Source organism: Stagnihabitans lacustris, from assembly GCF_025950525.1.
In the GTDB taxonomy this organism is placed as follows: domain Bacteria; phylum Pseudomonadota; class Alphaproteobacteria; order Rhodobacterales; family Rhodobacteraceae; genus Stagnihabitans.
The window spans coordinates 1-109,328 of sequence record NZ_JAPDGS010000005.1; the positions used below are offsets into that span (position 1 = coordinate 1).

123 protein-coding genes, 1 tRNA gene and 1 pseudogene (1 of these 125 running past the window's edge) are annotated in these 109,328 nt (G+C 65.2%); 63 read left to right on the top strand and 62 right to left on the bottom strand.

What is annotated here, in order from left to right; all coding sequences use genetic code 11:
- Positions 1–47: 47 nt before the first annotated feature.
- Complete coding sequence (locus NX862_RS12875; RefSeq protein WP_264494328.1) at positions 48–701, bottom strand: glutathione S-transferase family protein; 654 nt, start codon at positions 699–701, stop codon at positions 48–50.
- Between the two features lie 91 nt (positions 702–792).
- On the opposite strand from NX862_RS12875, the gene NX862_RS12880 reads away from it, so the two are divergent.
- Positions 793–2,157, top strand: coding sequence for an MATE family efflux transporter (locus tag NX862_RS12880; RefSeq protein ID WP_264494329.1), 1,365 nt, complete (start codon positions 793–795; stop codon positions 2,155–2,157).
- A 57-nt stretch (positions 2,158–2,214) separates the two neighbouring features.
- On the opposite strand, the gene NX862_RS12885 is transcribed toward NX862_RS12880, so the two are convergent.
- Together NX862_RS12885 and NX862_RS12890 are read right to left on the bottom strand one after the other, a co-directional pair.
- Entirely contained in the window at positions 2,215–2,628 is a 414-nt protein-coding gene (locus tag NX862_RS12885) for a hypothetical protein (RefSeq protein ID WP_264494330.1), read from the bottom strand.
- Positions 2,629–2,630: 2 nt separating this feature from the next.
- Positions 2,631–3,833 (bottom strand): pyridoxal phosphate-dependent aminotransferase, encoded by a 1,203-nt coding sequence (locus tag NX862_RS12890; protein ID WP_264494331.1) that lies wholly within the window; start codon positions 3,831–3,833, stop codon positions 2,631–2,633.
- Between the two features lie 49 nt (positions 3,834–3,882).
- Between NX862_RS12890 and NX862_RS12895 the strand changes: the two genes are divergently transcribed.
- Together NX862_RS12895 and NX862_RS12900 are read left to right on the top strand one after the other, a co-directional pair.
- Positions 3,883–4,146, top strand: coding sequence for an FAD assembly factor SdhE (locus NX862_RS12895; RefSeq protein ID WP_264494560.1), 264 nt, complete (start codon positions 3,883–3,885; stop codon positions 4,144–4,146).
- A gap of 94 nt (positions 4,147–4,240) precedes the next feature.
- Positions 4,241–4,738: a MarR family winged helix-turn-helix transcriptional regulator gene (locus NX862_RS12900; RefSeq protein ID WP_168773937.1), complete on the top strand. Its 498-nt coding sequence runs from the start codon at positions 4,241–4,243 to the stop codon at positions 4,736–4,738.
- Between the two features lie 299 nt (positions 4,739–5,037).
- On the opposite strand, the gene NX862_RS12905 is transcribed toward NX862_RS12900, so the two are convergent.
- The 3 genes from NX862_RS12905 to NX862_RS12915 form a co-directional block, all read right to left on the bottom strand.
- Positions 5,038–7,023: a capsule polysaccharide biogenesis protein gene (locus tag NX862_RS12905; protein WP_264494332.1), complete on the bottom strand. Its 1,986-nt coding sequence runs from the start codon at positions 7,021–7,023 to the stop codon at positions 5,038–5,040.
- Between the two features lie 3 nt (positions 7,024–7,026).
- Positions 7,027–8,154: a polysaccharide biosynthesis/export family protein gene (locus NX862_RS12910; RefSeq protein WP_264494333.1), complete on the bottom strand. Its 1,128-nt coding sequence runs from the start codon at positions 8,152–8,154 to the stop codon at positions 7,027–7,029.
- A gap of 89 nt (positions 8,155–8,243) precedes the next feature.
- The gene (locus NX862_RS12915; protein ID WP_264494334.1) at positions 8,244–9,527 is read right to left on the bottom strand and encodes a capsule polysaccharide biogenesis protein; all 1,284 of its coding nucleotides are present in this window, start codon (positions 9,525–9,527) and stop codon (positions 8,244–8,246) included.
- A gap of 189 nt (positions 9,528–9,716) precedes the next feature.
- Here NX862_RS12915 and nusB point away from each other — a divergent pair, with 189 nt between their 5' ends.
- The 6 genes from nusB to NX862_RS12945 all read left to right on the top strand — a co-directional run bounded on the left by nusB (position 9,717) and on the right by NX862_RS12945 (position 15,543).
- The gene (gene nusB / locus NX862_RS12920) at positions 9,717–10,211 is read left to right on the top strand and encodes a transcription antitermination factor NusB (protein WP_264494335.1); all 495 of its coding nucleotides are present in this window, start codon (positions 9,717–9,719) and stop codon (positions 10,209–10,211) included.
- 362 nt (positions 10,212–10,573) lie between these two features.
- On the top strand, positions 10,574–11,797 hold the full coding sequence (locus tag NX862_RS12925) for an Hsp70 family protein (RefSeq protein ID WP_264494336.1): 1,224 nt from the start codon (positions 10,574–10,576) through the stop codon (positions 11,795–11,797).
- Between the two features lie 146 nt (positions 11,798–11,943).
- Positions 11,944–12,831 carry a lipid A-modifier LpxR family protein gene (locus tag NX862_RS12930; RefSeq protein WP_264494337.1) on the top strand — a complete coding sequence of 296 codons (888 nt, stop codon included), beginning with the start codon at positions 11,944–11,946 and terminating at the stop codon, positions 12,829–12,831.
- A 125-nt stretch (positions 12,832–12,956) separates the two neighbouring features.
- Positions 12,957–14,012 (top strand): Hint domain-containing protein, encoded by a 1,056-nt coding sequence (locus NX862_RS12935; RefSeq protein WP_264494338.1) that lies wholly within the window; start codon positions 12,957–12,959, stop codon positions 14,010–14,012.
- 259 nt (positions 14,013–14,271) lie between these two features.
- Positions 14,272–14,892 (top strand): 30S ribosomal protein S4, encoded by a 621-nt coding sequence (gene rpsD / locus NX862_RS12940; RefSeq protein ID WP_264494339.1) that lies wholly within the window; start codon positions 14,272–14,274, stop codon positions 14,890–14,892.
- Positions 14,893–15,009: 117 nt separating this feature from the next.
- Positions 15,010–15,543 carry a TIGR00645 family protein gene (locus tag NX862_RS12945; RefSeq protein ID WP_264494340.1) on the top strand — a complete coding sequence of 178 codons (534 nt, stop codon included), beginning with the start codon at positions 15,010–15,012 and terminating at the stop codon, positions 15,541–15,543.
- A 27-nt stretch (positions 15,544–15,570) separates the two neighbouring features.
- On the opposite strand, the gene NX862_RS12950 is transcribed toward NX862_RS12945, so the two are convergent.
- A complete protein-coding gene (locus NX862_RS12950) occupies positions 15,571–16,311 on the bottom strand; it encodes a hypothetical protein (RefSeq protein WP_264494341.1) in 741 nt (246 codons plus the stop codon).
- A 214-nt stretch (positions 16,312–16,525) separates the two neighbouring features.
- Between NX862_RS12950 and hisC the strand changes: the two genes are divergently transcribed.
- Genes hisC through NX862_RS12965 form a run of 3 tightly spaced genes read left to right on the top strand, consistent with a single transcriptional unit; the run spans position 16,526 to position 19,307 of the window.
- On the top strand, positions 16,526–17,614 hold the full coding sequence (gene hisC, locus NX862_RS12955; RefSeq protein WP_264494342.1) for a histidinol-phosphate transaminase: 1,089 nt from the start codon (positions 16,526–16,528) through the stop codon (positions 17,612–17,614).
- Positions 17,611–18,513 (top strand): prephenate/arogenate dehydrogenase family protein, encoded by a 903-nt coding sequence (locus NX862_RS12960; protein WP_264494343.1) that lies wholly within the window; start codon positions 17,611–17,613, stop codon positions 18,511–18,513. Before hisC ends, NX862_RS12960 begins: the two co-directional genes overlap by 4 nt.
- Complete coding sequence (locus NX862_RS12965; protein WP_264494344.1) at positions 18,510–19,307, top strand: extensin-like domain-containing protein; 798 nt, start codon at positions 18,510–18,512, stop codon at positions 19,305–19,307. The genes NX862_RS12960 and NX862_RS12965 overlap by 4 nt, the downstream gene beginning before the upstream one ends.
- Here NX862_RS12965 and NX862_RS12970 read toward each other — a convergent pair.
- The gene (locus tag NX862_RS12970; protein WP_264494345.1) at positions 19,295–20,251 is read right to left on the bottom strand and encodes a DUF2125 domain-containing protein; all 957 of its coding nucleotides are present in this window, start codon (positions 20,249–20,251) and stop codon (positions 19,295–19,297) included. The genes NX862_RS12965 and NX862_RS12970 overlap by 13 nt on opposite strands.
- A gap of 57 nt (positions 20,252–20,308) precedes the next feature.
- Between NX862_RS12970 and NX862_RS12975 the strand changes: the two genes are divergently transcribed.
- The 3 genes from NX862_RS12975 (at position 20,309) to NX862_RS12985 (ending at position 23,687) form a co-directional block, all read left to right on the top strand.
- Positions 20,309–20,830, top strand: a complete 522-nt coding sequence (locus NX862_RS12975; protein WP_319800881.1) for a gamma-glutamylcyclotransferase — start codon at positions 20,309–20,311, stop codon at positions 20,828–20,830.
- 132 nt (positions 20,831–20,962) lie between these two features.
- Positions 20,963–22,120 carry a biopolymer transporter ExbB gene (locus tag NX862_RS12980; RefSeq protein ID WP_264494347.1) on the top strand — a complete coding sequence of 386 codons (1,158 nt, stop codon included), beginning with the start codon at positions 20,963–20,965 and terminating at the stop codon, positions 22,118–22,120.
- Between the two features lies 1 nt (position 22,121).
- The gene (locus tag NX862_RS12985; protein WP_264494348.1) at positions 22,122–23,687 is read left to right on the top strand and encodes a peptidoglycan -binding protein; all 1,566 of its coding nucleotides are present in this window, start codon (positions 22,122–22,124) and stop codon (positions 23,685–23,687) included.
- A 223-nt stretch (positions 23,688–23,910) separates the two neighbouring features.
- Here NX862_RS12985 and lpdA read toward each other — a convergent pair whose 3' ends face one another.
- The 13 genes from lpdA to mdh form a co-directional block, all read right to left on the bottom strand.
- On the bottom strand, positions 23,911–25,299 hold the full coding sequence (gene lpdA / locus NX862_RS12990) for a dihydrolipoyl dehydrogenase (protein WP_264494349.1): 1,389 nt from the start codon (positions 25,297–25,299) through the stop codon (positions 23,911–23,913).
- A 70-nt stretch (positions 25,300–25,369) separates the two neighbouring features.
- Complete coding sequence (locus NX862_RS12995) at positions 25,370–25,765, bottom strand: MAPEG family protein (protein ID WP_264494350.1); 396 nt, start codon at positions 25,763–25,765, stop codon at positions 25,370–25,372.
- A 313-nt stretch (positions 25,766–26,078) separates the two neighbouring features.
- Positions 26,079–27,257: a 2-oxoglutarate dehydrogenase complex dihydrolipoyllysine-residue succinyltransferase gene (odhB, locus tag NX862_RS13000; protein WP_264494351.1), complete on the bottom strand. Its 1,179-nt coding sequence runs from the start codon at positions 27,255–27,257 to the stop codon at positions 26,079–26,081.
- Between the two features lie 11 nt (positions 27,258–27,268).
- Positions 27,269–30,214, bottom strand: a complete 2,946-nt coding sequence (locus tag NX862_RS13005) for a 2-oxoglutarate dehydrogenase E1 component (protein ID WP_264494352.1) — start codon at positions 30,212–30,214, stop codon at positions 27,269–27,271.
- Positions 30,211–30,498, bottom strand: a complete 288-nt coding sequence (locus NX862_RS13010; RefSeq protein ID WP_264494353.1) for a hypothetical protein — start codon at positions 30,496–30,498, stop codon at positions 30,211–30,213. Before NX862_RS13010 ends, NX862_RS13005 begins: the two co-directional genes overlap by 4 nt.
- A gap of 66 nt (positions 30,499–30,564) precedes the next feature.
- The gene (gene sucD, locus NX862_RS13015) at positions 30,565–31,449 is read right to left on the bottom strand and encodes a succinate--CoA ligase subunit alpha (protein WP_264494354.1); all 885 of its coding nucleotides are present in this window, start codon (positions 31,447–31,449) and stop codon (positions 30,565–30,567) included.
- A gap of 136 nt (positions 31,450–31,585) precedes the next feature.
- Complete coding sequence (locus NX862_RS13020) at positions 31,586–32,074, bottom strand: DUF922 domain-containing protein (protein WP_264494355.1); 489 nt, start codon at positions 32,072–32,074, stop codon at positions 31,586–31,588.
- Position 32,075: 1 nt separating this feature from the next.
- Positions 32,076–33,269 (bottom strand): ADP-forming succinate--CoA ligase subunit beta, encoded by a 1,194-nt coding sequence (gene sucC, locus NX862_RS13025; RefSeq protein ID WP_264494356.1) that lies wholly within the window; start codon positions 33,267–33,269, stop codon positions 32,076–32,078.
- Between the two features lie 163 nt (positions 33,270–33,432).
- Positions 33,433–34,593, bottom strand: coding sequence for a hypothetical protein (locus tag NX862_RS13030; protein WP_264494357.1), 1,161 nt, complete (start codon positions 34,591–34,593; stop codon positions 33,433–33,435).
- A gap of 59 nt (positions 34,594–34,652) precedes the next feature.
- Positions 34,653–35,321, bottom strand: coding sequence for a class I SAM-dependent methyltransferase (locus NX862_RS13035; protein WP_264494358.1), 669 nt, complete (start codon positions 35,319–35,321; stop codon positions 34,653–34,655).
- A gap of 80 nt (positions 35,322–35,401) precedes the next feature.
- On the bottom strand, positions 35,402–36,616 hold the full coding sequence (gene pepT, locus NX862_RS13040) for a peptidase T (protein WP_264494359.1): 1,215 nt from the start codon (positions 36,614–36,616) through the stop codon (positions 35,402–35,404).
- An 82-nt stretch (positions 36,617–36,698) separates the two neighbouring features.
- Positions 36,699–36,863, bottom strand: a complete 165-nt coding sequence (locus tag NX862_RS13045) for a hypothetical protein (protein WP_264494360.1) — start codon at positions 36,861–36,863, stop codon at positions 36,699–36,701.
- Positions 36,864–36,993: 130 nt separating this feature from the next.
- Positions 36,994–37,956 carry a malate dehydrogenase gene (gene mdh / locus NX862_RS13050; RefSeq protein WP_264494361.1) on the bottom strand — a complete coding sequence of 321 codons (963 nt, stop codon included), beginning with the start codon at positions 37,954–37,956 and terminating at the stop codon, positions 36,994–36,996.
- 214 nt (positions 37,957–38,170) lie between these two features.
- On the opposite strand from mdh, the gene NX862_RS13055 reads away from it, so the two are divergent.
- Positions 38,171–38,947, top strand: coding sequence for a sulfite exporter TauE/SafE family protein (locus tag NX862_RS13055; RefSeq protein WP_264494362.1), 777 nt, complete (start codon positions 38,171–38,173; stop codon positions 38,945–38,947).
- Between the two features lie 32 nt (positions 38,948–38,979).
- Here the strand turns inward: NX862_RS13055 and NX862_RS13060 are convergent, their stop codons facing one another.
- Positions 38,980–39,225 (bottom strand): hypothetical protein, encoded by a 246-nt coding sequence (locus NX862_RS13060; protein ID WP_264494363.1) that lies wholly within the window; start codon positions 39,223–39,225, stop codon positions 38,980–38,982.
- 273 nt (positions 39,226–39,498) lie between these two features.
- Between NX862_RS13060 and NX862_RS13065 the strand changes: the two genes are divergently transcribed.
- From NX862_RS13065 to NX862_RS13120, 12 genes are all read left to right on the top strand, one after another.
- The gene (locus NX862_RS13065; protein ID WP_264494364.1) at positions 39,499–40,329 is read left to right on the top strand and encodes an HpcH/HpaI aldolase/citrate lyase family protein; all 831 of its coding nucleotides are present in this window, start codon (positions 39,499–39,501) and stop codon (positions 40,327–40,329) included.
- Positions 40,326–40,874 carry an NnrU family protein gene (locus NX862_RS13070; protein WP_264494365.1) on the top strand — a complete coding sequence of 183 codons (549 nt, stop codon included), beginning with the start codon at positions 40,326–40,328 and terminating at the stop codon, positions 40,872–40,874. The genes NX862_RS13065 and NX862_RS13070 overlap by 4 nt, the downstream gene beginning before the upstream one ends.
- 1 nt (position 40,875) lies before the next feature.
- Positions 40,876–41,079 carry a DUF1737 domain-containing protein gene (locus NX862_RS13075; RefSeq protein ID WP_264494366.1) on the top strand — a complete coding sequence of 68 codons (204 nt, stop codon included), beginning with the start codon at positions 40,876–40,878 and terminating at the stop codon, positions 41,077–41,079.
- Positions 41,080–41,157: 78 nt separating this feature from the next.
- Positions 41,158–42,180, top strand: coding sequence for a MaoC family dehydratase (locus tag NX862_RS13080; protein ID WP_264494367.1), 1,023 nt, complete (start codon positions 41,158–41,160; stop codon positions 42,178–42,180).
- A 34-nt stretch (positions 42,181–42,214) separates the two neighbouring features.
- Positions 42,215–42,973: a DUF4344 domain-containing metallopeptidase gene (locus NX862_RS13085; protein ID WP_264494368.1), complete on the top strand. Its 759-nt coding sequence runs from the start codon at positions 42,215–42,217 to the stop codon at positions 42,971–42,973.
- Between the two features lie 7 nt (positions 42,974–42,980).
- The gene (locus NX862_RS13090; RefSeq protein WP_264494369.1) at positions 42,981–43,607 is read left to right on the top strand and encodes a hypothetical protein; all 627 of its coding nucleotides are present in this window, start codon (positions 42,981–42,983) and stop codon (positions 43,605–43,607) included.
- Between the two features lie 170 nt (positions 43,608–43,777).
- Positions 43,778–44,179: a succinate dehydrogenase, cytochrome b556 subunit gene (sdhC, locus tag NX862_RS13095; RefSeq protein WP_264494370.1), complete on the top strand. Its 402-nt coding sequence runs from the start codon at positions 43,778–43,780 to the stop codon at positions 44,177–44,179.
- 8 nt (positions 44,180–44,187) lie between these two features.
- Positions 44,188–44,562, top strand: a complete 375-nt coding sequence (gene sdhD / locus NX862_RS13100; RefSeq protein ID WP_264494371.1) for a succinate dehydrogenase, hydrophobic membrane anchor protein — start codon at positions 44,188–44,190, stop codon at positions 44,560–44,562.
- Positions 44,563–44,569: 7 nt separating this feature from the next.
- Entirely contained in the window at positions 44,570–46,372 is a 1,803-nt protein-coding gene (sdhA, locus tag NX862_RS13105) for a succinate dehydrogenase flavoprotein subunit (RefSeq protein ID WP_264494372.1), read from the top strand.
- 70 nt (positions 46,373–46,442) lie between these two features.
- Complete coding sequence (locus NX862_RS13110) at positions 46,443–46,904, top strand: hypothetical protein (RefSeq protein ID WP_264494373.1); 462 nt, start codon at positions 46,443–46,445, stop codon at positions 46,902–46,904.
- The gene (locus NX862_RS13115) at positions 46,904–47,185 is read left to right on the top strand and encodes a hypothetical protein (protein WP_264494374.1); all 282 of its coding nucleotides are present in this window, start codon (positions 46,904–46,906) and stop codon (positions 47,183–47,185) included. The genes NX862_RS13110 and NX862_RS13115 overlap by 1 nt, the downstream gene beginning before the upstream one ends.
- 10 nt (positions 47,186–47,195) lie before the next feature.
- Positions 47,196–47,972: a succinate dehydrogenase iron-sulfur subunit gene (locus tag NX862_RS13120; protein WP_264494375.1), complete on the top strand. Its 777-nt coding sequence runs from the start codon at positions 47,196–47,198 to the stop codon at positions 47,970–47,972.
- 27 nt (positions 47,973–47,999) lie between these two features.
- Here NX862_RS13120 and NX862_RS13125 read toward each other — a convergent pair whose 3' ends face one another.
- Positions 48,000–48,440 carry an autoinducer binding domain-containing protein gene (locus tag NX862_RS13125; RefSeq protein ID WP_264494376.1) on the bottom strand — a complete coding sequence of 147 codons (441 nt, stop codon included), beginning with the start codon at positions 48,438–48,440 and terminating at the stop codon, positions 48,000–48,002.
- A 151-nt stretch (positions 48,441–48,591) separates the two neighbouring features.
- Between NX862_RS13125 and NX862_RS13130 the strand changes: the two genes are divergently transcribed.
- From NX862_RS13130 to NX862_RS13140, 3 genes are all read left to right on the top strand, one after another.
- Positions 48,592–49,203: a helix-turn-helix transcriptional regulator gene (locus tag NX862_RS13130; RefSeq protein WP_264494377.1), complete on the top strand. Its 612-nt coding sequence runs from the start codon at positions 48,592–48,594 to the stop codon at positions 49,201–49,203.
- A gap of 123 nt (positions 49,204–49,326) precedes the next feature.
- Positions 49,327–49,974, top strand: a complete 648-nt coding sequence (locus NX862_RS13135; RefSeq protein WP_264494378.1) for an acyl-homoserine-lactone synthase — start codon at positions 49,327–49,329, stop codon at positions 49,972–49,974.
- A 51-nt stretch (positions 49,975–50,025) separates the two neighbouring features.
- A complete protein-coding gene (locus NX862_RS13140; RefSeq protein ID WP_264494379.1) occupies positions 50,026–50,886 on the top strand; it encodes an urea carboxylase-associated family protein in 861 nt (286 codons plus the stop codon).
- Between the two features lie 52 nt (positions 50,887–50,938).
- Here NX862_RS13140 and NX862_RS13145 read toward each other — a convergent pair whose 3' ends face one another.
- Entirely contained in the window at positions 50,939–51,766 is an 828-nt protein-coding gene (locus NX862_RS13145) for an SDR family oxidoreductase (RefSeq protein ID WP_264494380.1), read from the bottom strand.
- An 85-nt stretch (positions 51,767–51,851) separates the two neighbouring features.
- Between NX862_RS13145 and NX862_RS13150 the strand changes: the two genes are divergently transcribed.
- Positions 51,852–52,232, top strand: coding sequence for a winged helix-turn-helix transcriptional regulator (locus NX862_RS13150; RefSeq protein WP_264494381.1), 381 nt, complete (start codon positions 51,852–51,854; stop codon positions 52,230–52,232).
- Here NX862_RS13150 and NX862_RS13155 read toward each other — a convergent pair.
- The 6 genes from NX862_RS13155 to metG form a co-directional block, all read right to left on the bottom strand.
- Positions 52,204–52,653 (bottom strand): arsenate-mycothiol transferase ArsC, encoded by a 450-nt coding sequence (locus NX862_RS13155; RefSeq protein WP_264494382.1) that lies wholly within the window; start codon positions 52,651–52,653, stop codon positions 52,204–52,206. The two genes, NX862_RS13150 and NX862_RS13155, sit on opposite strands and share 29 nt — an antisense overlap.
- Before the next feature lie 3 nt (positions 52,654–52,656).
- Entirely contained in the window at positions 52,657–53,124 is a 468-nt protein-coding gene (locus NX862_RS13160) for a UPF0262 family protein (RefSeq protein WP_264494383.1), read from the bottom strand.
- On the bottom strand, positions 53,121–53,996 hold the full coding sequence (locus tag NX862_RS13165; protein ID WP_264494384.1) for a GIY-YIG nuclease family protein: 876 nt from the start codon (positions 53,994–53,996) through the stop codon (positions 53,121–53,123). Before NX862_RS13165 ends, NX862_RS13160 begins: the two co-directional genes overlap by 4 nt.
- A complete protein-coding gene (gene hisD, locus NX862_RS13170) occupies positions 53,983–55,296 on the bottom strand; it encodes a histidinol dehydrogenase (protein WP_264494385.1) in 1,314 nt (437 codons plus the stop codon). Before hisD ends, NX862_RS13165 begins: the two co-directional genes overlap by 14 nt.
- A gap of 213 nt (positions 55,297–55,509) precedes the next feature.
- On the bottom strand, positions 55,510–56,535 hold the full coding sequence (locus NX862_RS13175; RefSeq protein WP_264494386.1) for a GlxA family transcriptional regulator: 1,026 nt from the start codon (positions 56,533–56,535) through the stop codon (positions 55,510–55,512).
- Between the two features lie 94 nt (positions 56,536–56,629).
- Positions 56,630–58,348 (bottom strand): methionine--tRNA ligase, encoded by a 1,719-nt coding sequence (gene metG / locus NX862_RS13180; RefSeq protein WP_264494387.1) that lies wholly within the window; start codon positions 58,346–58,348, stop codon positions 56,630–56,632.
- A gap of 114 nt (positions 58,349–58,462) precedes the next feature.
- On the opposite strand from metG, the gene NX862_RS13185 reads away from it, so the two are divergent.
- Entirely contained in the window at positions 58,463–59,020 is a 558-nt protein-coding gene (locus tag NX862_RS13185) for a hypothetical protein (RefSeq protein WP_264494388.1), read from the top strand.
- 2 nt (positions 59,021–59,022) lie between these two features.
- Here NX862_RS13185 and NX862_RS13190 read toward each other — a convergent pair whose 3' ends face one another.
- Both NX862_RS13190 and NX862_RS13195 read right to left on the bottom strand, forming a co-directional pair.
- The gene (locus NX862_RS13190; protein ID WP_264494389.1) at positions 59,023–59,754 is read right to left on the bottom strand and encodes an SDR family NAD(P)-dependent oxidoreductase; all 732 of its coding nucleotides are present in this window, start codon (positions 59,752–59,754) and stop codon (positions 59,023–59,025) included.
- Positions 59,755–59,812: 58 nt separating this feature from the next.
- Entirely contained in the window at positions 59,813–60,442 is a 630-nt protein-coding gene (locus tag NX862_RS13195; protein WP_264494390.1) for an ImuA family protein, read from the bottom strand.
- A gap of 96 nt (positions 60,443–60,538) precedes the next feature.
- Between NX862_RS13195 and NX862_RS13200 the strand changes: the two genes are divergently transcribed.
- Genes NX862_RS13200 through NX862_RS13210 form a run of 3 tightly spaced genes read left to right on the top strand, consistent with a single transcriptional unit; the run spans position 60,539 to position 62,522 of the window.
- Positions 60,539–61,573, top strand: a complete 1,035-nt coding sequence (locus NX862_RS13200; protein WP_264494391.1) for an aldo/keto reductase — start codon at positions 60,539–60,541, stop codon at positions 61,571–61,573.
- Positions 61,573–62,052: a hypothetical protein gene (locus NX862_RS13205; protein ID WP_264494392.1), complete on the top strand. Its 480-nt coding sequence runs from the start codon at positions 61,573–61,575 to the stop codon at positions 62,050–62,052. Before NX862_RS13200 ends, NX862_RS13205 begins: the two co-directional genes overlap by 1 nt.
- A complete protein-coding gene (locus NX862_RS13210; protein WP_264494393.1) occupies positions 62,040–62,522 on the top strand; it encodes a lipocalin/fatty acid-binding family protein in 483 nt (160 codons plus the stop codon). The genes NX862_RS13205 and NX862_RS13210 overlap by 13 nt, the downstream gene beginning before the upstream one ends.
- 93 nt (positions 62,523–62,615) lie before the next feature.
- Here the strand turns inward: NX862_RS13210 and NX862_RS13215 are convergent, their stop codons facing one another.
- Positions 62,616–63,434: a helix-turn-helix domain-containing protein gene (locus tag NX862_RS13215; RefSeq protein ID WP_319800882.1), complete on the bottom strand. Its 819-nt coding sequence runs from the start codon at positions 63,432–63,434 to the stop codon at positions 62,616–62,618.
- Positions 63,435–63,552: 118 nt separating this feature from the next.
- On the opposite strand from NX862_RS13215, the gene NX862_RS13220 reads away from it, so the two are divergent.
- Entirely contained in the window at positions 63,553–64,443 is an 891-nt protein-coding gene (locus NX862_RS13220; protein WP_264494395.1) for a fatty acid desaturase, read from the top strand.
- Here the strand turns inward: NX862_RS13220 and NX862_RS13225 are convergent.
- Together NX862_RS13225 and NX862_RS13230 are read right to left on the bottom strand one after the other, a co-directional pair.
- The gene (locus NX862_RS13225) at positions 64,440–65,003 is read right to left on the bottom strand and encodes an NUDIX hydrolase (protein WP_264494561.1); all 564 of its coding nucleotides are present in this window, start codon (positions 65,001–65,003) and stop codon (positions 64,440–64,442) included. The genes NX862_RS13220 and NX862_RS13225 overlap by 4 nt on opposite strands.
- Positions 64,996–65,424, bottom strand: coding sequence for a DUF983 domain-containing protein (locus tag NX862_RS13230; RefSeq protein ID WP_264494396.1), 429 nt, complete (start codon positions 65,422–65,424; stop codon positions 64,996–64,998). Before NX862_RS13230 ends, NX862_RS13225 begins: the two co-directional genes overlap by 8 nt.
- Positions 65,425–65,603: 179 nt before the next feature.
- Between NX862_RS13230 and NX862_RS13235 the strand changes: the two genes are divergently transcribed.
- The 4 genes from NX862_RS13235 to NX862_RS13250 all read left to right on the top strand — a co-directional run bounded on the left by NX862_RS13235 (position 65,604) and on the right by NX862_RS13250 (position 67,669).
- Positions 65,604–66,146 (top strand): EF-hand domain-containing protein, encoded by a 543-nt coding sequence (locus tag NX862_RS13235; RefSeq protein WP_264494397.1) that lies wholly within the window; start codon positions 65,604–65,606, stop codon positions 66,144–66,146.
- 89 nt (positions 66,147–66,235) lie between these two features.
- A complete protein-coding gene (locus NX862_RS13240; protein ID WP_264494398.1) occupies positions 66,236–66,844 on the top strand; it encodes an RNA polymerase sigma factor in 609 nt (202 codons plus the stop codon).
- On the top strand, positions 66,841–67,191 hold the full coding sequence (locus tag NX862_RS13245; RefSeq protein ID WP_264494399.1) for a dihydroorotate dehydrogenase: 351 nt from the start codon (positions 66,841–66,843) through the stop codon (positions 67,189–67,191). The genes NX862_RS13240 and NX862_RS13245 overlap by 4 nt, the downstream gene beginning before the upstream one ends.
- A gap of 1 nt (position 67,192) precedes the next feature.
- Positions 67,193–67,669: a periplasmic heavy metal sensor gene (locus NX862_RS13250; protein WP_264494400.1), complete on the top strand. Its 477-nt coding sequence runs from the start codon at positions 67,193–67,195 to the stop codon at positions 67,667–67,669.
- A gap of 98 nt (positions 67,670–67,767) precedes the next feature.
- Here the strand turns inward: NX862_RS13250 and NX862_RS13255 are convergent, their stop codons facing one another.
- The gene (locus tag NX862_RS13255) at positions 67,768–69,135 is read right to left on the bottom strand and encodes a diguanylate cyclase (protein WP_264494401.1); all 1,368 of its coding nucleotides are present in this window, start codon (positions 69,133–69,135) and stop codon (positions 67,768–67,770) included.
- 116 nt (positions 69,136–69,251) lie between these two features.
- Here NX862_RS13255 and NX862_RS13260 point away from each other — a divergent pair, with 116 nt between their 5' ends.
- From NX862_RS13260 to NX862_RS13290, 7 genes are all read left to right on the top strand, one after another.
- Complete coding sequence (locus NX862_RS13260) at positions 69,252–69,548, top strand: DUF3572 domain-containing protein (RefSeq protein ID WP_264494402.1); 297 nt, start codon at positions 69,252–69,254, stop codon at positions 69,546–69,548.
- Entirely contained in the window at positions 69,533–70,219 is a 687-nt protein-coding gene (locus tag NX862_RS13265) for an HAD family hydrolase (protein ID WP_264494403.1), read from the top strand. The genes NX862_RS13260 and NX862_RS13265 overlap by 16 nt, the downstream gene beginning before the upstream one ends.
- Entirely contained in the window at positions 70,216–71,106 is an 891-nt protein-coding gene (locus NX862_RS13270; RefSeq protein WP_264494404.1) for a hypothetical protein, read from the top strand. Before NX862_RS13265 ends, NX862_RS13270 begins: the two co-directional genes overlap by 4 nt.
- A gap of 67 nt (positions 71,107–71,173) precedes the next feature.
- A complete protein-coding gene (locus tag NX862_RS13275; RefSeq protein WP_264494405.1) occupies positions 71,174–72,730 on the top strand; it encodes a trimethylamine methyltransferase family protein in 1,557 nt (518 codons plus the stop codon).
- A 430-nt stretch (positions 72,731–73,160) separates the two neighbouring features.
- Positions 73,161–73,745: a heme NO-binding domain-containing protein gene (locus tag NX862_RS13280; protein ID WP_264494406.1), complete on the top strand. Its 585-nt coding sequence runs from the start codon at positions 73,161–73,163 to the stop codon at positions 73,743–73,745.
- Positions 73,742–74,794 (top strand): GGDEF domain-containing protein, encoded by a 1,053-nt coding sequence (locus tag NX862_RS13285; RefSeq protein ID WP_264494407.1) that lies wholly within the window; start codon positions 73,742–73,744, stop codon positions 74,792–74,794. The genes NX862_RS13280 and NX862_RS13285 overlap by 4 nt, the downstream gene beginning before the upstream one ends.
- Positions 74,795–75,863: 1,069 nt before the next feature.
- Complete coding sequence (locus tag NX862_RS13290; RefSeq protein WP_264494408.1) at positions 75,864–76,895, top strand: AbrB family protein; 1,032 nt, start codon at positions 75,864–75,866, stop codon at positions 76,893–76,895.
- Here NX862_RS13290 and NX862_RS13295 read toward each other — a convergent pair.
- Positions 76,878–77,444 (bottom strand): glutathione peroxidase, encoded by a 567-nt coding sequence (locus tag NX862_RS13295; protein ID WP_264494409.1) that lies wholly within the window; start codon positions 77,442–77,444, stop codon positions 76,878–76,880. The genes NX862_RS13290 and NX862_RS13295 overlap by 18 nt on opposite strands.
- A gap of 448 nt (positions 77,445–77,892) precedes the next feature.
- Here NX862_RS13295 and NX862_RS13300 point away from each other — a divergent pair.
- Positions 77,893–77,967: transfer RNA gene (locus NX862_RS13300), tRNA-Glu, on the top strand.
- Positions 77,968–78,392: 425 nt separating this feature from the next.
- Here the strand turns inward: NX862_RS13300 and NX862_RS13305 are convergent.
- From NX862_RS13305 to NX862_RS13335, 7 genes are all read right to left on the bottom strand, one after another.
- Entirely contained in the window at positions 78,393–79,031 is a 639-nt protein-coding gene (locus tag NX862_RS13305; protein WP_264494410.1) for an NrsF family protein, read from the bottom strand.
- Complete coding sequence (locus tag NX862_RS13310) at positions 79,028–79,570, bottom strand: sigma-70 family RNA polymerase sigma factor (protein ID WP_264494411.1); 543 nt, start codon at positions 79,568–79,570, stop codon at positions 79,028–79,030. Before NX862_RS13310 ends, NX862_RS13305 begins: the two co-directional genes overlap by 4 nt.
- Positions 79,571–79,748: 178 nt before the next feature.
- Positions 79,749–80,180, bottom strand: coding sequence for a DoxX family protein (locus NX862_RS13315; protein ID WP_264494412.1), 432 nt, complete (start codon positions 80,178–80,180; stop codon positions 79,749–79,751).
- Between the two features lie 6 nt (positions 80,181–80,186).
- Positions 80,187–80,942, bottom strand: a complete 756-nt coding sequence (locus NX862_RS13320; protein ID WP_264494413.1) for an HvfC/BufC N-terminal domain-containing protein — start codon at positions 80,940–80,942, stop codon at positions 80,187–80,189.
- Entirely contained in the window at positions 80,926–81,783 is an 858-nt protein-coding gene (gene bufB, locus NX862_RS13325; RefSeq protein WP_264494414.1) for an MNIO family bufferin maturase, read from the bottom strand. The genes NX862_RS13320 and bufB overlap by 17 nt, the downstream gene beginning before the upstream one ends.
- 99 nt (positions 81,784–81,882) lie before the next feature.
- Positions 81,883–82,191 (bottom strand): BufA1 family periplasmic bufferin-type metallophore, encoded by a 309-nt coding sequence (locus NX862_RS13330; RefSeq protein ID WP_264494415.1) that lies wholly within the window; start codon positions 82,189–82,191, stop codon positions 81,883–81,885.
- A 274-nt stretch (positions 82,192–82,465) separates the two neighbouring features.
- Positions 82,466–82,999, bottom strand: a complete 534-nt coding sequence (locus NX862_RS13335) for an ester cyclase (RefSeq protein ID WP_264494416.1) — start codon at positions 82,997–82,999, stop codon at positions 82,466–82,468.
- 103 nt (positions 83,000–83,102) lie between these two features.
- Between NX862_RS13335 and NX862_RS13340 the strand changes: the two genes are divergently transcribed.
- Positions 83,103–83,996, top strand: coding sequence for a LysR family transcriptional regulator (locus NX862_RS13340; RefSeq protein WP_264494417.1), 894 nt, complete (start codon positions 83,103–83,105; stop codon positions 83,994–83,996).
- Here NX862_RS13340 and NX862_RS13345 read toward each other — a convergent pair.
- On the bottom strand, positions 83,984–84,601 hold the full coding sequence (locus tag NX862_RS13345) for a LamG domain-containing protein (protein WP_264494418.1): 618 nt from the start codon (positions 84,599–84,601) through the stop codon (positions 83,984–83,986). The genes NX862_RS13340 and NX862_RS13345 overlap by 13 nt on opposite strands.
- Positions 84,602–84,726: 125 nt before the next feature.
- Here NX862_RS13345 and NX862_RS13350 point away from each other — a divergent pair, with 125 nt between their 5' ends.
- A complete protein-coding gene (locus NX862_RS13350) occupies positions 84,727–85,272 on the top strand; it encodes a YaeQ family protein (protein ID WP_264494562.1) in 546 nt (181 codons plus the stop codon).
- A gap of 18 nt (positions 85,273–85,290) precedes the next feature.
- Here the strand turns inward: NX862_RS13350 and NX862_RS13355 are convergent, their stop codons facing one another.
- The 7 genes and pseudogenes from NX862_RS13355 to NX862_RS13385 all read right to left on the bottom strand — a co-directional run bounded on the left by NX862_RS13355 (position 85,291) and on the right by NX862_RS13385 (position 88,560).
- Positions 85,291–85,512 carry a hypothetical protein gene (locus NX862_RS13355; RefSeq protein ID WP_264494419.1) on the bottom strand — a complete coding sequence of 74 codons (222 nt, stop codon included), beginning with the start codon at positions 85,510–85,512 and terminating at the stop codon, positions 85,291–85,293.
- Between the two features lie 228 nt (positions 85,513–85,740).
- The gene (locus NX862_RS13360) at positions 85,741–86,844 is read right to left on the bottom strand and encodes an aminomethyl transferase family protein (RefSeq protein ID WP_264494420.1); all 1,104 of its coding nucleotides are present in this window, start codon (positions 86,842–86,844) and stop codon (positions 85,741–85,743) included.
- Positions 86,845–87,069: 225 nt separating this feature from the next.
- Positions 87,070–87,339, bottom strand: coding sequence for an ABC transporter permease (locus NX862_RS13365; protein WP_264494421.1), 270 nt, complete (start codon positions 87,337–87,339; stop codon positions 87,070–87,072).
- Complete coding sequence (locus tag NX862_RS13370; protein WP_264494422.1) at positions 87,297–87,689, bottom strand: ABC transporter permease; 393 nt, start codon at positions 87,687–87,689, stop codon at positions 87,297–87,299. Before NX862_RS13370 ends, NX862_RS13365 begins: the two co-directional genes overlap by 43 nt.
- Before the next feature lie 88 nt (positions 87,690–87,777).
- Positions 87,778–87,999, bottom strand: coding sequence for an ATP-binding cassette domain-containing protein (locus NX862_RS13375; protein WP_264494567.1), 222 nt, complete (start codon positions 87,997–87,999; stop codon positions 87,778–87,780).
- 173 nt (positions 88,000–88,172) lie between these two features.
- Positions 88,173–88,289: pseudogene (locus NX862_RS19465) on the bottom strand (ABC transporter ATP-binding protein); the annotation flags it as partial.
- Positions 88,282–88,560: an ATP-binding cassette domain-containing protein gene (locus tag NX862_RS13385; RefSeq protein ID WP_264494423.1), complete on the bottom strand. Its 279-nt coding sequence runs from the start codon at positions 88,558–88,560 to the stop codon at positions 88,282–88,284. The gene NX862_RS13385 and the pseudogene NX862_RS19465, both read right to left, overlap by 8 nt.
- 209 nt (positions 88,561–88,769) lie before the next feature.
- On the opposite strand from NX862_RS13385, the gene NX862_RS13390 reads away from it, so the two are divergent.
- From NX862_RS13390 to NX862_RS13415, 6 genes are all read left to right on the top strand, one after another.
- The gene (locus tag NX862_RS13390) at positions 88,770–89,021 is read left to right on the top strand and encodes a hypothetical protein (RefSeq protein ID WP_264494424.1); all 252 of its coding nucleotides are present in this window, start codon (positions 88,770–88,772) and stop codon (positions 89,019–89,021) included.
- 9 nt (positions 89,022–89,030) lie between these two features.
- Complete coding sequence (locus NX862_RS13395) at positions 89,031–90,158, top strand: FAD-dependent monooxygenase (RefSeq protein WP_264494425.1); 1,128 nt, start codon at positions 89,031–89,033, stop codon at positions 90,156–90,158.
- Entirely contained in the window at positions 90,155–90,760 is a 606-nt protein-coding gene (locus NX862_RS13400; protein WP_264494426.1) for a fumarylacetoacetate hydrolase family protein, read from the top strand. The genes NX862_RS13395 and NX862_RS13400 overlap by 4 nt, the downstream gene beginning before the upstream one ends.
- 423 nt (positions 90,761–91,183) lie before the next feature.
- The gene (locus tag NX862_RS13405) at positions 91,184–91,471 is read left to right on the top strand and encodes a VOC family protein (RefSeq protein ID WP_264494427.1); all 288 of its coding nucleotides are present in this window, start codon (positions 91,184–91,186) and stop codon (positions 91,469–91,471) included.
- 462 nt (positions 91,472–91,933) lie between these two features.
- The gene (locus tag NX862_RS13410) at positions 91,934–92,911 is read left to right on the top strand and encodes a nuclear transport factor 2 family protein (RefSeq protein ID WP_264494428.1); all 978 of its coding nucleotides are present in this window, start codon (positions 91,934–91,936) and stop codon (positions 92,909–92,911) included.
- A gap of 232 nt (positions 92,912–93,143) precedes the next feature.
- On the top strand, positions 93,144–93,266 hold the full coding sequence (locus NX862_RS13415; RefSeq protein WP_264494429.1) for a hypothetical protein: 123 nt from the start codon (positions 93,144–93,146) through the stop codon (positions 93,264–93,266).
- Between the two features lie 409 nt (positions 93,267–93,675).
- Here NX862_RS13415 and NX862_RS13420 read toward each other — a convergent pair whose 3' ends face one another.
- The 3 genes from NX862_RS13420 to NX862_RS13430 form a co-directional block, all read right to left on the bottom strand.
- On the bottom strand, positions 93,676–93,954 hold the full coding sequence (locus NX862_RS13420) for a dihydroxyacetone kinase subunit DhaK (RefSeq protein WP_264494430.1): 279 nt from the start codon (positions 93,952–93,954) through the stop codon (positions 93,676–93,678).
- A 553-nt stretch (positions 93,955–94,507) separates the two neighbouring features.
- Complete coding sequence (locus tag NX862_RS13425) at positions 94,508–94,732, bottom strand: helix-turn-helix domain-containing protein (protein ID WP_264494431.1); 225 nt, start codon at positions 94,730–94,732, stop codon at positions 94,508–94,510.
- Entirely contained in the window at positions 94,729–95,112 is a 384-nt protein-coding gene (locus NX862_RS13430) for a hypothetical protein (protein WP_264494432.1), read from the bottom strand. Before NX862_RS13430 ends, NX862_RS13425 begins: the two co-directional genes overlap by 4 nt.
- A 1,009-nt stretch (positions 95,113–96,121) precedes the next feature.
- Here NX862_RS13430 and NX862_RS13435 point away from each other — a divergent pair.
- Positions 96,122–96,340 carry a P-loop NTPase family protein gene (locus NX862_RS13435; protein WP_264494433.1) on the top strand — a complete coding sequence of 73 codons (219 nt, stop codon included), beginning with the start codon at positions 96,122–96,124 and terminating at the stop codon, positions 96,338–96,340.
- Positions 96,341–96,783: 443 nt separating this feature from the next.
- Positions 96,784–97,569: a hypothetical protein gene (locus NX862_RS13440; RefSeq protein WP_264494434.1), complete on the top strand. Its 786-nt coding sequence runs from the start codon at positions 96,784–96,786 to the stop codon at positions 97,567–97,569.
- Positions 97,570–97,631: 62 nt separating this feature from the next.
- Here NX862_RS13440 and NX862_RS13445 read toward each other — a convergent pair whose 3' ends face one another.
- The 4 genes from NX862_RS13445 to NX862_RS13460 form a co-directional block, all read right to left on the bottom strand.
- On the bottom strand, positions 97,632–98,021 hold the full coding sequence (locus NX862_RS13445; protein ID WP_264494435.1) for a hypothetical protein: 390 nt from the start codon (positions 98,019–98,021) through the stop codon (positions 97,632–97,634).
- A 3-nt stretch (positions 98,022–98,024) separates the two neighbouring features.
- Positions 98,025–98,309 (bottom strand): glycine zipper domain-containing protein, encoded by a 285-nt coding sequence (locus NX862_RS13450; protein ID WP_264494436.1) that lies wholly within the window; start codon positions 98,307–98,309, stop codon positions 98,025–98,027.
- Positions 98,306–100,156: an AI-2E family transporter gene (locus NX862_RS13455; protein WP_264494437.1), complete on the bottom strand. Its 1,851-nt coding sequence runs from the start codon at positions 100,154–100,156 to the stop codon at positions 98,306–98,308. The genes NX862_RS13450 and NX862_RS13455 overlap by 4 nt, the downstream gene beginning before the upstream one ends.
- 141 nt (positions 100,157–100,297) lie before the next feature.
- A complete protein-coding gene (locus NX862_RS13460; protein ID WP_264494438.1) occupies positions 100,298–101,266 on the bottom strand; it encodes a sugar phosphate isomerase/epimerase family protein in 969 nt (322 codons plus the stop codon).
- A gap of 324 nt (positions 101,267–101,590) precedes the next feature.
- On the opposite strand from NX862_RS13460, the gene NX862_RS13465 reads away from it, so the two are divergent.
- The 4 genes from NX862_RS13465 to NX862_RS13480 all read left to right on the top strand — a co-directional run bounded on the left by NX862_RS13465 (position 101,591) and on the right by NX862_RS13480 (position 107,367).
- Positions 101,591–102,571, top strand: coding sequence for an efflux RND transporter periplasmic adaptor subunit (locus NX862_RS13465; protein ID WP_264494439.1), 981 nt, complete (start codon positions 101,591–101,593; stop codon positions 102,569–102,571).
- A complete protein-coding gene (locus tag NX862_RS13470; RefSeq protein WP_264494440.1) occupies positions 102,564–105,752 on the top strand; it encodes an efflux RND transporter permease subunit in 3,189 nt (1,062 codons plus the stop codon). Before NX862_RS13465 ends, NX862_RS13470 begins: the two co-directional genes overlap by 8 nt.
- 37 nt (positions 105,753–105,789) lie before the next feature.
- Positions 105,790–107,076: an NAD(P)/FAD-dependent oxidoreductase gene (locus NX862_RS13475; protein WP_264494441.1), complete on the top strand. Its 1,287-nt coding sequence runs from the start codon at positions 105,790–105,792 to the stop codon at positions 107,074–107,076.
- An 87-nt stretch (positions 107,077–107,163) separates the two neighbouring features.
- Positions 107,164–107,367, top strand: a complete 204-nt coding sequence (locus NX862_RS13480; protein ID WP_264494442.1) for a YgaP family membrane protein — start codon at positions 107,164–107,166, stop codon at positions 107,365–107,367.
- A 196-nt stretch (positions 107,368–107,563) separates the two neighbouring features.
- On the opposite strand, the gene NX862_RS13485 is transcribed toward NX862_RS13480, so the two are convergent.
- The 3 genes from NX862_RS13485 to NX862_RS13495 form a co-directional block, all read right to left on the bottom strand.
- A complete protein-coding gene (locus tag NX862_RS13485) occupies positions 107,564–107,773 on the bottom strand; it encodes a YgaP family membrane protein (protein ID WP_264494443.1) in 210 nt (69 codons plus the stop codon).
- A 173-nt stretch (positions 107,774–107,946) separates the two neighbouring features.
- Positions 107,947–109,128, bottom strand: coding sequence for an RNA polymerase sigma factor (locus tag NX862_RS13490; protein WP_264494444.1), 1,182 nt, complete (start codon positions 109,126–109,128; stop codon positions 107,947–107,949).
- Positions 109,125–109,328: the 3' portion of a YciI family protein gene (locus NX862_RS13495; RefSeq protein ID WP_264494445.1), read on the bottom strand. Its footprint extends 153 nt past the window's final position; 204 of the gene's 357 nt are visible here — the last part of the coding sequence; its start codon lies beyond the right edge, outside the window — the gene reads right to left on this strand; its stop codon occupies positions 109,125–109,127. Before NX862_RS13495 ends, NX862_RS13490 begins: the two co-directional genes overlap by 4 nt.

The window sequence follows — 109,328 nt, forward strand, 5'->3', positions numbered from 1 at the left end:
GTCCTCACGTCTGCCACAAGCGCGTCAGCGCGCAGAGGCAGACGGGATCACACCGGTTCCGCCTCGCGCGCCGCCCACATTGCGGCAAAGGCCGGCCGGGCTTGGCAGCGGGCCAGCCAGGCCTTCACCGCCGGGAACTCGTCCAGCAGCGTCGGATGGGCCGCCGCGTAGCGCACACATTCCGCCACGTTCAGATCGGCCACGGTGAACCGCCCGCCCACCAGCCACGCTCCGGTCAGCGCGCGCGCCAGATGCGCCAGCGGCCGCCGCAGTTTCTCGGCCGAGATCGCGATGAAGGCCTCGGCCTCGGCGCCTTGGACGCCCTTGTCGATCACCATGCGGATATCCAGCGCCGGCCCCTCGACCGCGGTGGCGGCAAAGAGCGACCATTGTTCCATCAGCGCGCTTTCGGCGTCGGACGCCGGACCCAAGGCCCCGCCATGGACCCGCGCCAGATACATCGTGATGGCCAGGCTTTCGGTCAGGGTCAGATCGCCCTCCACCAGCACCGGGATCTGGCCGATCGGGGCCACGGCCAGGAAATCGGGCGAGGCGGTGTTCAAGGGCGCATCCGTCGCCTTGGGCCGGTCCAGGCGGTAGGCCTGGATGACGGGAACATGGGTGAAGGGCGTCCCGGTCTCGGCCAAAAGCCAAAGGGGGCGCGTGGCGCGCGAGCGGTAGCAGCCGTAAAGCGTGATCATGCGAAACCTCCGAATTGCCCTCAAGCTACGGGGCCGCGCGCCCAAGGGGAAGAGGACTGGACGTTGATATTTTGTGCAGATAGACAACGGCATGGCCCAGAAATTCATCCCCCATGCGAAGGCGCTTTTGGCGCTTGGCCTGCCGATCATAGGCTCTCATCTCGCCCAAATGGCGCTGCATGTGACTGATACGATGCTGTTGGGGCGCTATGGCGTCTCGGAGCTTGCGGCGGTGACGCTGGCGGGCTCGGCGTTTTTCGTGCTGTTCATCCTGGGCGCGGGCTTTGGACAGGGGGTCATGCCGCTGGTCGCCTCGGCGCTGGGGCGGGGCGAAGAGGTCGAGGTGCGCCGCGATGTCCGCATGGGGCTGTGGCTGTCGCTGGCTTATGGCGTCGCGATCTATCCGCTGTTCTGGGTCTCCGAGAGCTGGTTGCGCGGCATGGGGCAGACGCCGGATGTCGCAAGGCTGGGGCAAGAGTTCCTGCGCATCGCGGGCCCCGGGATGGTGCCCGCGCTGATCGTCATGACGTTGAAAAGCTATCTCTCTGCCATGGGCCGCACCCAGGTCGTGCTGTGGATCACCATCGGCGCGGTCGGGCTGAACCTTGCTGTGGGCTGGGTGCTGATCTTTGGCAAGTTCGGCCTGCCGGAATGGGGCGTTCAGGGCGCGGCCATTGCCACGCTGACGGTGCAGTGTTTCAGCGCGGCGGCCCTGGCGCTTTATGCCCATCGCCAACCCAACCTGCGCCAGCACCAGATTTTTCGCCGCTTTTGGCGGATGGACGCGGCGGCGCTGCTGCGGGTCTTTCGCCTCGGCTGGCCGATTGGGGTGACGGGGCTGGCCGAAAGCGGGCTCTTTTCGGGGGCAAGCCTGATGATGGGCTGGATCTCCGAGGTGGCTCTGGCCGCCCATGGCATCGCCATGCAGGTCGCGGCCCTCGCCTTTATGGTCCATCTGGGCCTGTCCAATGCCGCCACCGTCCTTGCGGGCCGGGCCGAGGGGGCGGGCGACGCGCGGGGCCTGCGCGATATTGCCACGACCTCGATCCTGATGTCCTTCGGCTTTGGTGCAGTGATGATCGTGGTCTTCCTGGCCGTGCCCCTGCCGATCCTTAGCCTGTTCCTGGACACGACCCAGCCCGAGGCGGCTGGCATCCTGCACCTGGGCGTCGTGCTGCTGGCCTTGGCCGCTCTGTTCCAACTGGGCGATGCGATGCAGGTCATGGCGCTTGGTCTGTGCCGGGCGCTGCATGACACAAAGGTGCCGATGATCATGGCCGCGGTCAGTTATTGGGTCGTGGGCATCCCCTGCAGCTATGTGCTGGGCTTTCACTTCGGGCTTGGCGCGGTGGGGATCTGGACGGGCCTGGTCGTGGGCCTGGCCTTTGCCTCGGCCAGCCTGATGGTGCGGTTCTGGCGTGAGGCGCCCCGCCCGGTCCCGGCAACGGCGGGTTGAAACCCGCCCTACGGCTACGGCCTCTGGCGTAGGGCGCGGTTCACCCCGCCGCTCCCGTCAGCTTCGCGGCGCGCGTTGGTCCAGCTTGTCGGCCCGGCGCCGGATCAGGACGGACCGCAGGTCATGCATCGCCATCAACAGCGGGTCCAGCACGCGGTCAACCTCTTCATCCGTGGCCCTCGTCTGCACCCATTGCGCCGTCATGTTCAGATGATCGACCGTGCGCAAGATGTCGTCGATGTCACGCTCAGCCTGCAGCGCCCGGCGCGATGCCAGCCAAGCCGCGATCTCGGCCCGGTCGCCTTCCGTCAGTTCGGTTTCGCCATGCGGCTTGATATTGCCGTTCTTGATGTTGACCAGGGCGATTTCCACCAGCTCCAACCGGCGCTGGCGCTGTTCGCTTTCGACGCGGAAAACCACGGCGCCATTGTCACGGATGCGGAAGTAATACTGGGGAAGCTCGCCCGTCATCGCTATTTCAACCCCGCGCAGAAGTCCTGGATACGGCGGCAGGCGTCTTCCAGCACCGCCTCGGACGTAGCGTAGCTGACGCGGAAGTTCGGCGATACCCCGAAGGCCGCGCCAAAGACGACCGCAACGCCGGTTTCCTCCAGCAATGCGCTGGCGAAGGCCTCGTCATCGGTGATCTTGGCGCCCCCGGCCGAGGTCTTGCCGATGCAGCCCGAGATATCGGGATAGACATAAAAGGCGCCCTCGGGCTTGGGGCAGGTGACACCCTTGGCCTCGTTCAGCATCTTGACGACCAGGTCGCGGCGGCGCTGGAACAGAGCGCGATGTGGGGCAAGGTAGTCTTGCGTGCCGTTCAAGGCCTCCAAGGCCGCGTATTGGCTGACCGAACAGGGGTTCGAGGTCGATTGCGACTGGATCGTGCCCATGGCCTTGATCAGATGCGCGGGGCCGCCGGCATAGCCGATCCGCCAGCCGGTCATGGCATAGGCCTTGGACGTGCCGTTACAGGTCAGGGTGCGGTCGTAAAGCCGGGGCTCGACCTGGGCGGGCGTCACGAATTTGAAATCGTCAAACACCAGGTGTTCATACATGTCATCCGACATGATCCAGACATGGGGATGACGCAGCAGCACATCGGTGAGCGCCCGGAGTTCAGATTCGGTATAGCCCGCGCCGGTCGGATTGGACGGCGAGTTGAAAATGAACCACTTGGTTTTCGGCGTGATCGCGGCCTCAAGCTGGGCGGCGGTCAGCTTGAATTGCGTCTCGATCCCCGCCACGACCGGAACCGGCGTGCCGCCCGCCAAGAGGACCATATCAGGATAGCTGACCCAATAGGGCGCCGGAATGATGACCTCGTCACCCGGATTGCAGGTCGCCATCAGCGCATTATACAGGATCTGCTTGCCGCCGGTGCCGACCGTGATCTGGTTCGGCTGATAGGTCAGGCCGTTTTCACGGAGGAATTTCGCGCAGATCGCCTTTTTCAGCTCGGGGATGCCATCGACGGGCGTATAGCGGGTCTTGCCCGCATCAATCGCGGCTTTGGCGGCGATGCGGATGTTTTCCGGCGTGTCGAAATCGGGCTCTCCGGCGCCAAGTCCGATGATGTCGCGGCCCGCTGCCTTGAGTTCGGCCGCCTTGGTCGTCACCGCAATCGTGGGCGAGGGTTTGACGCGGGCGAGCGTATCGGAGAGGAAGGCCATGGGTCTGCTCCTGATGGGATTCGTCAGGGGTTTAGGCCATGGGGGGCGGATGATGCAAGAGCGGCTGAAGCGGATGAAGATGCGGTCCTGGCGGCGCGGCACCAAGGAGATGGACCTGGTGCTGGGGCCCTATGCCGATGCGCATCTGGAGGGCATGTCGGCGCAGGAGCTGGACGGGTTCGAGGCGATTCTTGCCGAACAGGATCAGGACCTGATGGCCTGGATTTTGGGGCACAAAGTGGCGCCGGACGTGCATTTGGCCCTCTTGGCCCGGCTTTTGGCCTTTGCCGAGGCCCGGAAAGGGAAGATTTGACGGGTTCTTTGCGGCGAATCTAGGCCAAGTTTACGTTATGTTTGCGTTTCGATCTCATCTTGTGCTTTGTAACAAGGTGAAACGGAGATGCTGCATGACCATGCATGCCCCCCTTCTGGATGGTTCGCAGAAAGCCCTTCTGGCGGGGTATCTTGACAGTCTGGCGTTGTTGGAGCGGCTTCATCGCCTGCTTCTGGACGTCATCAAGGATGAGTTCGAACGGCTGGGGATCCTTGAGATCAACTCCGTTCAGGCGCTGTTGCTGTTCAACATCGGCGAGAACGAAGTGACGGCGGGGGAGTTGAAGACCCGCGGTTACTACCAGGGCTCGAACGTGTCCTATAATCTGAAAAAGCTGGTGGAACTGGGCTATATGCACCACCAGCGGTCAGAGATCGACCGCCGCTCGGTGCGGGTGCGGTTGACGGAAAAGGGCCGGCGCGTGCGCGGGCTGATCTCGGAGCTGTTTCAGCGTCATGCCGAAGTGCTGGGCAAGCGCGGCGTGATCGACAACGAGGTCATGGAGACGATCAACGGATCGCTGAAGCGGATGGAACGCTTCTGGACCGAACAGATCCGCTATATCTACTAAGGCCGGGTCCGGTTGTTTGCCAGCGGGCTGACGCCCGAAGGCAAACAACCGGAGGACGCGGGGGGGCTGCCGCCCCCCCGCACCCCCCCGCCCAAAGAGGCAGCGGCCCCTTTGGAAACCCGCCTCCGGGTGCTTTCCGGTTGGGGTATTCGCGAGATGAATTGGGGGGAGGACGCCGGCTCACGTGATGGGGCTGTTTCTCATTCCCTGAGTTCGTCGACATGCCAGGATTACATCGGACCGACCTTCGGGATGCGGTCTTTTTGTCTTTGACTGGTCAGCTGCATGCGGGCCTTGGCTTAGCGCCACAAATACGCCTGGCTCGCCAGGGCGCCTTGCAGTTTGGCCAAAAGGCGCAGGGCAGGGCCTGGCTTGGGCAGGATGCCTTCCGCCAACCGCAGGGCAGCGACTTCGGGCGGGCAGGGGCGGCCTGTCTTCGGGTCCAGGTAGCGCGGATAGGCGATCAGCGTCGCATGGATCAGCTGTGCCAAGCCTATGCGGGGCAGGGGATGGCCGTCGGGCGCGCGGCGGCGGCGCTCCGGCACGGCACCCAGATCGGTCGTCAGGCCCCAACCCGCGTAGAAGGGCGCGCCCAAAGTGGTGACTTTCTTGCCGCGGATCAGCGCCTCGAACCCCAATAGCGACGTCAGTGTCCAGACCTCGGTGCACGCCTCGATCAGGGCGATGGGATCGGCCCTTGTTGCGATCACATCGGCCAGGGGGCGGCCTTGGGCGTTCAATTGCAGGGCGTCCAGCGTCCCGGGACGCAGGCCCGCTTCGACATCGGGATGCGGTTTGTAAACCAGGATCGCGTCGGGATTGGCCGCCCGCACCGCCTGCAAAAGCCCAAGGTTGGTGCGAATATCGCCGCAGCCCAGCCGGATCGAAGCATCGTCCTCGACCTGGCCGGGGACGAGGATGCGGTGCCCCTCCGGCAGGTCCGCCCGCCCGCCCGTGAGGTTGTATTTCGACAGCCGCGCTGCGATGACCGCATGGCGCAGACGCTCCGCCCGGGCCGGGCCACCAGGGGGCAGGGCCGCGCGGATCAGCTCCTCCAGGTCAGACGGCCGCGTCGGGTCGTAATAGATCCCGCTTGCATCGGTCACCAGCGACAGGGGCGGGATCAGCTCTGCCCCCAAGCCCCGAGAGCGCAGAAACCCATCCTCCACCGCCACGGCCTGCATCGGTTTTCCGGCCCATATCAGGGGCTTGCGACCCGTTCTTGCCGCGCGTTCCACCGCATCTTCGGCCGTCTTGGCAAAGACCAAGGCCTTCTCGCGGCCAAAGAAGGCCTGCAGATGACGCCGTTTCCACAGCCGCATCCCCCCCGCGACATAGCCTTGATGGTCGGCGCGCATCGCCCGCGTTTCGGCCTCCAGCTGGTCGATGACCTCTTCCAGAGTGCAAAGCCGGTCATGGCAGGGCGTCGCCCAAACCGGCGCCAGCACCATGGCGCCCGCGAAAAGCTGCACCTTGGTCAGGCGGCGCTGGCGTCGATCCACGGGAAAACGGTCGTCGCTTAGCCCCCAGCCGGCATAGAAGGGCTGGCCAAAGACCACCGGGCGATGACCCGCCAAAATCGCCTCGAAGCCCAGTTGGCTAGAGACGGTATAGACCGCCACCGCCCCCTCCAGGAGCCCCCAGGGCGAGACCGGCGCGCTGATCCGGTCGCCCGCGGCAAAGTGCCCCGGACGGTAGCCCGCCTGCGTTTCGGGGTGGGTCTTGATCAGGATGCGGCGCCCCGGATGCTCGGCCTGGGCGGTCGCCAGCATCTCGGCAAAGCGCGCCTCCGAGGGCACCGAGGCATCGCCGCGAGTCTGGTCCACCACCAGGACATAGCCGGGCTCTGGCAGGCCGCCGGGCAGGTGCATGTTGTATTTTGACAAGTCCAACAGCCGAAGACGGTCTATCCCGTCCCGCGCCTGCTGCAGAATGTTCGAATTGTCCAAGGGGTCGCGGGCAAGGATCTCTTCCAGCCGGGACGGCACAGTGGCATCATAATGCACGCCAGCCGGGTCGATCAGCAGCCCCATCGGCGCCTCGCCGCTGCGACCGGGGCGCAGCGAGCGCAAGAAGGCGTCCTCGACCCGCACCACCGGCACGCCACGCCGCGCGGCCACAGCCTCGCCGCGCCAAGCATAGGCGCCGCGGCCCCAGACCGCCACGCCATCACCGGGCGCAGGCAAGCCAAGCCGTAGCTCATGCCCCGCAAGCTCCAGAATCCGCCGCAGGCCCGGACGGAAAAACCCCGCCGTATAGGCATAAAGCCGGCGCGGCGCCTGCATGGCTCAGCCGCCGGCGGCGGTCGAGATATTGGCCGCCTGGTTGGCCGTCCCGGTGATCGCCCCGATGGTTTTCGACCACTGGGTGAAGGGCGCTTCGGTGACGTAAAGCGTGTCGCCGTCGCGAACGAGGAAGTCGCGGGCCTCGAACATGCCGGTCGGTTGGGTCAGGTCCAGCACATAGACAAAGCGTTGATCGCCTTGCAAATCCGCGCGGCCAAGGACGGCGTTGGCGATTTCCTGAGGCTCGTTGCGCAGGATAAAGACGCCGGTCGGATCGGCGCTGTTGGCGTTCAAGCCCCCCACCGTCGCAATCGCCTCCAGCGCGGACAGCGTCTGGGTCTGAAAGGCCACGCGGTTTTGTGCCCCCGTCGCGCCCAGAGCCACGAAAGCGCGACTGTCCTGTTCGACGGTCACGATGTCGCCGGGGCGCAGCGCGATATCCAGCCGGGGATTTTCATATAGGTCAGCCAGCCAGACCTTTTCGGTCTTGTTGCCGCGCGTGACATGGACCACCGCCACGGCCTGCGGGATCGAAACCCCGCCGGCCCGCGCGATCATCGCGGTCAGCGTCCGGGTCGGCGCCTCGATCGGATAGTTGCCCTGACCGCCCACCATGCCGTTGACCGTCACGGTCGAGCCCAGACCCGCAGCGCGTTGCACCACGATTTGCGGATCGGGCGTCTGGGGGTCCAGCTTGCGGGTGATGGCGTCGCGCAGACCCTCGGCCGTCTGGCCCGCGGCCTTGATCCGACCGGCATAGGGCACGAAAACAAAGCCTTGGCCATCGACCTGCAGCGTCTGCAGCGAGGACACCCGCTGTCCGGTGTTGCCCAAAAGCGGGTCATCCTTGACGTTTTCGAACACAGTCACCGAGACCGTGTCGCCCGGCGAGATCACATCCTGCGCCATGACCCCGGCCCCCAGAAAGGCCTGGGAAAAGCCGAACGACGGCGCCACAGAGGCCGCCCGCGTCACCGAGGACGTCACGGTGACAACAAAGGCATCGCCGCCCTTTTGCACCGATCCCGCGAAAATCTCGTTCTTGTTCGGACCGGACCGCGGCAGCCCACAGGCCGCAACGGTCGCCAGAAGGCCCAGGGCTGTCGCCCGCCTTGTCAAATTCAGTGCCACTGCCCGGGCTCCTTTTGCGGAGTTTGCCTCAAGTTTTGCCGCTAACCATACAAAACTTCACCGGAAATGCAAACCTTGCCTTTCGGCCCTCAGTTCACCAGCCGCAACTGTTGCCGTGGCGCCGCGTTGCCCGATGTCAGCGCGTCATAAGGGTCCTGATCCAAAAGCATCATGTCGACGATTTGCCGCATCAGCGCGCGCCGCCCGCGGGTCGAGTAAAACCCGCCGGGGATCTGCGAGGTTTCCAGCAAATAGTGCCGGTAATCGCGGTAAGCCTTGCTGTCGGGCCGCGTCGGTTTGGCAAAGAACTCAGGCAGGGCCTGAACCGAGACGAACTCGGGCTTGGCATAGACGGCGGCGCCGAAAACTTTCAAAGGCAGGCCGCGCCACAGGACCTGTTGGGCGGCGGTTGAATTCACGGTGACGGCGGTGCGCGCCGGGTTCAACAGCCGCGCAAGTTTGCCGCCGCGCACGAAATGCACGCGTTCCGCCACGCCATGCGCCATGGCCAGGCGGCGGATGGCGGCGGCAACCGGGACCCGCCCATCCTCCAATGGATGCGCCTTGAAGACCAAATGGTGGTGACGCGGGGCGCCCTTGGCAAAGCCCTCGATCACCAGTTCCAGGAATTCCGACATGGTGCGGAAGGGCGAATGCATCTGGAAAGAGCTGTCATGTTCCAGCTGCAACAGCACCAGATGATAGGGAAAGCCGCCATGCTGGATGCGCCAGGTGGCCACGAAACGTTCCGCCCGGTGCAGTGGCAGAAAGGCCAAACGCTTGAGATACAAGAGAAACTCTTGCCCCACCGTCAGCGCCCGATGCGGGCGAAAGTTGCGGTAATCCCAAAAGCCGGTCAGCACGAACCAATGATAGAGCGCGCCCCAGAACATGTGCTGCGCCATGTCGCCCCAATGCGAGGGCGCATCGGGCAGGTCCATATCCAGCCCCGCGATGGCCTCTTGCATCTGTGCCACACTCATCCCCATCAGCCGGGAATTGCCGTTCGACCCCTCGCGTTCGTAAGTCACCCAATAGGGCCGCAGATAGCCTTCTTCGAAGACATGGATGCGCAGCCCCATGGCACGGGCGGCCTGCACCGCCTCGGCGTGGATGGGGCGCGTGTCGCCATAAAGCACGATATCGGTGATGCGCCTTTGGGCGAGGATCAGGCGCAGGGTGGCGGCCCAATCCTCGGGCCGACCCTTGAAGGGGATAAAGCTGTCCGAGGGCCAGAAGGCCCTATCGCCCCGGTTGAAGCCCACGCGCCAGACCTCTGCCCCCGCCCGCGAGAGCATGCGCCCCAGCCGGTGAAAGAAGGGACCATGCGGCCCCTGCAGAAACAGAAAACGGTGACCTTCGGCCGAAGTCATGGGCACTCCCCTTGCCGCCATCCTGGGGGAGGGCGGTTAACAAGGGTTCATCGTCGCAAAGCTTTCGGGCGTCAATGCGGCAGGATTTCGCAAAAGACCGCGCTTTGGGGCGGCTGGAAACCATGGCAGGCCTTGCGTCAGGCGTGAACCTGCGGCAAAGGGGCGGCTTATCCCTGCGATGGTTCCCCGATGACCGAAGATGACAAGACCGCTGCCAAGGCCGCGAAAGCCGCCCTGCGCCGCCAGATGAAATCCACCGCCCGGCTTCATGCCGTGCAGGCGCTGTTTCAGATGGAAAGCTCGCATCAGACCGTGCAAGCGGTGACGCGCGAGTTCGAGACGCATCGCTTTGGCGAGGTGATCGACGACGAGGAATTCGCCGAGGGCGATATCGACCTGTTCCGCAAGATCGTGAACGGGGCGGTGAACTGGCAGGCCAAGGTCGACCAGGCAACGGATCGGGCGCTGGTGGCGAAATGGCCGATCGACCGGATCGATCCGGTCTTGCGCGCGGCCTTCCGCGCCGCGGGGGCCGAGTTCGTCGAACTGGACACGCCTCCCAAGGTGGTGGTCAACGAATATGTCGACCTGGCCAAGGCCTTTTTCCCGGATGGCAAAGAGGCCAAGTTCGTGAATGCGGTGCTGGATCACATGGGCCACGAACTGCGCCCTGAAGGCTGGTAAATGGGGTCCGGTCAGGCCTCGCAGCGCCAGGGGCGCAGCAGGCCTGACCGGAGGAAGCGGGGGCTGCCGCCCCCGCCCCCCGCTTCAAGGGGAGCACGCTCCCCTTGAAAATCCCCGTGAGTATTTGCACCAGTATGAAAGGGGCGAGAGCAAGGCCGGTCTTTTGGCCTTGGTCTTCAACGGCGCCGCAAGCCCCCCTTTCATCTTTTCCCAAATATCCCCGCCGGAGGCACGTTCAAGCCGGTTGGCCGCGGCACGCGGCCAGAGGCGAGGCAAAAATCTTGCGGCGAAAGCCGCTCCTTTGGGTTGCGGGCCGGGCGCAGGCGTGTCAGGTCCGTCCCCTTCCCCCGGAGGCCCCCACCATGTCCACCCTCGCGCTTGACTTCGGCACGTCCAATTCCGCCGCCGCCATCTTGGAGGATGGCCAGATCCGCCGCCTGCCCATCGAGGACGGTTCGGACACATTGCCCACTGCCGTCTTCTTCCCCTCGGACAAGTCCGAGATGCGGGTGGGCCTGGCCGCCGCCATGGCCCTGTTGCAGGGCGAAGAGGGCCGCTACATGCGGGCTCTGAAATCGGTGCTGGGCTCGGGCCTTTTCCACGAATCCCGCATGATCGGTGGCAAGCGCCGCACCTTGGCCAATGTTGTCACCGAATTCCTCGCGCTGGTGAAATCCCGGGCCGAGGCGCAGTCGGGTCATAGCTTCAGCGCCATCCTCTCGGGCCGTCCCGTGCATTTCCATCCCGATCCCGCCCGTGATGCCAAGGCCGAAGCCGATCTGACCGCCTGTTACAAGGCGGCCGGTTTTGCGCAGGTCGATTACCTTTTCGAACCCGAAGCCGCAGCCCTGGCCGCCCATCAGGGCCGCGAGGGCCTGGGCCTGATCGTCGACATCGGCGGCGGCACCTCGGATTATTCTGTCTTTGCCAGCGAAGGCGGCAAGATGAAGATCCTCGCCTCGCATGGTATTCGCCTTGGCGGGACCGATTTCGACCATTCCGTCTCGATGGCCCATGCCATGCCCTGGCTTGGCCGCGGCTCCAGCCTGCACCGCGAGATGGGGGCCGGCGAGGTTCCCATGCCCAACCACCTTTACGTCGATCTCTCGACCTGGGCGCGCATCCCCTTTCTTTACACGCCCGAGACCCGCAACGAGGTCGCCCAGATGCTGCGCCTGGCGATCAAGCCCCGGCTCTTGCGCCGCCTGGCCCATGTCTTGAAGGCCGAACTTGGCCATGACATCGCCTTTGCCGTCGAGCGGGCCAAGATCAACGCCAATGCCGGGCGCGAGGGGGCCAAGGTCGATCTCTCTCGGGTCGAGGCCGGTCTTGCCGTGCCGATCACCCCGGAAAGCCTGGAGAAATCCTTGCGCAAATACCGCAGCCCGCTGCGGGAGGCCGCAAGCCTGTGCTGCGAAAAGGCTGGCATCGCGCCCGAGGCGATCACCGAAGTCGTTCTGGTCGGCGGCTCCTCCCTCATGGCTCTGGTCGGTCAAGAGGCCCAGGCGCTGTGCCCCAATGCCACCTTGCGCGCCTCAGAGCCCTTTACCGCCGTCGTCGATGGCCTGGCGCTGGCCACCGCCTGACGGCAGGTCCGCAACCAGAGCGGGCAGCGCCAACCCTGGCGGGCCCCCGACCCGCGGCATAAGCGCAACGCCCCGGGATTGTTGCCGGTTCGGCCCCTTGACGGAACGCAGAGCCTGGCCAAGGGTCCGCCAAAACGGAGGCGAACATGAAGGCTTGGGTTCTGGCATTGGCGCTGTTGGCGCATCCGGTTGCGGCCGATCCCGTGATCCTCGGTTGGGGCCGGATGTTCGACAATGACGCGATTGGCGATGGCCATGACCGCTGGCGCACCGGGGCCTACACCGTCAGCCTGATCCGGGGCGAGCGGTTCGCCGGCGAGTTGCCCGAGACCTTTGGCGCCCTGACTGAATGGCGCCTGCACACCGAAATCGCAGCCCCGGCCAATCTTTCGGCCCCCAGCCTCGGGGACCGCCGCTATGCCGGTGTCCTGAGCCTTGGCCTGCATACCCAGGCGCGCTGGCAAGGGCTTGAGGCCGCATTGGGCGCCGACCTTGTGGCGATCGGTCCCGCAACCGGGGTCAGCCAGGTGCAGAAATGGGTCCATGATGCGCTGGACATCGACAAGCCCAACACCTCGCGCCAGATCACCGACCGGTTGATCCCCACGGTTTCGGGCGAGCTGGGGCGCAGTTTCGACCTGGGCCTGATGGCGATCCGCCCCTTTGCTGCCGCACAGGCCGGGGTCGAGACCCTGGCGCGGGCCGGGTTCGACGTGACCCTTGGCGCCTTTGGCCGCGATGCGGTCATGGTGCGTGACGGTGTGACCGGCCAACGCTACCGCGCCGCACCCTCGGCTTTGGTGCCGGGCTATAGCCTGGTTGCGGGGGCGGATATCGCCCATGTCTGGGCCTCGGTCCTCTTGCCTTCCGACGGTCCCGCGCCCGAGTCCACTCGGACCCGCGCCCGCATCGGTCTGCATTGGCAGGGCCAGCGCGCCTCGGCCTTTTACGGCGTGACCTGGCTGACGCCAGAGTTCGAAGGCCAGGCCTCGGGCCAGGCCGTCGGATCGCTGTCTTTCAATCTGCGGTTTTAATCCGCCGCGAAACTCCCGCTTATCATGGCGGTTAAAGCCTGGACTGTTGCCGTTTTGCCATTGGAAAACCCTTAACGATTCGTTAACGTTTCCGAACAAAGAACAATAAGACGGGCAGTACAGGCATGAAAACGGGCTCATCGGGCACGTTCGTCATTTCCTGGTCGCAGACAGAAACAGATGGCGTCAAGGCAGCGCCGCTCGACCTTTTGACCCTCGGCGTCACATGGCGCTGGGTCGGAGAGCCCGTGCGGGTCGATGGCCCCTCTGATTTCCTGCGACTGGAAGGGGCGGAGGGGGCGGCAGAGATGCGGCGGCGCGCAGCGCGCATGGTGCGGCGCCTGATCGGGGCGGCGGTGGCGCCGAAAGCCGCCGAACCCGAAGACGAAGACATGGCCGACCAGGGCTTTGCCCTGACCGACGGCCACCGGACCTGGGTCCTGACGCTGGTGACGGTGCCCGACACCGGCGCGCTGCTGCTGATGGCACTGGCAGAGATGCCCCCGGCCGGGCAGGATCTTTGGGTCACGCAAGTGGCCATCGACCGGGGCAGGGTGGGGGCCTCCAAGGCCGGGCGCGGGGTGATCTGCTTCACCCCAGACACCCGGATCGAAACCCCGCAAGGCCCGCGCCTGATCCAATCCCTGCGCGCCGGCGACCTGGTGCAGACCCGCGACGCGGGCGCTCAGCCGATCCTGTGGACCGGCCACCGCCGGATGTCAGGCGCGCGGCTGCATGCCATGCCGCATCTGCGCCCGATCCGCATCAAGGCCCAGGCGCTTGGCGCGGATCAACCGCAACCCGACCTGATCGTCTCGCCCCAGCACCGCATCCTGATGCAGGGCGCCGCCGCCCGGGCGCTGTTCAACACGCCCGAGGTCCTGGTGCGGGCCGAGGACCTGGTGAACGACCATTCGATCCTGGTGGACCGGACCCTGCGCGAGGTGACCTATGTCCATGTCCTGCTGGAGGCCCATCACGTGATCTGGGCCAATGGCCTGCTGACCGAAAGCTTCCACCCCGCCAATGCCGCGCTGGATGCGCTGGACCCGGTGCAGCGCGAAGGCCTGATGGAGATCTTCCCCAGCCTTGCCGCCGATCCCACGACCTATGGCCCCCATGCGCGGCGTAATCTGACGGGATCAGAGGCCGCCATCCTGCGTCACGACCTCGGTGCCTGACCCAAAGGGGGCGCCCGCAAGGACGCCCCCTGCTTTCGATCTGGTTCAAAGCCACAGCCCTTTCCCTTTCATACTGACCCAAATACTCTCTTCTTCTGCCACCTCCCCCGTTGACACCCCCCGCCCTCCCGCCTATACGCCCCCAACTCCCGCAGCCTGCGGGGGTTTTCATTGGTGTTGGTGGCCCCTGCAAAGGGAAGCCTGTCGCCCGGGAGACCGGGAAAGGACAACGCCCTTCACAGTCAGAAGGAGATCAGCGATGACCAAACGCACCGCTGCCAAATACAAGATCGACCGCCGCATGGGCGAAAATATCTGGGGTCGTCCCAAGTCGCCGCTGAACAAGCGCGAATACGGCCCCGGTCAGCACGGCCAGCGCCGCAAGGGCAAACTGTCCGACTTCGGCACGCAGCTGCGCGCCAAGCAAAAGCTGAAGGGTTACTACGGCGACCTGACCGAAAAGCAATTCCGCAAGATCTATGCCGACGCCGACCGTTCGCGTGGCGATACCGGTGAGGCTCTGGTGGGCTTCCTGGAGCGTCGCCTCGACGCCGTCGTCTACCGCGCCAAGCTGGTGCCGACCGTCTTTGCCGCGCGCCAGTTCGTCAACCACGGCCACGTGACCGTGAATGGCAAGCCGGTGAACATCGCCTCCTACCGCGTGTCGGAAGGCGACATCATCCAGGTCCGCGAAAAGTCGCGCCAGATGGCTGCAATCACCGAAGCCCTGGCCCTGACCGAGCGTGACATCCCCGACTATCTGGAAGTCGACCAGTCCAAGCTGACGGTCAAGTTCGTCCGCACCCCCGGCCTGTCTGACGTGCCCTATCCCGTCGTGATGGAACCGAACCTCGTGGTCGAATACTACGCCAAGAACTAAGCAAAGACCTGATCCTTCGGGCTCATGTCGTCGAAAAAGGCCCGCCCCACCCGGCGGGCCTTTGCTTTTCTGTCGCCTTTGTCGCAGAACCTGCAGCAGTCATTCCGGGAGAACCCCATGTCCACACCGAACAAGGCCGAACGCGGTTTCGAAAAGCTGCTCTTTGCCAGCCGCTGGCTGATGGCGCCGATGTATCTGGGCCTTGTCATAGCCCTTGGGATGCTTTTGGTCGTCTTCTGCAAAGAGGTCTTCTATTACGCCCCCCAGGTCTTCGAGATGAAAAGCGAAGATGTCATCCTTGTGGTCCTGACGTTGATCGACCTGACGCTTGCGGCCAATCTTCTGGTGATCGTGCTGTTCTCGGGCTATGAGAATTTCGTGTCGAAGTTCGATTTCGACGCCGGCGCGGATCGGCCCAGCTGGATGGGGACGGTCGATTTCTCGGGGCTCAAGATGAAGCTCATCGCCTCGATCGTGGCGATTTCCGCCATCGACCTGCTGAAGTGGTTCATGGGGATCGAAGAATATGTCCCCGGCCCCGAAATGGATCGCAAGCTGTTCTGGCTGGTTGTCATCCACCTGACCTTCGTCTTTTCCGGCGTGATCATGGCCTTGATGGACTTCATCGCCAGCAAGTCGGCCAGCCACTAGGTCAGGCCACCACGTCAGGCCACCACGTCAGGCCCCTTGGCGGCGCAACACAGTCAGCACATAGTCATAGGCCACCTGGTCCAGCGGATTTGCGCGGCGGATCAGCGCGCGCAGGTCCTGGGATACATCGGCGGCGGGCGGCGGGTCAAAGGCCGGCGCCGTCCGCCCCATGGCGCCAAAGATCTGCGCCAACGAGAATTCCGCGCGGTCCACCAGACCCACAAAGGCAAAGCCCCGGCCCAGGTGGTCGATCAGCGCCTCGGGCGTGGGGCGTGGGCCCTTGCCATAAAGATAGGTCGTCATCGTCTCTTGCGAGGAGGGGTGGTCGATGTAATCCTCCAGCCGCGGAAACTGCGCCTGAAAGCTTTCATGCGGCGGATGGGCCGCCGAGCATTGATACAGGTAGTCGGCGATCACCCGCTCTTCGGGTTGGCGCAGCATGGTAAAGATGCGCAAGTCGGGCAGGGCGGCGCGCAGGGCGTCCAGCATATGCCAGGGCGTGTGCCCCGAGGCCGCGCGACAAGGCGCCGCCGTCAGCCCGCCGAGGAACCCATCCAGCACATCGCCCATCTTGGCCTCGTGGCTGCGGCCGGGGTCGGGGTCCTGGGTGAACAGGTTGCGATAGGGCCGCATCCGCTGCGACAGGGCCGCGGGAATGGCGCGCCCGGCGGTCTGGGGGATGTCGATGTAATACCACAGGCCCGGGCGCGCGGCCTCTCGGGTCAGGTAATCGGCCAAAGCCATGGTTTCCAGGTCGGCAAAGGGCAAGGCATCTGTCCTGCGGCTGATATGGACCCATAGGCGGCAAAGCCCCTGCCCAAGTCAAGGCACTCAAGTCGGGCCACCCGAGTCGGGCCACACAAGTCGGGCCACCCAAGTCGGGCCACCCAAGTCGGGCCAGTCAAGTCGGGCAACCCCGCAAAAGCCGCTGGCAAAGCCGCGCCCCCAAGGCTAAAACCGCCCCAGCATTTCGAGGAAGACGATGAACGACATCCGCCCCCAACCCGGTATCCTGGACATTGCCCTGTATGAGGGCGGCAAGGCCGCGGTCGCGGGGGTGACGAATGTCGTCAAACTCTCGTCGAACGAAAATCCCTTCGGGCCTTCGGACCGCGCCAAGGACGCCTTTTCGCGCTCGGTCCACCAGATCCACCGCTATCCTGCGACCGATCACGCGGGCCTGCGGGCGGCGATTGCCGAGACGCATGGGCTGGACGCCTCCCGCATCATCTGTGGCGTGGGGTCCGATGAGATCATCACCTTCCTCTGTCAGGCCTATGCGGGTCCCAAGGACGAGGTCGTCTTTACCGAACACGGGTTCTTGATGTATCGCATCAGTGCCTTGGCCGTCGGTGCGGTGCCGGTCGAGGTCCCCGAGCGGGAACGCACCACCGATGTCGATGCGATCCTCGCCGCCTGCAACCGGCGCACCAAGCTGGTGTTCATCGCCAATCCGAACAACCCGACCGGCACGATGATCCCCTTGTCGGAGATTGAGCGTCTGGCGGCGAAACTGCCGTCGCAAGCCATCCTCGTGCTGGACGGCGCCTATGCCGAATATGTCGAGGGCTATGACGGCGGCGCGGAAATCGCCACGCGGCGGGAAAATGTCGTGATGACGCGGACCTTCTCCAAGATCTATGGGCTTGGCGGCTTGCGGATCGGTTGGGGTTACGGGCCGAAGGCGATCATCGACGTGTTGAACCGCATCCGCGGCCCGTTCAACCTGTCGAACACCCAGCTGGACGCCGCCGAAGCCGCCGTGCGCGACCAGGATTTCGTGACCAAATGCCGCGGCGAAAATGCCAAGATGCGCCATTGGCTTTCCGAGGCGCTGGCGGGTCTGGGCATCCCTTCGGATGTGTCGATGGCCAATTTCATCCTGGCCCGGTTCGCCAGCGCCGATGAGGCCCAGGCCTGCGATCTGTTCTTGCAAGGCCAGGGGCTGATCGTGCGCCGGGTGGCCAGCTATAAACTGCCGCATTGCCTGCGGATCACGGTGGGTGACGAGGCCTCTTGTCGCCGCGTTGCCCATGCCATCGGCCAGTTCAAGGCGCGGGGCGCGGAATGATCTATCAAAAGGTCGCCCTGATCGGCCTTGGCCTGATCGCCTCGTCCATGGCCCATGCGATGCGCGGCCATGTGGGGCAGATCGTCGGCCATGCGAAATCGGCCGAGACGCGGGCGACCGCGCTGGAGATCGGGCTGTGCGACCAGGTTTTCGCCACCGCGGCCGAGGCTGTCGCGGGCGCCGACCTTGTGGTGCTGGCCGTGCCGGTGGGGGCCATGGGCGCCCTGGCCGCGGAAATCGCGCCGCATCTGGCGCCGGGCTGCACCGTCACCGATGTGGGGTCCGTCAAGCAGGCGGTGGTGGCGGCGGTGGCGCCTCATCTGCCCGAGGGTGTGCATTTCATCCCCGGTCATCCGATGGCGGGCACCGAATATTCCGGGCCGCGTTCGGGCTTTGCGACGCTGTTTGTCAACCGCTGGTGGCTTTTGACGCCGGGCGACACGCCGCGCGCTGCGGTTGATCAACTGACCCTGCTGCTGAAGGCCATGGGCGCGAAGGTCAACGAGATGACGCCCGAACATCATGACCAGGTGGTCGCCGTGGTGTCTCATGCGCCGCATCTGATCGCTTATACGATGGTGGGGGTGGCCGATCACCTGGCCCAGGTGTCAAATTCCGAGGTCATCGAATATTCGGCCTCGGGGTTTCGCGACTTTACCCGGATTGCGGCCTCTGATCCGACCATGTGGCGCGATGTGTTTTTGACCAACAAGGACGCGGTTCTGGACATCCTTGGCCGCTTTGCCGAAGAGCTTTTCGTGCTGCAGCGTGCCATCCGGATGGGGGATGGCGACCACCTGTTCGACTATTTCACCCGCACAAGGGCCATCCGCCGCGGCATCATCGAGGCAGGCCAGGACACCGCTGCCCCCGATTTCGGCCGCGCGGTGAGCAAGTGAGGCGGCTGGCGCTGGTTCTGGGGCTCTTGCCGGGCCTCGCGCTGGCCCAAAGCGCCGATCAGCGGCCAATGCCGAAACCTGCGGCCGTGGTTGTGGCGGCGCCCGTCCAGGTTGGCGCGGCGCCCAGCCTGCGCCCCAAGGCCCGGCCCTTTGCGCAGGCCGCGCCCGTGGGGACCACCTGGACCGTGCCGCGCCCGCCAAAGCGGCCCAAGGGGCTGGAGTTGCAAGAAGAAATCGTCCTGGCCTCGGCCCCCCAGGCCGAACCAGAGCAGAAACCTGCGCGCCAGACGATGAAGGGCGCGGTCTGTGGCCGGGCCGAGATCAAGGGGCAGGCCCTGGCTCCCATGCGGTCGACCACCCGGGGCTGTGGCATTGCCGATCCGGTCGAGGTCAGCTCGATTGCCGGGGTCACGTTCTCACCGGCGCCGACGATCAATTGCGCCGAGGCCGCGGCCCTGTCGGATTGGATCACCGGGGCGCTGCAACCGGCCTTCAACAACCAGGTGGCGGCCCTGCGCGTCGCCGACAGCTATTCTTGCCGCCCGCGCAACAACGTGCGGGGCAACCCGGTCTCGGTCCATGGCAAGGGCGAGGCGATCGACCTGTCCGCCGTGATCCTGACCAATGGCAAGGCGGTCGAGGTCAAGTCACGGCTGGACAGGCGCTGGCAAAAGGCGCGCAAGGCGGGCTGCGGGACCTTTAACGTGATCCTCGGCCCGGGCTCGGATGGCTATCACGAGACCCATATTCACCTGGATGTCAGCCAGCACGGCGGCGACCCTTACTGCAGATAGGGCGCCGGTCCCAGCGGGATGGGCCCAAGGCTCATGCGGCCGTCTTGCAGGACCAGGGGCAAGACCAGCTCGGCCGGGTCCTCGCCGGCCTGTGACATGCCCTCCAGCGCGCCCATGATGCCGCCGCGCAGGCCCGGTTGGATCAGCCCCAGGTCGATGGCCACATCGGGCAGCGCCTGCCAACCCTTGATCCGCAGCGTCACCGTCCCCTGGGCCTGGCCATTCGGATCGGCGCTGAGAACCCCCGCCCCCTCCAGGTCCAGTTGGCCCCAGGTCAGATCCAGCGTCTTCAACTCCAGCCCCTGCATCACCGGTTCGATGTCCCAGGCCAAGGCGGCGTCCAGCGGAAGGCGCGCATCCAGCCGCAGGTTGGACACCTGCCGCCCCAACCCGCCGGGGTCGCTGCCCTCTGGCAGGGTCAGGTCATCGACCTGCAGCCACAGCTTCAACGCCTGATCCTCGGTCTGCACCGCCGCCGCCAACAGATGCGCGGTGGATATCGTCCAGCCCTGCGACGAGGTCACGCCCAGGCTCTCCCATTCCACCCGCGCCTCACGCGGTGGCAGGTCGGCTTGCGGCGCCATGCGCAACGAGGCCTCGATCTTGGGCGTGTCCAGCGTCAGGACCTGATCCCCCAGCGTCAGCCTTTGCCCCCCCGGAGCCACCGCAATGACATGCCAAGGCTTCCAGGCCATCGCAAAGACCTGCGCAAAGGGCGCCTGCCAATCCCAACCTGTGCCCGCCAGATGCGGCTGATCCACCGTCAGATCAAAGCGATAGGCAAAGCCGCGCACCGCGATGCCGGCGTTTTCGGCCACCAGGCCCTGCGCCTCTTGCCCCGCGAACCAGTCTTCGGCTCCTTGACGCAAGGCCTGCGCCGCAAAGAACCACGCCACCGCCCAAAGCCCGGCCAGGGCCAGCCCAATCCGCAAGATCCATTTCATCGCTGGCCCTTTCTGTTTGGCCCTGTTTACAAGGGGTCCAGCGAAAGGACCAGAATGATGGATGCGCTTTGGGTCTTTGGTTACGGCTCTTTGATCTGGAACCCCGGCTTTGTCGTGGCGGAAAGGCGGCTGGCGCGGCTGGACGGCTGGCACCGCAGTTTCTGCATGAAATCGGTGCAGTATCGCGGCACGCCGGAACGGCATGGCCTGGTCCTGGCGCTGGATGCGCGGGCGGGGGCGGTCTGTCATGGCGTGGCGCTGCGGGCCGCCGACCCCGCGACCGCGCTGCCCTATCTGCGCGACCGCGAATTGTCGGGCTCGGGCTATGAGGAACGCTTTGTGCCGCTGCAGACCGACCAGGGAGAGGTCACGGGCCTGACCTTTGTCATCACCCCGGCGCAGCCCGACTACCTGGCGCTGCCCATGAACCTGCAGGCCCGGGCCATCGCTCAGGCGGTGGGCGCACGAGGCCCCAACCGCGATTACCTGTTTGCCACCGCCGACCACCTGGCCCAGCTTGGAATTCCCGACCCCGAAATGGAGGCGCTGGTGGCCATGGTAAAGGCCCAACCTCTCTAGGGGCCCAGCTTTTCTGTTGGCCCAACCGTTTCAAACGCTCCAGCCTTTCTAACGGCCCAGCCTTTCTGATGGCCCCGTAAATGCTTGGCCTTTTGCGCCGTCCTGCTATTGTTAACGAAAACAGGGCGAACAATGACCGATCAGGCGCCAAGACCCATCTCTTTCACCCAGCCGATCCGGCAGATCACCTCGATGCTTTTGGCCTGCGGGCTGATCGGCTTTGGCCTGTGGATGCTGCGGGCCGAGATCGCGGGGATCATCAACGCCAACCCCTTCCTGGATGCGTTCATCATTGGCGTCCTGGCCCTTGGGGTGCTGACCTGTTTCTGGCAGGTGCTGATCCTGATCCAATCCGTCCGCTGGATCGAGAATTTCGCCAACGAGGCGCCGGGCGCCGATGACGCCGTCCCGCCGCAATTGCTGGCCCCCTTGGCCGCCCTTCTGCGCGGACAGCGCCGTCAGATCACCTCGTCGAACGCCAATTCGATCCTGGATTCGGTGGCGACGCGCATCGACGAGGCGCGCGATGTCACGCGCTACCTGACCAACCTGCTGATCTTCCTGGGGCTTTTGGGCACGTTCTATGGCCTTGCCACCACGATCCCCGCCATTGTCGGCACGATCAAGAACCTGGCCCCCCAAGAGGGCGAAACCGGCGTCGCGATCTTTGGCAAGCTGATGGCGGGCCTTCAAGAACAGCTGGGCGGCATGTCGACGGCGTTTTCCTCGTCGCTGATGGGGCTTGCGGGGTCGCTGATCGTGGGCCTGCTGGAGCTGTTCGCCTCGCATGGGCAAAACCGCTTTTACCGCGAGCTTGAGGATTGGCTGTCCACCATCACGCGCCTGGGCTTTGTGGGCGATGGCGAGACCCAGGGTCAGGAGCTGGTCCCGCAACTTTTGGACCATATGGCGGGCCAGGTCGAGGTCCTGCAGACCCTGTTCGTGCAGGCCGAAGAGGGCCGCCAGGCCACCGATCAGCGGCTGGAGGATCTCTCGCTGGCCATCGCCACGATGGGCGCCGACCCGCGTCAGCTGGAAACGCTGAACCGCATCGCCGAAGGCCAAGAGCGGCTGTTGACGGCGCTTGCCGCGCTGGCCCCGCCCGAGGGGGGGCCCGCCTATTCCGACGCCGAAAGCCGGATGCGCCTGCGGTCGATCGACGTGCAGCTTTTGCGCATCCTGGAGGAACTTTCCGCCGGTCGCCAAGAGGCGGTGCAGGACCTGCGCGCCGAACTTTCCGTCATGACCAACGCCCTGCGCGGCCTGTCGCGCGGGCCGGGGATACGCTGACATGGCCCTGTCCCGCCGCCGCCGCGAAGAGCCGAACATCTGGGCGGGCTTCGTCGACGCGGTGACGACGCTTTTGATGGTCATGATGTTCATCCTGACCATCCTGACGGTCGCCCAATCGGTCCTGCGCGACACGATCAACTCGCAATCCTCGGAATTGTCAGAGCTGAACGCCCAGGTCGCCCAACTGGCCGAGGCGCTGGGGCTGGAGCGCACCAAAGCCGATGCGCTGAAAACCGAAGTGGGCTCGCTTCAGGCCAGCCTGACCGCCGCCGAGACCAAGGGCGCAGAGCAGGGGGCGCTGATCCTTGATCTGACGGCGCAGCTGACGGGGAAACAACAAGAGCTGGGGGCGGCCCAAAGCCGCATCGCCTCGTTCGAGGCGCAGGTGGCCAGCCTTCTGGCCGATGCCACCACGCAAAAGACCCAGATCGCCGCGTTGCAGGACGCCCAGGCGCGGACCCTGTCGGAACAAGAGGCGCTGAACCTGGCGCTGGCCAAGGCGCGCAGCGAGATCGACGCGGGCGCCGAGGCCGCGCGCCTGGCCGCCGCCCGCCGTGAGGCCCTGGAGGCGCTGATCGCCAGCCTGCGGCAGGAGGGCGCGGCCAAGGCCGCCGAACTGTCAGAGGCCGAAAAACAGCGCCTGGTGGATGCCGCCGCCGCCCAGGCGCTGCAAGACAAGCTGAAGGGCGCGGATGCCGAACTGACCGCCATGACCCTGGCGCTGGAGGAACAACGCAAAAAGGCCGAAGAGACCCTGACGCTTTTGGCCGCGGCCGAGGCTGCGCGCGACCAGACCTCGGATCAAAAGGCCGAGGCCCTGGCCATGGCGCAAAAGATCCTGTCCGAAAAAGAGGAACAGATCGCGGCCCAGGCCCGCAATGTCACGCTGTTGAACCAGCAGATGACCGCGCTGCGCAGCCAATTGGCCGAGCTGCAGGGGCTGTTGGATGCCTCCGCCGCCAAGGATGCCGACAACAAGGTGCAGATCGCGGCGCTGGGGTCAAAGCTGAACCAGGCGCTGGCCCAGGTCGCCTCCGAGCAAAAGGCCCGCGCCGATCTGGAGGCCGCCGAGGCCGCACGCCTGCGCAACGAGAACCTTGACCTTGCGAAATACCGCTCGGAATTCTTTGGCGAACTGTCCAAGCTTCTGGCCGATACCCAAGGTGTGCAGGTCGTGGGCGACCGCTTTGTCTTTTCCTCCGAGGTGCTGTTCCAGCCGGGTGCGGCCGACCTCTCGCCCGAAGGTCAGGCGCAGATTGCCGAGGTCGTCCAGACCTTGAACCAGGTCATTCCGCAGATCCCCGCGGGGCTGAACTGGGTGATCCGCGTCGATGGCCATACCGATGCAACGCCGCTTTCGGGGACGGGCGCGTTCAAAGACAACTGGCAGCTGAGCCAAGCCCGCGCCCTGGCCGTGGTGCGCTATATGACCGAAACCCTGGGCTTTCCGCCCTCGCGCCTGGCTGCCAATGGTTTTGGCGAGTTCCAACCCGTGGCCGAAGGCGACAGCCCCGAAGCGCTGGCCCAAAACCGCCGCATCGAGCTGAAATTGACCGAAAGATAACCCGGGGTAACCCCGGGCTACGCAAGCGGAACCAAAGCAACCGGTTCCGCAGCGCCGTCCAACGACAAAGGGCGCAAAGGTCTCCCCCCGCGCCCTTGATTTCATACTGGCTCAAATATTCCACGGGGGTCCGGGGGTGTGAAACCCCCGGCTTTCCAACGGGTCCGGGGGTGTGAAACCCCCGGCTTTCTAACGGGTCCGGGGGTGAGCCCCCCGGGGCCTGTTACGCGTGGATCGCGCCGTGGCCGCAGGCCAGCGCCGCTTCGCGCACGGCTTCGGAATAGGTCGGATGCGCGTGGCAGGTCAGCGCCAGGTCCTGAGCCGAGGCGCCGAATTCCATCGCCACGCAGACCTCGTGGATCAGGTCGCCCGCCGCCGGTCCGATGATATGGGCGCCCAGGATGCGGTCGGTCGCGGCATCTGCCAGGATCTTGACGAAGCCCTCGGCCTGGAACACCGCCTTGGCGCGCGCATTGCCCATGAAGGGGAATTTGCCGACCTTGTAGGCGCGGCCCGCCTCTTTCAGCGCCTCTTCGGTGGCGCCGACAGAGGCGACCTCGGGCGTCGTATAGATCACGCCGGGAATGACGCCGTAGTTCACATGACCATGTTTTCCGGCCAGAACCTCGGCCAGCGCCATGCCCTCATCCTCGGCCTTGTGGGCCAGCATCGGGCCCGCCACCGCGTCGCCGATGGCATAAACTCCGGGGACATTTGTCGCCCAATGGGCATCGGTCTTGACCGTGCCGCGCGGCCCCATCTCGACGCCCAAAGCCTCCAGCCCCAAGCCGGCCGTATAGGGTTTGCGCCCGGTGGCGACCAGCACGACATCCGAGGTCAGGGTGGCCAGGCTGTCATCCTTGCGCAGTTTATAGGTCGTGACATTGCCTTCGGCCGAGGCTTCGACGCCCTGCACCGCCGCACCCATGATGAACTTCAGCCCCTGTTTGGTCAGGATGCGCTGGAAGGTCTTTTGCACCTCGGCGTCCATGCCGGGGGTTATGACGTCCAGGTATTCGACCACCGTCACCGCGGCACCAAGGCGGGCATAGACCGAGCCAAGTTCCAACCCGATGACGCCCGCGCCGATCACGGTGACGGATTTGGGGATCGTGGCCAGCTCCAAAGCGCCGGTCGAGGTGACGACGGTTTTTTCATCGACCGTGACGCCGGGCAGGGCGGCGGGTTCCGAGCCCGTGGCGATGACGATATGCTTGGCTTTGTGGGTGTCGTCACCGACCTTGACCTGACCCGGGGCGGTGATCTGGCCCCAGCCTTTCAGCCATGTGACCTTGTTCTTCTTGAACAGGAACTCGATGCCCTTGGTGTTGCCGTTGACCACATCCTGCTTGTAGCCCTGCATCTTGGCCCAGTCGACCGTGGGCGCGCCGCCCATCAGGCCCATCTTTTCGAAGTTCTCATGAACCTCGTGCAGGTGATGGGTGGCGTTCAGCATCGCCTTCGAAGGGATGCAGCCGACGTTCAGGCAGGTGCCGCCGAGCGTGTCACGGCCTTCGACCACGGCGACCTTCAGGCCCAGTTGGGCGCAGCGGATGGCGCAAACATAGCCGCCGGGGCCTGCGCCGATGATGATGACGTCGAAGTCGGACATGGGGTTCTCCTGTGGCTGGCGGCCGGGGGCGCTGCCCCCGGACCCCCGGGATATTTATGAAAAGATGAAGTCAGAAGAGGGCCGCGAGCAGCATGGCGGTGGTGGCCGCAAAGCCCAGGAACCAGATGGCAGAGCGGCCGGGGCGCAGGCCTATGGCATAGGCGGGGACATAGAGGACGCGGGCGCCGAGATAGACCCAGGCGCAGGTGGCGGTGAATTGGGTCGACTGGCCGGATGCCGTGATGACGAGGACCGCAATGGTGAAGAGGATCAGGCCCTCGAAGTGGTTGTTCATCGCGCGCTGCAGGCGGGCGGTGGTTTGTGAGAGCGGCTTGCTGGGCGGCTTGTCGCGGGCGGAAGAGGTATAGCCGGTGCCGAGTTCTAGGTTGGCCGGGACGGCGAAGAGGGCGAATTGCACGACCTGCAAGAGGGCCGCGAGGGTGAGGGCGGTGAGTTCTGGGGGCATGGGTTGATTTCTCGCGTCAAAGTTGGAGTATACCGAATACAATGGCGAGGGTCGTCCCGATCACGAATTGCCAATGTTTGGCCAGAAACTCGACTACGCCGTGAGCGGCGCTTGAAGTCCAATGGCGTCGAGGCGTTACAGAGAGAAACACGACACCTGACAGCGTTTCGGCTGGTGGGATGATGCCTTCCCACCAGACCCGGACGGCGGACTTCACGCGCGTGAACATTCGGTCAGACCATGGTGCGTGTGAACACGCACCCTACCGCGGCAGGGTGCGTGAGGGGGTAGGGTGCGTGATCTCACGCACCATTTAGATATCCATCAACAACCGGCGCGGGTCTTCCAGCGCCTCTTTCACCCGCACCAAGAACGTCACCGCGCCCTTGCCGTCGACGATGCGGTGATCGTAGCTCAGCGCCAGATACATCATCGGGCGAATCACGATTTGGCCGCCGACGACCACGGGGCGGTCCTGGATCTTGTGCATGCCCAGTATGCCCGATTGCGGGGGGTTCAGGATCGGCGAGCTCATCAGCGAGCCATAGACCCCGCCGTTCGAGATGGTGAAGGAGCCGCCCTGCATCTCGGCCATGGTCAGCTTGCCGTCACGGGCGCGCAGGCCCAGTTCGGCGATCTTCTTCTCGATGGCGGCAAAGCCCATCTGGTCGGCGTCGCGCAGGACCGGAACCACCAGGCCCGAGGGCGTGCCCACGGCAACCCCCATATGGACGTAGTTTTTATAGACCACGTCCTGGCCGTCGATCTCGGCGTTGACCTCGGGGATTTCCTTCAGCGCATGGATGCAGGCCTTCACGAAGAAGGACATGAAGCCCAGCTTGACGCCGTGCTTCTTTTCGAACTGGTCCTTGTAGGTGTTGCGCAGCTCCATGATGCCCGACATGTCGACCTCGTTATAGGTCGTCAGCATGGCGGCGGTGTTTTGCGCCTCTTTCAGCCGCTTGGCGATGGTGGCGCGCAGGCGGGTCATCTTGACGCGCTCTTCGCGGGCGGCGTCATCGGCGGGGATCGGGGCGCGGGGAATGGCAGCCGGAGCCGGCGCGGGGACAGCCAGGGCTGCCGCCACGTCTTCCTTCATGATGCGGCCATCGCGGCCGGTGCCAGTGACTTGGGCGGGGGAAAGACCCGCCTCGGCCATGGCCTTTTTGGCGGCGGGGGCATCCTCGACCGATTTGGCCACCACGGGGGCGGGGGCCGGGGCAGGGGCCGCGACGGGGGCCGCAACCGGGGCCGAGGCGCCTTCGGTCACGATGGCGAGGCGGGCGCTGGCCGCCACCGTGGCACCCTCGGGCGCCAGGATCTCGGCCAAGATGCCAGACACCGGCGAGGGGACCTCGACCGAGACCTTGTCGGTCTCCAGCTCACACAGCATTTCGTCCTGTTTCACCACGTCGCCGGGCTTTTTGAACCAGGTCGAAACGGTGGCTTCGGTCACGCTTTCGCCCAGGGAGGGCACCATCACATCGGTCATTTCTCTTCCTCTCAGGCCAGCGCGTCGTTCACGAGCGCCGTTTGTTGGGCTTTGTGCTTGGAGGCCAGGCCCGTGGCGGGCGAGGCCGAAGCGTTGCGTCCGGCATAGCGGGCGCGGCTGTGTTTGGCACCGATCTTGGTCAGGATCACTTCAAGTTCCGGCTCGATAAAGGACCAGGCACCGGCGTTCTTGGGCTCTTCCTGGCACCAGACCCATTCGGCATCCTTGAAGCGGGAAAGTTCCGCCGTCAGGGAGATCGTCGGCACCGGGTAAAGCTGTTCGATGCGCATCAGGTAAGTGTCGTCCTGGCCCCGCGCGTCGCGTTCCGCCAGCAGGTCGTAATAGACCTTGCCGGAGCAGAGCACGACCTTGCGGATCTGGTCGTCGGATTTCAGCTTGAGGGAGGAATGGCCCTTTTGCGCATCGTCCCACAGCACGCGGTGGAAGGTCGATCCGTCGACGAAATCGCTGGTGTCCGAAATCGCCATCGGGTGACGCAAAAGCGATTTCGGCGTCATCAGGATCAAGGGCTTGCGGAAGTCGCGGTGAATCTGGCGGCGCAGAATGTGGAAATAGTTCGCGGGCGTCGTGCAATTCGCCACGATCCAATTGTCTTCGGCCGAAAGCTGCAAGAAGCGCTCCAGACGGGCGGAGCTATGCTCCGGCCCCTGACCCTCATATCCATGCGGCAGAAGCATCACGAGGCCCGACATCCGCAGCCATTTCGATTCGCCCGAGTTGATGAACTGGTCGATCATGATCTGGGCGCCGTTCGCAAAGTCGCCGAACTGCGCCTCCCAGATGGTCAGGCCATTGGGTTCGGCCAGCGAATAGCCGTATTCAAAGCCCAGGACCGCATATTCCGAGAGCATCGAATCGATGACCTCATAGCGCGCTTGACCCGGGCGGATGTGGTTCAAGGGATAGTGGCGCTCTTCGGTGGTCTGGTCGATCCAGCCGGAGTGGCGTTGCGAGAAGGTGCCGCGGGTGCAATCCTGACCCGCAAGCCGGACCGGGAAACCCTCGACCTGAAGGGAGCCAAAGGCCAGGGCCTCGGCGGTGGCCCAGTCGAACCCGGTGCCCTTGGCGAACATGTCCTTCTTGGCCTCAAGCTGGCGGGCCACGGTCTTGTGCAGGTCAAAACCGCCCGGAACCTGGGTCAGACCGGCGCCCACTTCGGCGAAAGTCTCGGATTTCACCCAGGTTTCGCCGCGCTGGTAGTGTTCCAGGTCCTTGGGCTGCATGTTCTTCCAGCGCCCATCCAGCCAGTCGGCCTTGTTGGGCTTGTAGTTTTTGCCAGCCTCGTATTCCTCGTTCAGGCGGGCCTGGAAGGCGGCCTTCATATCCTCGATTTCGCCCTCGGGGATCAGGCCGTCGCGCACCAGACGTTCGGCATAAAGCTGCAGCGTCGTCTTTTGCTTGCGGATCTTGTTATACATGGCCGGGTTGGTGAACATCGGCTCGTCGCCTTCGTTGTGACCAAAGCGGCGATAGCAGAAGATGTCCAGCACCACGTCCTTGTGGAACTTCTGGCGGAATTCGGTGGCGACTTTGGCTGCGTGAACAACGGCTTCCGGGTCGTCGCCGTTGACGTGGAAGATCGGCGCCTCGACCATCAAAGCGATATCGGTCGGATAGGGCGAGGTGCGCGAGAAATGCGGCGCGGTCGTGAAACCGATCTGGTTGTTCACGATGATATGGATGCAGCCGCCCGAGCGGTGCCCCTTGATGCCCGACAGTTGCAGACATTCCGCCACAACGCCCTGACCCGCAAAGGCCGCATCGCCATGCAACAGGATCGGCAGGACCGAAATGCGGTCGGCGTCGTTCATCTGGTCTTGTTTGGCGCGGGCCTTGCCCAGAACAACCGGATTGACCGCCTCAAGGTGAGAGGGGTTGGCGGTCAAGGACAGGTGCACCGAATTGCCGTCGAAGGTCCGGTCGGACGAAGCACCCAGGTGGTATTTCACATCGCCCGAGCCGTCGACGTCCTCGGGCTTGTAGCTGCCGCCCTGGAATTCGTGGAAGATCGCCTTGTAGGGCTTCATCATGACGTTCGCGAGGACGTTCAACCGCCCGCGGTGCGGCATGCCGACGATGATGTCCTTCACCCCCAGATTGCCGCCGCGCTTGATGATCTGCTCCATGGCGGGGATCAGCGCCTCCGCACCGTCCAGACCAAAGCGCTTGGTGCCCATGTATTTGACATGAAGGAACTTTTCGTAACCCTCGGCCTCGACCAGCTTGTTCAGGATCGCTTTCCGCCCCTCGCGGGTGAAGGCGATTTCCTTGCCGTAACCCTCGATCCGCTCCTTGAGCCAGCCGGCCTGTTCGGGGTCGGAAATATGCATGTATTGCAGCGCAAAGGTGCCGCAATAGGTGCGTTTGACGATCTCGACGATCTGGCGCATCGAGGCCATTTCCAGGCCAAGCACCATGTCCAGGAAGATCGGCCGGTCCATATCGGCCTCGGTGAACCCGTAAGAGGCCGGGTCAAGCTCGGGCTGGTTGCCCTTGGGCGCCATGCCCAGCGGGTCAAGGTCGGCGGCATAATGGCCGCGGATGCGGTAGGCGCGGATCAGCATGATGGCGCGGACAGAGTCCAGCACGGCGCGGCGGATCTGCGTTTCCGTCAGCTCGACACCTTTGGCTGCGGCCTTTTCGACGATCTTTTTACCGCCGGCCTTGACCTCGGCCGGCCATTCGCCGGTCATCGCGGCGGTCAGGTCGTCAGACGGCATCGGCGGCCAATCGGCCCGCGCCCAGGACGGCCCCGCCGCCTGGCGCTTTTGCTCCAGGCTGTCGTCGCCCAGAAGCCGGAAGAACTCTGCCCATTGTGCATCGACCGACGCCGGGTCGTTGGCATAGCGGGCCGCAAGTGCGTCAACATAGTCGCCATTGGCCCCTTGCAGGAAAGAGGAGGCGTGAAGAGCTTTGTTCGGGGTTTGGTCGGTCATTTGAAGGCCTCCGAAGGGATGGGACCGTAGGGGTTCGGGCCGGGGAAAGAGCGTTGGCGGGCGAAGAAGAAGAGCGGCGTGGCGAAGATCAGGAAGGTGAGGATCGCGACGGTGCCATGTGTCCAATCCGCGATCGGGGGGCGGGCATAGACCATCAGGGCGCCAGGCAGGAGGACGGGCACCGAGAGTGCCGCCAACACCACGGCCGAACGCGTGAAAAGGCGCGGACCGCAGCGGTCCTGCCCATTCGATGCATTCTGCCAAAGATAGCGCAATTCTTTCACACTTGGTCTCCGCGGCCTTGGCCTAGCAGCCAAAGGGTAAGGCGGGGTTAACCCCGCCCTACGTGGTCACTTGCCCATGGCTTTCATGACGGCCTCGCCCAGCGTGGCCGGGCTGTCGGCCACGACGATGCCGGCGGCCAACATGGCCTCGATCTTGCTTTCCGCGTCGCCCTTGCCACCGGCAACGATGGCGCCGGCATGGCCCATGCGGCGGCCCTTGGGTGCCGTGCGGCCCGCGATGAAACCGGCGCAGGGCTTTGACCGCCCGCGACGTGCCTCATCGGCCAGGAACTGCGCGGCTTCCTCTTCGGCGCTCCCGCCGATTTCGCCAATCATGATCAGGGCTTCGGTTTCGGGATCGGCCAGGAACATTTCCAGCACTTCAAGGTGTTCGGTCCCCTTGATCGGGTCGCCGCCGATGCCCACGGCGGTGGATTGGCCCAGACCCAGGTCGGTGGTCTGCTTGACCGCCTCATAGGTCAACGTGCCCGAACGGGACACAACCCCCACCTTGCCGCGACGGTGGATATGGCCCGGCATGATGCCGATCTTGCAGGCGCCGGGGGTGATGACGCCGGGGCAGTTCGGCCCGATCAACCGGGTCTTCGAATTGATCAGCGCGCGCTTGACCTTCATCATGTCCAGCACCGGGATGCCTTCGGTGATGCAGACGACCAGCGGGATTTCGGCGTCGATGGCCTCCAGGATGGAATCCGCGGCGAAGGGCGGCGGCACATAGATGACCGAGGCATTGGCCCCGGTGCGCGCCACGGCGTCATGGACCGAATCAAAGACCGGCAGGCCCAGATGTTCCGTCCCGCCCTTGCCGGGCGTCACGCCGCCGACCATCTGCGTGCCATAGGCAATCGCCTGTTCAGAGTGGAACGTGCCCTGGGACCCGGTGAAGCCCTGGCAGATCAGCTTGGTATGTTCGTTGACGAGAATGGCCATGATGCGGCTCCGTTCTGTTCAGGTGAAGCCCGCGCGCGGGCCTTAGGGGAATGTGACGGTTCGGGGTCAGGGAAGGCGGGGCCTGTGGCGGGCCAGATGCGCTGGCAGTTCACGCAGGCCCTGCCGGGGCAGGATGTCAGGGTTCCTCAAGATAGACCCCCTGCGACCAGCCGTGTTCGGTCTGGGCGTCGTAATCCTTTTCCGCCCGGGCATGATCGGCAAGGATTGCGTCAGTGTCAGAGGGGCAACCGGCCGCGGCAACGGCGGCTGCGAAATCAAGGCCGAATTGGACATGACCCAGTTCATGATCCAACAGCGCCTTGGCCATACGGTCGAATTCGGCCACCTGGGTCTCGTCCAGATCGGCATCGTCCGAGAGTTCGGGCAAAGTGATCGAGGCCGTCACCGCAGTCTGGCACTGACCATCCCAGGAGGCGTTCCAGGTCGTGTAAGCCCAATAGCCCTGTGGCCCCTGGTCGGACATCGCCGCGCTGACCTCGTCCAGGGACGATCCGCTGACCTGATAGGGGGTCAGCGTGATATCGGCCTGATCGAAGATATCGGCCAGGCCAAGGCTGGGCATCAGCGCCAGCCAAAGACCCGACAGAAGCGCGCGGCGTGCCATGTCAGCCCTGCACCGCCGAGACGATCTTTTGCGCCGCATCCGACAGATTGTCGGCCGCGATCACATTGAGACCGGAGTTGCGGATGATCTCTTTGCCCAGTTCGACATTGGTGCCTTCAAGCCGGACAACCAAAGGAACCTGGAGGCCAACCTCCTTGACCGCGGCCAAAACGCCCTCGGCAATGATGTCGCAGCGCATGATGCCGCCAAAGATATTGACAAGGATGCCTTTGACGTTCGGATCGCTTGTGATGATCTTGAAGGCCTCGGTCACTTTCTCTTTGGTGGCGCCGCCGCCGACGTCCAGGAAGTTGGCCGGTTCCGCGCCGTAAAGCTTGATGATGTCCATCGTGGCCATGGCCAGACCCGCGCCGTTCACCATGCAGCCGATGTTGCCATCCAAGGCCACATAGTTCAGGTCGAACTTCTGCGCGGCAAGTTCCTTGGGGTCTTCCTCGGTCTCGTCTTTCAGCGCGGCGATATCGGGGTGACGATACAAAGCGTTGCCATCAAAGGCCGCCTTGGCATCCAACAGCTTCAAAGAGCCGTCTTTCAGCACGCAGAAAGGGTTGATTTCCAGCATGTCCATGTCCTTGTCGACGAAAAGCTGATACAGCTTTTTGACGATGGACACGCATTGCTTGACCTGGTTGCCGGTCAGGCCCAGGCCGAAAGCCACGCGGCGGCCGTGGAAATCGCTGATCCCCGAGGCCGGATCGACCGAGAAGGACAGGATCTTTTCCGGCGTGTCATGGGCGACGTCTTCGATCGACATGCCGCCCTCGGTCGAAGACACGATCGAGATGCGCGAGGTCTGACGGTCGATCAGCAGCGCAAGATAGAACTCGCGGTCGATGTCCGAACCGTCTTCGATATAGATGCGGTTGACCTGCTTGCCTGCGGCGCCGGTCTGCACCGTCACAAGGGTGCGGCCCAGCATCTGGCGGGCGAATTCGGCGGCCTCTTCAACGGAGCGCGCCAGACGCACGCCGCCCTTTTCCCCGGCCTCGGGCTCGATGAAATGGCCCTTGCCGCGGCCACCGGCGTGGATTTGCGACTTGACGACCCACAGCGGGCCATCCAGCTCGCCGGCTGCCGTTTTGGCATCTTCGGCGCGGGTGATGGCGCGCCCGTCGGAAACGGGGATGCCATAGCTGCGCAACAACGCCTTGGCCTGGTATTCGTGAATGTTCATCGAGTGGCTCCCGCAGGGGGTTTCATGAGGATTGAGGGCCTCATGCCACAGATTTCGCAGCCTTCAAAACGCGAAATCCCTCAAGGTCTCAGAAAAGCGACATTTGTGATCACAGGAAAAAATTTTGTGATCACAGGTAACGCTTGCGTAAACTTTCAGCCCCTCAGTTGAAATAAAGCGCAAAAAGCGGAGCCTGGCCCTGGGTCAGGCTGTCGAAAGCGTCCAGCGCCTCGGACGAGATCATCGGACCCTGTTTCAAATAGGGCAGGGCCGACCAACCCTGAACCCAGCCGGGGATATCCAGAGGCGCGGGCTTGTCCAGGAAAGCGCCAAGGTCGATGCCCGCGCCTTCGATCCGCCACCAGGGGATCAGCTTTTCGCCTTTCAGCATGGCTTCCAGATCGGCCAGCACCGCCAACCACTGCGCGCCTGCACCGGGGGGCACCGTCACCCCCAGCGCCGAGCGCTGCGTGTCATTGGGTATCCACTCGCCCTCGTCATCGGTTTCGGCGGCCAGCTTGGTCCAGAAGTCGCGGTTCAGCGCCACGACCTGCAACAGATGCGCCTTGGCCGAGGCGGTGCGGGCGGCATCGGGGTCCTGGCGCAGGGTTTCGATCACCACGGCGATCAGGTCGACGAAATCCAGACCCTCGGGGTTCAGGTCGCCAAAGAACGGATCGGGCGACAGCATGCCCATCTGGGACAGGGCGGCCTTGGTCGTGGCGACTTTGGTCATCGCCTGGGTCGGGTCATAGGCCAGGATCATGTCACACAGGCCGGACAGCAGATGGGCATAGGCCGCCACCCAATCGGCATCTGCGGTGTCGAATGTCACCGTGGGCAGGGGGCCCGCAGGCGCTGCGGTAAAGGGAGCGATGAGCGTCGCAAACCCCTCCTCTGGCTCGCGTGTCTGGTTGGCGTTGACGTCAAACCACAGGTCGTCCAGCGCGATCCGAAGGGTGAAATCCTCGGGGACGGGGGCGACCTGATCCAGCTCGGCCTGGGCGGTGCGAAACAGGTCGGCAAGGAAGGCCGGGTCAAAGGGCGCGGGCGCGGCATTGTCGGGCAGCGGCAGATGCAGGAAGGGCAGCATCCCGGTCCGGTCGGTGACACCCGCGGCATAGCGGGCCTGAAACGAGGTCTCGACCGCGCGCAACAGGTGCAAGCCGTTGATCGCAAAGGCTTCGTCCGGGGCGGGGTCGGACAGGGCCTGCAGGCGGGCCAGTGTCGGAGCGATGCCCTGTGTCGCGATTTCCGCTGAAATGTCCTGGGCGAGGGCGGGCAGGGGCAGCAAGCCAAGGGTCAGAAGGGCAAGGTGGCGCATTGGAAATCTCCTTTGCGGCAGGGTGCGACGCGTTTGGGGCTTTGTCTAGGCTTCCGTTGTCAGGCCCCGGGCAGGCACAGGCAAAGCCGCTGACCGCGGGGAAGATAGGGGTCCGACAGCGTCGCCTGAAAGTCCGCGTCGCGAGCGGCCTGCAGGACTTCCGTTTCGCGGTGGTGCCAGGGGAAGCGGTCGGGATGGGTGACGACGCCATCGGGCTGGCGATGGGGTTTGGCATGGGCCGCGTCGGGGGCCAGAAAGACCGTGAACAGCAGCTTTTGCAGGCGGGGCAGCTTTTGGCGCAGCTTTGGCAGGGCGGCTTGCAGATGGGACAGCGGCAGATGGGTGAAAACGGCGAAACAGATGGCGACGTCGATGTCCTCCGGCACGCCGGGGAGGTCGAAATCGGTGTCCTCGATCAGTTGAGCGGGGTTCAGGCGGGATTTGTCGACGATTTCCCGGTCGTAACCGCGCCGCAACAGCGCGCCCGACAGGTCGGTGGCCCAATAGTTGCCGGGGTTCAGATAGGGCACCACGCGGCAACCAAGCCGCATGGAGCCCGCACCGATATCAAGCAGTTTGTGATGCCGATCAAGACCTTGGGAGAGCAGAAGTTGCATCTGCACAAGGCCGGTTTCCTCCCAGCGCCCGCCGACGATGTCGCGGTGGCGGTCCTTCGTCAGGGCTGCGTCGTAGAAGCCGGGGGCGTGATAGGGCGAGATCGGTTTCATGCGAGGGCTCTGGTGGCAAGCCCCGGGAGGGTTTCACACCCTCCCGGACCCACCCGTGGGATATTTATGAAAAGATGAAATCAGGGGGTGACGATTTTCAGCAGGAGGTTTGTCGCCGTTTCCATGTCCTGGACCGAGATCCATTCGAGGGGGCCGTGAATCTCGGCCATGCCGGTGAAAAGATTGGGGCAGGGCAGGCCCATTTCCGTCAGCCGCGAGCCATCGGTGCCGCCGCGGATCGGCGTCGTCGTGGGCGTCAGGCCAAGCGCGCGGGCGGCGTCCAGCGCGCGGGTCACGGGGGTCATGTCGGTTTCCAGCCAATAGCGCATGTTGCGGTATTGGGGCCGGATGTCGCAGGTGATCCGGGCGCGGGGCTCTTCGGCCTGCAGGCGGGCGCAGGCCTCTTGTAAAAGCGCGCCCTTGGCGGCCAGGCCCTCGCGTTCGAAATCACGCAGGATCAGGCGGATGGTCATCTCCGATGAGCCGCCGGCCATGTCGGTGACATGGATAAAGCCCTCGCGGTCATGGGTGTTTTCCGGCGTCTGGGTCTGGGGCAGGGCCTGGAGGAGCTTTGCGGCCAGGGTTGTCGCATTCACCATTTTGCCCTTGGCATAGCCGGGATGGACACTGACGCCGGTGATCGTGACCTGGGCGCCATCGGCCGAGAAGCTTTCGTATTCGACCTCGCCCACTTTGCCGCCGTCGAATGTATAGGCGAAGTCTGCGCCGATATCGGCGGGCAGGCGCGGGTTCACGCCGCGGCCGATTTCCTCGTCGGGGGTGAAGGCCAGGCGGATCTTGCCATGGGGGGCGGGATGGGCCAGCAACTGGCGCGCGGCCGTCATCAGGATCGCCACGCCCGCCTTGTCATCGGCGCCCAACAGCGTATCGCCCGAGGCCGTGATGATCGTGTGGCCAATCTTCTTGGCAAGTTCGGGCGAGGTTTCGGGCGACAGGACCAGGTCGGGGTTCAAGGGAAAGCTGATCGCGCCACCGTTATAGCCGCGGTGGACGCGGGGTTTCACGCCCGAGGCATGATACTGCGGCGCGGTGTCGACATGGGCCAGAAAGGCGATGGTCGGCCCCGGAGCCGTTGCGGGAATCGTCGCCAGAACCGCGCCGTAATCGGTCAGGCGGACATCTGCAGCGCCGATCTCGGTCAGCTCGGCCACCAATAGGTTCAGCATGTCGAACTGCTGTTCCGTCGACGGAGAGCCCTTGCGGTCCGGGTCGGACTGGCTGTCGATGGCGGCGTAACGGGTCAGGCGGGCTTCCAGCTCGGACGCAAAGGACATTGGGGGCTCTTGTCGGATAAGTGCAAGCCCGGGCGGACATCGTGTCCGCCTCGGGCATGGGATGTTCGAAAAGGGAAAGGCCTTAGGCCTCTTTCTTCTTTTCGGCGGCGGCTTTCAGGCGGGCCAGCAGCTCTTCTTTCGAAGGCGTATTGCCATGGGCCTGCTTGGGGGCGCCGAAACGGTTCTGGCCGTCGAAGGCGGGGCGGGCCTTGGCGCCCTTGGGGTTGCCGGATTTCGAATAGTCCATGGGGGCTCCTTTGCGCGAATGGGGGTCTTTGCCCCAAGATCGTCTCCGGCGCAAGGTTAGGGCTGCGCGCGGCCTTGGAAAAGCAAAAAGCGCGCCGGGACGGGCGCGCTTTTCACGGGATTGGATCGGATCAGGCCAGCGAGGGGTCGATGGCCTTGCAGGCGGTGACCAGGCCCTTGACCGCGTCGACCGACTTTTGGAACATGGCGTTCTCGTCCTCGGTCATCTGGATTTCCACCAGACGCTCGACACCACCCGCGCCCAGGATCACCGGGACGCCGACATACATGCCGTCAAGGCCGAAAGCGCCTTTGACATAGGCCGCCACGGGCAAGAGGCGCTTTTGGTCCTTGAGATAGGCTTCCGCCATCTCGATCGCCGAAGCGGCCGGCGCATAGAAGGCCGAACCGGTCTTCAACAGGCCGACGATCTCGGCGCCGCCATCACGGGTGCGCTGGATGATGACGTCCAGTTTCTCTTGCGTGGTCCAGCCCATCTTGACCAGATCCGGCAGCGGGATGCCCGCAACCGTCGAATACCGCGCCAGGGGAACCATCGTGTCGCCATGGCCGCCAAGGACGAAGGCGGTGACGTCCTTCATCGAGACGTTGAATTCGGTGGCCAGGAAATGCCGGAAGCGGCCCGAATCAAGCACGCCCGCCATGCCGACGACCTTGTGGTGCGGCAGGCCGGAGAACTCGCGCAGCGCCCAGACCATGGCATCCAGCGGGTTGGTGATGCAGATCACGAAAGCATTCGGCGCATGGGCGGCAAGGCCCTCGCCCACGGATTTCATGACCTTGAGGTTGATCCCCAAAAGGTCATCGCGGCTCATCCCCGGTTTGCGGGGGACACCGGCGGTGACGATGCAAACATCGGCGCCCGCGATATCGGCATAGGAATTGGCGCCCTTCAGCGTCGCATCGAAGCCCTCCATCGGGCCGGATTGCGAGATATCCAGCGCCTTGCCTTGGGGCGTGCCCTCGGCGATGTCGAAGAGGATCACATCCCCGAGTTCCTTGATGGCGGCGAGATGCGCAAGCGTCCCCCCGATCTGTCCGGCGCCGATCAGCGCGATCTTCGGTCTGGCCATGGATTCCCCCTTGGGCAGTGCGGTTGACAGGGCTGGCATAAGCGCAAGGGGGCCGTCTGGCAAGGGCGCCGCGCTGCGGCAAAGGGCTGCGGGGGTGGTGAAATGCATTGGATTGCGCTAACGGAACCCGGACAGGGGCGCTGCCCCCTGGGCCTGCGGCCTTTGCCTTGGAATGATCGGGCGGGATATTTGGGCCAATTTGAAAGAGATTGTGATGGACGGCTGGCAATTCTGGGTCGTGGCGATCATCGGCGCCGTGGTGACGGGGGCGGGCAAGGGGGGGCTGCCCATCGTGGGCGCGCTGACCGTGCCCATCATGTCGCTGGCCATGCCCGCGGGACTTGCGGCGGGGTTGATGCTGCCGGTCTATGTCGTTTCGGACATGTTCGGGCTTTACGCCTATCGCAAGGATTTTGATCGGCGGGTGCTTTGGATCGCCTGCCTGGGGATGAGCCTTGGCGTCTGCCTGGGCTGGCTGACAGACAAGCAGATCCCCGAGAATTGGGTGACGGTCCTGGTCGGCGGCATCGCCGTGGCCTTCAGCTTGAACCAGTTGATCCGCAAGGCGGTGGTGGCGGCGGCGCGCCGGGCCGAAGTGGCGCCGGGCGTCTTCTGGTGCACGATCGCGGGCTTTACCAGCTACGTCAGCCACACCGGCGGGCCGCCCTATCAGGTCTGGACCCTGCCACTGGGGATGAAGAAGGCGGTCTTTGCCGGGACCTCGACCATCGCCTTCGCCTATATCAACGCCTTGAAACTGATCCCCTATTGGTTCGTCGGCCGCATCACGCTGCAAAGCCTGGAGACCGCGCTTTACCTGATGCCTGTGGCGGCGGTTTCGGTCTTTGCCGGGGTCTGGGCGGTCAAACGCCTGCCGGAGAAGGCGTTCTTCACCTTTGTGACTTGGTCCTTGCTGTTGATCGGCATCGACCTGGTGATCAAGGGCGTGACCGGGGTCGAGCCTTTGATCGCCTTCTTTGCTTTGTTCTAGGCCGGGGCCCAGTTCCGGGTAAGGGCCCTGTTCTAAGCCGGGTCGCCCTTGACCTGGGTCGGTTGGATCGTCTCGAAATTCTTGCCGGTGGCGACCAGGCAGGTCACGCCGTTCGGCATGGTCACGGTCAGCGTCCAGGTCCCGGTCTGGGGCGCGGCATAAAGCTCCATCACCGTGGAGTCTTCGGCCAGGCCCATGGCATGGGCGCTTTCGCCATATTGGTCGGACAGGGCGCCTGCAATCGTGTCATGCGGCGCGCAGGGGCGCGGTTCGGCCATGACTGCGCCAGGCAGAAGGGCCAAAGTGAAAGCGAAGAGAGTCCTTTCCATGGGTCAAGCCCCCGAACGGATACGGCCGCCCGCCGTCTGCCATTTTGGCACCTGACAAGGCTGCGCCCGGGGTGCTGAGATTCGGTTAACGGCGCGGGCGGCGTTGGATCACGCAAGCCGGCGATCCGCTTGCGTCGCCGAATTCTGCGCTGCGGCAAAATCGCGCTTGCGGAAAGTGGCGAGGTCGTGCCATCTGGCGCAAGATTGTTGCGCGGAGGAATCATGAACCTGGTCCGGTCGGCCCTGTATATCCCTGGCTCCAAGGCGCGCGCGTTGGAAAAGGCCGCGACCCTGCCTTGCGATGCCATCCTCTTTGACCTGGAGGACGCCGTGGCGCCGCAGGAAAAGGCCGCCGCCCGCAGCCTTTTGGCGCAGATGCTGGACGAGGTCGACTATGGGCCTCGGCTGCGGTTGGTGCGGGTCAATGGGGCCGCGACGGACTGGGGCGCCGCCGACCTTGACGCCTTTGCCGATCATCCCGGCGTCGATGGGATCTTGCTGCCCAAGGTCGATGGCGCCGGCGACCTGCAGGCCCCGGGGACCAAGCCGCTTTGGGCCATGATGGAGACGCCTTTGGCCCTGCTGAACGCCCCCGCCATCGCCGCCCATCCTCGGCTGAGGGGCCTTGTGATGGGGACCAATGACCTGCTGAAGGACCTTGGCGCCCGCTTTCGCCCGGACCGCGCCGGGTTGGCCGCGGGGCTTGGCCTGTGCCTTCTGGCCGCCCGCGCCCATGGGAAACTGGCGCTGGATGGGGTCTATAACGCCTTCAAGGATCAGCCGGGGCTGGAGGCCGAGTGTCTCCAGGGCCGCGACCTGGGCTTTGATGGCAAGACGCTGATCCATCCCGACCAACTGGACACCGCCAACCGCATCTTTGCCCCCTCGGAGGGGGAAATCGACCTGGCCCGCCGCCAGATCGCGGCCTTTGACGCGGCCAAGGCGCGCGGCGAGGGGGTCGCAGTTCTGGATGGCAAGATCGTCGAAAACCTGCATATCGTGACGGCGCGGGCCACGCTGGACAAGGCCCGAGCCATTGCGGGAATGACATGACACTTCTGATCCTTGGGGTCCTTTTGTGGGCCGCGGCCCATCTGTTGAAACGCCTTGCACCGGGCCTTCGGGCGCGGCTGGGAGAGAACGCGGGCAAGGGGCTTGTGACGCTGGCGCTTTTGCTCTCGGTCTGGCTGATGGTTGCGGGCTTTCATGAAGACTATATCCCCCTGTGGGAGCCGCCGCTTTTCCTGCGCCATATCAACAACCTGCTGATGGTTTTCGCGGTGATCCTGGTGACGATGCAGGCCAATCGCGGGCGGATGCGGACCTGGCTGCGCCATCCGATGCTGACCGGGGTCAAGACCTGGGCGCTGGCACATTTGCTGGTGAATGGCGATCTGGCCTCGGTCGTGCTGTTTGGCGGCATGATGGCCTGGGCGGTGGTCGAGGTCATCGTGATCAACCGCGCCAACCGCGCTTGGGTCCGCCCGGCGCCGGGGCCCGTGGTGGCCGATATCGCCCATGTCGCAGGCGCCCTCGTGCTGATGGGCGGCATCATCTGGCTGCATGGCTGGTTGGGTTATCCGGCGGTGGGGGGATAGGATGCGGCTTTACCGGTTCCTGTCCGACGACGACACTTCGGCCTTTTGCCACAAGGTGACGTCCGCGCTGAACAAGGGGTGGGAGCTGCACGGCGCCCCCACCTATGCCTTTGACGCTTCCCGCGGCGTGATGCGCTGCGGTCAGGCCGTCACCAAAGAGGCGCCCGGGACCTATACGCCCGAGGTGAAGCTGGGCGAGCAATAAAGGCGCTGAACCCCACCCTGTCACAAAGCGTAGGGTGCGCTTCAGCGCACCACTTGGAACAAGATCACGGGGGACAAGATGAAGACCAATCCGGGCCGTTTCTTCGAGGATTACCGCCTGGGCGAGGTCATTGCCCATGCCGTCCCGCGCACGCTGTCGGGGGGGGAACGCGCGCTTTACCACGCGCTTTACCCGGCCCGCGGCGCGCTGCACGCGTCGGACGACTTCGCCCGCGCCTGTGGCTTGGCCGCCAGCCCGCTGGACGACCTGATCACCTTCCATACCGTCTTTGGCAAGACCGTGCCCGATATCTCGTTGAACGCCGTGGCGAACCTTGGCTATGCCGAGGGCCGCTTTCTGGCGCCGGTCTGGCCAGGGGATACCTTGACGGCCCAATCCGAAGTCATTGGGTTGAAAGAGAATTCCAACGGCGCCTCGGGGGTGGTCTGGGTGCGCACGACGGGGCAGAACCAACATGGCACCCCGGTCCTGACCTATGTCCGCTGGGTCATGGTCAAGAAACGCGGCACCGCTCCCACCAGCCCTGCACATGTGCCGCAACTGGCCGCCGTGGTTCCGCCCGAGACGCTGACCCTGCCGCAGGGCCTTGATTTCTCGCGCTATGACTTTGCCTTGGCCGGAGAGCGTCACCGCTGGGGCGACTACACCCGGGGCGAAAAGATCGACCATGTCGACGGCGTGACGATCGAAGAGGCCGAACATATGCTGGCGACCCGGCTGTGGCAAAACACCGCCAAGGTGCATTTCGACCGCTCCCAGCGCCCCGACGGCCGCCGTCTGATCTATGGCGGCCATGTCATCAGCCTGGCCCGCGCCCTGTCTTTCAACGGCCTGGCCAATGCGCAGCTGATCGCGGGCCTGAACGGCGGCGCCCATGCCAACCCCTGTTTTGCCGGCGACACGGTCCGCGCCTGGACCGAGGTTCTGGACCGCGCCGAAACCCCCGCTCCGGGCGTCGGCGCCCTGCGTCTGCGGCTGGTGGCCCATCGCGGGTCCGGCATGCCCTACCGCGACGATCAGGGCAAATACGATGCAGATGTGCTGCTGGACCTGGATTACTGGGCGTTGATCCCGACCTGACCCCGTGGCATCTTGCCCGAAAAGGGAGCCCGCCATGCTGCGTCCGTTCATCACCGCCTGCCTTCTGACCCTGGCCGCTCCGGCCTTTGCCGACAGCACCTTTGTCTTTCCCGAAGACCAGGCCGAGACCGATTTCATCGCCAACGAGGTCATTGCCACCTTTTACCACGAGGTCGGCCACGGCCTGATCGACGTGCTGAAGATCCCGGTGCTGGGCAAGGAAGAAGACGCCGCCGACACGCTTTCGGTCATCCTGATGGACCGCATCTGGAAAGAAGAGGCCGCGGCCGAAATCCTGCGGTCGGATGCCATGACCTATGCGGCCAACGCCGATTATTCGTTGGACGACACCGATCCGGCCGATTTCGCTGATGAACATTCGCTGGACATCCAGCGCTATTACGCGGTCGTCTGCCTGTTTTACGGCGCCAATCCCGACGCGCGCCGCGATCTGGCCGTCGAGCTGGAATTGCCCGAAGCCAAGCTGGAAAGCTGCCCCGACGAATGGGCCTATGCCTCGGGCGCCTGGGACAAGGTGCTGGAGGGCACAGAGCCCGGCCCCAAGAAAAAGGGCCTTGTGATGGGCGAAGGGCAAGAGGATCTGGAACTGGCGCAGCTTTTGGCCGACGAGGTCGCCTCGTTGAACCAGATGATCGGCCTGCCCGAGGACATCACCGTCTGGGTCGCCGATTGCGGCGAGGCCAACGCCTATTATTCCCCCGATGACAAGGCGATCACCATTTGCAACGAATATGCGCAGTATCTTCAGGAGATCTGGGCGGCCAGCGAATGAGGTTTTTGTGATCACAGCCCTGCTCCGAATCGCATCGCTGGTGGTCCTGGCCACTCCGGGCCTGGCGCAAGACCTTGCTGTGACCGGCGGTCTTGGCCTTGGCCTCACGACCGAGGCCGATCCGGGCGCGCGGCACAGGGCAGGGGGCTGGATCGAGGCGGGCTTTGGCGGCGGCTATGTCGGGCTGTCTTATGACGCCTATCAGGACAGCGATCTGAACGACTCCGAGGCCTATCTCGGCTATGCCGCAACCCTGGGCCTGGTCGAGGTGAACGGCGGCGTCACCCGCGACCTGATGGCGGATCGGACCAGCCTGGACCTGTCCCTGGCCTGGCCCCTTGGCGATTTTTCGACCGAACTGGCCTTGGCCCATGACCCCAAGGCCGGAAGCACCGATCAAAGCCTGACCCTCGCCTATGCCCGCCCGGTCTCCGAGGCGCTGACCCTGACCGCCAGCCTGACCCTGGACCGCGAGGATGGCGCCTTTTCGCAAGACTGGGCAATCGGCGCCAATCGGACCTTGGGCGATAGTTCTGCCCTGGCCGGATATCTCGCCTGGGGCAGCGACGAAGACCCCTGGTTGGGTGTCGATCTGTCCTGGGAGGTCACTTTGCTGGGTGGCGGGGATTTGTGATCACGATTTTTCAGACTGTGATCACAAACGGAAGATTCTCATCCCGATCCCCTCGTCGCCCGGAAATTCACGCCATATCCTGCGTGACAGATGAATTTTTGACGCTAAGAAAAACTTAGCTTCTGCAGCGCAGCATCTGCGCGCAGGCGGACCAGAGCGAGAGGGCAGCCATGTCCAGTAAAACCACTTCGGGCAAGCGCGTCGAACGGCCGCTTTCGCCCTTCATGATCGGGCCTTACTATCGGCCGCAGATCACCTCGATTTCCTCGATCCTGATCCGGATCACAGGGCTTGGCCTGATGGCAGGGGTGATCCTGGCCGTCTGGTGGCTTTTGGCCGCGGCGATTTCGGACGAGTATTTCGCAATTGCCAATGCCGTCGTCACCTCGTGGTTCGGCAAGCTGGTCTTCACCGGATCGCTTTGGGCGGTCTGGTATCACTACCTGGGCGGGCTACGTCACCTGTATTACGACGCTGGCCACGGGCTAGAGATCAAGACGGCCGAGCGTCTGGGCTGGGCCATGGTGATCGGGTCGGTCGTGTTGACCGTCCTGACGATCCTGATCGTATGAGGGGCGAGATGCGCTATCTGACCGACCGCAAACGCGCCGAGGGCAAGGGCGCCGCCCATGCCGGGACCGAACATCATTGGTCGATGACCGTGACCGCGGTGATCCTGGCCTTCCTTGTGCCGACCTGGATCTATGTCTTCGGCCATGCCCTTGGCGGCACCCGCGCCGAGGTTCTGGCCACCTTTGCCCGCCCCTTTCCCGCCATCCTGACCGCCCTGGTCCTGCTGGTGTCCATGCGCCACTTCGCCAAAGGCGCCACCACCACGATCGAGGATTATCTGCGCGGCTCGGCCCGCAAATCCGCCCTGATCGCCGTCTATTCCCTTGCCGCGTTGATTGCAGCCGTAGGCCTCTGGGCCTTGCTGCGCATCATGATCTCCTGAGGCCAAAATGACCGCTTATCCCTATGAAGTGCATGAATACGACGTGGTCGTCGTGGGCGCGGGCGGCGCGGGTCTGCGCGCGACGCTGGGCATGGCCGAACAGGGCCTGCGCACGGCCTGCGTGACCAAGGTTTTCCCGACGCGGTCGCACACCGTCGCGGCACAGGGCGGCATCGCGGCCTCCTTGGGCAACATGGGGCCGGACTCGTGGCAGTGGCATATGTATGACACCGTCAAAGGGTCCGACTGGCTGGGCGACACCGACGCGATGGAATACCTGGCCCGTGAGGCCCCCAAGGCCGTTTACGAGCTGGAACATTACGGCGTGCCGTTTTCCCGCACCGAAGAGGGCAAGATCTATCAGCGCCCCTTTGGCGGCCATACGACCGAGTTCGGTGAGGGCCCGCCCGTGCAGCGCACCTGCGCCGCCGCCGACCGCACCGGCCACGCCATCCTGCACACGCTGTATGGCCAGAGCCTGAAGAACAATGCCGAGTTCTTCATCGAATATTTCGCCATCGACCTGATCATCACCGAAGGCCGCTGCACCGGCGTCGTCGCCTGGAAGCTGGACGACGGCACGATGCATGTCTTCAACGCCAAGATGGTGGTCCTTGCGACCGGCGGCTATGGCCGGGCCTACTTCTCCGCGACAAGCGCCCATACCTGCACCGGCGACGGCGGCGGCATGGTGGCGCGCGCGGGCCTGCCGCTGCAGGATATGGAGTTCGTGCAGTTCCACCCGACCGGGATCTATGGCTCGGGCTGCCTGATCACCGAAGGCGCGCGGGGCGAGGGCGGCTATCTGACCAACGCGAACGGCGAACGCTTCATGGAGCGTTATGCGCCCCATTACAAAGACCTGGCGCCGCGCGACTATGTCAGCCGCTGCATGACGCTGGAAATCCGCGAGGGCCGCGGGGTTGGCGCCCATGGCGACCATATCCACCTGAACCTGTCGCACCTGCCCAAGGAAACGCTGGACCTGCGCCTTCCCGGCATCAGCGAAAGCGCCCGCATCTTTGCTGGCGTCGACCTGACCAAAGAGCCGATCCCGGTCCTGCCCACCGTGCATTACAACATGGGCGGCGTGCCCACGAACTATTGGGGCGAGGTGTTGAACCCGACCCATGACAATCCCGATGCCACTTTCCCGGGGCTTATGGCCGTGGGCGAGGCGGGCTGTGCCAGCGTCCATGGCGCCAACCGCCTTGGATCGAACTCGCTCATCGACCTCGTGGTCTTTGGTCGGGCGGCGGCCATCCGTGCCGGCCAGATCGTCAACCCGAAAGAGGCGGCCGCGCCGATCAACAAGCCCGAGATCGACCGCGCCCTGTCGCGCTTTGACGGGCTGCGCCACGCCAATGGCCAAACCCCCACCGCCGATCTGCGGCTTGAAATGCAGCGCGCGATGCAGTCCGACGCCGCCGTCTTCCGCGCCTCTGCGACCTTGGCGCAGGGCGAGGCCAAGATGACGGAAATCGCGGGCAAGGTCCCCGACCTGAAAGTCACAGACCGCTCGCTGGTCTGGAACTCCGACCTGATGGAGACGCTGGAGCTGACCAACCTGATGCCCAACGCTCTGGCCACGATCTACGGCGCCCATGCCCGCACCGAAAGCCGCGGCGCCCATGCGCATGAGGATTTCCCCCACCGCGACGACGCCCAGTGGCGCAAACACTCGCTGGCCTGGGTCGATGGGGCCAAGGTGCGGCTGGATTACCGCGCCGTCCACACCGCCCCCCTGACCACCGAGGCCGAGGGCGGCATCAGCCTGAAGAAAATCGCCCCGGCGGAGCGCAAGTTCTGATGGCTTTCATACTGGCCCAAATATCTCTCGGGGGGGCAGGGGGGCAGACAGCCCCCCTGGGCGTCCGCCCATGACCACGGCAGGCTATTCCGGCACGCCCCTGGCAAAAAAGCTTGGCCTGAAGGATGGTCAGGCCGCGGCCTTTGTGTGCCTGCCTGACAGCCTGCAAAGCCTGACCGAGGCGGCCCTTTTCCGCCGTTTGGAACTGGCGCCCGATTGGCGTGCGCTGCCCGAAGGCGCCCGCGATGTCATCCACCTGTTCACCACCGACAAGGCCGACCTCGTGGGGCTTCCCGTGCTGCGTGACCTTATCGCGGCGGATGGCATGATCTGGGTGTCCTGGCCGAAAAAGGCCTCCAAGGTGCCGACAACCCTTACCGAAGACCTGATCCGCAGCGCCGCGCTTGACGATGTGCTTGTCGACGTCAAAGTCTGCGCCGTCGATGCCATCTGGTCCGGCCTGAAGCTTGTGGTCCGCAAGGACCACCGCGCGCGTCATATCCATGCCGGTCCGAAGGGGGGGCTGCAATGATGCGCCTTGCCCTCCTGCTGTCCCTCGCCGCCTGTGGCCCGCTGCCCCTGGCAGAGGCCGAAAGCCAATGCCTGCCCCAAGCCCGCCTGGCGCAAAGCCCGCGCGGAACGGTGGGCATCGGCGCAGGCTCCAACGGGGCGGCCGGGGCTTTCGACGTCACGATCTCCAGTGACTACCTTCTGGGGCGCAATCCCGACGCGGTCTATGGCGACTGCGTCCGCGCCCGCTCGGGGCAATCGCCCTCCCGCCCGTTTTCCTCCTTGCCGCAATCCCGGATGTAAAGGCTGTCCCATGGTCCAGTTTTCGCTCCCCAAGAATTCCAAGATCCGCACTGGAAAAACTTGGCCCAAGCCGGATGGCAAAAACATCCGCAAATTCCTTGTCTACCGCTGGTCGCCCGATGATGGCGAAAACCCGCGGGTGGACAGCTATTTCATCGACCTCGACAGATGCGGGCCGATGGTTCTGGACGCGCTGATCAAGATCAAGAACGAGATCGACCCGACCCTGACCTTCCGCCGCTCGTGCCGCGAGGGGATCTGTGGGTCCTGCGCGATGAACATCGACGGCATCAACACCCTGGCCTGTATCTATGGCCTGGACGAGGTGAAGGGCGATGTCCGCATCTATCCCTTGCCCCATATGCCGGTCATCAAGGACCTGATCCCGGACCTGACGCATTTTTATGCGCAACATGCCTCGATCATGCCCTGGCTGGAAACCAAGACCAACCGCCCCGCCAAGGAATGGCGCCAGTCGATCGAGGATCGGTCGAAACTGGACGGGCTTTATGAATGTGTGATGTGCGCCTCATGCAGCACCTCTTGCCCGTCTTACTGGTGGAATTCGGACAAATACCTGGGGCCGGCGGCGCTGCTTCATGCCTATCGCTGGATCATCGATTCGCGCGACGAGGCGACGGGCGCGCGTCTGGACGACCTGGAAGACCCGTTCAAACTCTATCGCTGCCACACGATCATGAATTGCACCAAGACCTGCCCCAAGGGGCTGAACCCGGCCAAGGCGATTGCCGAGATCAAGAAGATGATGGTCGAGCGCGCGGTTTAAACGAAAGGCCCCCGAAAGGGGGCCTTTTCACAACAAGAGGCGGCGCGCCTGCTCTTGCAATGCGGGGGGCCAGGTCACGAAATCCGCGGTCATCGCGTGAATCTCGGCCACGATCTCCTGGATTTCCACCTGTTCCTCGGCCGTATGGGCCCGGTCCGACCGCGTCATCCCGGCGATGGTCTTGTCGAATCGGTCGCCCCGCGCAATCGTCCAGCCGTGATGCAACCCATGGGCCGCAGCCGATTTCAACACGCCCTCGGGGTCCTTGTCGGCCAGATCCGCCCAGAACACCGTTCCGGCGTTCTCCAGCCCCCAATGCACCACCGGATCGCTGAGCATATAGCCGTTTTCCGAGTAGTGGTCGCTCCAGGCGGCATCATAGGTCTGATACAGCAGCGTTGGCCGCGTCAGACGGATGTGGATGGCCAGCGCATAGCCCGTATCGCAAAGCGCCTGAAGCCTGCCCAAAAGGGATGCGAGCCTGTCGCTCTTGCTGTCCGCAATCGTCAAAGATTCACCTCAAGGCTGTCAGGAGTTGCGTTACTCACCTAAAGCGGGCAAGTGTTAACGCCAAGAGGCTATGAGCAGTCCTCGCCCCCGGCAACCTGTTTAAAAGTAGATGGCAACATTACAGGAGATGAAGGAACGGTTCGACAAGATCGCGGATGCAGGCTTTTATTTGGCCCTCCGCGTCGGTTTTTCCTTTCCTGAAGAGGAGTTGAACGCTTTGCCCAGCAATTGGGTCGAGTTTTACACGGCCAATGGGCTGGTGGTTCACGACCCCTCGTTGAAATGGGTTTACGGCAACAATGGCGCGGTGCGCAGCAGCGACATCGGCCTTCCCGATCCGCAACAGATTCTCGGCCGGGCGCGGGTCTTTGGCCTGCAGCATGGGGCGGTGGTTTCTGTCGTGACCCCGGCCGACCGGGGACGGCGCAGCTACGGCCTGTTCTACCGCGCCCAAAGTCCCTTCACAGACGAGCATCTGACCGCGCTGCATGGCTATCTGCGCGAGCTTCATTCCGGCAACACGGCCGAACCCGGCCTGACCGCCGCCGAGGTCGAGGCGCTGCAGATGCAGGCCGGCGGGCTACGGCTGAAACAGATCGCCGGCGACCTTGGGATTTCGGAAAGCGCGGTCAAGGCGCGGCTGAACAATGCCAAGCGCAAACTGGGGGCGCGCACCCTCGCCCATGCCGCCTCTTTGGCCGCGGGCCGTCGCATCATCTGATTCCCGCACGTTTAAGTGGAAATGACCTGCCGTCGCTCCACTTTTGGTGTCTTTTTGACTTCTGCATACAACCTGAGGCGGTCTAAAATCCCTTTACTGCAACTTAACGTCTTGGGGACTCACATGGAAAATATCCGCTTCGACTTTTCGGGCCTGCATCAGCATGGCCGCGCGTTTTACGAGTTTCTGGGCCTGCGCAAACAGGTCTTTGTCGACGAGCTTGGATGGGACGTGCCGCATAATGACAAGGTCGAGATGGACCAATACGACACGCCGCTGGCGCAATATTCGTTGGTGATCCGGAATGGCAAGGTCGTGGGGGGCGCGCGGGCGATGGCCACGACGGTGGCCTGGGGCGACCACACCTATATGCTGCGCGACGCCTTCACCGGCAAGCTGCGCCATATCCCGGGCCATATCATGACCACCGATATCGCGGCGCCCGATGTTTGGGAATCGACGCGGCTTGTCGTGTCCGATGATCTGAAGACCCAGGCCGAGCGGTCGGAATGTCTGCGCCTGATCGTCGATGGCCTGGTCGAGACCGCGCGGGGGCAGGGGGCGCGGCAGATGATCTGTCTGTCCTCGATGCTGTTGATGCGCGCGCTGCGGCAGTTGGGATATGGCGTCGAAAAGGCGGGGCCGACCTATGTCAACGACGAGGATGGGCGGGTCTACGGCGTCTTGCGGATGCCGGCCGATTACTCGAACGCCCGCAAGGCGGCCTCTGTGGTTCGGTTGCGGCCCTATGATCTGGCCGAGGCCGTCTGACCGCTTGGCCTCTGCCCGCGGATCGGGCAAAATCCTCGAAAGGAGACCGCGATGAAGCCCGACCATCCCACGCACCGCGCGCCCACGGACGCCGCCGCCCGCAAGGCGGTGGCGCCCGTGATCTGCTATCCCACGGACAGCCTGCCCCGTCGCGACCTTGCGCCCTTTCACGCCGCGCGCGCGGGCTGGACGCTGCTGCACGAAACCCTGATCCCCGCCCGTGACGCCCGCTGTTTCGACGTGCCCGCCGGTCACTTCTTTCGCATCCTGTCGGTCGAGGGGCCGCAGGTCGGCGACCTGAACCTGTGGAACGCGCAGGATCTGGGCGAGCGGTTTTTCTCGGGCAAGACCCGCGCGTTGCATGGCACGCATCTGTCTGCGGGCGACCGGATGTGGTCGAACCTGCCCCATCTGCGCCCGCTTGCGCTGATCACCGATGACACGTTGGATTGGTATGGCTTCGACGCCTTTGGCGGGTCGGTCCATGACGTGATCGGCACGCGTTGCGATCCCTATACGCATAATCTTTTGGCGGGCGGGCAGTATCACCACTGCTGCCATTCCAACCTGACGCGGGCGCTGGCCGCCCGCACCGGCATGCCTGTGGGCCAAGCCGAACTTCATGTCCATGACGTGCTGAATGTCTTCATGTGTACGGGCTTTACCCGCGACACCGGCCAGTATTTCATGAAGGCCAGCCCCGTGCGCCCGGGCGACTACCTTGAATTCTTTGCCGAAACCGACCTGATCGGCGCGCTTTCGGCCTGTCCGGGCGGCGATTGCTCGTCCGAACATTCCTCGGATCAGGCCGCCTGCCATCCGCTGTTGGTCCAGGTCTTCAAACCGCAAAAGGCCCCGGACGGCTGGACGCCCCCGGGACCCAATGGCTATGACCGCAGCCACGGTCTTTGATTTCATCTTTTCTCATATATCCCGGGGGGTGAAGGGGGGCTGGCCCCCCTTCTTACGCCAGCGCCGCTGCAACCACCTCGGCCATCGGCGTCGTTGCCCGCCCGATCAGCCGCGACAAGGTCCGGCTGTCATCGAACAAGGCCCCGCGTGAGGCCTGGTCGTCCGAATCCGCCAGAATGGCCGCGAAACCGGCGGGCAGGCCAAAGCCCTCCAGCGCCTTGGCGTAATCGGCCGGCGGCAAAGAGACATAGCCCACCGGCTTGCCCGCCTTGGCCGACACCACCGCCGCCATCTCGGCCAGCGTAAAGGCCACATCGCCCGCAAGCTCGTAGACCTGGCCCTGCAAGGCCTTGTCCAGCGCCACCGCGGCAATCGCCTCGGCATAATCGGCCCGCGCCGCAGCCGAAACCTTGCCCTCGCCGACCGAGCCGATCATCGCGCCGTGTTCGATCGAGGCACCCAGAGCCCCGGTGTAATTCTCGATATACCAGCCGTTGCGCAGCAGGGTGAAACCCAGGCCCGAGGCCTTCAGCGCGGCTTCGGTGCCGATATGGTCGGCCGCCAGGATCATGGGCGAGGCCTCGCCCTTCAGGATCGAGGTATAGATGACATGGCCGACCCCATGGGCCTTGGCCGCCGCGATCACTGCCTTGTGCTGGCCCACCCGGTCGTTGAAATCGTTGGACGAAATCAGCACCAGCACCGAAACGCCAGCCAGGGCGTCATGGGTCTCGGGCTTGGTATAGTCAAAGGCGCGGGCCTCGCCCTGAACCTTGGACGGGTCGCGGGCCAGGGCGATGGCTTGGCCACCCCGGGCCTTGATGGCGGCAAGGGCAAGTTGGCCAAGTTGGCCTGTGGCTCCGGTGATGGCGATGGTCATGATGTGCTCCTGTGCTTGACGCCCCATACCTACCTTGATACTTACGAAACGGAAGTACCCACATAAATGTAAGTGTAGCGCATAAATGCACAAGCAAACCTTCGCAGATGCACAGCATTGGCCCGCCAACGTCTTGGCCCAGGATTGCCCCTCGCGGGTCATCCTGCAGCATGTCACCTCGCGCTGGGGGACGCTGATCCTGATTGCCCTGGCCGAGGACACCTTGCGCTTTGCGAACCTGCGCCGCCGCGTGCAGGGGATTTCGGAACGGATGCTGGCCCAGACGCTGCAGGTGCTGGAATCCGATGGCCTGGTCCATCGCCACGCGCATGACGTGGTTCCGCCCCATGTCGATTACCGCCTGACGCCCCTGGGGTTCGAGGTCGCGGCCCGGGTCATCGACCTGGCCCGCTGGATCGAAGGCAACCTGGACCGGCTTAAGCAGGAGGGCCAAACCGCGCCGTGATCCGGTCGCGGATCTGGTCGCGGGCCTGTCGATAGGCCGACAGTTTGGCGTCCCGCGTTTCGCCCAAGCCCGTCGGGTCCAGGATCGGCCAATATTCGACCTCGACATGATGGGTCCGCGTCAGTTCCAACGCCATGCGCTGACTGGCCGGAGACAGTGCGACGATCAGGTCATATTGCCCCAGATCGTCGCCCCATTGCTGCATTTCCTCGAAAGAGCGCGAGCGGTGGCGGGCAAGTTCCACCCCGATCTCGGCACAGACCGCGATGGAAAAACCGTCGATCTCCATGTCATTCTTGACGCCCGCGGATTGGACATAGACGTCCTGGCCGTAGAATTGCTTCATCATCCCTTCGGCCATGGGCGATCTGACCGCGTTGTGGTCACAGCAAAACAGCACAGCCGAGGGGAGTTTGCCCATGCCTCAGCCCCAATGCATGACGCAAATCAGGGTGAAAAGCCGGCGCGCGGTGGCGGTATCGACGACCGCCTTGCCCTCCAGCCGCTCTTGCAGCACCCGGGCGCCCTCGTTGTGGATGCCGCGGCGCGCCATGTCGATGGCCTCGATCTGGCTGGGGGGCAGGCGCTTGACCGCCTCGAAATAGCTTTCGCAAATCTGGAAATAGTCCTTCACGACCTGACGGAAAGGCCCCATCGACAGGTGGAATTCGGCCACCTGCGCGCCGTCTTCGGTGGCCACGCCGAACACCAGCCGCCCCTCGCGGACGGCAAGCGCCAGCCGGTAAGGCCCGGGAAACTCTGCCGCACGCGGGATCGAAAAGGCGTTGTCCTCCAGCAGGTCAAAGACCGCAACCTTGCGCTCCTGGTCCACTTCGGGCGAGGGGGCGGCAAGTCCCCGGTCGTCGATGTCGATGGCGATAAGGCGGCTCATGACGCGGTTTCCTTCACTTCCCAAGCGGCATAGGTCAAGCCGCTTGCATCGTGTTTCCAGTCCAGTCTTCCGTTGGCCGTGCGACCATGGCAAACGGCTGCCGCTGCCGAAGGGCTGTCGAATTTGTAGTCCTTGGCAAAGGTCGCTGAGGCCCCAGCGGGTTGCAAGACACCATCCGACACCCGTTTCTCGCGCAGCGCCTCATAGGCGCCGGGCGCCGCCGTCTTTGCCTCCCAACTGCCCCGGGCCTGACTTCCGTGCAGCACAACAAACGCCCCTTCCAGCAACCGGGCATGCGCCTCGATGCCGTGCTTTCGGTTGACCAGGGTCAAGGCCGGGGCCGCTGCCGATTGCTGCGGCGGAAGGGCGGCGGCCTTGTCGGTCAGAACATCGACGCCCAGGGCCGGAAGCACGACGTCCAGGGTATCAAGGAATTCCATCATGCTTGCGACAGCTGCCTCGGACAGTTTGGTCGTCGTGCCGCCCGTGCCGTTTTCCAAAACCACGGCCTTGGCCGTTCTGGCTTTTTCGATCAGCAAACTCTCCAGAAAGGTGACGTGAGCCCGGTGAAAATCATTGGCCACGGTCGTGATCAAAATGGCGGTCTCCCACCAATCCTTTGCCGCGACATGATCCCCGATCCGTTTTGCCAACGTCTCGGCTTGCCCAATATAAGCCGTGCGGATCTGGTCTTTGTGCCCCAACAAGATATACAGCCCGACATGTTGCGCTTCCGCCCTTTGCAAGGCCGCAACGATCTGCGTTCTTGGGGCCTTCAACACATGGCCGGTCCAGCCGAACATGCGCGCCGTCACAATCTGATCCGGCTTGCCGTTGACAAAGAACAGCTCCAGCGACTTACCGAAGCCCATCATCGCCCCCGTTCAACCGGTCCAGCCTTGCCCGCACCGACAGCCCATGGGCCTGCAGGCTTTCGGAAATCGCCAGCCTTTCGGCGTTGGGCCCGATGGCCGCCAGCGCGCCGGGCGTCATCTTGGCCAAGGTTGTGCGTTTAAGGAAATCCATCACCGAAAGCCCCGAAGAGAACCGCGCAGACCGTGCCGTGGGCAGCACATGGTTCGGCCCGCCGATGTAATCACCGATCGCCTCGGGCGTATAGGCCCCCAGAAAGATCGCGCCCGCATGGGTGATCTGCGCCGACAAGGCCTCCGGGTCGGCCACGCACAGCTCCAGATGTTCGGGCGCCACGCGGTTGGACAGGGCCGCGGCCTCGGCCAAATCGCGCACCACGATGACCGCGCCGTTCTGCGCCCAAGAGGCCCCCGCAATGGCGCGCCGCTCCAGCGTCTCCAGCCTTTTGGCCACGGCCGCGGCCACCGCGCGACCAAAAGCGGCATCGGTCGTCACAAGGATCGACTGCGCGCTTTCGTCATGTTCGGCCTGGGACAACAGGTCCAAGGCGATCCAGTCCGGGTCGTTGTCGGCGTCCGCAATCACCAGGATTTCCGACGGCCCCGCGATCATGTCGATGCCCACGCGGCCAAAGACCCGCCGCTTGGCCGCCGCCACATAGGCATTGCCCGGCCCGGTGATCTTGTCGACAGGGGCGATGCTTTCGGTGCCATAGGCCAGGGCCGCAATCGCCTGAGCGCCGCCGATCCGGTAGATCTCGTCCACCCCGGCGATCTGGGCGGCCAACAAAACCAGCGGGTTCACCACGCCGCCGGGCGTCGGACACACCACCGCCAACCGTTTGACGCCTGCCACCTTGGCCGGAATGGCGTTCATCAAGACCGAGGAGGGATAGCTTGCCTGCCCCCCCGGCACGTAAAGCCCGGCAGCCGTTACCGGCGTCCAGCGCCAGCCCAAGGTGGCGCCGATCTCGTCGGTCCACAGCGCATCTTCGGGCATCTGACGCGCGTGATAGGCGCGGATGCGGTCGGCCGCCATCTCCAGCGCCGCGCGGTCCTCATGGCTGACCTTGGCCACTTCTGCCGCGATTTCGGCCTTGGAGAACGTCAGCGCCCCCAACTCCAACCGGTCAAAGCGCGCTGTCAATTCGCGCAAGGCCTTGTCGCCGCGCGCCCGGACATCGGCGATGATGACCGCGACCGCCTGGTCGACATCCTCGGCCTCTTCGCGCTTCATGCCCAAAAGAGCCGTAAACTTGGCGTCGAAATCTGCGTCAAAGGTCGAAAGGAACATGGGCATGGGGCAAACCTCCGCTTTGTGCCTGCATAACGCTGCACCTGCGGCATCGCAAGCCGGGGGGCCAGCCCCCCAACCCCCCCGGGATATTTATGAAAAGATGAAAGACGACAGGCGCGCGCGGTTTCATCTGTTCCTAAATACCCCCGCCGGAGGCTCTTTGAGCGCAAGGGCTTCAGCCCGCCAAGCGAGGCAAAGGCTTGCGCCGCAGGCGCGCTATTGGGTCAGGGGCTCTGCGCCGCCGAAATGCGAGAAGCGATAGGGGGAAAGCCCGTATTTCTTGCGGAACGACTTGGAGAAATGCGAGGCCGAGGCGAAACCGCAGGCCACGGCGACCTCTGTCACCTTCATGTCGGTTTCCGACAAAAGCGCGCGCCCCCGCGCCAGACGCAGGTCGTTCATATAGCGCACCGGGGTCACGTTCAGGTGGGTGGCAAACAGCCGTTCGATCTGGCGGCGCGACAGGTTCAGATGGGCGGCGCAGGCGTCCAGGTCAAAGGGCTCTTCGATGCGGGCCTCAAGGAAGGCCGCTGCTTGCAACAGCTTTTCATGCCTTGTGCCCAGACGCGCGGCCAGTGAGGTCGTCTGTTGATCGGCCTCGTCCCGGCGCTGGGTCAGAAGGCACATGTTCATGACACCTTGCGCCAGTTCCGCGCCATAACGGTCGGCGATGATCTTCAGCATCAGGTCGGCGGCGGCCACCCCGCCTGCGCAAGACATCACCCGGTCGTCGATGCAAAACACCTGACGCGCCGGGGGAAGGTCGGGGTGCAGCTCGGCAAAGGCCGGGATATTGTCCCAATGCAGCGTGAAGCGCCGCCCCTTCAGGATGCCCGCCGTGGCCAAAGCATAGGCCCCGGTGCAAAGCCCGCCCACAATCCGCCCCCGCCGCCAGAGGCCACGCAGCCAATCCCCCAAGGCGCCCGTGGCCTTGCCCTCGGGCTCCACCCCCGAGATCACCAGCACCAGCCCCTCGGGTTGCGCCTCTACCCAAGGCCCGTCCACCATGATCGGCACGCCGTTCGAACAGGCGACGGGCGCGCCATCATCGGACAGGACCTGCCAGCGAAACAGCATCTGCCCGGTCAGCTGATTGGCCATCCGCAAAGGCTCGATCGCCGAGGAAAAGGCCAGCATGGTGAACTTGGGCAGCAGCACAAAGCTGACCATCAGCGCCCGGCCCTGGGCCTGCAGCGTCACATGGGCCGCCCCTTTGGAGACGAATTTCGCGGTGTCATTCATGATGGCAGATTACCACAGTCCCGGGTGACTGCCACCTGCCCAAAGGGGCAGATGCGTCATTTTCCGGTGACTGCGTCGTTTTTGGGCGGGTATCTCAGTCCCGCTTGCCCGCAAAGCGCGTTTGCCAGTCGGTGCGCTCCTCATCCGTGATCTTGCGGAAGAGGTTCTCGGGCACCGTGAAGCCATGACCCGCAGGCAGGACCCGCATCGCATGGGCCATATCCTCGGGCCAGGACCAGTCGTCGCAATTCAGCGCGGTCATCATGGTTTGCGCCGCGTCCGGGATGAAAGGCGCCGACAGGACCGCATAAAGCCGGATCAGGTTGAACGAGAGCCGGATCATCGCCTGCGCCCGCTCGGGGTCGGTTTTGACGACCGTCCAGGGGGCGGCGGATTGCAGATATTCGTTGCCCGCAACCCAGATGGCGCGGAGTTCAGCGGCGGCCTTGCGGACCTCCATCTGGGCCATCAGCGCCTCGTAATCCCGCACGCGCGCGCCGAGGTCTGCGATCAGCGCGGTTTCCTGCGGGCCAAAGGCGCCGCCCGCCGGGATATCATCGCCGAATTTCGACTTGGCAAATTTGGTCACGCGAGAGACGAGGTTGCCCAGCACATCGGCCAAGTCCTTGTTCACGCTCGCCTGGAAATTCTCCCAGGTGAATTCGGCGTCAGAGGTCTCCGGCGCGTGCGAAAGCAACCACCAGCGCCAGTAATCCGCCGGCAGGATCGACAAAGCCTGATCCATGAAGACCCCCCGCCCCCGCGAGGTCGAGAATTGGCCGCCGTCATAGTTCAGATAGTTGAAGCTTTTCAGGTAGTCGACCAGCTTCCAGGGCTCGCCTGACCCAAGGATCGTGGCCGGGAAGGACAGGGTATGGAAGGGGACGTTGTCCTTGCCCATGAACTGGTAATAGGTCACGTCGCTTGCGCCCTTGTCAGTCCGCCACCAACGCTCCCAGGCGGTATCGTCCAGCCCGTTCGCATCGGCCCATTCGGCGGTGCCGGCGATATATTCGATGGGCGCGTCGAACCAGACGTAAAAGACCTTGCCTTCCATCCCCGGCCAGGGCTGATCGCCCTTCTTGACCGGGATGCCCCAATGCAGGTCACGCGTGATGCCGCGGTCTTGCAGCCCGTCGCCGTCGTTCAGCCACTTTTTCGCAATCGAGGTCGTCAGGATCGGCCAGTCGGTCTTGCTATCAATCCAGGCCTCCAGCTTGTCCTTCAAGGCGCGCTGCATCAGATACAGGTGCTTGGTTTCCCGCAGCTCCAGGTTGGTCGAGCCCGAAACGGTCGAGCGCGGGTTGATCAGGTCGGTCGGGTCCAGCTGCTTGGTGCAATTGTCGCATTGGTCGCCGCGCGCCGAGTCAAAGCCGCAATTCGGGCAGGTGCCCTCGATATAGCGGTCGGGCAGGAAGCGGTTGTCATCGACCGAAAAGATCATCTTTTCCGTGACTTCGCGGATCAGGCCCTGATCGGCCAGACGGCCCGCGAAGGCCTGCGTCAGCTTGTGATTGCGCTGTGAGGAGCTGCGGCCGAAGTGGTCAAACGACAGCCGAAAGCCGCGGGCGATCTCGGCCTGGACCTCATGCATTTCGGCGCAATATTCGGCCACGGGCTTGCCCGCCTTGGCCGCCGCAAGCTCGGCCGGGGTGCCGTGTTCGTCGGTGGCACAGATGAACATGACCTCGTGCCCACGCGCCCGGTTATAGCGGGCGAACAGGTCGGCCGGCAGCTGGCTGCCCACCAGATTGCCCAGATGCTTGATCCCGTTGATATAGGGAATGGCGGAAGTGATCAGAACCCGAGCCATGATGCGCCTCTTTCGATGGATGGTTTCCCATAGCGCAACGCTTTGCCCCGCGCCAGACGCTTGCACCAAGACCTGCGCGGGCGTAGCCTTTGGGGATGCAACCCGGGGGATGTCATGGCCAGCGCCAAGGAAGACAGCCTGCTTCTGGACGTCAGCGATCTGGCCTCGGGCCTGTCGCAGCTGATCAAACTGTGCAAACCTCTGGTCGCCGCGAAAGGCGCCTCGATTGATGCGGCCAAGCTGCGGTCGGTGGGGATGAAGTCGCGCAAGCTGATTGCGGGCAGCCTGGACCTGGTCGAACTTTATGACGACGGGGTCAATGACAAGACCAAGGCGCGGGCGCTTTGGGCGCAGGGCGCGATGGAGGAGCTGATCGTGCTGGATGACGCGCTGGCGGCGGGCCTGCGCGCCGCCCGGTTCGACCCGCTGCGCGAGCCGGCCCGGGTGGTCAAGGCGCTGAAGGCGGCCAATACGGCGGCGGGCCGCCCCTCTTGGGCAAAGCCCAAGGTGGCGGCCCTGGCCAAGGCCCTGCCGCAGGGCGGCGACCTGGAAGCCGAGACGCTGTATTGCGGGATAGACGCCCGCAATATTGCCTCTTTTCCGCTGTTGATCGTGGTCTTCTCGCTGCACAAATGGATGAAGACCGAACTGACCCGCCTGCCGAACCTTTAGGCCTATTGCGCGGTATAACCGCCATCGACCAGGTGATAACTGCCCGAAATGAACGAGGCCTGATCCGACAAAAGGAACAGCGTCAGCGCCGAAACCTCGGATGGCAGGCCAAGGCGGCCGATGGGATGGGCCGCGACCAGACCCGCCTTGGCCTCCGGGGGCAGGGCCTGCAGCAAGGGCGTCTCGATGAAGGCGGGGCCGACGGCGTTCACCCGGATGCCCTTGGCCGAATATTCTATGGCGGCCACCTTGGTCAGACCCAAAAGCGCATGTTTGGCCGCCGTATAGGCGCAGGCCCCGGCAAACCCGACCGACCCCAGGATCGAGGCCATGTTGACGATGGCGCCGCCCTTGGTCATCGCCGGAATGGCAAAGCGCATCCCGTAAAAGACGCCGTTCAGGTTGACGTCGATCACCTTGCGCCAGCCGTCCAGCGGATAGTCCCCGACCGAGGCGAGGGGGCCGCCGATCCCCGCATTGTTCACCAGAAGGTCCAGCCTGCCGCCCCAGGCGACCGTATCGGCCACCAGCTTTTCGACCGTGTCCGCATCGCTGACATCGCCGCCCATGGCCTTGCCGCCGCACTCTGCAGCCACCGCCTCTGCGCGGGCCAGGTCCATGTCCTGCACCACGACCTTCGCGCCCGAAGCCGCCAGGTCGCGCGCAATCGCCGCTCCGATGCCCGATCCCGCCCCTGTCACGATTGCCACTTTACCGTCGAATCTCAGGTCCATTCTGGCCTCCTTGGGTTACGGGTCAGTCTTGGACCCTTTTGCAGGCCTTCGCCTTGATCTAGGGCAAGTTTTCCAGGGTTAGCCGCCCCTCATACCCGCTCACCCGCCATTGTGCCACCGGCGCCATCCGCGCCCGCAGCCGGCGCAGCGCCCAGGCCTCGCGCCGTTCATAGAGCGTCGACCCCGAGGGCGTGGCGGTGAACTGCCAGCGGCTTTCGACGCCTTGCGCCCCACCCTCGCCCGGGGTCATCAGGATGCCCAGGGGGGCGATGCGGTCGGCGTGGGCCGCGGCCTCGGCCCCCGCCTCGGCCGCCAGATGCAGGCGGCGAACCGGGGTCAGGCCGGGCGGCGCCAGGATCTCGCCGATCACCAGCGGCACCGCGCCGGAGCGCAAGCTCTCCTCCATCGTCCAAAGGATATCCTCGGGGCGGCGCGCGCGGGCAAAGATCACCCGGCCGGGATCGGCCAGTTCGGCCAGGCCGCCGGGATAAAGCCGTTCGGGCTGCCAGCCGGGCAGGACCCAGACCACCGGCCCCCGGGAGTGATGCATCAAGATCGCCCCCAAAGTCACCCGGGCCTGTCCGCAGAATTCATGCAACCGCCCGCGCGCCAAGGACAGGGGACCGATCAATTGCTGATCGGGCCAGCCCCTGCGGCTGTCAGGCAGATGAAGAATCGGTGAAACCATGCGGCCAGTGTAAATGTTCTGCAAATGTTCTCAAGCCCCGGTGCTTCCCTTTGGCCCGCGAACCCCCTAGCCTGCGGCAAAATTCAGGAGCGCAGTATGAAGCTGGTCGATTTGGGTCGGACGGGGATGAAGGTCTCCGAGATTTGCTTGGGCACGATGACCTGGGGGTCGCAGAACTCTGAGGCCGAGGGCCATGCGCAGATGGATTGCGCGCTGGGGCAGGGCGTGAACTTCTGGGACACGGCCGAGATGTATCCGGTGCCGCCGGATGCGAAATATGCGGGCCGCACCGAGGAAATCATCGGCACCTGGTTTGCCGCGCGCGGTGGGCGCGACAGGGTGGTTCTGGCGACGAAACTTGCGGGCGGCGGTCAGCCTGCGGTGCGGGCGGGGGCCTGGCCGGATGCGGCATCCATGCGGGCGGCGGTCGAAGGCAGCTTGCGGCGGCTGCAGACCGATTACATCGACCTGTATCAGTTGCACTGGCCCGCGCGGGCGCATTACCACTTCCGCCAGTCCTGGACCTTTGATCCGCGCAAGACCGATCCCGTGGCCGTGCGGGCGCGGATGCTGGAGCTGTTGCAAGAGGCGGGCCGTCTGGTGGCCGAAGGCAAGATCCGCGCCTTTGGCCTGTCGAACGAAAGCACTTGGGGCACGATGGAATGGCTGCGGCTGGCGGCGGAACATGGCCTGCCGCGCGTCGCCTCGGTGCAGAACGAATATTCGCTGATGTGCCGGCAGTTCGACACCGATTGGGCCGAGGTCGCGCAGATGGAGGATGTCCCGCTTCTGGCCTTTTCGCCTTTGGCCACCGGGCTTCTGTCGGGGAAATATCAGGGGGATGTGATCCCGGAAGGCACGCGGCGGGTGCTGAACCCGGCGCTTGGCGGGCGGATGGGGCCAAGGACCCTGCCCACGGTGCAGGTCTATCTGGACATTGCCGCCAAACATGGGCTGGACCCCTGCCAGATGGCGATTGCCTTCACGCTGTCGCGGCCCTTCCCCTGTATCCCGATCATCGGCGCGTCGTCGATGGATCAGCTGCGGGTGAACCTGGGGCAGGTGGTGCTTTCGCCAGAGGTCCTGCGCGACATCGAGGCCGCGCACCGCGCTCATCCGATGCCCTATTGATGCGCCGGCTCTTGGTCCTGATGCTGCTTGCGGGCTGCCAGATGCAGGCAGGCGATGCGCCCACGGGATTGCAGGGGCTCACAGACGAGGTGATCGAGGTGACGGCTTTGCCCTCCGGGGGGGCTCTGCCGGCTGCGACGGCGGCCCTGCCGACAGATGCGGCCCCTCCCGCGCCGGAAGTGGTCCTGCCGACGGAAGAGCCGGCCCCGCCGACGGAGAGGGCGGAAGAGGTCCTGCCGGTGATCTCGGCCGAGCAAGCGACCTGTCAGCGCGGCGGCGGGACTTGGGCCAAGGTCGGCGCCCTGGGACGAATCTGTGTGAAACAGACCGGGCAGGGGGCGAAATCCTGCGACCAGAAAAGCGATTGCAAGGGGGAGTGCCTTGCGCAATCAAAGACTTGCGCGCCGATTGCGCCCTTGATGGGCTGCAATGAGGTGCTGGATGGAACGGGGCGAAGGATGACGCAATGCCTGCAATGAAATGGCTTTTTCCGGCGGTTCTGGTGCTGGTTGCGGCCTGTGCGGCGCCGCCGGAGCCGGTCTCGGTGCCGGCGGTGCGCGACCTCTCGCGGCCGGTTTATTCCATCGCGGGCTTTGATCCGGCGCGCCTTTCAGGCGACTGGGAGCAGGTTGCGGGCTTTGGCCGCGCCTGCGGGCCGGGGCGGCTGCAGATGGGGGCGGAGTTGATCTATGACCTTTGCCTTCCGACTGGGCGGGCTGCGGGGGCTGCGCGCGCCACAGAGGTTCCGGGGCGGTTCGACAGCAAGGACGGCGCGCTTTGGGTGCTTTGGGCCGATGCCGATGACAGGACGCTGGTGATTGGCGGGCCGGATGGGCGGGTGGCCGCGGTCTTGAACCGGGCGGGCGGGATTTCGTCGGACCGGATGCAAGCGGCGCGCGATATCCTGGGATTCAATGGCTATGATGTCAGCCGGTTGGTCGTCTATTGAACCCCCAGACCCCGGATCAGGTCCGGGGTGGCCCCGGGCGTGTTATTAAACCGCGAGACCCCGGATCAAGTCCGGGGTGGCCCCGGGCGGATATCAAACCGCGAGACCCCGGATCAGGTCCGGGGTGGCGCGGGCTGGGTGGCTGGCCTCGCGGACCAGATGGTCGAAGTGGCGGGCGACCTCGGCCACCTTGGCGGGGTCTGAAAAGACCAGGTATTGTTGGCCCAGGTAGACCACAGCCCGGGTGGCGCCAAAGACCGTCACGGGGGCGGAAAACACCCGGTGCGCGTCAAAAAGATAAAGCCTGACAGCGGGATAGCGGGTTTCGAGCCGCTGCGCCATATGGTCCAGTTGCGCCCGGCGCAGCGCGGCGGGCAGGCCGGACCAATAGCCGGTGCCGGCCGCGAAACTGACCAGTTCATGCCGGGGAAGGGCGATTTCGAAATCGGGAAAACCGGTTTCCAGCACCTGACGCTGGGCCTCGAAGGCCTCGATCGCGGCGTCGGGCAGACGGTATTCGAACGCCAGAACCTCTGGCGTTTTCAACAGGTCGGGCAGGGTGGCGGGGACATGGCGGATCTTGGCGCCCTGCGCCTCGCGGTGCCAGGCCAGGATCGTGTCGTCAAACAGCGCGCGGGCGGCGGGGACCAGGGTCACGGCGCGCTCGGCCAGATGGTCGGGCGGATCGCGCCGGTCGGTCAGACCCAAAAGCCAGTCGCAAGACACCCCCAGCGCCGCGGCGCAATCGGCGGCGGCCTGGGCATTGGGCAAACGCTCGCCGGGGGCCAAAAGCGCAGAGATCGTCGACCGGTCCAGCCCCGTGGCGCGTGCGAGGTCAGATTGTGACCGCCCCTCAAGCGCCTGGGCAAGCCGGGCGCGGAACAGGGCGGCGCGGGTGCGTTTGTCGATCATATCCAGCATCTGGTGACTATCCGCAACATTGGTGACGAAAGCTTGCGTATTCTCGGAATTTTCATGCGGCTGCGCAAGTGCTATCCCAAGGGCACCGCGCCCCAACCGGACCCTTGCCGTGACGCATAAAGACATCGAATGGCCGACCCTGGCCCTCTTGGCCGCAACCTACCTGCTTTGGGGGCTGGGAACCTGGGCTTGGGCCTTCAGTCCGATCCTGTCGCTGATGCTGACGGGCTGGGCCATCGCGCAATTCTGTTCGCTGCAGCACGAGGCCTTGCACGGCCATCCGTTCCGCAATGCCGCCCTGAACGAGGCGCTGGTTTTCCCGGCTTTCGCGGTCTTTGTGCCCTATCGCCGCTTTGTCACGACCCATCTGCAGCACCACTACGACCCGGCGTTGACCGATCCCCATGATGACCCGGAATCCAATTTCATGGAGCCCACGACCTGGGCGAGCCTTTCAAAACCTGTGCAAATCCTGTTCCGCATCAACAACACGCTCTTGGGCCGGATGCTGATCGGGCCGGTGCTTGGCACCTTTCTGTGGGTCCGGGGCGACGTGCTTGCCATCTTGGGCGGCGATGCCAAGATCGCGCGGGACTGGGGGATGAACCTCTTGGGCCTGCTGCCGGTTCTGTGGTGGCTGCAGGGCCTCATGCCGTTTGTGGCCTATCTGGGGGCGGTCTATCTGGGCTTTGCGCTTTTGAAAATCCGCACCTATCTGGAGCATCGCGCCCACGAGGCCCACCGCGCCCGCACCGTGATCATCGAGGACCGTGGCCCGCTTGCCCTGTTGTTTTTGAACAACAATTTCCATGTGGTCCATCACATGCACCCCGCCGTGCCCTGGTACAAGATCCCGGCGCTTTATGCCGCGCGCAAGGATCATTACCAAAGGCGCAACGACCACTACATCTATCGCAGCTATCTTGAGGTCTTTCGCAGCCACCTGACCCGCGCCAAGGACCCGGTCGCCCATCCGCATTGGCCGGTAAAGCGCGACTAAAGCCGGCGGAAGGTTGGCACCGGGCCCGCGTTGTCGAAAAACGGCACGCCGGGTTGTGTGGCCCCGGCCATGATCGCCCGCACCTCGGAGAGGACGATTTCGGTGATGAAGGGCAGGTCCAGCCCTCGGACCTGCAGCCCGACCCAGGCCAGATGCGACAGCTCGTCCTGGGCTTGGGAAAAGTCGCAAGGGTCGCCCAGCACATCCCCCACCTTGGCCAGAAAGAACCGCGCGTCAAAGCGGCGCGGGCTGCCGGGCGGAGTGATCGCGCGAAAGACAAACTGCAAGGGCGCGTCCGGATGCAGGCGCAAGCCGGTCTCTTCGGTCAGTTCGCGCCGGGCGCAGGCGACAAGCGCCCCTGCCTGAGGCCCCAGCCGCGCAGCGCACTCCGTGGAAATGCCCAAGCCATCCCGGTCGTCAGGATCGACCCTCCCCCCCGGAAACACCACCTTGGAGGGCATGAAAACCGCCCCCGCCCCCCTTTGCCCCATCAAAACCGCCCCCCGCGCCGGCCAGACCAGCACCAATGCCGCGGCCGGATGGATCGGCGTGTCAGGCATCGCCATGGGCGGGATCGGTCGCCTTGGCAAAGCCATGCATCCGCTTGGCCCATTGCAGCGCGACCAGTGCGCCCTTCATCCGGGGCAGCAGGAACAGCGCCAGCGACCCGGTCAAAAGACAGAAGGTCGTGGCCATCACCAGGGGCTCGGGCCGGAATTCGACATAGAACCAATAGATGACGGGTGCCAGGATATGGCCCACGATCAGGATGGTCAGATAGGCCGGCCCGTCATCGGCGCGGTGATGCAACAGCGCCTCGCCGCAGACCGGGCAATGGTCGCGCACCTTCAGGTAGGCCTTCAGCATCGGCCCCGCCCCACAGGCCGGGCAGCGGCACATCAGCCCGCGCCGGACGGCCGGCCACAAGGGACGCTCGCCAGTTTCGGGGTCTTCGTCGATCGTCACGGAAATATCGGTCATCGCGGGTTCCTTTGCATCAAGGATAGCGCGGCAATCGTTAAGGGGAAACCCCTGCGCGCCGCGTCCGGGTGTCGCGCCCCGGGCCTGCAGCGGATTTTTGCGGGCCCCGCGACGGAAGCGGCGCGGCCCGGCGTATCTCTGGTATCGGATCGGGCAAGACGCCCGGACAGGAGATCAGAATGAAAATGACGCAGAAAACGCTTGGCCTTTCGGTGATCGCGCTTGCCGCGGCGCTTTTCGCAAGTGCCAGCCTGGCCGACAACATGGGGCCCATGGGGCCGCGCGGCGGGGCCATTGCCGAGGCCGATGCCGACAAGGACGGCAAGATCACGCAGGCCGAGTTTGACGCCTGGAAGGCCACCCTGGTCGCGGTGATCGACACCGACAAGGATGGGCTTTTGACCGCAGACGAACTGGCCGCGGCCCGTATGCTGCGCGCTCAGGACGAGGCCAAGGACATGGCTGCCCGCATGATCGCGCGCCATGACGCCAACAGCGACGGCAAGCTTTCGGCCGAAGAGCTGGCCTCGGGTCCGACGCCGGGCTTTGCGGCGCTGGATGCCAACAGTGACGGCGCGGTCGATCAGGCCGAGCTGGACGCCTTCCGCGCCGACCACGGGCCGATGGACGGCGAGGGCCGCGGCAAGGGTCATGGTGAGGGCCGCGGCAAGGGTCATGGCCGCCACCAGCACGGCGACCAGACGCCTCCTCCGGCCAACTAAGCCGCGGTGAGGCTGACGCGCCGCCCGCATGTCCCCGGGGCGGCGCGTCTCCCCTTGCTCCGATCCGGCCTCGCGGCTACTCCCATGGGATGCAGATGCCACGCGACACATTGGACGAGATCTCGGACGAGAACCTGTTGGTTCTTTATGCCAATGGCGACCCGGATGCGGCGCGTCTTTTGACCGCGCGCCTGGCGCCGCGTGCCTTGGGCTATGCGGCGCGGCTTTTGGCGGACCGGGCCGAGGCCGAGGATGTGACACAAGAGGCCCTGTTGCGGCTGTGGAAGATCGCGCCGGATTGGCGCCGTGGCGAGGCGCAGGTTTCGACCTGGCTTTACCGCGTTGTCACCAACCTTTGCACCGATCTGCGCCGGGCGCGGGGGCGGCGGGGGGCGGTCGGTCTGGACGATGCGCCCGAGGTGGCGGGTGGGGCGCGTTCGGCCGAGGCGGGGTTGATCGAGGCCGACCGGATGGCGGCGCTGGATGCGGCGCTGGGGCAATTGTCCGACCGGCAAAGGCAGGCGGTGATCTTGCGCCACATCGAGGGGCTGTCGAACCCCGAGATCGGCGCGATCATGGGGCTGGGCGTCGAGGCGGTCGAAAGCCTGACCGCGCGGGGCAAGCGGGCGCTGGCGGCGGTTCTGGCGGGGCGCAAGGCGGAATTGGGCTATGAAGGCGACATGGAGGACGAGGCATGATGCAAGACGATCCGGACCTTGATGGGCTTTTCAAGCAGGCGGCCGCCGCGGCGCCGCTGCCTTCGGCGCAGCTTTTGGCGCGTGTCGCTGCGGATGCGGCGCGCGAACAGCCGCGCCCCGGGACGCCTGAACGCGCGAAGGCCCCCGCGCCTCGCGGTTGGGCTTTCGTGCTGGCCGATGTCTTTGGCGGCACGGGCGGGCTTGCGGGGCTGACCTTTGCGGCGGTCTCTGGCCTTTGGATCGGGGTGGCGCAACCGGCCGCCCTGTCGGGGTGGACCGACTATCTTGGGGTTTCGGCGTCGATGGAGCTTTTGCCTTCGGACGCGGCCCTTCTGGCAGGAGAATGAGATGACCGATGCAACGACGCCGCGGGCCAGCCGGGTCAAGACCTGGGTCCTGGTGGGCTCTTTGGGGCTGAACCTGCTGGTGGCGGGTCTGGCGGTGGGGGCCTGGGTCAACGGGCCTCCGGGGATGCGCGACCTGGGCTTTGGCCCGTTTGACGAGGCCTTTCGCCCCGAGGACCGCAAGGCCTTGCGTGCGGCGGTGCGGGCGCGGGCGGGGGATCTGCGGGCGGCGCGGGGGCAGATGGCCGAGGATATGGGCGCGGTCGTGACGGCCCTGCGCGCCGAGCCTTTCGACGCAGCGGCGCTTTCGGCCGCGCTGGCCGCGCAACAGGCCAATCTGACCGCGCGGCTGAAGATCGGGTCCGAGGTGATCGGGACCTATATGGCGGGCCTTGCGCCCGAAGACCGCCTGGCGGTGGCCGATCGCATCGAAGACCGCCTGAAACATGGCCGCGACGGCAAGGACGCGCCGAAGGATTAAGCGGGCTTTCGGGGCGCGTGGGGCCTTTGGGCGTCCGAGTCGGACTGGACTGCGGGTCGGACCTGCAATCAAGGGGTGACGCCCGATGAAAGCTCGCCTCAGGCGGCAGAGCGCACGATGGTCACTTGGTTGCGGCCATGGGTCTTGGAGTGCATCAGCGCGCGGTCGGCCTGATCGACCAGCTCGGCCACCGAGGCCGGGTCGGACGGACCCGCCCCCCCCGTCGTCATCCCGATCGAGATCGTGACGTCGATCCGCCGTCCATCAGGCAGCCGCACCGGCTCCAGCTCGATGGCGCGGCACAGCCGTTCGGCGACGTTTTGCGCCATGCCAAGCTCGGTCCCGGGCAGCACGGCCAGGAACTCTTCGCCGCCAATCCGCGCCAGGATATCGGACCCGCGCAGATTGGCCGACAGCCGCGCTGCGACCTCGACCAACACGGCATCCCCGACGGCATGGCCATAGCGGTCGTTGACCGATTTGAACCGGTCGATGTCCAGCACCATGACCGCGAATTCCTCACGCTCGATCTTGGCGCGTTCGGCCACGGCGTTCAGGTGGATCGTCGCATAGCGCCGGTTGTGGATGCCGGTCAGCGGGTCGAACATCGCCAGCCGCAAGCCGTTGTTCACCGTGGCCCGCATCCGGTCACGTTCCCGCTTGCGCGCCACCAGCTTGTTCATCCGAAGCGCGACCTCGTCCAGGTCCATCCCGGCCTCGACCACGTCATTGGCGCCAAGGTCAAAGGCAGTTGCGGCATCTGTCGGGTTCGGCCCGTCCAGCCAGATGCAGAAATTCGCCGACCGGCTGTCGCCGCGCGACAGAAGGTCGGACATCATCCGCAGCCCGCTGCCCGGCCCGAAAAGGTCGGAATGGATCAGGAACACGTCCGGCGCCTTGCCCTCCATCAGTCCATGAACCTGATCGGGGGTGAACAGCTGGAACCGATCCTCGCCCCGGACCTGCAATTCGCGCCGCAGATGCAGCGCCTGTTCGTTGCGCGGCATGATCAGCCCGACCAGCCCCGGCGTCACAAAGCCCGCGACCGGTTCGGCCAGGCCAAGCGCCTGCAAATCGCCTTCGGGCGACATGGCATCCCGCGACCGCAGGATGCCGCGCAGACGCGCCAAAAGCCGCTGGTCGTCGATGGGGCGGGCCATGAAATCCTCGGCCCCCTGGCGCAGCGATTCGATGCGATAGGCGGCATCGGCATCAGACGACACCATGACCACCGGAATCCGTGCCGTCAGTGGCGAGGCCTTCAGCGCCTGCAGCACGTCGACCCCCGTCATGTCCTGCAAGAACAGGTCCAGAAGGATGATGTCCGGCCGCTCAGAGCGGGCCAGCTTCAAAGCCTCGATCCCGCCCGAGGCCATGATTGCATTATACCCCGCCGCAGCGAGTTTGACCTTGAAGACGATGCGGTTCGTCGCGACATCGTCTACGATGAGGATCTTGCCGAGCATTCTGCCAAACGGTCCGATCGTTAAGAGTTGGCCTTCATCATGATGTGCAACTCGTTAATAAATCCTTTCCACCCGGCTAATATAATCGTGAAAACTGGAGATGACCGATGAAATCCATGGGAAAAACCCCTGAATATGGGCGGGAAGCCGCCGAAACCCTGGGGGCGCAGGCCCTGGAATGGCTGGCGGGCGATCCGGAAAGGTTAACCGGCTTTCTGTCGGCCAGCGGGCTTTCTCCGCGCGAATTGATGCAGGGCGCCGCCGATCCGGCCATGCTGGGGGCGGTGCTGGATCATCTGATGACGGCGGATGACTTGGTCATGGCCTTTTGCGACGCGATGGGGTTGAACTACATGGCTCCGCAAGCGGCGCGGGCGGCATTGCCGGGAGGTGAGACATGGCATTGGACATAAGGGCGGTCCTGTTCGACAAGGACGGCACGCTGTTTGACTTCCGGCAAAGCTGGGGCGGCTGGACGGCGCAGATGCTGCAGCACCTGGCGCCGGTGACGACGGGCGACCTTGCGACCGCCTTGGGCTTTGACCCGGTGGCCGTGGATTTCGCGCCCGATTCGGTGGTCATCGCCTCGACCATGGAAGAGATCGCGGCGGTGATCGCGGCCCATGTGACCCTGCCTTACCCCGAGATCGTCGCCTTGATGGAAGAGATCGGCACGGCCGCCCCCATGGTCCCGGCCGTCGATCTGCCCGCGGTGCTGGGCGCGTTGAAGGCGCAGGGCCTGGCGTTGGGGCTGGCCACCAATGACACCGAGGCCCCGGCGCGCGCCCATCTGCAAGGCGCGGGAGTCCTTGAGCTTTTCGATTTTGTCGCGGGCTGCGATTCGGGCTTTGGCGGCAAGCCGGCGCCGGGGCAGCTTTTGGGCTTTGCCAAGGCCATGGGGCTGGCCCCGGCCCAGATCGCCATGGTGGGCGACAGCCTGCATGACCTGGATGCGGCACGGGCCGCGGGCATGGTCGGCATCGGCGTGCTCAGCGGCCCCGCCCCCCGCGCCAAGCTGGCCCCCCATGCCGCGGTCGTCTTTGACACGATTGCCGAAATCGGACCCTGGCTTACGCGCGCATGACCCCCGAAGCACTGCAAGACCTGGTGGGCCTGCCGTCCATGGCGGCGGTCAACCTGCATATGGAAACCGACAGTCATTTCCTGGAGCTGCATCACTTTGGCTTCGACCTGCTGGTCGTGACGTTCGAGGATGCGGGCTCTGGCATGGAACGGCCCGACCGCTATCGGACGGGCTGGGGGGCGGCGCCCTTCTTGCGGCGCGGGGTCTCGGTTCTGGCGGTCAAGCCGCGGCGGCGGAGCTTTTATACGCCCCCCGACCTGGGCGCGGCCTTTGCGCGGATGCGGCCCTTTCTGGACCGCTATGGCGCCCTTGTGACCTATGGCATGTCGATGGGCGGCTTTGGCGCGCTGACCTATGCCGATACTTTGGGCGCCGACCGGGTCGTGGCGGTGGCGCCGAAATCGACCTATCGGCCGATCAGCCCCTTTGCGCAGCGCTTTGCCGATGCCGCGGACTGGGACCATTCGGGCCCGCTGGGTGATGCGCCCGAGGGCTGCAAGACCCCCGCCGATGTCTGGCTGTTGCATGACCGGATGGAGCGGCAGGACCGCTGGCATGCCGACCGCTTCCAGGGCGCGAACATCCGCCACCTGGGGATGCCCTATTTCGCCCATGGCGTGCCGCGGATGCTGCAGAATGTCGGCGCCTTGGGCATGGTGGTTGACCTGATCGTGACCGGGCAAATCGACCGCACCGCGCTGTATCAAAAGGCGCGGGCGCGGCGCGAATTCGCGCAGTATCAGAATTTCCTTTATGCCAAGGCGCGCCAGCATCGGGCGCATATGCCGCGGCTTGAAGCGCTTCTTGGCCCCGATCCCGGGCATGATCCGGCGGCCATCGCGCGGTTCGATGACAAAAACGACGAGTTTTCGTCGCTAACAGAGTAAGCGCCGCTCTCGGCTTTCGTTCATCTTGCCACAACGCCGGCAAGGCGGAGTTCACGGAGGGTTGGGCATGACCGAAGAAGTCACCAAGCGGCGTCGCGCCGGGGGCAGGGCGGGCAACAAAGAGCGCGCGGGGACCTCGGCCATCGACCAGATGCCCTGGCGCCTGCCGATCAACCCCGACCGCCCGACCGAGCCCCTGGACGAAGACGGCGTGCAGGCCGTCCACCGCGCCACGATGCGCATCCTGCGCGACATCGGCATCGAATTCCTGAACCCCGAAGCGCTGGAGATCATGCGCAAGGCGGGCTGCAAGATCACCGGCACCAATGTCCGCATCGACGAAGATTTCGTGATGGAGATGCTGGCCCGCGCGCCCGAGACTTTCACCATGACGCCGCGCAACCCCGACCGCGAGCTGATCATGGGCGGCAAGTATATGCTGTTCGGCAACGTGTCCTCGCCGCCGAACTCTTGGGACCTTGAACGCGGCAAGCGGCCGGGCACGATGGAATCCTTCCGGGAATTCATCAAGTTGACGCAGTATTTCAACTGCATCCACTTTGCCGGCGGCTATCCGGTCGAACCCATCGACGTGCATCCCTCGGTCCGTCACCTGGACTGCCTGTATGAAAAGCTGACCCTGACGGACAAGGTGGTCCATGCCTATTCGCTGGGGGTCGAGCGGGTCGAAGACGTCATGGAGATGGTCAAGATCGCAGGCGGTCTGACCGAAGAGGAATTCCAGGCCAAACCGCGGATGTATACCAACATCAACTCGGTCTCGCCCTTGAAGCACGATTTCCCGATGCTGGATGGCGCGATGCGGCTGGCGCGGCGCGGTCAGCCGGTGGTGGTGACGCCCTTTACCCTCGCGGGGGCCATGGCGCCGGTGACGCTGTCGGGCGCGGTGGCGCTGTCGCTGGCCGAGGCGCTGGCCGCGATTTGCCTGTTGCAATATATTGCACCCGGTTGCCCGGTGGCGATTGGAACCTTCACGTCCAATGTCGATATGAAATCGGGGGCGCCCGCCTTTGGGACGCCGGAATATATGCGCGCCACGCAGATGACCGGGCAATTGGTGCGGCATTACAAGTTGCCGATGCGGTCTTCGGGGGTTTGCGCGGCCAATGTGCCGGATGGTCAGGCCATGTGGGAGACGTCGAATTCGCTGTGGGCGGCCGTGCAGTCGCGCACAAACATGGTCTATCACGCGGCCGGTTGGCTGGAAGGCGGGCTGATCGCCAGCCCAGAGAAATTCGTGATGGATTGCGAAGTCCTCCAGATGATCCAGCGCTATTTCGAAGAGGCGACATTCGCCACGACGGACGAGGACCTGGCCTTTGACGCAATCAAGGAGGTGGGGCCCTCGGGGCATTACTTCGGCGTGGCCCATACCCAAGCGCGCTATGCCACGGCCTTTTACGCCCCCATCGTCAGCGATTGGCGCAACTATGAGGCCTGGAACCTGGACGGCGCGCAATGGACGGCAGAGCGCGCGCACAAGATCTACAAGGCGATCCTGGCCGACTTCGAGGCGCCCGCGATGAACGGCGATCACCACGAAGAGCTGAAGCGTTTTGTCGCCAAGCGCAAGCAAGAGGGCGGCGCGCCGACGGACTTCTAAGCGGGGATTGCGCCGGCTGACGCCGTCGCCCCACCGGGGGGCGTGCCGCCCCCCGGACCCCCCGCCCAAAGGGGAGCACGCTCCCCTTTGGAAACCCCGTGAATATTTGGGTCAGTGTGAAAGGGGCGTGCTTGGGGGCGGCTTTGCCCGGGTCGGACCCTGGTCCCGAGACGGAAGGCAAGATGCGCAGTATATGCGACGGCTTGGACGGGCCCGCGTTTTTGAGGCCCGCGTTTCTGAGGCCGGCAGTTTTTGAGGCCGGCAGTTTTTGAGGCCCGCGTTTCTGGGAAGGAAGTCGGGGCGCATTGTCGGCGTGCATGTGGCCGCGCCCCCCGGACCGGCCAAATCCGCCCGAACATACATTCGTATAACCTAGGATTTTTAGCCCTTCTTAACCTGGTGGCCGTAACCTGCCGGAAATGAGGGTGTGATGCTGGGCTTGATCAACCGATCTTTCCAATTCTTTGTGATCGACACTTGGGGTGTCGAGGCCTGGGAAACCGTGGCCTCGGCCATCGGTCTGCCCTTCGCCGGGTTCGAGGCTATGCTGTCCTACGACGATTCCGCCCTGGATCGGGTCATCGACGCCTCTTCCGCCCTGTTGCACCGAAGTCGATTCTCGTTGATGGAGGATTTGGGGACCTATCTGGTCGCCCATGAACGTCAGGCCACGGTCCGCCGCCTGTTGCGCTTTTCTGGTGCGAATTTTACCGATTTTCTGTCGTCGATCGAAGAGCTGCCCGACCGTGGCCGCCTGGTTCTGCCGGATCTGGACCTTCCGGGGCTGGCCCTTTCGGACCTGGGCGGCGGGGCCTTTCGGCTGCGCTGTCTGTCGCCGATCTCGGGGGCGGGTCATGTCATCATGGGGCTCTTGCGCGCCATGGCCGATGATTACGGCGCGCTGGTGCTGCTGGAACATCTGGGGGTCGAGGGCGAGGAAGAGGTGATCTCGATCCAGATTGCCGACCTGGAACTTTACGCGGCGCGCCCCTTCAGCCTGGGGATCTCGGCATGAACAAGCCCGTGTCCCGCAAATCCCTGCCCCTGGCGCCAGAGGCCTTTGACCACTTGATGCCGCTGCATCTGCGGCTGAATGGCTTGGGGCAGATCACGGCGCTTGGCCCGACGCTGGCCCGGCTCTTGCCGGCCAATGTGCTGGGCCTGTCGCTGTTCGACGTTTTCGACCTGCGTCGCGCCCGGGGGCCTGCCGATGTCGCGGGCCTGATGTCCCAGGCCGGAGAGCGGCTGCACCTGACCTTCCGGCCCGAGTTTCGCAGCCCCGGCGCAAGACCGATCCCGTTTCGCGGCATGGCGATCCCCTTGGCCGACCGCTCGGGCCTGGTGGTCAACCTGTCCTTCGGGCTGGGGGTGGTCGACGCGATCCGTCACTATGGCCTGACCGACAGCGACTTCGCGCCGACCGACCTGGCCCTTGAGATGATGTATCTGGTCGAAGCCAAGACCGCCGCCATGGATGCGCTGCGCGGTTTCGCCATCCGCCTGCAAGGCGACAAGCAGATGGCCGAGGCCCAGGCGATGACCGACACGCTGACGGGCCTGCGCAACCGCCGGGCTCTGGCCCAGGCGCTGGAACGGCTGTCGCGCGGGACGGCGCCCTTTGCGCTGATGCATCTGGACCTGGATTTCTTCAAGGATGTCAACGACACGCTGGGTCATGCCGCGGGCGACCATGTCTTGCGCCGCGTGGCCGAACTTCTGATGCAGGAGACGCGGGCCGAGGATACCGTGGCCCGGGTGGGGGGCGATGAATTCGTGGCCGTTTTCCCCGATCTGGTCGATCCGGACCGTTTGGGCGCCATTGCCCGGCGCATCATCGAGGTTCTTTCGCGCCCCATCGCCTTTGAGGACAAGCTCTGCCGGATTTCGGCGTCGATCGGCATCACGACTTCGCTGGCCTATGAGGTGACCGACATCGCCCGGATGGAGCAGGACGCGGACGAGGCGCTTTACGCCTCGAAGCGTGGCGGGCGGGGCAGGGCGATCTTCCACCCCGGAACCAGTCACGCGCCCAACCCCGTGATCCCCGACCGTCGCCATCCTTAGGCGGCGCTCCGGGGCTTGGGCGGGTTCGTTCCGGCGGGGGCCTTGGCAGGGAAGGGGCTGCCCGAGGTTGACGCGACCAAAGGCGGACCGCGCACGACAAGGCGGGGCTGGCAGGCCCATGGCAGACCCCCTCGCCGCGGGTGGGGCACGACTGGAGAAAGAGGCCCTTGAGGACACGGTCAAGGCGGGCCCGCAAGCGCCGGCAAGTTTCAAGGCGGAACATTATGGGCCACATCTTTCGGACCCGCCTCAATGCGAAAAACGGCGCCACGCCTGCGCCAATATGGTCCCCCATCCTCACGCCGCCCCCGCGCGCGAGGGTCATTGTGAGCCACTCCGAGCGGCAAGAGATGACCGAACTCCCCGCCACCTGCAGCACGAGGGGCATTGGGTGACGCGGCCCGCGGCACGTTTCGCGGGCAGTCCCATTCCGGCGCGCGGGTGTCATTGGGGCGCCTTCATCTGGCTCTTGCACCCGGTCCATCCCCATTCCCTGACGCCCGTCCTCGGTCATGCAAGGGGGCACACGGCACCGCGCGCCCGACCTTTGGTGCGGCGAGGCTGACCGGGCCAGACCGGCATGGGACACCTTGTCGCGTCTGCGTAAAAGGCAGGTCATCGCCGGAAACGACAGGACATCGGATCTCTGGTCCGGGAGCCGGCACCAACCAGCGCCCTAGGGTCCGACATCCAGACGCAAAGCGCGCGCCCGACGCGGGACGATTGCCCCGCAAGGGTCCGGCGGCCATCGCAAAAACGCCCCCGAGGTGCGGCCAACTACAAGGATCTGGGACAGTTTTGCCGCCTTCATGCCCGGGCCGTTCACTCCGATGCGGCACGACAAGCGGCGCCTCGCGCCCCCCCATCCCGCCAGGTGCCGACCTGGCGCCATAAGCTGCTGATCCGGAAGCGCGAAGCCCCGCGCCCCCCCCCCATCGCGCACTGTCAGGACCAACGCGCATCCCCGGAGCGGGCGCTCTGCCCAAAGAGGCAGCGCCCGGGTCGGCCAGGACGCAGTCGGCGCAATGCCTCCCTTGCCCCGCGCCCCACATCCCGCTAGCCCGGGAGGATGACCCTTTCCCCGCTCTGGCCGCTCCTCCTTGTGCTTTCGGTGCTTTTGACCGGCGTCCTTCAGGCCATCCACCTGCCGGCGGCCACGCTCCTTGGGCCCATGGCCGCCGCGATCTTCATGGCGCTGCGGCTGCGGCCCCCCGCGCTGCCGGCCGCCGCCCCGCACCTGGCGCAGGGCCTGTTGGGGCTGATGATCGCGCAAAGCCTGCCCGCCGCCATGCTGCCCGAGCTTGCCACCCGCTGGCCGCTGATCCTGGCGGGCACCGCCGCCACCCTGACCCTGTCGAGCCTCTTGGGCTGGCTCCTGTCGCGCAGCCCGCTGATGCCCGGCACGACCGCCCTTTGGGGCTCGATGCCGGGGGCGGCTTCGGTCATCACGTTGATCTCGCAGGATTTCGGCGCCGATGCGCGCCTTGTGGCCTTCATGCAATACCTGCGGGTGGCCCTGGTGGCACTGTCGGCGGCGCTGATGGCGCGCCTTGCGGGGCTGCATACCCAGGCCGAGGTCGGCTGGTTTCCCGCCCTCGGCCTGGGACAATTGGCGCTGACCCTGGCGCTGGCGGCGGGCCTTGCCTGGGCCGGCCTGCGCTTGCGCCTGCCCGGGGGCGCTTTTCTGGCCCCGATGCTTGCGGGGCTGGCGCTTTTGCACCTGACGCCCGTGACCTTTGCCCTGCCGCCCTGGCTGATGGCGCTGGCCTATGCGGTGATCGGCTGGACCGTCGGCCTGCGCTTCACCCGCGCCGCGCTGGGCGCTGCACTGCACAGCTTTCCCCGTGTCCTGGCCGCCATTCTGACGCTGATGACGGCCTGTGGCGGCTTGGCGCTGGCGCTCCATCACTTGGCGGGCATCGACCTTTTGACCGCCTACCTGGCCACCTCGCCCGGAGGGGCCGATTCCATCGCCATCATCGCCACCCAGGTCAGCGTCGATGTGCCCTTCGTCATGACCATGCAGATGACCCGCTTTCTGGTCATCCTCTTTGCCGGACCAAGCCTCGCCCGGCTCTTGTCTTCAGGACAAAAGCGCTGAGACCGCGGCTTCGATCTCGCCCCCCAATGGCGCCGCTCCCGAGCCCCAGGTGCCCACGACGCGACCTTCGCCATCAAATAGCACCTTGTTGAAGTTCCAGCGCGGCACGAAGCCCAGGGTCTTGGCCAGCCAGGGATAGGGGCCGGCGGCTTCGGGGCCTGTCACTTTGCTGATCTCGGTCATGGGCAGGGTCAGGCCGAAGGTCAGCTCGCAAAAGTCCTTCACCTCGCCGTTGCTGGTCTTTTCCTGGTGGAAATCATCCGAGGGCACGGCCAGCACCACAAGACCCCGCGCGGCCCATTTGTCCTGCAAGGCCTGCAGGTCGCCATATTGCGGCGTATATCCGCAAAGCGAGGCGCTGTTGACCAAAAGCACGACCTTGCCCTTGAAATCGCCCGAGGAAATCTGCCCGCCTTCGATCGAGGGCATGGCCCAAGCGGGGGCGGGGCCGGTCAGGGCCTCGGCGGACAAGGGGGAGGCGGTCATGGCTAGGGCTCCGATCAGGGGCAAGGTCAGGGCAAGCAGACGGCGGCGGGTGGGATGCGTCATGGCGAACTCCTTGGTGGAGGCATCCCTAGGATATGGCGCAAAGATCGTCCCCGCCAAGGGGCGCGGGGGCTGTAAATCGGGCGGTTGCCAAGGATCCTGGCGCCTTTGGGTGATGGGCTTTGCGCCTTGGGACCCGGCGCCGATCCGGGGGCGCCATGAGGTTGGCGCACGGGGGGCCGGGCTGGAGGTAATGGCCCGGGAGCAGGCCGGGAAGGTCCTCCCGGTGTGCGGCGCGGGAAATGAGAGGCCCCGGCGCCCTGTCGGGAGGATTGCAGGGGCGCGATCCACTTTGCCGGCCCGGGGCTTTGTCGCCCGGCGAAGGCGCGGCTCAGGTCTGGAAAGCGGCCTGGCTCTCCGCTTGGCGGTCCGCGGGTCCGGGGGCGATTTTTCACAGATTGCCCCTTGCCACCGCTTGCCGCTTTGGGTAGAGAACCGCCACCGAAAGCGTGGCCCGTTCGTCTATCGGTTAGGACACCTGGTTTTCAACCAGGTAAGAGGGGTTCGACTCCCCTACGGGCTGCCATTTTGCCGAATTTCGATTGCGCTTAACACTGCGCAATTGAAAAGACCCACCAGCCATAGGTCGACGAAGCAAGCTTGCCCATGCAGGCCAGGTTTCCGCCACCACTTGAACATCTCTTCAGTGGGGATGCAAAGGAATGGTCCGGCTTCTTGGTGGCGTCTGCATGCTTATGAAGGAGTGCGGCGACACAGGGCGCAACAGCCTCCCATAGGGTCGGCGGTTGGGCGGCGTGACGCCCGAAGGTCAGACAGCCCCGGCCGCCATCCCGTCAAGATCCCCGTCGGGGCGCTATCCACAGCGGTGCAGGCCGGGCGTCAAAGCCCCCATGCGCAAAGGTCGCGCCCGACCGTCGGCCCCAGGTTGCAGATGTCACCGGAAGCGGAGACCGCGGCAAGCGGCCCGTCAAAGCCGGGTCATCCGCCCGCTCACCAGCGCAGAAACCGATGGCCCAGCCAGGCACCCAGGCTGGCTGTCAGGGCGATGGCAAGGCCATACCAGGCTACGAAAAACAAAGGCGAATCCTCGATGCAATGCAGGGCATAGCCCGCCGCGGCGCCCGCGCCGACTGCGGTGCCAAGCAGCGCGCCCGTCAAGACCGGACGTGTCGGCGCGGTCTGGCGAAACAGGGCGATGCCCGCCATCAGGGGAAGTGCCGCAAGCAGAACAATCGACCCAAGGCAGGCAAGGGCGGTTTGTCCGGCAATCTCGGCCAGCACGGGGCTTTCGGCACGCGACAGGCGAAGGGCGGCCAGAACAAGAGCCAGCGCAACCGGAATGGCCAGCGGCCACAGACCGACCCGCTCGGCCGGACGGGACGACCGCAGAGCAAGCCAGATCGCGGCGGCCGACATCAGGACCGGCAGGACCGTCTTGGCCTGAACCGCCAGATGGGCCCAGGCCGGGGCCAGGTCAGCGCGCAGGCCGAAGCCCGCAAAAAACAGCCCAAGTCCGGCCACAAGCAGTCCCGCCATCCCGCCTAGCGCGGTGACAGGGTTGAACCGCGCTGGCGCAGGCGATGCCGCGAGAACCCGGATCAGGTCTTCCGTGCTGCTCTTGTCCGTCATTTCATCATCCTTTCGGCCAGGGCCGACAGCCGCCGCATCGCCCGATGCAGCGCAACCCGCGCGGCTCCGGCCGTCATTCCGATCGTCTCGCCCGCCTCTTCGGCACTCTTGCCATCCAGCGCCACGGCCCGCACCAGCATGGCAGAGCGCGTGTCGATCAACCGCAACATCACCTCGGCATCCCGCCCGGACAGGGGCGTGGCCACATTCTCTGCCGGCAGCTCATCGGCAAAATCCTCGATCGGCAAGTTCACCGCAGCCCCGCGCCGCCGGAAGGCATCGACCACCTTGTAACGCGCCACCGCATAAAGCCAGGGCCGGACCGGCAGGTCCCGCCGCCAGGTCTGCCGCTTGAGGTGGATCGAAAGCAGCACCTCTTGCAGGATGTCTTCGTGCTGGTCGGGCGGCAAGCCGTCGCCCCTCCGCCGGATCACGGCGCGCAGCGTCGGTGTCACGGCCTGCAGGAACCGCGCGAAGGCCGCGCCATCCCCGTCATTGGCGCGCGCCAACAAAACCTCCCACGCCTCGTCCTGCTGCAATCGCCCCTCCACTCCAGACAGGCCCAGCTTAACCGAAGCTGGCAGTCCGGAACAGTCACCGTCGGGTGAAAGGTTGAAGGCCACCATCATCTTGGCACCGCCAGTGCCAGCGGCGCGCATCGGTCTGCCAAAGGACTTCCCCCGCGACGGGCTGAAAGGCAGGCCAGGGCCAGATCCATCAGCCCCCCGTCCTCGGGTCGAACCCTGCCAGATGGTCCAGCGACCACCGCCCCGGCCCCCGCGCCACCAAGGCCAGCAGGGGCGCAATCCAAAGCCCATGCGTCATCCAGGCATCGGGATAGACGAAGATCTGGATCACCAAAGTCATCCCCACAAGGCCAAGCGCCGAAAGCCGCGTGGCCAGGCCAAGGATCAACAGCAGCGGCAAAAGGTGCTCTGCCGCCGTCGCCATCACGGCCGCAACCTGATAGGGGATCAGCGGCAGGGCATATTCATGCTCGAACAGGAACCAAGTGGAGTCCTTGATCCACAGCCCCTCGACCTTGGTTTGCCCCGACTGCCAGAACACCAGTGCCGGAAAGACCCGCAGCATCAGGGCGACCGGCGCATCGGGGAGGGCCGAGAGGGCCAGGTTCAGCTTTCGGATCATCGCAGGTCACTCCTTCACATCGACAATGGCACCCGCCCGCATTAGCGACACGAGCAGCGGTTGCAGGTCATGCCCCGGTTCGGCATGCCGGGCGGCGTCCGCGGCGACGGACAGGCGATCCCCGGCCAGCAGCACCCGCAGCACCGCCGCATCCCCCGGACCGACGGCCCGCACCGGCACCTGAAACGCGGCATCGCGCAGGATCAGCGCGGTCTGTGGTCCAAGGGGCAGGGGCTGGGGTGACGCCTCGGCGCCCGGTTGGTTCCGGGCCCAGATCGACACGGCCGGATGGGCCAGCCGCACCAGCAAGACAGAGGGATGCAGCACCAGCCGGACCCGGTCCGGATCGGCCGCGGCAATCCGCGCAGGATCGACGGGCCGGGCATCGGCCGCATGGAAGGCCTGCCCCCGCGCGACCTCGATGCGGGCCACGTCACCCAGATAGGGATAGGGCGCCAAGGGCGGGAAGGCCTCCAGAAAGGCCGCGAACCCGTCGCCCCATTCGGCCAGGACCGGCGATTTCGGACGGTCGGTGTCCGCATAAAGCCGCGCCAGGGGGGCAAAGAAGGCCTCGCCCACCAGACGCTGGATCACCGGAAACCGCGTCGCCAGGGCCTGGGTCAGGCTGACGGTGACATTGTTGCGATAAACGGCAAAGCGGCGCTCCACCTCGGCGGGATCGCGGGCCACCAGCCCGGCAGGGACAGGCCCCCCCCGCAAGGCGGCGTCAAAGCCCGCGACGACATCAGGATGCGCGTGCAAGGCCCATCCCCCCTTTGGCGAGGATATGCCCCGCCCGCGCGGCCTCGGCCGCCAGCACGGGCCAGTCGGGCAGGTCATTGTCCCATTCGACCAGCGTGGGCAAAGGCCCGGCCACCGCGATGACCTCGGCGAAAAGCGCCCAGACCGGGTCCGCCACCGCCGCCCCATGGCTGTCGATCAGCAGCGGTCCCGAGGGCAAGGCCTCGGCCTCATGCCCGCCCAGATGGAGTTCGCCCACAAGATGCAAGGGAAAGGCCGTCAGATACGCGCGGGGATCGGTGCCATGATTGGTGCAGGACACGAAAACATTGTTCACATCCAGCAGCAGCCCGCATCCCGTGCGCCGCGCCACCTCGGACAGGAATTCGGGCTCGGGGATGGTCGATTGCGCGAAACACAGATAGGTCGCGGGGTTCTCCAGCAACATCCGCCGCCCCAATGTCGCCTGAACCTGATCGACATGGTTGCAGACCAGGCGCAAGGTTTCCTCGGTATAGGGCAAGGGCAGCAGGTCGTTCAGATAGTCCGCCCCGTGACTGGACCAGGCCAGATGCTCCGAGAAGCTCTCGGGCTGATAGCGGTCGCACAGCCGAGCCACACGGGCCAGATGGTCCGGGTCCAGCCCCCGCGCCCCACCGATCGACAGGCCCACCCCATGCACCGACAGCGCATGATCGGCCCGGATCGCGGTCAACTGCGCATGAGGCAGCCCCCCCGCCCCCATGTAATTCTCGGCATGGATCTCGAAAAAGCCGATCCCGGCCGCAGAATGGCGGATCGCGGCGAAATGCTCGGGCTTGAAGCCGACGCCGGGCAGATCGGGAAGCAGGTTTGGCAACATGGCGCATCCGTCCAGATGAAAGCGGGCGCGCGGAACCGCCGCGCGCCTCTTGGGCCAGACCATGAAGGTCAGACCATGGAGGTCAGACCTTGGGGGGGGTCAGGCCTTCGGAAGATCGCGTTCCAGCGCCTCAAGCGAACCGCTGCGCGCCATGCCATCCATGCCCATCGGCAGCTCCATCGTCATGCAGGTGCCCGCCGGGACCAGCTTCCAGGAATTGCCCTGATAATCGACCTTCGAGGTGCCGGCGCAGGTCGTGCCCGGCCCGGCTGCACAGTCATTCTGCCCGGCCATCGCCACGCCAAAGCACTTTTCCATATCTTCTGCCATCACGGGCGTCACAGCCATCGCGCCAAGCGCGCAGGCCAGAGAAGCACCGAAAACCAGGCGGGACGTCGTCGCAGTCATGTCAATCTCCCTGTCAAACCGGAAAGGCCATCTGCCTTCCACCAAGCAATTCGCCGCAGGGCGCGGGGTCGTTACAGGGGCCACGGTTTCGTGATGGGCGCCTTGTGCGCCGTGACATCGGCAACCCGGGCGCGGCGTCTCCGGGGCTGCCACAGGTGCCCGCGCCTGGTCCTTGGGGCGGGCTTTGCGCCATGGCCAAGGACCCGCCACCTTGCGGCGCGGGTCGGGCATGGTGTCGATACCTTGACCACCAAGCGTCAGGCCCCCCGGGGCCTTATTGGCCAAGGCCGATTTGTGCCATGAAGGACTGGTTGTCCCAGAAGAGGTATTCCTCCTCCATCGTGCCGTCCTTGCCCCAGCGGCTGACGGTCGACATGGCGATGCGGTAGGGCTTGCCGGTGGGGGCGATCTCGGTCCCGTCGGCCAGCTTCATCGGCTGCGAGAAGGTGCCCTCCATATACCCCACGACCGAGGTCCATTCGCCGTCCTGCAGCTTGACCGGATGTTCCAGGATGCGCGTGTCGGGGGCAAAGGAGAACATGTATTTCAGGTCGGCGATATGGGCGTCGATGCCATCCGTCACGCGGCCATCGGGCCAGTGGACGCGGACATTCGCGCCGTGGCTTTCCTTCAACCGGTCCCATTTCTGGCCGGTGAAGACGTCGAAATCCAGCGTGTCAAAGGTGGCCAGGTGCTGTTGGCCCAGCTTTTCGGCCTCGCGGTAGGCTTGCAGGTCGGCGGCGTCATCGGCTTGGGCTGCGAAGGGCAAAGCCATCAGCGTCAGCAGGGCGAAGGTCTTGAGTTTCATCGTCTATTCCTTGACAGGGTCGGTTGCGATGCCCCCTTATGCGCCTTGCAAGTTCGGGCGAATACGGCGAAGCTGGCGGAATACTTTCGCCAAGGTGTTCGCAATGGATACGGTTCAGGGCTTCAAGGTCTTTGTGGCCGCGGTGCAAGGCGGCTCTTTCTCGGCGGCCGCAGAGCGGCTGGGGCTCTCGCCCAAGCTGGTCTCGAAATACATGGCCGAACTGGAACTTCGGCTTGGCGCGCAGCTGTTGCAGCGCACGACGCGCAGACTGGGCCTGACGGCGGCGGGGGAAAGGCTGATGGCCAGCGCGCCCGACTGGCTGGACCAACTGGACGAGATGACCGGTGCCCTGCACGAAAGCGGGCGGGGCCTGACGGGGGTCTTGCGGGTGGCCTCCTCGGTGGCCTTTGGCGAATTGCATGTCATGGGCCTCTTGAGGCGGTTTCGGGCGCTGCATCCCCTGGTTCGGGTCGACCTGCGCCTGTCGGACCGCTTTGTCGACCTGGCCTCCGAGGGGATCGACCTGGCCATCCGCATCGGGCGGCTGGACAATTCCGCCCTGATCGCCCGCAAGCTGGGGCAGGTGCGGCTTTTGCTGGTGGCCGCGCCCGGATACCTGGCCGCGCGGGGGACGCCGGGGGCGCTCGCGGACCTTGCCGCCCATGACTGCATCCGGGATACCAACCTGCGCGAAGGCGCCTGGACCCTGGCCGAGCAGGGCCATCTTCAGCGCATCGTGGTCAACGGGCCTTGGGCGGTGAACTCGCCGCGGGCGGCCTGCGACCTGGCCTTGGCCGCAGAGGGGATCGCGCTCAGCCCCGATTACATGGTCCGCGACGCGCTGGCGCGGGGGGACCTGGTACAGGTGCTTTGCGCCTCGGCCGCGCCCGCGCTGGACATTCACGCGGTGCATCTGACCCAACGCAGGCTGGCGCGGCGGACAAGGGCGCTGCTGGACTTCGTGGCCCGCGACGGGTTCGACGGCTATCTGGGCTGAAGGCTCAGGTTGGCAAAGAAGCCCTCGGTGCCGATATCGACCCAGAGCCCGATGAGGCCGGGGCGGGGGGGCAACTTGCCTTCGCCCTCCAGCACCAGCACTCCGTCAACATGGGCGGTGAAGTGCCGCCCCCGCAGCGTCACGCAAAGCCGCGCCCAGCGGCCCGGGGCAATATCGGCTGCGGCCTCGAACCGGTCGGGATGGGCTTGGCGCAAGACGTCGAACGGGTGGTCGGGATAGGCGTAATACTGCACGGCCCGGGTCTTGCGCGGCGGCGCGGCCGGGCCATTGGTCGGGCGCAGATAGACGGATTCGTAGGTCCCCAGGTCCTCTGCCACCCGGTAGGCCAGCCCGATGAAGCCCCGTGCATAGTCCGGCGCATCGGGCAAAAGATCGCCGCACAGGTCGACCGTGATCACGCCATCCTCCATCACCTCGGGCAAAAGCAGAAAGGTCGGTTGGTCGACGTAATCCACCCCCGGCTTGCCCGCCCGCGTGGTTTGGTCCAGCGCAATCCTCAGGCAGGGGCGGTCGTGATCGGTGGCCAGGACCTCGACCTTGTTGGCGATGGCGCGCGGCGGGATCTGGTGCAGGTCATGGGTCATGTACCGCAGAATGGCGCGACCCCTGGCCCGGGGCAAGGCCGATGCCGCCGCCTGGGTCTTTATCCGCTGTTACTAGCCCCCCGGACCCGGTAAGGGTGCCAATCGTTGGAATGTCGGGACATCGCATGGCGCAAAATGCCACCATCTATAAAGTCGAGCTTTCGGTTTCGGACATGGATCGTCATTACTACGAGACCCATAAGCTGACCGTCGCAAAGCACCCTTCGGAAACCGAGGAACGGCTTATGGTGCGCCTCATCGCCTTTGCGCTGAATGCCCATGACAGCCTGGAAATGACCAAGGGCATCTCAACCGAGGACGAGCCCGACATCTGGCAAAAGAGCCTGAGCGGTCAGCTTGAGGTCTGGGTGGCGCTTGGACTGCCCAGCGAAAAGGTGGTGCGCCAATCCTGCAGCAAGGCCGACAGGGTGATCGTCTATCCTTACGGCGGAAGGATTGCCGACATGTGGTGGGACAAGATCAAGGCCAGCACCCTGCGGTTCGAAAACCTGCAGGTGACGTGCTTTTCCGAAAAGGACACGGGCAATCTGGCCAAATTGGCAGGCCGCGCCATGAAGCTTCAGATCAACATACAAGAGGGCGAAGTGATGGTCGCCTCTGGTGACACCATCGTCAACCTGACCCCGCAGACGTGGAAATCCGGGACCTGAGGCGCGCGGGCTTTGACGTCAGGCCTTGCGCAAGGCGGTCTGGACGGCGCGCAAAATGTCGGACCGCGCGATCAGGAAGACGGCTGCGAACCCGCCCTGAACGACCAGACCCGGCCAGACCTGCGCGCCGCCAAGGGCGATCCGGGCAAGACAGGAGGCCGAACGACGGGGGGCCAAAGACAGGGGGGCCAAGGCGCACAAGGCAAGGTTCGCGAGATGATGTGCGACGGTCAGGACCATCGGGCAACCATCCACTGTGTTCCTATGCCGTGGGAAAAGAATGGCTTGCCTTGGATCGGCCTTTCGGGGGCCTTTTTGGGGGCTTGGCCCGAAGCCAGCCGGAAAGAAGTGTAATGTCACCGGCAAACCACGGGCGGTTGCGGAAGGCAGGTCGCTTGCACAGGCAGGCGGCCTTGGCCCGGGCGCAGTTCGGCCGCCGGTCTTGCGGGCTCCTCCGGCTGGTTTCCCTCAGGATCTTAACCGCAGACCCTCGGGATCGAAGAAGGCCTTGCGCGCCACGGTGGCGGCTTGGCCAAGGAGGCTGACCTTGGCGCCCTCGGTCGCGAATTCCGTTTCGATATGGGCGCTTGCCAGGACAGCCCCCAGGGAAAACCCGTGGTCGCAATAGGTGACATGTCCGATCTTGCGCCCCTCGGCCATCACGGGGGTCAGGGCCGGGACGGGGGTGTCGCCCGCCAGTTTCAGCCCGACCCAGGCGGTCTTGACGCCCGCATCGCGCACCCGCATCAGCGCCGCGCGGCCGATGAAATCGCCCTTGTCGAACTTGATGAAAGCATCGGTGCCGACATGAAAAGGGGTCAGGCTTTCATCCATGTCGATGCCATGGGCCGGATACAGCTTTTCCAGCCCCAGGGTGAACATCGCCAGCACACCGTAAGGGCGCAGGCCATGCGCGCCCCCGGCCTGGAAAAGCGCATTCCAGACGCCTGCCGCCTCATCGGCCGGCACGAAAAGCTCGAAGCCCAGCTCTCCCGTCACCCCCGTCCGCGAGATCATGACTCGGGTGCCGTCCAGATGGCCATGGGCAAAGCTCCAGCGCTTTAGCGCGGTCAGGTCGGCATCCGGGATCAGCCCTTGCAGCAGCGCGCGGGACTGCGGCCCCTGCACCGTCGGAAAGGCCACCGCGGCCGTGATGTCCGTGACATAGGCGCGGCGGCCCATGGCGTGGTGCATCGCCCAATCGCGGATCTTCAGCCGGTTGCGTGACCCCGAAACCATCAGGAAATGTTCGGAGGCCAGCCGGAACACCGTCAGGTCATCCATGATCCCGCCATCTGGCGCACAGACGCTGGCATAGCGCGCCTGGCCCGGCGCCATGCGGGCGGCATCGTTGACGATCAGGTGATTGACCAGGGCTTCGGCCTCGGGACCCTTGATGTCGATCTTGCCCATGGTGGACAGGTCCTGCACCCCGACATGCGCGCGGGTGTTCAGATGCTCGGCCCGGGGGTCGCCATAGCTGTGGACATTCAGGAATCCCCCGCCCACCGGCCCCATCTGGGCCCCCAAGGCCGAGGCGAGGGCGTGAAACGGGGTGCGGCGCAGGGTCATGGCAGTCTCCTTTGCCGCCAGAGTGCCATGCCGCAAGAGGTTGTCATCCGCAGGGCCGACGCGAAAGGGTCGCAAAGGGCGCAGACCGGGAGATTGCGCAAAGACGATGCCGCAAGCTCTGCATCCGGGATAGGCGGCGCCGTGTCGAAGTTGCCTCCCCAAGCGCGCGCCGCCCCCCAGGTCCGGGATCATGCCAAGGATCAACAGCACGGTTTCCGGGGCAACTCAGGTGCCGATCGGGAAACTGGCGCCCTGCATCCGAAAGAGCCCGCGCGGGCGCAAGGCCAGAACGGCGAACAAGACCAGATGCCCGGTCAGGACCTGGGCCTGGACCTGGGCCTGGGGCGAAATCGCGGCTCCGAAGGCCTGTGCGACACCCAGAAGGATGCCGCCCGCCAGGGTGCCCCAGAATGACCCCATCCCGCCGATGATCACCGCCTTGAATCCGAAGATCAGTTCGGCGGGACCGGAAAACGGGTTGAGGTTCGCGCGCATCGCCAAAAGCACCCCGGCCAGGGCAATGACAGCGCCATGGCCAGCGCGAAGACCTGCGGCGTCTTGACCCCGATCACGCGGGCCATTTCCGGATCATCCGATGTCGCCCGGAACGCCCGCCCCAGGATCAGCCCGACCGCGACCGCCAGCGTCAACAGGGGCAAAAGCCCCGGGTGGAGGGCGCCGAATTCCAGGCTTGCGGTCTCCAGCGCGCTGGAGGGCAGCTTTTGGGCATAGGTCGAAAAGCCGTTCTGAGTGGTCACGGCCAGACCGAAGGTCACAAGCAGGGGCGGAAGGACATCGCCGCCCATGGTCCGCGTCAGGCCCGCCGCGGCGCCCTGCAAGGCCACCGCGCAGGCAGACCAGCGTGTCCGAGACCTTGCAGGCGCGTTCCATGCCCTGCTTGACGATGACGGGGTCGATGCCGAGGATCTCGGCCTAGACGTCGTTCACGACAATGGGCGCGAGGCCCCGCGCGTTTTCGTCGAACAGGATCAGTCCGGAATGGGCCACCAGCGCGCGGCCGATGGCCACCATCTGCTGTTGGCCGCCCGACAGCGACTGGGCCCGACAGTAACTGGGCCGGGTTGCGGCGCTTTTCGGCCAGGATCGGGAACAGGCGGTAGACCTTGGCGATGTCCCTGGGACCCTTGCGGCCATGGTCGGCGGCAAGAAGAAGGGTGCCCTCGACCGACAGCGACCGGAACAGCCGCCGCCCCTCGGGGACCATGGCGATCCCCAGGGCGGCCAGGGCATCCGAGGGAACCGCACCATCGGGCGCAGCGGGGCAAAAGCCCGGGGATGGCGCGAAACAGCGTCGTCTTGCCCGCGCCATTGGCCCCCACCCGCCCCAGGACCTCGCCCGGGGCCAGCGAGAACGACATGTCGAACAATGCCTGAAAGTCGCCATAGCCCGAGGACAGGCGGTCAATCGTCAGCAGGTCAGGCATCGGCGCTCTCTTCCGGGCCCAGATAGATCGCGGCGACTTCGGGGCTTTGCAGGATCGTGTCCGGCGGGCCCTCGGCGGTTTTCTGGCCGAAATCCAGCACCATGACCCGGTCGACCCCCCGCAACAGCGCATGCAAAACATGTTCGATCCAGATGATCGTGACACCTGAGGGCTTGATCGACAGGGTCAGGTCGATCAGGCTGTGACATTCGGCATCGGTCAGCCCGCGCGCGATTTCGTCCAGCAGCCTCAGCCAAGGCGCGGTGGCCATCGACCGCGTCACCTGCAAGGTCCCCTCGGGATTTCGACAATCCCATCGCCACGACCGCGCAAACGGTCATGCTTTGCCCACCGCGGCTTGACGGGGCTCAAGGCGTAAGGTCGCAATGCACTATCTGCAATATAATTTATCTTCTGCTTCCCGGTCTATCATTCTGGGCCACGCCTTGCAGCAAGGTTGCGGAGAGGGCGGCCAAAACCATGGCTCAGATGAAATTGGACTATGCCATCATCCAGATCGGTTATGGCCCAGTCCGCAAGGCTTTGGCGCTGTTCTTGCAGCGGCTGGGCTGGAAGGTCGAGGTCTTTGAGCGCGCGAACAGCTTTGTGCGCGAAAGCCTGGGGATCAAGCGGCAGGACCTGGGCTTCGAGACCGATTGGCGGGTCATCGACTTTGCGCTGAATGGTGGACTGACGGCGCTGGATCTGGGTATCCCGGACTGTGGCCAGTAGGCCAATCCGGTGCGCCCCACGACCATCGTTCCGGGCGGCATCGACGCCACTGGCCGCGTCAACCGCCGCTGGAAGTTCATGCGCCCGCCGCATGAGACCGGCGACGCGATGAACGAGGCAGCCAAGGTCTGGGCGCTGCTTTCGGCCTGGATCAAGCCCGATCAGGGCGAGCGGGTGCGCCACAGAGTCCATATCTTTCGCAGCCTGGTGGCCGATCGGTTCCCGGACGGCCGGGTGTTTCTTGCGGGCGATGCGGTCCATGTCATGGCGCCCTTCATGGGGCAGGGGATGTGCGATGTGTGGAACCTGGCCGGAGAGCTTGGCCCCCAATGGCGCGGTGCGCTTTGGGGGCAAGACCGGGTTTTGTGCCGGTGGGCTTTGCCCTGCGGCTTGACCGACTGGCCCTGGGATGGGCATTTCTTTGGCCGGGGAAGGGACCCGGCGACGGGCTTTACCTGGACCTGCCCCTTCTTCTGGGGCGCCAGCCAGAGCGTCGACAGCCATGCCGCGCTGTGGGATCAGCTGGAGACCAACAAGAAGGTCGGCGTCCCGTGGTCGAATGACAGCGACGGCGTGCCTTTGTCGAACAAGGATCACGGGCCGCCGCCGCTGTTTGCCGCCAAGGGCTATGAACTGGTCGATGCGGGCTTTCATCAGCCGCTGGCCGATGACGTCTCGGCCCAGATTGCGCAGCTGAAGGCGAACACCGTGACGAAAGCCGTCCATCGTGGGGCCGGTGTCCTGGATCAACGGCCCGGTCAAGAACGCCTGCCAGACGCCTCTGGTCGGCGGTCCATGGATTGCGCGGGGCGATGGCAAGGTCGACATCATCGTCTGCGAAAACCGATCCGCCGCCGAAATCCCGGTTCAGGCGCCCTGCAAGGCACTGGCGCAAAGCGGGGCACCGGCAGGAGCCCCCGGCGCTTGGCCCTTCACCACATCCGACTTGACCAGAATGCGCGTGGTCTTTTGCAGATGATCCCGCGACGCCTAGGTTGCGCGCCTGATGTCGCGGGCGATGGTCGCTGCGGTGATCGGCGCCTTGACCACGGCGGCTGCGGGCGCGACCCTGGCCAAGGCGCCGGCGGTCGCTGTTGCCGCAGGTCCGACCCCGAAAAGTCATCGGCATCGGTTTGAACGACAAGGATCATTCGGCCGAAAGCGGGTTCAGGCAGCCGGATTTTCCGACGATTTTCGGCCGCTTCAACGCGTCATGGATCGCCCATGGCGCGCCGATCCTGCGCCCGGCCTTCTCGGAGCAGCTGGATGACCAAGGCGAATTGGGCGTCCCCATCGGCAAAGCCGCGCGGGTTGTGTCCGAGGCCCGGGCCCATGTGGCGGGCTGGTCGATCTTTAACGACGCTTCGATCCGCGATGACCCGTTCAAGGCGCCGCAAGGGACGCCGGGCAAGAATTTCGACGACACCGGCGCCTTCGGCCCCTGGTTCGTCACCGCTGATGAACTGCCGCCGGGCTGCGAGGGGCTGATGCTGCAAACCAGGCTGAATGGCCAGGTGGTTCAGAAGGCCTCGATGTCCGATATGGTGTTTTCGGTGGCCAGGCTGATCCAGATCCTGTCGACCTTCCTGACGCTGAAGCCGGGCGATGTCATCGTCTCGGGCACGCCTTCGGGCGTGGGCCTGGCGCGCAAGCCGCCCTTGTGGATGCGCGACGGCGATGTGGTCGAGGTGGAAATCGACCGGCTCGGCCCCCTGACGAACCCGATCCGCGACCGCTGAAGGCTTCCTGCCCAGGCGCGCATCACCGGCTAAGTCGCCCTCACCAAACGGCCCGGCGCGCTGGGCATCCATGCGACGGATGCTGTCGATCTGACCGGGCCCGATCTGAAGGTGGCAGAGGAGTTTTACAAGACCCTCGGCCATGATGTCCGCGAAGAGGGCAACGGGCTGGGGCTTTGCACCTTCTGGTCAGGGCAGCACTGGGCCTCGATCAGCGAGGGCGGCGCAAGAAGCTGAACGTCCTGAGCTTTGCGGCCTTCGAAGAGGACTTCGCCCCGATCAAGGCCCCGATCTAGGCCCGGATCTCGGCAGAGGGGGGCCGCCTGATGGATGCGCCACGCGGCTTTGATGGCGACGGCATCTGGTTTCGCGACCACAATGGCGCGCTGATCGAGGTCAAGGTGGCCGACAAAGCCGCCCCGGATGCGAAAATGCCCTTCATCACCGGGTCCAGCCCTGCGGGGGTCGCGGGCGCCCAAGGTCCGGTCGCCCAAGGTCCGGCCGCATCGGCTGGCCCATGTGCTGGGGTCGCACTCCTTTCACTCTGTCCGCGACCCCTGGGGCAGCTGTGCGGAATACGCTGCCGACATCGACTGTATTCCCGCCACCTGCGACTGGGAGGCGGGTGACTTCCCGCCCGAGGATTCGATCTATCTTTGGGGACCCGAGATGCCCGGGGACTTCATCGTGAACCACGAGGCCGACGGATAACCTCGGCCTCCTGCGCTGGTGTGGTGACATGCGTTCGGCGGGGTGAATGAAGCGATCCGGGCCCCTGCTATGGCTGCGGGCCAAGCCGCCTGCGATGCTGTGACGGCAGCTTGACGCTGCGGCCCTTGGGCGTGCGATGGCTGCGGTCAGGGCGCCGCCACGGCTCGCCGTCGCATACGAATTCATTTTCAGTCTGTCTGGGATTCCGCCTGTCTGGCGCGAAAATCAAGGGGCGCCAAACAAAGCTCTTGCCTTGCGCGGGACGGCGGGCCTATCGTGCTTGCACACGTATGCAAATCCGATTCCCGGAGCAGGGCGGCGGCATGATCTTTGTTGTGAACCGGTCAATTCGACCGGCTGATCCTGATTGTCCTCGTGTTCAATTCGGCCGCCGTGGCATGGGAAACCGCGCCCGGGCCTATCACTGATGGCGGCATGACCGCCGGCTGAACGGAGACGACCATGGCTTCTCGCTTCAATAACCTGCCCGATTATATCCAGGGCGTCACTTATGAAATCTGGGAGGGCCGCGATATTGCCTCGCTGCACCAAGCTTATGGCAAGACCATGGTGGCCCGCTCCACCCTTGGCGTCATGGTTGGCGCCCATGAGGTGATCCATGACACGCTGGCCAGCCAGGCCGCCTTTCCCGACCGCCAATGCCTGGGCGACGAGGTGATCTGGTCGGGCAATGAGGCGGATGGCTATCTGTCCTCGCATCGGTCGATGATCGTGGGCACCCATACCGGGCATGGCGTCTTTGGCGCGCCGACGGGCAAGGTCGTGGCCGCGCGCTGCATCGCGGATTGTTATGTGAAGGATGACGTGATCGACGACGAGTGGCTGTGCTACGACATGGCCGACATGGTGCAGCAGCTGGGCCATTCGCCCGAAAGCTGGGCGCGGCAGTCGATCGCGCGTGAGGGCGGGGCGGAAAAGGCGCGGCGGCCCTTTGCCCCGGCACTGGATCTGCCCGGCCCCTACAAGGGGCGCGGCAATGACAGCCCGGTGGGGCACCGTCTGGCCACGATCCTCAACCGCATGATGTCGATGGATTTTTCTGTGGTGCGCGCGACTTATGACCGCGCCGTCCACGTCTGGCATCCTGGCGGCGCGACCGGTTGGGGCGTGCCCTATGCCGAGGCGCAGTGGCTTCAATTCCGCACCGCCTTCCCGGATGCGACCTTTGCCATCGACCATCAGATCGGCCGTTCCGACCCCGGCCAGCCCGACCGCGCCGCGATCCGCTGGTCGCTGACGGGCACCCATTCCGGCTTTGGCACCTATGGCGCGCCGACCGGGGTTCCGGTCCATGTCATGGGCTTTACCCATGCCGAATTCGGCCCCTGGGGCCTGAAGCGCGAAGTCTCGCTCTGGGACCCGGTGTCGATCTGGAAGCAGATCCTGCTAGAGCGGCCGGACCACACTTACCTGGGCTGAGGCCGCGGGGATTGCGCGCAAGGGTCGGGGTTTCCCCGGCCCTTTTCCCTTGAACCATATTGGGTCGCGGGACTGCATTACCTCACGTCACCGGGGGAAGTTTATTGAGAAAAGGCGGCACTTCCGCACGTTGAAGACCCCTCAATTCCGCCTTCGCCTGTTCGAAAATTCCGCCGCCCGCGCCCTTGGACTTGCAGCCAGTTTCAGGCTTGCTTTCGATCACACGGGACGCGTGAAAATCCATATCGCCATCGGTCGTCCCGAGGCCTTCACCTGGCCAGAGGTCAAGTCCGCGATCATGGATGCCAAGAATGAGCCGCTGGCGCGCGATCCTGAAGTTGACCCGCCGAAATGAAGTGCGGCAACTCATCCGACAGACGAAAACAAAATGAAGCCGGTCCCGAAATCAGGATCGGCGTCGTTCAATTAAGCCAACATCTTTGGCCATTCCTCCCGCATCGTGGCAAGAATGACGGCGGTCGAGGCCGCTATGGGACCGACTTGGCCCAAGGACCGCATCCCCAGTTTCGCCAACCGTCCCCCGCGGCTTTCCAGGTCGCGGGTCGCCTTCATCCCGCGCCTGGCGCCTTCGGCTGCGGCGTCCGGGGGGGCAGGGCACAACCCCGACCGCGGCCGCCCGCCCCGCACGAACCCAGGCGCCCACCATGGCCTTGTCGCCCGGCGTGGCCCCGCCACCGGGCGCGGCGCCCGCGCGACATTGCGGCAGGGCGCGTCAAGCAGCGCCCTGATGCCGGCATCCAGCATCATCGCCCAGACCGAGGCTCTCGCCATCTGACGCTAGGTCGCCTATGCGCCGACCCGGGAGCGGTGCAGCACCACCCCAGTTCGGCCAGGATCGGCGCCATCTGCGCGTCCACCACGGCATAGGCAGGGGCAAGCGGGCCGCGCCACATCCCGGTTTCGCCACGCAGGCCCGTGCCGATCTCCATCTCGCCGGGGCTGATGTCGATCGTCGGCCGCCCCGTCTGGAGCCGCGAGCAGGGCGACACGGCCAGATCCATCGACTGCGTGGCGTCCAGCACGGCCGTGAAGCGGTAGGGTCAGTCATCTGGCGTCTCCTGGGGGCGGGCAAGGATGGCGGCAGAGGAAAGGCCTTGCCGCCGGTCGAACACCAGGTGATGGGGACGATCAGGGGTGAGACCTCGTCCATCATCGCCCAAAAGCGGGTCTGCAGGGCGTCGGTGGTCGGGCCGGGGGCGCCGTCGCCGATGGGCCCCTCCACCTGAACGACCGGGGTGATGCCGCCTGCGGTGGTGGCCCCCAAAGACCTCGTCAGCAGAAAACAGCGCCTTGACCGTGGCGACGGCGACCAGGGTGGGGATGCCCATGGCGGTTGCGATTTCCAGCGTGGAACGGCGGTTCAGGCCGGGCCACGGCCGATTTGGGGTCATGCTGTTCATCGAAGGGCTGATCTGGGCTGTTGTCCCAAGTGCCACAGGCGCCACGGCGATGACTTGGAACCGGGGCGCAAGGATTTGTCCGCAGATGAAAATTTCGAGGCGGATCAGGCCCCCCCGATCTGGCCCCCCCCGATCTGGCCCCCCCGATCAGGCCCCCCGATCTGGCCCCCCCGGATCAGCTTTGGGGCGGGTTTCTGCGCCATTCGCGCGGCGACACCCCATGCCCGTGCCGGAAGACCCGCGAAAACCTGCTGATTTCGGCAGACCCAAGGCGGTAGGCGACCTCGGCGACGTTTTGCGCGGTGTTGGACAGCACCAGCGCCGAGACCTTTTGGCGGACCTTTTGGACCAGGACCTTGAAGGTTTTGCGCTCGACCGAGAGGCGGCGTTGCAGCGTCAAGGGCGGCAGGCCGGCGCCTCGCACTGCGGATGGCCGGTCTTCATCCGGTCAAGGATCGCGTCGCGCGCCAGATGCGCCACGGTATCGGCGGTCTCATGGTGCTGACGATCCGACAGGGCCTGCAACACGGCCGCGATCAGGAAGGGGACATGCCTGGGCCTCAAAGCCTTAGGCGCCGAGGTCCGCACCAAGATCGAATTCTGCGGCTGGTCGAACGCCACATCGCCGCCGAAGGCCTGGGAACAGGCGGTGGAAAGCTTTGCCGCCTGGGCGCGTTCCGGGGTGTGCCGCGCCGCCCCCAAACGCGTCGAAGTCACTGGCAGATGGCCGAACAGCCCGAAACTTGCGGGTGCGAGATGGGGACCGAACCAAGGGGCCAAAGCGGTCGTTGCCCGTGGCGCTGGCTGCGATGTCCAACACGTTGCACAGGCGCAGCCGGGTTAGCCGCGCGGAAGCCTGCAAAGGCAAGGGGCGCAAGGCCCTCCCGCGTCAAGTCGGTCGGCGCCGATGCCATGGCCCTCGCTGCAATCGGCAAGGCCTGTGGTGGCGCTGGCCAGAACCACGGCCTCGGCGCCCGGTGTCAGGCTTTTGGAAGCAAGGTTCGCCAAGCCTTGCAGATGCGGAAGGGCGGGCTTGGCTGCGTCGACACCTGGCATTTGACCCGGGCGTGGTGGGCCCGGCCAAGCCGGCCTGAAACGCCTTCATCGACATGATGCAGGCGCCCGAGGTGAAGAAGCGTGTCACCGGGGTTGGCGGCTGTTCGGACACAATCGACAAACGCGAAATCTCGGCCGAGCAGGAGCGCAGGCTTTGCCTCATGGACCGCGCGGCCGAGATCGCCGGGCTGTCCATGTTCGACCACCCCGCCTCACCCAAGAAATCAGAACGGCCAGGTCCGATGCCCAGTCCGCCTGACGCCAGGGGGCAGGGCTGCGGCCCTGACCCTAGCCGGAAGAGGACCGGCCCATGACCCACGGTATCCGAGTTTGACGGCGTCTCGCGCCATTTTGGCCCGGTTCAGGCCCTGCAGATCCCGAGCCTGGACATCGCCCAGCATAAGTTCATCGCCATCCACAGCCCCAGCGGGTCAGGCAAAAGTACGCTGCTGTGGCTGATCGCGGGCCCGCCCATGGCCGCATCGCCTTCAGAGGGCAGGATGTTCCCGCACCCTGCGCGGGAACCTGGCCTTCCCATAGCAGATGATGGGCGATCCAGGCCCGCAGCGCAGTTGGATTGGGCGCGGGCGATCCTGTCGCTGTCCGGCCGGATGGACCGCTCTCCTTGCCAGCTGTCGGGCGGCCCGCAACTGCGCCTGGCGCTGGGGCGCGGGCTGGTGGGCAATATCAGGCTGCTGTTGCGGGACGAACCCTGGCCAACCCGGACCGCGCATTGCGCGAGGAGATCCAGATCCGCCGCAATCAAAAGCGGCTGGGCATCCCCTTTATCCCTGTGAACCACAACCAGGAAAAGGCCCTGTCGATGGCCGACCGCATCGCGCTGATCCACAAGGGAAGGATCAAGGCGCTGGGGGCGCGGCAAGAGATCCACGCGCTCGCCCTTTGTCGCGTGCTATGTCGGGCGCTCGACCCGGTTCGAGGGGCTGGATGACGGGCAGGGGAAAATCACCTTGCCGGCCCGTGGCTGCGACTTTGCCGCGCCGCAGGCCGCCAAGGTCCCCGCCAAGGTCCCCGTCGAAGTCTTCGTCCAGAACAAGCGGTTCACCCTGTCCCCGCCCGAGGCGCCGGGCATCGTGTGCACCGTCACCGACCTCGCCCTGCGCGGCCCCTTGGTCGAGGTGATCCCGAAGGCCGCCCATGGCGATGCGATCCGCGCGGTCCAACCCGGCGCCGAGGCCGCCCAAGCCATCGGCGCCCGGGTCGCCCCATCTTGGGGAAGCGTGTCTTGGGGAAGCGTGTCCGGGGGAAACCTGTCCGGGGGAACCGTGTCAGGGGGGCGCCGTTTCCTTGGGGGGCCATATCTTGACGGCAGGCCACTGACCCATGACGAAACGGCCTCTCCTCTGACTTCGCACCGGGGTCCCGCACCTGTTTTTGGTCCTGCCGCTGGGCGCCCTCAGTTTCTGGCAAGCCGGGAATTGCAAGATCCTGTGCGAGCGGTCGGCGGTCAACCATGTGACGCTGTTGACCGAGACGGCCCATGTCACGTTCTTTCTGCGCTCGCGGGGGCTGGCGCTTCTGGTTCCGGCCTTCCTGGTCGAGCGGTTCTGGCCCATCGCTTTTTTCATCCTGCGCATTGGCGGGCGCTATCGGACCATTCTGTCGCTGCTTCTGGCCGCTGAACCTGTCGGGCGCGGTGAGCGGGTTTCTTCTGGCCTTCGTCCCGACGCTGTCGGCCTCGCGCGCCAAGGTTCCTCGGCGGGGCGAATGGCACGCTTGATGGCATGTCGGTGGCGTGTGCCGTTCGGGACTAGGGCGCTGGGGGCGGCCATGGGGGGCGTGCTGTTCGCCTTCTTGGCCGCGGGGCTTGGGCTTTTGGCGCGGGCCGTGACCCTGCGGCGCAGCGGCTTTGCCGGCATGGGGCACGTGATGGAAAGCCTGTCAAAATGGGCCATGGCCGCGCTGGTGATCCTGACCTTCGGTTTTCGGTCTATGCCGGTGGTGCATATCCTGTTTGCCGCGCTCTGCAGCCAGCCGAACTTTCCCGGTCCGCCGGACCTGCGGTTTGACACCGATGTCCGACTGGCCTCGAACTCGGTCTATGGCGGGGCCTTCGTCAACAGCCTGATCGACCTGGTGGTCCTTGTGGCGATCATGGTGCTGGGGGCAGGGGCGAATTTCGTCAGGCAGGACGGGCCATCGGGACTTGATCAAGCGTGACCTGACCATGGGGGATCGGCCCGGCGCTGGCCAAGCGGGGGCGGGCCTTTCGGCGGCGGCCTTCAGTCTTTCTTGCCGCTGCCCAGAAGGAAGCCCAAGACCGCCAACCCGACCAGGGGCAACCAGACCGCCAGTTCCGACTTTTGGCCCTGAAGCGTCTGGCGAAGCTGGGTGGTTTCGGGGCCGAACAGATCGGGCAGATGCCGGCGACGCCGCGCGATCAGCCCCAGGATCAGCGACAGGACCAATCCGCCGCAGCCCAGCATCAGCGCGGCGGCCAGCTGGCCCCAGGCTTCGGCCAGAGCGATGAAACCGGCCAGCGCCAGCCCCATGATCCCGATCAGCGCAAACAGAAAGGCCAGCGCCCAAAGCCCCAGCGTCACGCCCATCCGCCGCAGCGCCTGGCCCACCACGAACCGCGCCAGCGTCAGGGCCAGTTGCAAGGCGGCCATCCCCTAGCGCCGCCCGAACAACAGGCCAAGCAGCAGCCCGGCGCCCCCGGCCAGGGCCATCGCCTGCGCCGGGTTCTTGCGGGCAAACTCGGTCGCCTCGGTCAGCTTTTCCGCGGCCGAGGCCATGGCGTCGCCCCTCAAAGTTTCGGCCCGCGACTGGCCAAGCGCGGCCAGAGTCTCGGCGATCCGGGCCATGTCGGCACGCAGTTGGGCGATTTGCTCGGCCAGGTCTTGCTGCTCGGCCAGGTCTTCTTGCTCGGTCAGGTCTTCGGGGGCGGGTTTGGTCATCGGGTCTCTCCTGGGATCAGGCGCCGCGGACGCGGGGCGACGCGGGGCGGCACGGGTTTGGCGGGGCTTTGGTCAAAGGCGGCCTGGGTCGCGGACTCCAGCGTGGTCACGGCGAAATCGGCGCCCAGGTCCAGCGCCTCGTCCAGCTTGGCTGCAGGCACCGGGGGGAAATGGCGCAAGCCGCTTTCGGCATCATGCAGCCCCTGCGGCATCTGCAAGATTACGACGCCGACGCGCAAACCCGGGGCCGCGCGCTTCAGTCGGCGCAGATGCAACAAGGAGGCGCGGGTGGCGTTGCGGTCCAGAAAGGTCAGGATCAGGCAGGCGCACCCCGGCAGGTCCAGCAGCGCCAAGCGTGAGGGCGCAAGGTCCAGATGCCCCCGCGCCTGCGCCACAGCGCCCTCGGCCGTCAGGTTCTGCGCCAGGATCAGCGCCGCCACATCGTCGATCGCGCTGCGCCCCCCCACAACGGCCACAACGGGGCCGGTGGGCGCGGTCGTCTCTTCGGTCAGTTCCGCAGCCATCGCCGAGGCGACCAGGGCCAAACGCTCTTCCTGCGCGGTCGTCAGGACGCCGCGGTCCAGGTCGTCTTGCGCCAAAAGCAGCGCGGGGATCAGGATATCCTGATGATAATCGGCCAGGGCCATCGTCTCCAACGCCTCTTCGGCGCTGAAACTCGCCTCTAGCGCGTCGCCCACCAAAAGCCGCTGATACAGCCGCGCATGGGGCGCCAACATCGGCTCGTCACCCAGAAGGATGTCGAACAGCCCGAATTGCGGCACATGGCGGCCCAGAACCACCAGGCAGACCGTCAGCGGCGTTGACAGGACCAGCCCCAGCGGCCCCCAAAGAAAGGTCCAGACCAAGGCCGCCACGATGATCGCCAGCGGACTAAGCCCGGTGCGCGAGCCGTAAAGCCAGGGCTCGACCACATTCGACGTGATCAGCTCCACCGCCCCAAACAGCGCCAGCGTCCACAGCACCGCCGACCAGTCGGGTGACACGGCAAAGGCCAAAAACAGCGGAAAGGCCGCAGCCAGGGCCGAGCCGATGAAGGGCACAAAGCGCAGGATCAGGGTCAACAGCCCCCACAGGGCCGCATTGGGCACCCCGATCAGCCACAGGCCAAGGCCGATGGGCAGGGCATAGACCGTGTTCACCAAAAGCTGGATCAGCAGATAGGTCGCCACCCGCGACCCCGCCTCTTGCAGCACCTGCGTCGTGCGGTGCAGGTCGTTCGACCCCACCAGCCGGATAAAGCGGTCGCGCAGCGTCTCGCGCTCTAGCAGCATGAAGATCACCAGGACGATGACCAGGCCCGTGCTGGCCGCCGGTCCGATCAGCGGCAGGACCAGGCCTTGCACGACATCCAGCGCATTGGTCGGCTGCACGACCTCGACCGCCATGGGGGCGGTGCCCGAGGCGGGCAGGGCGGCCCCGATCTGCGCATTGATCGCCGAGATCATGTCCGACAGCTGCGCCACCAGGCTGCTGCCCCCGCCCGCCGCCTTCAGCGCCTGAACCTTGGCCAGGATATTGGCCTGAAACGCCGGCAGGTTCTGCGCCAGCGACCCCAGCTCGACGCCAAACACCAGGGCGACCGCGCCGATCAGGGCAAAGGCCAGGCTGACGACGGCCAGCACCGTCACCAGCAAGGGAAGCCCCTGACGGCGCAAAAAGGTCACGACGGGCGCCAGGGCAAAGGTGATCAGCATGGCAATGGCCAGCGGCACAAAGATGTCCTGCGCCACGGCCAGGACGGTCGCAACCCCCACGACAGCCGCCAGTTGCAGGATGGTGATGCGCCCCGCCGGGATGGGAAGCTCAGGCGCCGGATTTTCGGTCAATCTTGGCATCTTGTCCCATATCTTGCACCGCTCCATGGTGGGCCAATGGGCGGGGGTGTCAACGACTATCGGGCCGGGCGGGGGGACACAGGCCGTTGGTGTGGCGACTTGCACGGCGTGGCCGGGTCGATGGTCAGCGGCTTATGACAGGGCGGTCCGGGCCTCGTCCGCGATGCCCGACAGGATGCGGCGGATGGTGGCAATCTGCGCCGTGGCCTCGTGCCTTTCCTGACCCAGGCGGGTGTCCAGATCCTCACCCGGAGCCAGCAGCGTGGTCGAGGCCGCGCGCATCGGGATCACCGGATCGGGCGGGTCAGAGGCAAAACGGTAGGCGGGGGCGAACATGCCGTTTTCCTCTTCGCAGCCAAAGGCCCGCACCTGGGGCGCCTCACCCAACAAAAGCAGCCGGGTCAAAAGCCCCTTGATGTCGATGTCACCCTCTCCGGTCCGGCAGGCGCGATGGGCAAAGCCGTCCCGGTCGGCCAAGATCACCGCGTCCTTGATATGGACATCGGTCACATGCGGCGCCATCCGCGCCAAGGCCGCCTCTGGCGTCTCGAAGGCGTTGATCATATTGGCGAAATCGTAAAGCAGCGTCAGGCGCGGGTTGTCCACCGCCTGCAAGATCGCCACCAGTTCCCGTGATGTCAGGTCCTCGTGCTGTTCCAACAGGAAGTCCAATGACCCCTTGGGGTCCAGCACCGTCAGGCGCCGCAGGTCGGCAATCGTCTGCGCCATGACCTGCGAGACCGGGCCGGCATGGCGCGGATAACAGCGGACCGAGGTGGCGCCGGTGTCCCGCGCCACCTGAATGGCCGCACGCAAAGTGGCCTCGTCGGTGGCCGAGGTCTCGATATGAACTTCCAGCCCCAGTGCCTGCGCCAGCGCACCAAACCCGGCCCGGGTGTCGGGGGCGTGCAAAAGCGAACGCGCCTCGCCGTCCTCGACATGGATCTTGACCCCCGCCATCCTTTGCTGATCGGCAAAGCGCAGAAAGTCGATGGGCATGGCAGAGCCCAGGCGGAAGTTCAGGTGCCAGGCATAGGCATGGGCGAAAAGCCTGACCCCTTGGATGCGCGGGATCAGACGGGCGGCGTCATGGCGGTTCAAGGCGGCTCTCCGGTGGTTAGGCCGACCTTTGGGCGTAGCGCGGTCAAAGGCAACACGGATATGGCGGGCCCCGGAGTTTCGGGGCGGTTCAGGCCGGACCTCTGCCAGCGGTCTTGCGCCGGGGAATCATAGGGCCATCGGGCGCCCTTCGGCCATCCGCCAAGCCCGGGGCCGTCATCCGCCGACCCCGGGGCGGGATATTTGCCAATGGTCGCGCGCCCCTGCAGGTCGCGGCTTGCCCGATCCAGGCTCTCTGACTCGCTATTGCATTTAAACATTCGAATGTGATAATGCGAAAGCGTGACCGATGTGAGGATACCTGCCATGCGCCTGCCGTCCCGTTTCTTCAGCCTCGCCCTTCTGTCCCTGGCCTATCCGGCCACGGCAGAGCCCGCCGGGCTTCAGCCCGTTCCGGTGACCGAGTGGAAAGCGGTTTATGCCGAGGTCACGCCGCGGGATCGCATGCCGGCGCGGGCGCGGCTGGGGGGGACGCTGGTCGAACTTTCCGTGATCGAGGGCGACCTTGTGACCTCGGGTCAGGCCATCGGGCGGATCGTGGATGAGAAGCTGGAGTTCCAGATGACCGCGCTTGACGCGCAGCAGGGCGCACTTCAGGCGCAGATGACCAATGCCAAGTCCGAGCTTGCGCGGGGGGAAAGCCTTCTGAAGCAAGGAGTTGCCACAGAACAGGGCCTGGACGCGCTGCGCACCCGAGTTCAGGTCTTGGAGGGCCAGCTTGCCGCCCTTGCGGCTCAGGCCGATGTCTTGGCCCAGCAGATCAAGGATGGCACGGTCTTGGCCCCCGCGGCGGGACGGGTGTTGGATGTGCCGGTGTCGAAAGGCGCGGTCGTCATGCCCGGCGAGGCGGTGGCCACGATTGCCGGCGGCGGCACCTTCCTGCGGCTGCAGGTCCCCGAGCGCCATGCCGGCGCCCTGCACCAGGGTGACACGATCCAGATTTCCGAGGGCGATGCCACGCGGTCGGGCCGGCTCTCGCGCGTTTATCCGTTGATCCAGAACGGCCGCGTGACGGCGGATGTCGACTTGGCGGGCCTGTCGGATGCCTTTGTCGACGCCCGCATCCTTGTGCGTCTGCCGGTGGGCCAACGTGAGGCGCTGATGGTGCCCGCAGCCGCCTTGCACGCGCGGGCGGGGCTGGATTTCGTCACGGTGCAGGGCAGCGCGGGCCCGGTGAGCCGCGCGGTTGTGCCGGGTGACACCCAGGTGATCGACGGCGCCGAGATGGTCGAGATCCTCAGCGGCCTGCAGCCAGGCGACGTGCTGGTGGAGGCCACCCATGACTGACCCATCTGACAAGCCCCTTGGCCTCGCCGGGCGTCTGACGGCGGCCTTCATCAAATCGGCCCTGACGCCATTGTTCATCCTGGCCGCCCTCGCCGCGGGCCTTTTGGCCGTGGTCTCCCTCCCCCGCGAGGAAGAGCCGCAGATTTCGGTGCCTCTGGTCGATATCTTCATCCAGTCGCAGGGCCTTGCCGCCCAGGACGGGGTCAAGCTTGTGACCGAGCCCATGGAAGTGATCGTCAAGGCGATCAACGGGGTCGAACATGTCTATTCCCAGACCCGCGACGACAGCGCCATGGTCACGGCGCGCTTTGCCGTGGGCACCAATTCCGACGACGCCATGTTGCGCGTGCATGACAAGGTGCGTGCCAACATGGACCGCATCCCCGTTGGCATCCCCGAACCCCTGATTGTCGGGCGCGGCATCGACGACGTGGCGATCCTGTCGCTGACGCTGTCGTCGGCGCCTGGCCAGGACATCCCGGCCGGAGACCTGACCCGCATCGCCCGCACCCTGCAAACCGAGGTCGCCAAGGCCGACAATGTCGGGCTGACCTACCTGGTCGGCGATGCCCAGGACGCGGTGCAGATCCAGCCCGACCCCGACCGCCTGGCGCTTTATGGCGTCACCTTGCAACAACTGGCGCAGAAGGTGGGGCAGGCCAATCGCACGCTGAACACCGGCCGCTTGCGCGATCAGGGCCAACAGGTCGACCTGGTCGCAGGTCAGACCCTGACCGCCCCGGCCGAGGTCGCAAAGCTGCTTTTGACCACGCGTGACGGTCGCCCGGTCTATGTCTCGGATGTGGCCAAGGTCGCCTATGTGGCCGATACCTCCGAGCATATCGTGGCCAACATCACCCGCGAGGGGCGCTCGCCGGCCGTGACACTCGCCGTGGCCAAGCGCGCCGGCGCCAATGCGGTGGTCGTGGCCGAAGAGGTCCTGGCCCGCGTCGAAGAACTGAAGGGCCACCAGATCCCGGACTCGGTGATCGTCACCGTGACCCGCGACTATGGCGAGACGGCGAACGAGAAGGCCAACGAGCTTTTGTTCCACCTTGGCCTCGCCACGGTCTCGATCATCCTTTTGGTCTGGCTGGCGATTGGCTGGCGTGAGGCCGTCGTGGTTGCCATCGTCATCCCGGTGACGATCCTGCTGACGCTGTTTGCCGCCTGGCTCATGGGCTATACGCTGAACCGGGTGTCGCTGTTTGCGCTGATCTTTTCCATCGGCATCCTGGTCGATGACGCCATCGTGGTCATCGAGAACATCGCCCGCCATTGGGGGATGAGGGACGGCCGCACCCGCACCCAGGCCGCCATCGACGCGGTGGCCGAGGTCGGCAACCCGACCATCGTGGCCACCCTGACCGTGGTGGCGGCGCTGTTGCCGATGCTGTTCGTGTCGGGCCTGATGGGGCCCTATATGTCGCCCATCCCGGCCAATGCCTCGGCCGCGATGATCTTTTCCTTCTTTGTCGCGGTCATCATCACCCCCTGGCTGATGGTCAAGATCGCGGGCCGCGCCGAAATGGCCGCCCATGGCCATGACGACACTTACGGCGGCCATCACGGCGGCTGGATGGAACGCGCCTATGACCGCGTCGCACGGCCCCTCTTGGCCACCAAGGCGCGCTCGCTGGGCTTTCTGCTGGGGACGGCGGCGCTGTCCTTCGGCTCGCTGGCCGCGCTTTACACCCGGGATGTGACGGTCAAACTGCTGCCCTTCGACAACAAGTCGGAACTGTCGGTGATGATCGACCTGCCCGAGGGCGCCTCGGTTCAGGCCACCGACCGCGTGGCGCAGGATGTGGCTGCCGTGGTCATGCAGATGCCCGAAGTCACCTCGGTCCAGACCCATGCCGGCACCGCGGCACCTTTCAACTTCAACGGCCTGGTCCGGCATTACTACCTGCGCCAAGAGCCGCAATTGGGCGAGGTCGCGATCAACCTGGCCCCCAAGGGCGACCGCGCCCGCGCCAGCCATGACATCGCGCTGGACCTGCGGGCGCAGCTGGCCGCCCTGCCGCTGCCCCCCGGCACCAGCCTGAAGGTCGTTGAGCCCCCGCCCGGCCCGCCGGTGATCTCGACCCTTTTGGCCGAGGTCTATGGGCCGGACGCCGCCACCCGCCGCGCCGCCGCGGCCCAGATCGAGGCGGCCTTCAAGGCGGTGCCCTTCGTCGTCGATGTGGACAACAGCTATGGCACGCAAGGACGCCGCCTGCGGGCCAGGATCTCGAACGACAACCTGGATTTCTTTGGCGTCCAGGAATCCGATGTTTTCGACACGATGGCGCTGTTGAACGGCAGCCAGACCGTCGGCTATTCCGCCCGCGGCGAAGGTCGCCTGCCGATCCCGTTGCAACTGGCGCGCCCCAAGTCGGACCGTGTCATGGATGAACGCTTTCTGACCACGCCCATCCCCGCCAACGCGCTGCCCGGGGCTCGCGGCGTGGTCGAACTGGGCGATGTGGTGACGGTGGCCGAGGAACCGGCCTCCTATCCCATCTTCCGCCACAATGGCCGCGATGCCGAGATGGTCAGCGCCGAACTGGCGGGCGACTTCGAGGCCCCGCTTTACGGCATGCTGGCGGTGGCCGACCAGATCGCGGCGCAAGACTGGCCCGCCGGCGCGCCGACGATCAGCCTGCATGGCCAGCCCGAGGACGAAAGCAAAGTCACCCTCCTGTGGGACGGCGAATGGGAGGTCACTTTCGTCACCTTCCGCGACATGGGCGCGGCCTTTGGCGTGGCGCTTCTGGGGATCTATATCCTGGTTGTCGCGCAGTTCGGCTCTTTCCGGCTGCCCCTGGTGATCCTGACGCCGATCCCCTTGACCTTCCTGGGCATCATCGCCGGGCATTGGCTGTTTCACGCGCCCTTTTCGGCCACGTCGATGATCGGCTTCATCGCTTTGGCGGGGATCATCGTGCGCAACTCGATCCTGCTGGTCGATTTCATCCGCAACAGCGGTGAGGTCACGATTGACACCCTGATCGAGGCCGGGGCGATCCGCTTCAAGCCCATCCTTCTGACCGCTGTGGCCGCCATGATCGGCGCCGTGGTGATCCTGACGGACCCGATCTTTCAGGGTCTGGCCATCTCGCTGCTGTTTGGCCTGCTGTCGTCCACCCTGCTGACCGTCCTGGTCATCCCCGCCATCTACCGCGTGTTCAAGACCTGATCCGGGCGGGAGGCCCGGAGTACCATTGGAGGAAATCATGGCACATGTCGTCGTCCTGGGGGCCGGGCTCGGAGGAGCCATCATGGCCTATGAGCTGAAGGACCAGCTGCGCAAAGAAGACACGGTGACGGTGATCACCAAGGACCCGACCTATCACTTTGTGCCCTCCAACCCCTGGATCGCCGTGGGCTGGCGCAAGCGCGAAGAGATCACGGTGGACCTTGCGCCTGTCATGGCAAAGCGCGGGATCGACTTCATCCCCGTGGCGGCCGAACAGCTGCACCCGGCCGATAACCGCATCCAGTTGGTCGATGGCCGCTCGGTCAGCTATGACTACCTGGTGATCGCCACCGGCCCCGAATTGGCCTTCGACGAGATCCCCGGCCTTGGGCCTCATGGCGGGTTCACCCAGTCGGTTTGCCATATCGACCATGCCGAAAAGGCCGAACAGGTCTTCCAGGAGCTTCTGAAGAACCCCGGCCCGGTGATCATCGGCGCGGCCCAGGGCGCAAGCTGCTTCGGCCCGGCCTATGAGTTCCTGTTCATCCTGGAAACCGCGCTGCGCCGCGCCAAGATCCGCGACAAGGTGCCGATGACCTTCGTGACCCCGGAACCCTATGTGGGCCACCTGGGTCTGGACGGCGTCGGCGACACCAAGGGCCTTCTGGAATCCGAGATGCGCGGCAAGCACATCAAATGGATGACCTCGACCCGGGTGAAAAAGGTCGAAGCGGGTCAGATGACCGTCGAAGAGGTCGGTGAGGACGGCGTGGCCAAGCCCGAAAAGGTCTTGCCCTTTGCCTATTCGATGATGCTGCCCGCCTTTCGCGGCATCAAGCCGGTCTCGGGGATCGAGGGCCTGAGCAATCCGCGCGGCTTTACCATCGTCGACAAGCACCAGCAGAATCCGACGTTCAAGAATGTCTTTGCCGTGGGCGTCTGCGTCGCTATCCCGCCCATGGGCCCGACGCCGGTGCCCTGCGGCGTGCCGAAAACCGGCTTCATGATCGAATCCATGGTCACCGCCACGGCGCACAACATCGGCAATCTGGTGCGCGGCAAGGCGGCCGACGAACAGGGCACCTGGAACGCCATTTGCCTCGCCGATTTCGGCGACGGGGGCATCGCCTTTGTGGCCCAACCGCAAATCCCGCCGCGCAATGTCAACTGGTCGGCTTCGGGCAAATGGGTCCATCTCGCCAAGGTCGGCTTCGAGAAATACTTCCTGCGCAAGTTGCGCCAGGGCAAGTCAGAGCCGTTTTATGAAAGCCTTGCGCTGAAGGTTCTTGGCATCGACAAGCTGAAAGAAACCACCAAGGGCTGATCCGCAACCGCCGCGCCCCCAGACCACCCGAGGCGGCAATCCCCGGGACATCTCACCCGCTTCAACGACTTACCGAAAGGAAAACCCATGACCCTCGACCGTTCCGTTCTTCTCTTTGCCGGTGTGATGGTGCTGCTCAGCGTCGCGCTGACCGCCTTTGTGTCGGCCCATTTCGTCTGGTTCACTGTCTTTATCGGCGCGAACCTGATCCAGTCTTCCTTCACCGGCTTCTGCCCCGCCGCCACGGCCTTCCGCGCCCTTGGCATCAAGAAGGGCTGTGCCTTCGAATAGATGCGCGTCACGGCCATGGCTTTGATTGCAGCCATGGCCGTTGCGATCCGCAAGTCGTCCGTCCGAGGCTGCGGCCGGTGGCGCGCCTCTGGTGCCCCGGCCCGAACGGGCGCAAGCCGGGGGCCGCGCCATCCGGCGGGGAAGCGGCAAAGGGCCGGAGACCGAAAACGGCCCCCGCGCGCCCCGTGCTTGCCGGTCAGGCCCGCTTCATCGGGCAGGTCGACAGGCCAATCACGCTGTAAAGCGGGCAATTGCCGATCAGGCCGGTCACGAGGGGCAAGACCCCGATCAGCTTGGCATAATGCCAGACGCCCGCGCCGTTGTCGGCCAGAAACCACGCCAGAAGGCCAAGCCCGACGATCACCCGCAGGGCCCGATCCATCATGCCTTCGTTGGTCTTGAACATCGCTTTTCTCCTGAGGCTGGCCGCGGAATTCTTCCGCGCCGCAAGGCTGCACGATAGGCCTGTTGTGCCCCCGTTCCATGATCTGTGTCATATGGACCCAAGGAAACCTGGTTTTGTGCCGGGGTCTGGTTGATCGCTCTCCGCCTGACCCGGCCGAGCGGGCCTTGGCGGGGTCAGGCCCCGTGCAGCTTTGCCACCAGTGCTTCGATGGCGGGCTTTTCGGCATCCGAGGACAGCGCCAGGGCCCTGCCATAGGCGGCATGGGCCTCGGGCCGGCGCTGCAGGCGGGTCAGAAGATCGGCCTCGGCCAGATGCGCCAGGCGGTAGTTGGCAAGCGGACCCTGCGTCAGGGGCTGCACCATCGCCAGGCCCGCCGCAGGCCCGCGCACCATCGCCAGCGCCATCGCCCGGTTCAGCCGCACCACGGGCGAGGGCTGCAACCGCTCCAGCACGGCGTAAAGCCCGGCGATTTCGGCCCAATCGGTCGCTCCGGCACTGGGCGCGTTGGCATGTAGCGCGGCAATCGCGCCCTGGATCGTGAAGGGCCCGACCGACCCGCTGGCAAAGGCGCGCTCGATCAAGGCCCGGCCCTCGGCGATCATCCTATGGTCCCATTGGCCGCGGTCCTGATCCTCCAGCGCCACCGGGGCGCCGTCCTTGAACCGCCCTTGCCGCCGCGCCTCGTGGCACAGCATCAGGCCCAAAAGCCCCAGGACCTCGCCGTCCTGCATCAACGCTCCCAGGTGGCGGCAGAGCCGGATCGCCTCGGTCGACAGGTCGGGGCGCGGGGCTGCGGCGGACAGATAACCTTCGTTGAACACAAGGTAGATCACATGCAAGACCGCCTGCAACCGGGCGGGCAATTCGGAGGGTTCGGGGATTTCATAGCCCAGCCCCAGCGCCTTGATCCGTGCCTTGGCGCGCACAATCCGTTGCGCCAGCGCGGGGGGGCGGATCAGAAAGGCGCGGGCGATGTCCTCGGTCGCAAGCCCGCAGACGGTGCGCAGGGTCAGCGCGACCTGGGCTTCGGGCGGCGGGGCAGGGTGGCAACAGGTAAAGATCAGCCGCAAGCTGTCGTCCTGCCATTCGGGCGCCAGTTCGGGGGCGGGAAGGTCGGGCAGTTCGCCCCCCATCCGCGCCTCGCGCCGCATCTGGTCCAGCGCACGGAACCTTCCGGCCGAGACAAGCCAGCCGAAAGGGTTGTCGGGCAGGCCCTGGCGTGGCCATTTCTCGGCCGCGGCCAGAAAGGCTTCGTGCAGGGCCTCTTCTGCCCGGTCGAAATCGCCCAAAAGCCGGATCAGCGTCGCCAGCACCCTTTGGCGGTCCTGCGCCCAGATCGCGGCCAGGTCGATCATGCCCGCGTCAGCACATCAAGCGGGCGGAGTTCGATCGAACCAACCTTGACCAAGGGCATCCGCGCGCCGATCTGGATGGCCTCGTTCAGGTCGCGCGCCTCGATCAGGATGAAGCCTGACAGATGCTCTTTCGTCTCCATGAAGGGGCCGTCGGTCAGGGTCAGCGCCCCGTCCCAGGCCCGCAGCGTGATGGCCTCATG

Coding starts and splice junctions, on each gene's coding strand:
- NX862_RS12875 (WP_264494328.1), bottom strand. CDS start 701: ATGATCACGCTTTACGGCTGCTACCGCTCGCGCGCCACGCGCCCCCTT.
- NX862_RS12880 (WP_264494329.1), top strand. CDS start 793: ATGGCCCAGAAATTCATCCCCCATGCGAAGGCGCTTTTGGCGCTTGGC.
- NX862_RS12885 (WP_264494330.1), bottom strand. CDS start 2,628: ATGACGGGCGAGCTTCCCCAGTATTACTTCCGCATCCGTGACAATGGC.
- NX862_RS12890 (WP_264494331.1), bottom strand. CDS start 3,833: ATGGCCTTCCTCTCCGATACGCTCGCCCGCGTCAAACCCTCGCCCACG.
- NX862_RS12895 (WP_264494560.1), top strand. CDS start 3,883: ATGATGCAAGAGCGGCTGAAGCGGATGAAGATGCGGTCCTGGCGGCGC.
- NX862_RS12900 (WP_168773937.1), top strand. CDS start 4,241: ATGACCATGCATGCCCCCCTTCTGGATGGTTCGCAGAAAGCCCTTCTG.
- NX862_RS12905 (WP_264494332.1), bottom strand. CDS start 7,023: ATGCAGGCGCCGCGCCGGCTTTATGCCTATACGGCGGGGTTTTTCCGT.
- NX862_RS12915 (WP_264494334.1), bottom strand. CDS start 9,527: ATGACTTCGGCCGAAGGTCACCGTTTTCTGTTTCTGCAGGGGCCGCAT.
- nusB (WP_264494335.1), top strand. CDS start 9,717: ATGACCGAAGATGACAAGACCGCTGCCAAGGCCGCGAAAGCCGCCCTG.
- NX862_RS12925 (WP_264494336.1), top strand. CDS start 10,574: ATGTCCACCCTCGCGCTTGACTTCGGCACGTCCAATTCCGCCGCCGCC.
- NX862_RS12930 (WP_264494337.1), top strand. CDS start 11,944: ATGAAGGCTTGGGTTCTGGCATTGGCGCTGTTGGCGCATCCGGTTGCG.
- NX862_RS12935 (WP_264494338.1), top strand. CDS start 12,957: ATGAAAACGGGCTCATCGGGCACGTTCGTCATTTCCTGGTCGCAGACA.
- rpsD (WP_264494339.1), top strand. CDS start 14,272: ATGACCAAACGCACCGCTGCCAAATACAAGATCGACCGCCGCATGGGC.
- NX862_RS12945 (WP_264494340.1), top strand. CDS start 15,010: ATGTCCACACCGAACAAGGCCGAACGCGGTTTCGAAAAGCTGCTCTTT.
- hisC (WP_264494342.1), top strand. CDS start 16,526: ATGAACGACATCCGCCCCCAACCCGGTATCCTGGACATTGCCCTGTAT.
- NX862_RS12960 (WP_264494343.1), top strand. CDS start 17,611: ATGATCTATCAAAAGGTCGCCCTGATCGGCCTTGGCCTGATCGCCTCG.
- NX862_RS12970 (WP_264494345.1), bottom strand. CDS start 20,251: ATGAAATGGATCTTGCGGATTGGGCTGGCCCTGGCCGGGCTTTGGGCG.
- NX862_RS12975 (WP_319800881.1), top strand. CDS start 20,309: ATGGATGCGCTTTGGGTCTTTGGTTACGGCTCTTTGATCTGGAACCCC.
- NX862_RS12980 (WP_264494347.1), top strand. CDS start 20,963: ATGACCGATCAGGCGCCAAGACCCATCTCTTTCACCCAGCCGATCCGG.
- NX862_RS12985 (WP_264494348.1), top strand. CDS start 22,122: ATGGCCCTGTCCCGCCGCCGCCGCGAAGAGCCGAACATCTGGGCGGGC.
- lpdA (WP_264494349.1), bottom strand. CDS start 25,299: ATGTCCGACTTCGACGTCATCATCATCGGCGCAGGCCCCGGCGGCTAT.
- NX862_RS12995 (WP_264494350.1), bottom strand. CDS start 25,765: ATGCCCCCAGAACTCACCGCCCTCACCCTCGCGGCCCTCTTGCAGGTC.
- odhB (WP_264494351.1), bottom strand. CDS start 27,257: ATGACCGATGTGATGGTGCCCTCCCTGGGCGAAAGCGTGACCGAAGCC.
- NX862_RS13005 (WP_264494352.1), bottom strand. CDS start 30,214: ATGACCGACCAAACCCCGAACAAAGCTCTTCACGCCTCCTCTTTCCTG.
- sucD (WP_264494354.1), bottom strand. CDS start 31,449: ATGGCCATTCTCGTCAACGAACATACCAAGCTGATCTGCCAGGGCTTC.
- NX862_RS13020 (WP_264494355.1), bottom strand. CDS start 32,074: ATGGCACGCCGCGCGCTTCTGTCGGGTCTTTGGCTGGCGCTGATGCCC.
- sucC (WP_264494356.1), bottom strand. CDS start 33,269: ATGAACATTCACGAATACCAGGCCAAGGCGTTGTTGCGCAGCTATGGC.
- NX862_RS13030 (WP_264494357.1), bottom strand. CDS start 34,593: ATGCGCCACCTTGCCCTTCTGACCCTTGGCTTGCTGCCCCTGCCCGCC.
- NX862_RS13035 (WP_264494358.1), bottom strand. CDS start 35,321: ATGAAACCGATCTCGCCCTATCACGCCCCCGGCTTCTACGACGCAGCC.
- pepT (WP_264494359.1), bottom strand. CDS start 36,616: ATGTCCTTTGCGTCCGAGCTGGAAGCCCGCCTGACCCGTTACGCCGCC.
- NX862_RS13045 (WP_264494360.1), bottom strand. CDS start 36,863: ATGGACTATTCGAAATCCGGCAACCCCAAGGGCGCCAAGGCCCGCCCC.
- mdh (WP_264494361.1), bottom strand. CDS start 37,956: ATGGCCAGACCGAAGATCGCGCTGATCGGCGCCGGACAGATCGGGGGG.
- NX862_RS13055 (WP_264494362.1), top strand. CDS start 38,171: ATGGACGGCTGGCAATTCTGGGTCGTGGCGATCATCGGCGCCGTGGTG.
- NX862_RS13060 (WP_264494363.1), bottom strand. CDS start 39,225: ATGGCCGAACCGCGCCCCTGCGCGCCGCATGACACGATTGCAGGCGCC.
- NX862_RS13065 (WP_264494364.1), top strand. CDS start 39,499: ATGAACCTGGTCCGGTCGGCCCTGTATATCCCTGGCTCCAAGGCGCGC.
- NX862_RS13070 (WP_264494365.1), top strand. CDS start 40,326: ATGACACTTCTGATCCTTGGGGTCCTTTTGTGGGCCGCGGCCCATCTG.
- NX862_RS13075 (WP_264494366.1), top strand. CDS start 40,876: ATGCGGCTTTACCGGTTCCTGTCCGACGACGACACTTCGGCCTTTTGC.
- NX862_RS13080 (WP_264494367.1), top strand. CDS start 41,158: ATGAAGACCAATCCGGGCCGTTTCTTCGAGGATTACCGCCTGGGCGAG.
- NX862_RS13085 (WP_264494368.1), top strand. CDS start 42,215: ATGCTGCGTCCGTTCATCACCGCCTGCCTTCTGACCCTGGCCGCTCCG.
- sdhC (WP_264494370.1), top strand. CDS start 43,778: ATGTCCAGTAAAACCACTTCGGGCAAGCGCGTCGAACGGCCGCTTTCG.
- sdhD (WP_264494371.1), top strand. CDS start 44,188: ATGCGCTATCTGACCGACCGCAAACGCGCCGAGGGCAAGGGCGCCGCC.
- sdhA (WP_264494372.1), top strand. CDS start 44,570: ATGACCGCTTATCCCTATGAAGTGCATGAATACGACGTGGTCGTCGTG.
- NX862_RS13110 (WP_264494373.1), top strand. CDS start 46,443: ATGACCACGGCAGGCTATTCCGGCACGCCCCTGGCAAAAAAGCTTGGC.
- NX862_RS13115 (WP_264494374.1), top strand. CDS start 46,904: ATGCGCCTTGCCCTCCTGCTGTCCCTCGCCGCCTGTGGCCCGCTGCCC.
- NX862_RS13120 (WP_264494375.1), top strand. CDS start 47,196: ATGGTCCAGTTTTCGCTCCCCAAGAATTCCAAGATCCGCACTGGAAAA.
- NX862_RS13130 (WP_264494377.1), top strand. CDS start 48,592: ATGGCAACATTACAGGAGATGAAGGAACGGTTCGACAAGATCGCGGAT.
- NX862_RS13135 (WP_264494378.1), top strand. CDS start 49,327: ATGGAAAATATCCGCTTCGACTTTTCGGGCCTGCATCAGCATGGCCGC.
- NX862_RS13140 (WP_264494379.1), top strand. CDS start 50,026: ATGAAGCCCGACCATCCCACGCACCGCGCGCCCACGGACGCCGCCGCC.
- NX862_RS13145 (WP_264494380.1), bottom strand. CDS start 51,766: ATGACCATCGCCATCACCGGAGCCACAGGCCAACTTGGCCAACTTGCC.
- NX862_RS13150 (WP_264494381.1), top strand. CDS start 51,852: ATGCACAAGCAAACCTTCGCAGATGCACAGCATTGGCCCGCCAACGTC.
- NX862_RS13155 (WP_264494382.1), bottom strand. CDS start 52,653: ATGGGCAAACTCCCCTCGGCTGTGCTGTTTTGCTGTGACCACAACGCG.
- NX862_RS13160 (WP_264494383.1), bottom strand. CDS start 53,124: ATGAGCCGCCTTATCGCCATCGACATCGACGACCGGGGACTTGCCGCC.
- NX862_RS13165 (WP_264494384.1), bottom strand. CDS start 53,996: ATGGGCTTCGGTAAGTCGCTGGAGCTGTTCTTTGTCAACGGCAAGCCG.
- hisD (WP_264494385.1), bottom strand. CDS start 55,296: ATGCCCATGTTCCTTTCGACCTTTGACGCAGATTTCGACGCCAAGTTT.
- NX862_RS13175 (WP_264494386.1), bottom strand. CDS start 56,535: ATGAATGACACCGCGAAATTCGTCTCCAAAGGGGCGGCCCATGTGACG.
- metG (WP_264494387.1), bottom strand. CDS start 58,348: ATGGCTCGGGTTCTGATCACTTCCGCCATTCCCTATATCAACGGGATC.
- NX862_RS13185 (WP_264494388.1), top strand. CDS start 58,463: ATGGCCAGCGCCAAGGAAGACAGCCTGCTTCTGGACGTCAGCGATCTG.
- NX862_RS13190 (WP_264494389.1), bottom strand. CDS start 59,754: ATGGACCTGAGATTCGACGGTAAAGTGGCAATCGTGACAGGGGCGGGA.
- NX862_RS13195 (WP_264494390.1), bottom strand. CDS start 60,442: ATGGTTTCACCGATTCTTCATCTGCCTGACAGCCGCAGGGGCTGGCCC.
- NX862_RS13200 (WP_264494391.1), top strand. CDS start 60,539: ATGAAGCTGGTCGATTTGGGTCGGACGGGGATGAAGGTCTCCGAGATT.
- NX862_RS13205 (WP_264494392.1), top strand. CDS start 61,573: ATGCGCCGGCTCTTGGTCCTGATGCTGCTTGCGGGCTGCCAGATGCAG.
- NX862_RS13210 (WP_264494393.1), top strand. CDS start 62,040: ATGCCTGCAATGAAATGGCTTTTTCCGGCGGTTCTGGTGCTGGTTGCG.
- NX862_RS13215 (WP_319800882.1), bottom strand. CDS start 63,434: ATGATCGACAAACGCACCCGCGCCGCCCTGTTCCGCGCCCGGCTTGCC.
- NX862_RS13225 (WP_264494561.1), bottom strand. CDS start 65,003: ATGCCTGACACGCCGATCCATCCGGCCGCGGCATTGGTGCTGGTCTGG.
- NX862_RS13230 (WP_264494396.1), bottom strand. CDS start 65,424: ATGACCGATATTTCCGTGACGATCGACGAAGACCCCGAAACTGGCGAG.
- NX862_RS13235 (WP_264494397.1), top strand. CDS start 65,604: ATGAAAATGACGCAGAAAACGCTTGGCCTTTCGGTGATCGCGCTTGCC.
- NX862_RS13240 (WP_264494398.1), top strand. CDS start 66,236: ATGCAGATGCCACGCGACACATTGGACGAGATCTCGGACGAGAACCTG.
- NX862_RS13245 (WP_264494399.1), top strand. CDS start 66,841: ATGATGCAAGACGATCCGGACCTTGATGGGCTTTTCAAGCAGGCGGCC.
- NX862_RS13250 (WP_264494400.1), top strand. CDS start 67,193: ATGACCGATGCAACGACGCCGCGGGCCAGCCGGGTCAAGACCTGGGTC.
- NX862_RS13255 (WP_264494401.1), bottom strand. CDS start 69,135: ATGCTCGGCAAGATCCTCATCGTAGACGATGTCGCGACGAACCGCATC.
- NX862_RS13260 (WP_264494402.1), top strand. CDS start 69,252: ATGGGAAAAACCCCTGAATATGGGCGGGAAGCCGCCGAAACCCTGGGG.
- NX862_RS13265 (WP_264494403.1), top strand. CDS start 69,533: ATGGCATTGGACATAAGGGCGGTCCTGTTCGACAAGGACGGCACGCTG.
- NX862_RS13270 (WP_264494404.1), top strand. CDS start 70,216: ATGACCCCCGAAGCACTGCAAGACCTGGTGGGCCTGCCGTCCATGGCG.
- NX862_RS13275 (WP_264494405.1), top strand. CDS start 71,174: ATGACCGAAGAAGTCACCAAGCGGCGTCGCGCCGGGGGCAGGGCGGGC.
- NX862_RS13280 (WP_264494406.1), top strand. CDS start 73,161: ATGCTGGGCTTGATCAACCGATCTTTCCAATTCTTTGTGATCGACACT.
- NX862_RS13285 (WP_264494407.1), top strand. CDS start 73,742: ATGAACAAGCCCGTGTCCCGCAAATCCCTGCCCCTGGCGCCAGAGGCC.
- NX862_RS13290 (WP_264494408.1), top strand. CDS start 75,864: ATGACCCTTTCCCCGCTCTGGCCGCTCCTCCTTGTGCTTTCGGTGCTT.
- NX862_RS13295 (WP_264494409.1), bottom strand. CDS start 77,444: ATGACGCATCCCACCCGCCGCCGTCTGCTTGCCCTGACCTTGCCCCTG.
- NX862_RS13305 (WP_264494410.1), bottom strand. CDS start 79,031: ATGACGGACAAGAGCAGCACGGAAGACCTGATCCGGGTTCTCGCGGCA.
- NX862_RS13315 (WP_264494412.1), bottom strand. CDS start 80,180: ATGATCCGAAAGCTGAACCTGGCCCTCTCGGCCCTCCCCGATGCGCCG.
- bufB (WP_264494414.1), bottom strand. CDS start 81,783: ATGTTGCCAAACCTGCTTCCCGATCTGCCCGGCGTCGGCTTCAAGCCC.
- NX862_RS13330 (WP_264494415.1), bottom strand. CDS start 82,191: ATGACTGCGACGACGTCCCGCCTGGTTTTCGGTGCTTCTCTGGCCTGC.
- NX862_RS13335 (WP_264494416.1), bottom strand. CDS start 82,999: ATGAAACTCAAGACCTTCGCCCTGCTGACGCTGATGGCTTTGCCCTTC.
- NX862_RS13340 (WP_264494417.1), top strand. CDS start 83,103: ATGGATACGGTTCAGGGCTTCAAGGTCTTTGTGGCCGCGGTGCAAGGC.
- NX862_RS13345 (WP_264494418.1), bottom strand. CDS start 84,601: ATGACCCATGACCTGCACCAGATCCCGCCGCGCGCCATCGCCAACAAG.
- NX862_RS13350 (WP_264494562.1), top strand. CDS start 84,727: ATGGCGCAAAATGCCACCATCTATAAAGTCGAGCTTTCGGTTTCGGAC.
- NX862_RS13355 (WP_264494419.1), bottom strand. CDS start 85,512: ATGGTCCTGACCGTCGCACATCATCTCGCGAACCTTGCCTTGTGCGCC.
- NX862_RS13360 (WP_264494420.1), bottom strand. CDS start 86,844: ATGACCCTGCGCCGCACCCCGTTTCACGCCCTCGCCTCGGCCTTGGGG.
- NX862_RS13365 (WP_264494421.1), bottom strand. CDS start 87,339: ATGCGCGCGAACCTCAACCCGTTTTCCGGTCCCGCCGAACTGATCTTC.
- NX862_RS13375 (WP_264494567.1), bottom strand. CDS start 87,999: ATGGCCGCAAGGGTCCCAGGGACATCGCCAAGGTCTACCGCCTGTTCC.
- NX862_RS13385 (WP_264494423.1), bottom strand. CDS start 88,560: ATGGCCACCGCGCCTTGGCTGAGGCTGCTGGACGAAATCGCGCGCGGG.
- NX862_RS13390 (WP_264494424.1), top strand. CDS start 88,770: ATGGCTCAGATGAAATTGGACTATGCCATCATCCAGATCGGTTATGGC.
- NX862_RS13405 (WP_264494427.1), top strand. CDS start 91,184: ATGCGAAAATGCCCTTCATCACCGGGTCCAGCCCTGCGGGGGTCGCGG.
- NX862_RS13410 (WP_264494428.1), top strand. CDS start 91,934: ATGGCTTCTCGCTTCAATAACCTGCCCGATTATATCCAGGGCGTCACT.
- NX862_RS13445 (WP_264494435.1), bottom strand. CDS start 98,021: ATGGCCGCCTTGCAACTGGCCCTGACGCTGGCGCGGTTCGTGGTGGGC.
- NX862_RS13450 (WP_264494436.1), bottom strand. CDS start 98,309: ATGACCAAACCCGCCCCCGAAGACCTGACCGAGCAAGAAGACCTGGCC.
- NX862_RS13465 (WP_264494439.1), top strand. CDS start 101,591: ATGCGCCTGCCGTCCCGTTTCTTCAGCCTCGCCCTTCTGTCCCTGGCC.
- NX862_RS13470 (WP_264494440.1), top strand. CDS start 102,564: ATGACTGACCCATCTGACAAGCCCCTTGGCCTCGCCGGGCGTCTGACG.
- NX862_RS13475 (WP_264494441.1), top strand. CDS start 105,790: ATGGCACATGTCGTCGTCCTGGGGGCCGGGCTCGGAGGAGCCATCATG.
- NX862_RS13480 (WP_264494442.1), top strand. CDS start 107,164: ATGACCCTCGACCGTTCCGTTCTTCTCTTTGCCGGTGTGATGGTGCTG.
- NX862_RS13485 (WP_264494443.1), bottom strand. CDS start 107,773: ATGTTCAAGACCAACGAAGGCATGATGGATCGGGCCCTGCGGGTGATC.
- NX862_RS13490 (WP_264494444.1), bottom strand. CDS start 109,128: ATGATCGACCTGGCCGCGATCTGGGCGCAGGACCGCCAAAGGGTGCTG.